The organism is Bacillus sp. FSL K6-0994, assembly GCF_038630815.1.
In the GTDB taxonomy this organism is placed as follows: Bacteria; Bacillota; Bacilli; order Bacillales; family Bacillaceae; genus Bacillus; species Bacillus safensis.
Genome location: NZ_CP152043.1, coordinates 1,551,420 through 1,666,762 on the forward strand (window position 1 = coordinate 1,551,420; position 115,343 = coordinate 1,666,762).

The window sequence follows — 115,343 nt, forward strand, 5'->3', positions numbered from 1 at the left end:
AGAGTTCTTTGTGGAAGAGGAGTTTATTTATGTCTAATGAAAAATTTAATAATTCAGAAATATTAGAGAATTTATCTCATATCAAGACGATTACAAACTATAAAACAGAGTATTGTAAACAAACCAGTATTTATTTTATCATTTGGGGCCTTATTTGGATAATGGGATATTCAATACCTTTACTTTTTGCTCATTCTATAACTGCAGCTGTCTTTTGGCTTATTTTAGGCATTGCTGGCTGGGTTATCACTTTAACTACTTATTTTAAACAAAAGAAAATGATACCGATGCCCTTGTTTTTAAGAACTCAATTGCAATACACATGGCTTGGTATTGGAATCATTTTAGGTATCTTTATTTTTTTAATATGTGTTGGTTTATTACCATATACATTAAATAATTTACCCTTCTATGTTGTTTTATTGGTTTCCATCATGTATTTACTCTTAGGTATTGTTCTGGCTAAAGAGATCTTTATTATGGGGTTCTGGCTAAGTGTTTTAGGTGTAACTACATTTTTATTATTTCCTAGTTTAATGAACATTATCTTCGCTTTTATAGGTGGAGGAAGTTTGTTATTAACTGGTGTGATTTTAAAAAGAAAAGGACAAGGAAATGAGTAATGTCAATAGTTTAAATGATTTAATCCATCCAAAAGTTCGGTTAGGGATTATGAGTTTATTAATGATTTATGAAAAATGTGATTTTAGCTTCTTAAAAGGTTCTTTATCTGTAACAGATGGTAATTTGGGCTCGCATTTAAAAAAATTAGAGGAAGCAGGCTATGTGCTAATTACAAAGACCTTTGTGGATAAAAAACCAAAAACAATCGTTAGTATAACAGATTTGGGAGAGCAAGCCTACAAAGAATATTTGAGTGTTATTGAAGCCATTTTAAAAAATAAATGAGATGAAAGGAAAGGGTGCCGAATGTTGCAAATAGAAAACGTCAGTAAAAAATATGGAACTTCCCAAGCGTTAAGAAGTGTTACATTAACGATTCCAGAAGGAGTTTGTTATGGATTAATAGGTCCAAATGGGTCTGGTAAATCAACCTTGATGAAAATTATATCTCACATCATTAAATCATATGAAGGCAAAGTTGAGCATGTTGGTGAATCTAAAAGTGCGCTCGGCTACATACCGCAAGACATCAGCTTAGAGGAAAAATTAACAGCGAAAGTAAATATGGAGTTTTTTGGACAAATTTATGGTTTAAAAGGGAAAACATTAGATGAAAGAGTAGAAAAAACACTAAAAGATGTAGGATTGTGGGAAAGAGCAAATGATATCGTTGAAAGCTTTTCAGGAGGAATGAAACGCCGTTTGAATATTGGCTGCGCTTTAATGCATGCTCCTAAGTTAATTCTTTTAGATGAACCGACAGTGGGGGTAGATCCTCAATCAAGACGTTATATTTTCGACATCATTAACAAATTGAAGGAAGAGGGAAGAACTATTATCTATGTTAGTCATTATATGGAGGAAATAGAGAGTTTATGTGATTATGTGGCTTTCATTGATAAAGGGAACATTGTTGAAGAAGGCAAAATAGATGAGCTTTTGAATCGTTACGCAGAAACATCAGTCTTTTTTGAATCTAAGATTCCTAATAAAACATTAACTAATCTCGGGTATGATTTTGTAACTTATCAAGGTGGAGTGTTAGTTAAAACTACAAAACCATTAGATACTTTAGAAGATTTGGCTAAACTGAGTAAGAAGGAATCATTGGTTCCCCAACAATTATCTTTGTACAGACCGAGACTTGAAGATGTCTTTTTTCAATTAACAGGAACAGATTTACGTGATCAATTACAATAAAAATGCCCTTTATGAATGAAAACCACTCTCGTATTTCAATGAAAATAACTTAAAAGAGTGACTGATGTAGAAAGAACATAAATCTAACGAACAGAATTAATTTGTGTGTACCGTAGATTTAAAATCATAAGTAATTAGTCAACATTATTTGACTAATTCTAATTCGCCACATCCGCAAATGGTAAAATAAATAAAAAATGTGATTATTTAAGAGTTGTATAGAAGGGAATCAAATGAATATAACGGGAGTGATTTTTATGTGGCCACTAGTCCGCATCGAATCTATAAAACAGGTGAAAGATCGATCATTGTTGTTCTGGACCATTTTATTACCAGTTGCTTCAATTATTCTTTTAATAGAATTATTTACATCAGGTAGTTCTCAAGCACAAAAAACATTGGTTGCTTCTCAATCAGTGACAGGGATGAGCGTGTTTTTCTCCACATTTGTCATTATTTCAATTGTCATTAGTTTTGTAAAAGATCGTGAGAAAGGAATTGTGGCAAGGCTGGCAAGTACTCCTTTACAGCCGCATCATTTTTTTCTTGGAAAGTGCGTTCCGTTTTTTATTATTATCTTATTTCAAGTTTTGCTGTTAACCATTTTAGGGGTTTATTTATATGGTATTGAAATAACACAATACAGCTCGTATTTCTTAGTAGTTGTCCTATTATCAATGCAAGTGACTTCATGGGGAGTTGCCATCGCTGCATTTGCTAAAACTGAGAATACAGGCTTAGTGATGACAAACATGATTGCTTTAGGGACAGCGGTTGCTTGTGGTTTATGGACTCCATTTGATCAATTACCTAGTTATCTCAAAATAATTGGTATGCTCTTCCCGCAGTATTGGGCACATCAAGGCTTAGTGCAATCAGTATCAACACTACCAGGAGGAGAGAATTTGATCTTAGTAACAGCAGTCCTTATAGGCTATACACTGTTAGGGTTTATTCTTTCGTTGGTTGGCTATAAAAAATATATAAAGAGAGCCAGAGGCTAGTCACTAAAAATTTCAGCTAAATGTTATGCACCGCCAAATCAATGCATGTATGCTGTCTGTAGAAAAAGGAGTGAGGCAATGTTAAGTGAAGAGTTAGAACTGTATGTTGAAAGTTGTTTTCGCCCATATAAAAAAGACAAAACATATGAAGAAAAGAAAAAAGAATTATTAGAGCTGCTTGGAAATGTTAAATTAAAACTCGAAAATGATGGATTAAAAGATGCAGAGGTTCAGGATATGCTTATTGAAAAGCTGAAATCAGGCGAAATAAGCATTGATAATCATACATTAGTAATTGATGATCATAACCGCGTAGAGCACGTGAAAAAAATATTTGTTAATGCTGATTTAGAATGGTTAACATTTATAAATGTTAAATATAAGTTGTGCGATTTTAAGGGACTATCGATTGTACAAAAAGTAATGAGTCATTCAGATTTTAATGGGTGTTATCTGAGAAAAGTTAATATTAGCCATTCTAAAATTTCCTCAACTACCTTTGAAAAGAGTGATTTGACTCAATCTCATTTTGAACATTGTGAGATAACGAATTCATCCTTATATGGCTGTCATTTACCCAACATTAGTATGGATGAATCATCTTTAATCAATGTTTTATTTGAAAATTGTTATTTTAAAAACATTTCTTTTGAGAATTCTAAATTAATCAATGTTAATTTTAAATCATGTACGATTAAAAAATTAAACTTTATTGGAGCGACAATGGATAAAATGACTTATCATATTTTAGAAGGAGAAGGGGCAGATTTAAGCGGTGTGGAAGTAATCGATATTTAATACAGCAGGGGCTATTGAGAAAAATCTCAATAGCCTTTTATTTTTGTTTTATTCACTATCTCTTGCTGCCCCATTAACATGATATGAAAGTTTAATGCAAGGTTTTCGTTAAGCAAAATAAATGTGGAGAACTTCTATTTTCAAATAAAAGATGCCCACCCACCAGCTAAGTCTTCTTTGCTAGGTGGGCGAGCGATCTTTTCAATGATATGTCGAAAAACTAAAGTTGATTAGAAAGTTGAAGAACTTGAGATGATTGTTGTGCAAGTGCAGCGCGCAGCCATTGGTTCGAATAAATGTTGACCTTCCCCATGTACCTTAGCGGCCAAAGCAGTTGGGATTGTAATTTTAGTCATCTTTAGACCTCCTTATTTAAAATTTATCAACATAGATATGTAGTTGATATATTACATATGATGGTTCATAAGTCTTTATTTGTCAATGATTAAGTGTGAAAGTTTTATATTTTCTGAAAAGTTCGTTGATAACCCTGAAAAAGTGTGGTTTAATATGACTATGGAAAATAATACTATATTTAAAATTTTGTGTATTTAAAGGGTTTATATGGTCTTAATGTTGTTTTTTTGATTGAAGGGCGGCGTTATTTTGGATCAAATATTTTGGGTATTTAGATATTAAGTTAATTAAATGTATGAAAAAAGTTGAGGTTACTATGTTATGAAGAACTCGAATAGAAGATTACTTTTTCTATTATAAGTTGATTCACTTAGATTTTAACCATTTTATCCCAATGTGATCGGGAAAGAGGGGGCTCTTTATGAGTATTCATTATGTCGGTATTAGAGAACCAATCAAAGCCTATTTAGAGAAGATGAAAGTTGAGTATGAAGACTATCCTGCTCAAATAATCGATTTGGGCGGGGCTGTTAGTTATGACAAAGAATACTTTATAAATAATACTGATTTTCAAACGGAAACGATTATTTTATCTAATAGAAGGCATACTGTTGAGGATGAACTAGGTTCTCTTGAAAGTGAATTATTGAAAATCTATCAGAATAGCATACTTTATAGGACTTCACCGCTTGATATCAATATAGAACTTTATAGAGGATGGGCAGGTGCTACTGGTAAATTAATAACTGCATTTTCTCCCGAGGGAGTTAATTGGATCAATACAAAAGATGTTGTAAAGGCATGTTTAATCCCTAAAAAAGATGTTAGGAATCGTGCTGGAAAGGCATATGATTTAACAGGACCAGAGTTAGTAAGTATGAGTAGGCTGAAGGATATTTTTGAAGAGGATTTAAATATGAAAATTGAATTATATTGTAAAAGTAAAGAAGAGGTCATATCAATATTGTCCCAGAACAATATGCCTTTAGACGTATTAGAATGGTTAGTCGGTTTTCAAGAAGCTTCTTCTTCAAAACAATTACAGCCATTTACGAACACGCTTGAACAAATAATTGGTCACCCCCCAACTCGGGCCCAATTATCTAAAATACAAATTAATTATTCTTAAAGGAGGAATAATATATGTTTGTCAAAGACCAAGAAATGACGAGGTATAAATTAGCACCACACATTACGCTAGGTAAACTAGAAGACAGTTTGATTGGTTTAAAAGCGCAAACTGTCACCAAAATTGAAGGTGACGGAATTATTGAATTTATTCAAGAAATTTCTAATTATCTCACGGAAGATAATGGGGTTTCGATTAAAGAACTAGAGGAGAATTTCGAAGTAGAGAGTGATCAATTAAAACATGTCCTCGAATTTTTAGTTACAAACGGAATGTGTGTTAAGACGGATATGAACTTTGATTTGACGGCGCTTTTGTCTTATGAAAGAGCCGGTGGACAAGTATTGGTTGAAGATATACTAGATCGTTTAAAAACAGGAATTGTTGAAGTTATTACGCGAGATCATAATCCAGTTGCTGCTGAATTTATTCGTCATTTGCAAGAGGCAGGGCTACATGTAGTGCTTAAAGGAGAATTAAATAAGCAGCCGGATATCAGGGTTGCTATTGGCAACTCTCATTTAGACCCGATTTTTGAAGAAATAAATGATCTAGCATTAGAAGACCACATACCTTGGTTGAGCATTGTGCCATATGATGGACAGACATCTTGGGTAGGTCCATTTTTCATACCACATCAATCAGCTTGTTTACATTGCTATAACCTTCGAAAGTCAGCAAACTTTTCTGACGAAGTATTGCGTTCAGACTTAATGAAAATAAAGCCTATAAATCCTGAAAAGAAACCGGTTTATCATATGCCGATTCATTTAGTTCAAATCGGAATTGCAAGTAATTTAATTTTAGAATGGCTCACACTAAAAGATTACGCACCAAGTGCAATACCAGGTGGATTTACAACAATTAATTTAGATGATAAAGGTGTCTCATTTAATCATCATCGTGTCTATAGAGTACCTAGATGCCCGAAGTGTTCCCCAGCTGCAGATACAGGTTTTCCTCAAGTTTGGTTTCATGGTGAGGTGAATAATTAATTATGGCTAATAAATGGACAACGTTAGAAGAGTCATGGGAAATACTCGACCAATTGGCAGATCCTTATGTTGGGATAGTCCGTAGAGAGTATAGAAAACTCAGAGACGTTGATGATATATGGGGTCATTCATATGGAGCGCATGGTACAGACAGCAATATTTTATTTGGGGTACCGTCTAATTCTTATAATGGGGGAGGATCTGCTAATCCAGCTGCAGCCAGATTAGCAGCTATAGGTGAAACGGTGGAAAGATATAGTGCCGCTTATTTACCTTTAAACTCTGATGTTGTATGTTTTGGTACTCAAAAGGACTTAATCAATGAAGGCAAATCAGTAATTGGCTTTGATAAGTGGGAGATGTATGCTGTCACTCAATATGAAGACCCGAATTTTCCTCATGATAGATGGAATGAAGATACAAAATTATGGTGGAGAAAAGGTCATATTGCTGAAAATAATGAAGAAGTTTGGACGCCTGCTCAATTAATTCATATTGCAAACTATACTGAGTGGCCAGGAGACCCCAATATTGGTCATGCAACTAGTAATGGACTAGCTTGTGGTATTACATATCAAGAAGCGGCAATCTCAGGTTTATTTGAAACAATTGAAAGAGATGCATTTATGCTTACTTGGTACAATAAGTTAAGTTTACCGCAGATCGATATTAATACCTCACCTAGATTAAAACACTTCTATGAAAGATATATTAAACCTACTTCTCTTGATTTGCATTTAGTAGACATGAGCATTTTTTCTGGTGTTCCTACTATTTTGGCAGTGATAAGAAATCCTCATACAGATTTAGCTCCATTTGCTATTGGCGCGGCCTCTGCTCATTCAATTGAAAGAGCATGTGAGAAAGCTGCAATAGAGGGAATGTATACAAGAACTTGGGTAAAAACAGAACAACGATTAGGGAACGCCTTAGTGGATGTAGATTATCATCGAGATATTAACAGTTTTGAAGATCATATTAAACTCTATGCGGGAACAGCTATTGTGAAAGAAGCTGATTTTTTAACAGCGAGTGAGAAATTAGTGGACGTTAAAGACTATGCACCGTTTGATGATCGTTCTCCAGACATTTTATGGACTAACCTTGTCAGTCATTTATCAAAACAAGGATATCATGTGGCAACTTTTGATTTAACCAGCCCTGATATAAAAGATGCTGGTGCCTATGTCGTAAAATCAATTATTCCTGGATATAAACCGATTGATGTTCTTTATAGAGGTAGAATGTTGGGCGGAGAACGAATTTTAAAGCATTCTTATCATTTAGGTTTAGTAGATAAACCTTTTAAGTTAGAAGAACTGAATCCAATTCCGCATCCATTTCCTTAATATCGTAGAAAGGTGATTAAATATATGAATAGTATTGAAAGACATGCTACTAATTTGGCTGATGTTGTGTATGGAAACGAAGCATTACGGTTTGATGATCCTTCTGAAAATTGGTTTGAGGCAACAAAAATCTATAGGGGTTCAATGGCATGGGACGCACCTGGTGTTGCAGGGCTGCTGCGATCTCAAACTTTGCAAAAGATTGCTACACATGCAAGTAAAAGATTTGACGACCTGCCTTTAATTTTACTACCTAAACCATTAAATACAAATATATCTTTAGACGATGTCATTCAGGAACGAAAAAGTGCAGATTATTTTAGCGGGGGGAGTGTTTCATTAGAACAACTCTCAACAGTTTTACAGAAGAGTTATGGATTGGTAGAGCGTAAAGAAGGACCTAGACGCCCTATACCATCTGGCGGGGCACTTTATCCTCTAGATCTATTTATTGTAGCCAACAAAGTGGATTCTTTAGACAAAGGTATTTATCATTTCGATCCGTATAGAAAAGGATTGACTAAAATGGGTGATTACTCTGAAAAAGAATTTGAGAAAATAATGTTACAAGAAGAATCCGTTCAAGATTTTACATTTGCTGTAGTCATTTCAGCGAATTTTTGGCGTTCTCGATTTAAGTATGGACATCGTTCTTATCGCTTCGTTTTTATGGAGGCAGGACATGTCATGCAAAATATGATTTTGCTATCTACTGCACAGAAGATTAATAGCCGACCATTCGGAGGGTTTATCGATGATGAGTTAATGGAACTGATCGGTGGATTTAATGGAGTAGATGACGCTCCAATTTATACATTGATTGCGGGTACTTAAATAGATGATTTCAATGGTAGCAGCTTTAGGGATCCTCATTCACTTTTTGGGTCCCTTAAGCTCTAAAATGGTTATCAAAATCAAGAGAGATAAACCAATATCCGATCGAAAGTTAATAACATATATCACTCCTCAGAGGAGCTATGATGGATTCACGATAATCGGAGCTTCTATATGCTGTGGAGCATTTTCTCAAGAGCTCTTAGTTGAAATTTCTAATAATAAAAATGTGTATGGTATTTTATTCTTCTTTTTATTAGGTGTCCTAATACCGTCAGTTCTATGGAAATTAAAAAACAAAGTTGTTGCATTAAGAGGCAGATATGCTGTCAATGTTGATTCAATCTTTTTTCTTCCATTAACTGCTCTATCAGAAGAATTGATTTGGCGGTTCTTTCTTCCGTTATTATTACTAACAAATTCTGTGGAATCTGTGGCGGTATCGATTTGTATCAGTTCAATAGGATTTATCTTGCTGCATATACCAATAGGCGGTGTTAAGTCTATTGCTTATATGTCGCTTTTTACATTCATCACAGTTATTTCATACTTAACATTTGGTATTCTAGCAGCGATAGCATTTCATATTTCACATAATCTGTTCATTCATTTTTTTCAACCTCTCAAAATAAACAACTTCAAAACGAAACCTCCCGTATTATCTGAAACTGATTGGTGAGGCTTTTATAAAGGTGGTAAACCCTGTGATAATACTAGAAAAGATGAAAGAGCTTAAAGGAAAAAGAGCGCTGGCTCAGTCATGGTTTTTGGATCCAGAAAAAAGAAAAATAAGTTCAAATTATGATAATCGAGAAACGCCATTTACTCGATGTCTATCAGCTGAAACTTTCATTTCTTATTATCAACTAACATTCAAAAAAAAGCCTGCCTCTATTTTAGATATAGGATGTGGACAAGGGCAGATGCTTGAGTATTTATCTAAGCAATTACCTCTAGCTGATTTGACAGGAATTGATTCATCAGAGGAAGCCATACATTGTGCAAATCAATTGAATATAAAAGCTAATTTTATTTGTACAGATATCGAAAATTTTTCATCACATGCGAAAAGTTATGATGCGATTTTAATACATCTGTGTTTTGGGCTATTTGAAGATCCTGTAGCATTATTAGAACAGTTCCTTCCTTATTTATCAAATGAATCTATTATTTATATAGTTGATTTAAATCGAGATAGTATAGAAAGTGGAATGAGTTCAGTTCAGAACAAAGAAGAAGAACTGTATTTATATGATCAATATCACGCCTCATTGACATTATCTGAGTTCGAGCAGTTACTCACCTATATTACCCAACCTAGAAAAGATGTAAAGTATAAGATTGGTACTTCTATAATTGGAGGATTCAGCCCATTTAGTATGGAATTTTTATCGTTAATAGGAAATGAAAATTTACAGCACACCTTAAGGCAGGTTCCAGATGAATATAGCAGTTCAGCACAGAAGACACCTTTACTTTTACATGCATGGCTGATTAAACAGTCTGGATACATTCATTCCATATAAACATGATTCTTTCTCTATGTATAATATGAAGGTTATCCGTTTAGTCTCTGCCTGCTCTTCGGAGAGTTCAATATGAATGATTTTTAAATTGCGATTCCCTAAAAATGAGAACGCGTTTCTCTGAAGTGAAGGAGAAAGGCAGGGTGATTAAAATTGAACTGCTTATTTCTTTAACGTTGAAGTACTTATCCATTAGGGGGGTTGAGAAAGTGGAAAGTGAAGGCTGTTTACTGATACACTCTTTGCTTCTATATGAATAACCATACTGTGTCATACAAAGTTTTTTGGAATTAGAGATGACTTAGTGTAGATGTTACTTTCTTTCACAGGGAGCTCTGTTGTTCGCTCATTGTATTCAGGTGCATTATTATCAGTCCGCTCTGTTCATAGTGGCTTTCCGTTTATATATAAAGGAAGAGAGAGGTATTAATGGTACTGAACATGCTGCATTAATCGATGAGCGAGTACCTATTATAAGGAGGAACTTCATTTGCATAAAAAAATTGGATATGGTATAGTTTTTATGGAAATGCTAACGATTACCGAGACAAGAGTGGGGAAACCCGCTCTTTTGTATTGAACAGGCAATTTTTGTCTCGACATTATTCATCCGTTTTCTGCTCCCCCTGCTCACATAAAGCAGGGTTTTTATGCAGAATGATTGATAAGAGCGTTTATCGAAAGCACAAGGAGGAAGAGAATGAGCAAAAAAGTAGTGGATGTCGTAAGCGAAATGGTGCAGCCAATTTTAGATGGCTTACAGCTTGAACTCGTTGATGTTGAATTTGTCAAAGAGGGTCAAAACTGGTTCCTTCGCGTGTTTATTGACTCTGATAAAGGTGTCGATATCGAAGAGTGTGCCAAAGTGAGCGAAGCCTTGAGCGAAAAGCTTGATGAGGCAGATCCGATTAGCCAAAACTACTTTCTTGAAGTGTCCTCTCCTGGAGCGGAGCGCCCATTAAAGAAAAAAGCTGATTTTGAAAAAGCACTTGGAAAAAATGTTTTCATGAAAACATATGAACCAATTGATGGTGAAAAAGCATTTGAAGGTGAGCTTACAAGCTTTGATGGTGAGATTGCAACAGTGACAGTGAAGATCAAGACAAGAAAGAAAGAGATCAATATTCCATACGAGAAAATAGCTAACGCAAGATTAGCAGTTTCGTTCAATTAACCTTTTCATTGATATAAGGGGGAACCATAAAAATGAGTAGTGAGTTGTTAGATGCCCTGACTGTTCTTGAGAAAGAGAAGGGTATTAGTAAAGAAATTATAATTGAAGCGATAGAAGCTGCACTCATTTCTGCATATAAGCGTAATTTTAATCAAGCACAAAATGTTCGTGTTGATTTAAACCGCGAAACGGGAACGATTCGTGTGTTCGCAAGAAAAGATGTTGTAGATGAAGTGTATGATTCTCGCCTTGAAATCTCTGTAGATGATGCAGCCAATATTAACCCGAATTACATGGTTGGTGACGTCGTTGAGATTGAAGTCACACCAAAAGACTTTGGACGTATTGCAGCTCAGACAGCGAAACAAGTTGTGACGCAGCGTGTGAGAGAAGCAGAGCGTGGTGTGATCTACACTGAGTTCATCGACCGCGAGGAAGACATTATGACGGGAATCGTTCAGCGGATTGACAGTAAATTTATTTACGTGTCACTTGGCAAAATTGAAGCCCTTCTTCCTGTCAATGAACAAATGCCAAATGAAGAATACAAACCGCATGACCGCATTAAAGTGTTCATTACAAAAGTAGAAAAAACAACAAAAGGACCACAAATTTATGTGTCTAGAACACATCCAGGTCTTTTAAAGCGTTTATTTGAAATTGAAGTGCCAGAAATTTATGATGGTACTGTAGAGCTTAAATCGGTTGCTAGAGAAGCTGGGGACCGTTCTAAAATATCTGTTCGTACAGATGATCCTGATGTTGATCCAGTTGGCTCCTGTGTTGGTCCAAAGGGCCAGCGTGTACAAGCAATTGTCAACGAGCTAAAAGGCGAAAAGATTGACATTGTTCATTGGTCTAATGACCCGGTTGAATTTGTTGCCAATGCGCTGAGTCCATCAAAAGTACTTGATGTCATTGTGAATGAAGAAGACAAGGCGACAACAGTTATTGTCCCTGATTATCAGCTGTCATTAGCGATTGGTAAAAGAGGTCAAAATGCCCGCCTTGCAGCGAAGCTGACCAGCTGGAAAATCGACATTAAAAGCGAAACAGATGCAAGGGAACTCGGTATTTTCCCAAGAACTGAAGACTCTGAATCTCTTTTCTTAGAGGCTGAACCAGTAGCTGAGGAATCTGACGAATAAGAGGTGATATTAAAGGTGAAAAGCCGAAAAAAAATCCCGCTTAGAAAATGCGTCGTGACGGGAGAAATGAAACCAAAGAAAGAACTGATCCGTGTTGTTCGTTCTAAAGAAGGAGAAGTGTCTGTTGACGCTACCGGAAAAATGAACGGACGCGGAGCTTACCTTTCTCTCGATAAAGAAACTATTCTTGCGGCAAAGAACAAACGCAGTTTACAGCAGCAATTTCAGACACAGATTGACGAACACATATTTGAAGAATTACTAGAACTAGCTGAAAAGGTGAAAAAACCTAATGAATGAATCTGAATGGTATCCTTTGCTTGGTCTAGCAAATCGAGCTCGTAAAGTCGTGTCAGGAGAAGATCTGGTGATCAAAGAAATTAGACATGCGCGTGCTAAGCTGGTTCTTCTTGCAGCAGATGCCTCATCTAACACAGAGAAAAAGGTATCTGACAAATGCAAATTTTATAATGTTCCGGTTAGAAAAGTTGAAGACCGTTCCGTTCTCGGACGTTCTATTGGGAAAGAAGCTCGCGTAGTTGTCGCTGTCACTGACCAAGGCTTCGCTAAGAAGCTCATAAGCTTGCTCGATTAATTTATTTGGGGGTGAACGAATGGCTAAAGTGAGAGTATATGAATACGCAAAAGCCATAGATGTTTCAAGTAAAGATATTATAGCAGCGCTTAAGGATATGAACGTGGAAGTGAACAACCACATGGCGACGCTTGAAGACGACACTGTGAAAAAGCTAGACGCTATCTATAAAAAAGCCAAAGCAAAAGAGACAGCTAACGAGAAACCCGCAGAACAAAAAAAACAATCATCTAACAAAAACAATGATAGAAAGAAGAATGACGTGCAGAATAATCAATTTAATAAAAACAAAAAAAACAACAACCAAAATAAAAACAAAAACAAACGCGGTGGAAATAACAAACCGCAGCATCAGCAAGCTAGACCTGTGAAGCCTAAAAAAGAGCTTCCTGAAAAAATTGAATTTACAAATTCAATGACTGTCGGCCAGCTGGCTGATGAGCTTGGAAAAGAATCAGCTGAAATCATTAAAAAGCTGATGATGCTTGGTGTCATGGCAACAATCAACCAAGAACTTGATAAAGATACAGTTGAATTAATCGCTTCTGAATATGGTGTTCCAGTTGAGGAAGTCATCATTTTAGAAGAAACTGAACTTGAAAAGTATGAAGTTGAAGATAAAGAAGAAGATATGCAAGTACGCCCTCCAGTTGTAACGATCATGGGACACGTTGACCACGGGAAAACAACTCTTCTTGACAGCATCCGTAAGACAAAAGTCGTCGAAGGCGAAGCAGGTGGAATCACGCAGCATATCGGTGCATACCAAATCGAAGAAAATGGCAAAAAAATTACGTTCCTTGATACACCTGGACACGCAGCATTTACAACGATGCGTGCACGTGGTGCCGAAGTAACGGATACAACAATTCTAGTCGTTGCAGCAGATGATGGCGTCATGCCGCAAACAATTGAAGCGATTAACCATGCGAAAGCGGCAGAAGTGCCAATCATTGTCGCTGTGAACAAAATTGACAAACCAACAGCGAACCCTGACCGCGTGATGCAGGAATTAACTGAGCATGGTCTTGTACCAGAAGCTTGGGGCGGCGAAACCATTTTCGTTCCACTATCTGCGAAAACAGGTGAAGGCATCGACGAATTGATCGAAATGATCCTTCTTGTCAGCGAAGTTGCAGAACTGAAAGCCAACCCAAATCGTGCGGCAAAAGGGACTGTCATCGAGGCTGAGCTTGATAAAGGAAGAGGTTCTGTTGCAACCCTTCTTGTTCAAACAGGTACACTTCAAGTAGGTGACCCAATCGTTGTCGGAAATACATTTGGCCGTGTACGTGCAATGGTCAATGACATCGGCCGCCGCGTGAAAACAGCAGGACCATCTACACCTGTTGAAATCACTGGTTTAAACGATGTACCGAATGCAGGGGATCAGTTCCTCGTATTCAAAGATGAAAAAACAGCTCGTCAAGTCGGTGAGGCGCGTGCTTCTAAACAGCTGGACGAACAGCGTTCAGATAAAGCAAAATTATCTCTAGACGACCTATTTGAGCAAATCAAACAAGGTGACGTAAAAGATATCAACTTGATCGTGAAAGCAGACGTACAAGGCTCTGCTGAAGCATTAACAGCAGCTCTTCAAAAAATAGAAGTCGAAGGCGTAAAAGTGAAAATCATCCATACGGGTGTTGGAGCGATTACAGAATCAGACATCATTTTAGCAAGTGCTTCTAATGCCATCGTGATTGGCTTTAACGTACGTCCTGATGGAAATGCGAAGAGCACAGCTGAGACTGAGAACGTTGATATCCGCTTGCACCGCATTATTTATAAAGTCATCGATGAAATTGAAGCTGCGATGAAAGGAATGCTTGACCCTGAATATGAAGAAAAAGTCATCGGTCAAGTTGAAGTTCGTCAAACGTTCAAAGTATCTAAAATCGGTACAATTGCTGGCGGCTATGTAACTGAAGGAACGATTACAAGAGATAGCGGAATCCGCTTAATCCGTGACGGCGTCGTTATTTTTGAAGGCGAAGTTGACGTGTTAAAACGATTTAAAGATGATGTGAAAGAAGTTTCACAAGGCTATGAATGTGGTATTACCATTAAGAAATACAATGATATCCGTGAAGGTGATGTCATGGAATCATTCGTTATGCAAGAAATCGAAAGAAAATGATCGGTTATACCGAATGTGAGTGCATGATCTATGATGCATCCTCACTGAAGGAAAAACGTGCGGTTCTTCAGCGTATTTTGACAAGAACGCGTCATAAATTCAATGTAACCATTGCTGAAATGGATTACCAGGATACATGGCAGCGTACATCAATTGGAATCGCCGTGATTTCCTCATCTCGGGTTCAAGTGGAAAAGAAGCTTCAGCGTGTATTAGGCTTTATCGATTCTTTTCCTGAAATTGAACGAACGATCACGAAAACTGAGTGGTTTTAATTAGAGGTGATAAGATCATGAGTATGAGAGCAACCCGTGTGGGTGAGCAAATGAAAAAAGAATTGGGCGACATCTTAGGCAGAAAGCTAAAAGATCCAAGAATCGGCTTTTTGACTGTAACCGATGTCGAAGTATCCGGTGATTTGCAAATTGCCAAAGTCTACATTTCTGTTCTTGGCGACGAGAAGAAAAGAGAGGAAACCTTAAAAGGTCTTGCAAAGGCTAAAGGGTATATCCGCTCTGAAATTGGCAATCGAATCAGACTTCGCAAAACACCAGAACTGCATTTTGAATTCGACGAATCCGTAGACTACGGAAACCGAATTGAAAGCCTGATTGCTGAGTTAAACACAAAAGATCACGAATAAGACGTTGAAATAAGGATAGGCGATGATCGTCTGTCCTTTTTCATCGTTTATGAAAGGAGAGAACGCAGATGATAAATGGTGTTCTTTTATTACATAAAGAAAGAGGCATGACCTCACACGACTGTGTGTTTAAAGTAAGAAAAATTTTACACACAAAAAAAGTCGGCCATACAGGCACCCTCGACCCAGAGGTTTCAGGTGTTCTGCCTATTTGTATCGGAAGAGCAACGAAGATTGTAGAATACTTAACAGATAAATCGAAAACATACGATGCAGAAATCACGATTGGCTTTTCTACAACAACAGAAGACCAAACAGGTGAGATCGTAGAAGAAAAAAAGGTGGAAAAACCGATCTCAGAAAAAGAAATTGATGCGGCGCTGAATCAGTTTGAAGGAACCATTGAACAAATTCCTCCCATGTTTTCTGCTGTGAAAATTGGCGGGAAAAAGCTCTATGAGTATGCAAGAGAGGGCATCGAAATTGAGCGGCCAAGCCGAGAAATTACTATTCACCGTATCGAGCGGACTACACCTGTCACATATGAGGATGGCAGCGTGTCATTTAGGTTTACTGTTCTATGCTCAAAGGGAACGTATGTGAGGACCTTAGCGGTTGATATCGGGAAGAAACTAGGGTTTCCAGCCCACATGTCACATCTTATTCGTACAGGGTCTGGTGATTTTACACTTGATGAATGTATTACGCTGGATGAGCTGCGAGATATAAGCGAGGAAGGAACTGTAGATGAGCACCTTGTCCCGATCGAGCGCGCGCTCAATCATTTGCCGAAATGGGAGATAAATGATACATTAGCAAGTAAAGTGGAAAACGGTGCAGTCCTGCCAATGCCTGATGAATTTGCTCATTTCGCAGAGGAGGATCGTGTCGCTGTATTTGCTCCTTCAGGTCGTTGTCTGGCAATATATATGAAGCACCCGACCAAACAGAACCTGATGAAGCCGGCGAAAATCTTATCTCAGGACAAGCAATCTTAAAGAAAAGGTGACATCTCGTGAAGACTATACATATTTCACACCCACATACATTGAATCAAAAGGATCAAGTCCCGTCTGTCATGGCTTTAGGGTACTTTGACGGTGTTCACCTCGGGCATCAAAAAGTCATTGACGAAGCGAAAAGCATTGCGAAAAAAGAAGGATTGGCCTTAGCAGTCATGACCTTTCATCCGCATCCATCACATGTTTTGCAAAAGGCACGGGAACCAAAAGACTTAATTACACCGCTTGAGGATAAAATTGATTTTATCGAACAGCTGGGCGCTGACTATTTATACATCGTACAATTCAGCGAGAGCTTTGCAGCTCTATCTCCTCAAGAGTTTGTGGATCAATATTTGGATGAATTGAATGTGAAGCACGCAGTAGCGGGGTTTGATTTTACGTTTGGCCGTTTTGGTGCAGGCACAATGGAAACGTTCGATGAATACGGAAAAGGCCGTATCAATGCAACCATCGTACCTAAGCTGTCCAATCAAGACCGAAAAGTCAGTTCCACTCTCATCCGTTCCGCATTAAAAAATGGGGATGTTGAATATGTGAGCGAGCTTTTAGGAAAACCTTATCAGCTTCGCGGCATTGTCATCCATGGAGACAAACGCGGACGGACGATCGGATTTCCGACAGCTAATGTCGGCTTATCTGCTGAATACATTATTCCGCCAACAGGGGTATATGCAGTAAGAGCAGAAGTAAAAGGTAAAGTATATGACGGCGTTTGTAATGTCGGCTATAAACCAACATTTTATGAAAAACGTCCTGATCAGCCGGCCATTGAAGTAAACCTTTTTGATTTTAACGAAGAAATATATGGCCAGCCGATTAAATTACAATGGTTCAAGCGCATTCGCAGTGAACGAAAATTTAACGGAATCCAGGAGCTGACGGCTCAAATCAGTCAAGATAAAGAAGAAGCGATTCAGTTTTTTCAAGATCAGCTCAAGCAAACAAAAAAATCATAGAAAAACTGCTCTACCATTTGCAAATTCAGCATATTTTTAGTATGATTATTCCTGTAGCTTTAAAACCACTTACTTGGCAGGCCGACTTCACCGACGGTTGCGAGGTAGATGGGGCTAACATGATTTGGAGGTGAAACAGGATGGCTATTACTCAAGAGCGTAAAACGCAATTAATTAATGAGTTCAAAACACACGAATCTGATACTGGATCTCCAGAAGTTCAGATCGCTGTCCTAACAGAATCAATTAACAACTTGAACGAGCATTTACGTACTCATAAGAAAGATCACCACTCACGTCGCGGTCTTTTGAAAATGGTAGGTAGACGTCGTAATCTTCTTACGTATCTACGTAATAAAGACGTAACTCGTTACCGTGAGTTAATTAACAAACTAGGCTTACGTCGATAATCGTAAAAAGCGGGAGGATTCCCGCTTTTTTATCGTATAATCACTAATATTTTATGGTTAAAATGTTGAAAGAATGGCAAAAACCCTTCTACATACAGCTTTCACATTGATATGTGAAAATCATTTTGTTCATAATAAGAACTAACTAAAACTTTACGATAAGAGAGGAGTTTATCTCAGAATGGGACAAGAGAAACATGTCTTCACCATAGACTGGGCTGGACGTCAACTGACAGTTGAAACTGGCCAGCTTGCAAAGCAAGCAAACGGAGCGGTCCTCGTACGCTACGGAGATACGGCTGTGCTTAGCTCAGCAACAGCTTCTAAAGAACCAAAACCACTTGATTTCTTCCCGCTCACTGTGAACTACGAAGAAAGACTATACGCAGTAGGTAAAATTCCTGGCGGCTTCATTAAAAGAGAAGGCCGTCCAAGTGAAAAGGCGATCCTTGCCAGCCGCTTAATTGACAGACCAATTCGTCCGCTGTTTGCAGATGGATTTAGAAACGAAGTACAAGTCATTAGTATCGTCATGAGTGTGGATCAAGATTGCTCATCTGAAATGGCTGCAATGTTTGGCTCATCTTTAGCTTTATGTGTGTCTGACATTCCATTTGAGGGACCAATCGCCGGCGTTACAGTAGGACGAGTGGATGGAAAGCTGATCATTAACCCGAATGTGGAGCAGCTTGAACAAAGTGACATCAATCTTGTGGTTGCCGGAACAAAAGATGCGATCAACATGGTAGAAGCTGGTGCTGATGAAGTACCGGAAGAAACAATGCTTGAAGCGATCATGTACGGTCACCAAGAGATCAAACGCTTAATCGAATTCCAAGAAGAAATTGTGAAGGCAGTCGGTAAGGAAAAAATCGATATTCCTTTATATGAAGTAGATCAAACGTTAGCAGACGAAGTAAAAGCACTTGCTGAAGCTGACCTGCTGAAAGCGATTCAAGTACATGAGAAGCATGCGCGTGAGGATGCAATCAGTGCTGTGAAAAAAGCTGTAGTTGAGAAGTTTGAAGCAGAAGAACGTGACGAAGCAACGATTAAACAAGCGAAAGATGTATTAAACAAGCTTGTCAAAAACGAAGTTCGCCGTCTGATTACTGAAGAGAAAGTACGTCCAGATGGACGCGGCGTAGATCAAATCCGTCCACTTTCTTCAGAAGTAGGACTTCTGCCAAGAACGCACGGTTCAGGCCTATTTACAAGAGGACAAACACAGGCGCTCAGTATTTGTACATTAGGTGCACTTGGTGATGTGCAAATTCTTGATGGTTTAGGTGTTGAAGAATCAAAACGCTTCATGCACCATTACAACTTCCCGCAATTCAGTGTTGGCGAGACAGGTCCAATGCGTGGTCCAGGCCGTCGTGAGATCGGACATGGTGCACTAGGTGAACGTGCACTAGAACCAGTCATTCCATCCGAAAAAGATTTCCCTTATACGGTTCGCCTCGTTTCAGAGGTATTAGAATCTAACGGATCTACTTCACAAGCAAGTATTTGCGCAAGCACACTTGCGATGATGGATGCCGGTGTTCCAATTAAAGCACCAGTTGCAGGGATTGCAATGGGACTTGTGAAATCTGGTGAATACTACACAGTGCTGACAGACATTCAAGGAATGGAAGATGCACTTGGAGATATGGACTTTAAAGTTGCAGGTACATCAAAAGGTGTAACAGCCCTTCAAATGGACATCAAAATCGATGGTCTATCAAAAGACATCTTAGAAGAGGCTCTTCAACAAGCGAAAAAAGGAAGAATGGAAATTTTAGACAGTATGCTGTCAACAATTCCTGCTTCTAGAGGAGAATTGTCTCGTTATGCACCTAAAATCTTAACGATGACAATCAATCCGGATAAAATTCGCGATGTCATTGGACCAAGCGGTAAACAAATCAATAAAATCATTGAAGATACCGGTGTGAAAATCGATATTGAACAAGATGGTACAATCTTTATTTCTTCTACAGAAGAAGATATGAACCAAAAAGCGAAGAAAATTATTGAAGATCTTGTGAGAGAAGTTGAAGTAGGACAGCTTTACCTAGGTAAAGTCAAACGCATTGAAAAATTCGGTGCCTTCCTTGAAATCTTCAGTGGAAAAGATGGACTTGTTCATATTTCTGAGCTTGCGCTTGAGCGTGTGGGCAAAGTAGAAGATGTCGTGAAACTTGGCGATGAATTACTTGTCAAAGTCACTGAAATCGATAAACAAGGCCGTGTGAACCTTTCTCGAAAAGCTGTTTTACGTGAAGAAAAGGAAAAAGAAGAAAAGCAGTCTTAATGAGATCAAATAAAATGTGTTAGAAGCCAGGTATCCGTGCCAGGCTTCTTTCTTTTCTTGCGCTAACAATAGTTCTAGCTTGTTTCTCCCCATCATAATTTGTGATATAGGGGAGGGACAACCATTGAAAAAAACGTTACCATTCATTGTGTTTGTATTTTTACTGCTCGTGTCATATCAAACGATGAAGCAGCCGGCTGCTGTTACATATATTGAATCAATGAAAGAGCATGCCGAAGTTGCATCTGTTTCAAAAGATATTTTATTTCAGGAAATTGAATCGAAGTCTTCTGACTATGAAGTAAAGGCGCAAAATGCTAAGATTGATAAAGTGTGGAAAAAGATGCCTGGCTTAAATGGACAGACAGTTGATATCGATGCCTCTTATGAAAAAATGAAGAAACAGGGGTCATTCGATGAAAAGCTGCTTGTTTTTAATGAAACAAAACCATCTATTCATTTACATGAGCTTGGTGCAGAGCCCATTTATAAAGGGCATCCAGATAAAAAAATGAATGCATTCCTCATCAACGTAGCTTGGGGTGACGAGCATTTAATCAACATGTTAAAGACGCTGGATAAGCATCAAGTCAAGGCGACCTTTTTCTTAGAAGGCAAATGGGTGAAAAAAAGCACAGAGCTTGCTAAAAAAATCGCGGCAGATGGTCATGAAATTGGAAATCATTCATACAATCACCCAGATATGCGCACACTGACAAGAGAACGAGCATTAGAGCAGATAACGAAAACAAATCGCCAAATTGAAGAATCCCTTGGGAAGAAACCAAAATGGTTTGCGCCTCCAAGCGGCAGCTTTAAAGAAGAAACAGTCAAGCTTGCCAAACAAGAAGGCATGGAAACCATTATGTGGACAGTAGACACCATCGACTGGCAAAAACCATCCCCGGCTATTTTACAAAAGCGGGTGCTTGGGAAAATTCACAATGGGGCGATGATATTAATGCATCCAACAGATGCAACAGCGAAAAGTCTTGACGCACTTATCACTCAAATTAAAGAAAGAGGATATGAATTAGGGACGGTTTCTGACCTCCTAAGTGAAAAAAGACATCCGTGATGCGATCTGTTTGTTGAATAGGAGGAGCAAAACTTGGTCAAAACGTATACATGCCAAAACGGAGTAAGAATTGTACTCGAAAACAATCCCACTGTAAGGTCTGTCGCAATTGGCGTCTGGATTGGAACAGGCTCTAGACATGAGACACCTGAAATTAATGGAATCTCACACTTTTTAGAGCATATGTTCTTTAAAGGAACAAAGACAAGATCTGCACGTGATATCGCAGAATCCTTTGACCGCATTGGTGGTCAGGTGAATGCCTTTACATCAAAAGAATACACTTGCTACTATGCGAAGGTGCTTGATTCACATGCTGGCTACGCCCTCGATGTATTAAGCGACATGTTCTTTCACTCAGCTTTTGATGAAGAAGAGCTGAAAAAAGAAAAAAATGTGGTGTACGAAGAAATTAAAATGTATGAGGATACTCCTGATGACATCGTTCATGATTTATTAAGCAAAGCCATTTATGGTGATCATTCATTAGGATATCCGATTTTAGGAACAGAGGAAACACTCTCAACCTTTAACGGAGACTCACTTAGAAAATACATGGATGAATTCTATACCCCGGACCGCGTCGTGATCTCAGTTGCAGGGAACGTAGATGAGACCTTTATTCGCGAGGTTGAAAAGCTGTTCGGTTCTTATGAAGGAAAAGGGAAAAAGCAGCCTGTAGAAGCTCCAGCATTTCATTATGGCAAGCTCACACGCAAAAAGGAAACGGAACAAGCGCACCTATGCCTGGGCTTTAATGGCCTTCCAGCTGGAGATAAGGGCATCTATGACTTAATCGTCTTAAATAATGTTCTTGGCGGAAGCATGAGCAGCCGATTATTCCAAGATGTAAGAGAGGACAAAGGACTTGCTTATTCCGTCTTCAGCTATCACAGTTCATTTGCAGATAATGGAATGCTGACGATTTATGGCGGAACTGGAGCGAAACAGCTAAACCTGCTCTCTGAGACCATCTTACAAACATTAGACGTCTTAAAACGTGAGGGAATCACGCAGAAAGAACTAGAGAACTCTAAGGAGCAAATGAAAGGCAACCTTATGCTCAGCCTTGAAAGCACAAACAGCAAAATGAGCCGAAACGGTAAAAATGAACTGCTCCTTGGCAAACATCGGACACTCGATGAAATTATTGATGAAATCAACAGCGTCACATTAGACGGCGTGAATAACTTATCTAAACGCATCTTTACAGAAGATTATGCGCTCTCGCTTATTAGTCCGACGGGTGATGTACCTTCTGCTTAAACAAAAAAGGCATGTCTTTTAAAGAGATGCCTTTTTTTGATACAAAAAAGATTAATCAGCTAACTTGTTTTGCAGCTGATGAACAATTTTATTGATTGTTGAAAAGTGCTCTGTCAGTAATTCCTCATCTGCAAATTGAATATCAAAAACCTCTTCTAATTCCAAAATGAGTGAAACTGCTTTAATCGAATCGAGACCGTGATTTGTTAATTCCTCATCTGCACCAATAGAAACCTTGCTGCTATCATCCAAAGAACGCAGAACCAAATCTTTTACTTGACTTGAAAGTGAAAGGACATCTGTCGTTTCATTCATCTGCAACGCTCCCTTTTACAAATTTTCTATCATTTACATAAATTAACTATATTAGAATGGAAAAACATTGTAAAGCAGTTTCGACATAAATAGGAATTGTTGATCATTCTATTCAAATGAAATATTTGGTAGAGTGAGAAGAAAAGAGACTGGAAGGATGAATCAATCCATGAATAAAACAGACCTTATGCAGCACATTCCCTTATTAAAAGAAGCGGTCAGCATAGACCACATTGATAAAGGATATTCTCGGGATGAAAAATGGGTCATGACTACGGTGTCAGGTGAAAAATATGTCCTTCGATTCACAGATCAAGACCAGTATGACAAAATAAAGATGCAGTTTGAGCTGCTTTCCGAATTAAGACGTCATGGTGTTCAGTGTGCTGATCCAGTGAATATCGGTGTTCTAGAAGCAAAACAGCAAGTGTACTATATTTTATCGTTTATAGAAGGCCAGGAAGCAAAAGAAATCATGAGTCAGTTAACTGAAGAACAGCAGTATGCTATCGGGGTAAGTGCAGGTCAGGATTTACGAAATATGCATAAATATCCGGCACCTTCACACATCGAACCTTGGGAAGATCGTGTCATTAAAAAGCATCATCGATATTTAACTGCTTACCGGAAAAGCGGTTTCTCCCTTAAAGGGGATGAAAAAGTAGCTCAGTTTATAGCAAAGCACATAGATATAGTGAAAGGCAGACCTAATCAATTTCAGCACGATGATTTTCATTTAGGGAACATTATTGTAAACAATCATAAATATGCAGGTGTTATTGATTTTAACAATTTTGACTGGGGAGATCCCATTCACGATTTTTATAAAGTAGCTCTTTTCAGCAGAGAAACAAGTGAAGCTTTTTCAGCTGGTCAAATCAATGGATATTTTGATGGGAACATTCCAGATGATTTTTGGCTGCTTTACTCTGTTTATGTCGCAATGAGTATCTTTTCATCGATTATGTGGGTTATTAAATTCGATCCGGGTCAAATGGATGAGATGATTGAAAGACTAGAAAATGTGCTAAAAGAACATGATTATTTTAATCAAATAGAGCCTCAGTGGTATGCGCGTATCACTAGATAACAGTGAAATATAGGACGATTGGGCAGTGATGGAAGTCACTGCCTTTTTTGTTATAATAATGCAAATTACACATTGTCATGACTAAAAACATTTTATATAATCCAAACAAGGATCGAAAAAGATGTAAAAAAATTCCGTTTTTTGTTGAAAAAGAGCAAAAGGCTGGTGGTGGATTGAAACAAATCGACAAGGATTCAAAGCAGTTATGGCGTGTTTATTTATGGACACTTTCATTCTTAAAGCCTTATACAGGTAAAGTGATTCTAGTTATTATGAGTGGTTTCGTTATTACCTTGAGCGAGCTCATCATACCTAAATTTATTCAATATTTTATTGAGACCATTTTGCCAGCAAAAGACTTTTCAAAAATGAATGGTTTATTGTTAGGACTGACTGGCTTAATTGTACTCGGTATTATACTGACAGCCGCACGAAATTTATGGCAAAGAAAATTAATTGAACAAGCCTCAAGAGATTCACAATTTGCTGCCTTCCAGCAAATCCGTCAACTTGGTTTCTCATACTACGAACAACATTCTGTTAGTGAAACACTCTCCTTTGTTAACACACAGACACGAGCTGTACAAGAAATTTACAGACGATACTTCCCACAATTTATCAATCAGATATTATTTATCGCCATCTCACTTTACTTTATGATAAACATTTCTATTTTTCTCACACTAATCATCATTCCAAGTTTTATTCTCTACTATGTCTTTGGGCCATGGCTTGAAAAAAAGGCCACGATCTACGGTAGACAAAGTGCAGAAGGTTTTCGCACGCTGCAAACAAAATTATACGAAAGTCTTGCTTCGATGGAAGAGCTTAGAATTTTAGGCTATATGAAATGGGATATGGAACGAATTCAAAAACTCCATGAAAAAGTGCGCCAAGATCATGAGAAAAATGTTTTTTTCGCCTATTTACGAGGAAGCAACCGCAGGCTGACTTATTATATTGGCGCTCTTGCCACTTTTGGTATTGGTATCCACCTTGTAAAGACTGGACAGCTAACGACAGGTGGTTTTGTGGCATATATATTATATTATTTTTCAGCGATGCATATGCTTACTTCCATTGTCACACTTTTAACAGAACAACGAATATTAACATTTCAAATTGAACCTTTATATCATTTTATGAAAAAAACACCTGATATTAGAGAGCCTCAGCAGCCGGTGTACCTTGATCATGTAGAAGGCGATATCGTGTTTCATGACGTCAGTTTTCATTATCCAAATCATCCTCCTTTATTAAAAGAGATGAATCTACATATTCGGAAGGGTGAAAAAGTAGCGCTTGTCGGTACAAGCGGCGGAGGGAAAACATCGCTTCTTAAGTTAATTGGACGCTTTTATGATCCCTCATCCGGGATGATTACAATGAATGGAGTTGATTTGCGCCGTTTACCTACTAGTCAAATAAGAGGTGCGATGGGATTTGTTTTTCAAGAAACGTTCTTATTTAATATGAGTGTAAAGGACAATATTCGTTTTGGAGATACAAGTCTTTCAGATCAACAGATCATTGAAGCCGCAAAAAAAGCAGACTGTGATTCATTTATAAGAGAGTTAGAAAATGGATACGATACCATACTCGGGGAAAGGGGATTAAAACTTTCCGGAGGGCAAAAGCAAAAAATAGCGATTGCCAGGCTATTTGCTAAAAATCCAAGAGTTGTATTACTCGACGAAGCCACAGCATCTCTTGACAATGTCAGTGAGCAAAAAGTCCAGCATGCATTACACCAAACATTTAAGGAATATACTGTCATTGCAGTTGCGCATCGTTTATCAACGGTCAGCCATTTTGACAGAATTATTTTTATAAAAGATGGTTGTGTGTTAGAGACTGGACCATTTCATGAATTGATGAGGAAAAAAGGGCATTTTTATCAATTGGCGTCTGACCGCTCAGAAAAGGAGGCAGGTGTAACATGAGAAAAAATTGGCTGTTTCTTTTGATCACAAGGCAAAAATGGATGCTCATCCTTGCTCTTTTACTCGTTTTGATTGAAGCAGCAGCTAATTTAGCCATGATAGGACTGCAAAAGTGGCTCATTGATGATGTTCTTTTGAATAGTGGTATCAGTCAACATTTCTCCCAGATCTTGATGCTGTTTGCCATTATATTTCTTGTATATGTTGTGATGTTTGTTGCCAGCCCATATGTGATGCATAAAAACTATCTGACCATCCATCATTCATTGCAGAAAATGATGTTAGATCAGCTTCAGCAAGTATCCATGAGATCATATAAAACTCACCCAGTTAGTTTTTATTTACACAAACTTAATCAAGATGTAAAGACAGTTGCTGTTACGGCTGCTTTACATATACCGAAAATTGTACAAACGATTTTTATGGCCATTGTTTTATCTATCATTTTGCTATCTGTGAGTTCTGTCTTATTTTTCTTGCTTCTCTTTGCAAGCGCTTGTTATTTTATTGTCGGTAAAAAAATGGCGAAAACGGCAACAAACATAGCAAAAGATGTGCAGGAGAGAAGATCAGACCTATTCGTGCATGTAGAAGAAGGCATTTCTTCTACAAGGGAAGTTGTCGCATTCGATCGACGCAAGTGGGAAATCGGTTTGTATGAAAAGCTGTTTAACAAAATGATGGATCGTGTCATGAAGGAAGGTAAGTTTCAAAACAAGCTTCTTTTTTTAACAGAGCCATTGAAATGGTTTGGGATACTATCAGTTCTAGTGTTTGGCACATATCAAGTAGCAGCAGGAAACATGTCCATCGGTTTATTTGTCGTCATTTACCAATATGCATCTCAATTAATGAAGAGTTATCAAGAGTTATTCCAGTATGTATTTGAATTTTTCCAGCAGCGTGCATCTGTTCACCGAATCGCAGAAGTGCTGCAAATGGAAAACGAAGAAAAAGGAACAAAACGAATAGATGCTGTAGAAGACGTGGTGTTTGAAGATGTTTGCTTTTCTTATGAACAAACATCTAAAGGCGCTTTAGACGGCTTGAATCTTCATATTCCAAAGGGAAGGAAAGTGGCGATTGTTGGAGCGAGCGGCAGCGGGAAATCAACGATTTCAAAGCTTACACTTGGACTTTACCGGCCAGACAGCGGGGGAATTTTAGTGAATGGGGTTGATCTATCAGAGATCAATCCATCTCATTTATTAAAGCGAATAGCCGTTGTCCCGCAAGAGCCCTATTTTTTCCCAGACACGATACGCCTGAATTTAATCATGGGATTACATGATGTGACCGAAGAACAACTTGAACAGGCTTGTGAAGTTGCACAAATTCTTTCCTTCATCAAAGGGCTTGAAAAAGGTTTTGACACAGTCATTGGAGAGAGGGGAATTTCCTTATCAGGAGGACAAAGACAGCGTTTAGCTATCGCCAGAGCGCTTTTAAAACAGGCTGATTTACTTATATTAGATGAGGCGACCTCCGCGCTAGATCGGCAGACAGAAAGGAAGGTTCAAAAAGGGATAGACGATGCCAAAGGAGGCGGTACCTTGCTTGTGATTGCACACAGGTTATCGACCATACAAAATGCAGATTTAATCTATGTACTTGAAGGCGGTGCTGTTCAAAGCTGCGGTACTCATGAGGAGCTGATGGAAGCCTCCTCGCATTACCGCTCTTTATTTATGGCCCAGGTAATTACAGCGTCTTAGTCAGTTTGTTTTTAACTAAAGTGAAGAGTCGTTCTAAGGTGCGGAAGTGGTCAGGGTGTAATTCTTCGTCTTCAAAGGCAATATGAAAGGTGTCTTCTAATGAAATAACAAAAGAGACGATTTGGACAGAATTTAATCCTAAAGCTTTTAAACTATCATCTCGGCTTGGCTGCTCATTGAGAGACAACTTATTCATGACAAGCTGTACAATTTTTTCTTCAACTTCAGTTATTGTCAGTTCATTCATGTCGCGGCTCCTTTCTAAGAGATTGATATATGTTACATTTTGGTTGATTAAGGAAAAAAATGCAATTGTTTTTATAAATCTATCATAAGGGGTGGCATTCATTGTCATATGTAAGCTATCAAAAAAATGATGTTCGTGTCGTATTAGGTGCAGATGAATCAGTTCAGAATTTAGTGATAAGTAAAGTGCATCCATATATTTACTGCAGCAAAATAACAGAAAAACATGAAGGTGACGTTTGGACGATTCTAACCAGTAAATATGCACAAGAAATACAAAAAGAAATACCTCTTGAAGAAGTCTTTTACCAAACGAAGATGGAGCCCCGCTGCCGCTACCTGTATGACGGAGAGAAAAAAATCATTGTGATAGATGAACCAAAAGATGTCAGATGGACAGCCCAGCATGCGCTTCGGTTAATAAGAGTTTTGCTTCGCCTTTTGTGTTATCAGGATGGACTCATCTATTTGCATGGGGGCATGATGGAGATGAATCAAAAGGGAATTGCCCTAGTGGGCGGATCAAGGGCAGGGAAAACGTCCACCATCTTATCCTTATTATCATTAACCGATGCTCGATATATCACAAACGATGATATAGGTGTTTCATATACGAACACCGAGTACACAGGAACTGGCTGGCCGAGATCTATGAGTATTCGGAAAGATTCGTTTGAAGCCATTGAAAAGCTAGGTACCCCATACAGACTCCAAACATCGAGTCATCCATTTAACGAGGATGATAAAAGCTATCATTTTGTATATCCAGAGGAGCTAGAAAAATGGTTTTTACGTGAAGTCAAAACAATGGGAAAAATCGATGTGATTGTGTTTCCTGAATTTTTACCTCACGGGCAAACTGGGGCAGAACTTTCGAAAATGACTCCGCAGGAAGCAGCGGAACGTTTGAAGCAGCATGCAGTCATTAATCCAGGAAGACATAATGAATTCTTATTACCATATTTCACATTGCCAACACCCGAAGAGCTAGAACCATTCCTTAACGCACTAGCGGAAAAGGTGCCCTGTTACTCATTAAAACAGGCATTTACTTCTTTAGAGAAAGGCACTGCCCTCATTCAAGAGCTTCTTGAGCAAACCGACATTGTCGTGTAAGACTTTTTGGAGGTGAATTATGGTTGAGCAGGAGTACAAATATTTGTTGTCACAAACAGATTTTCAGCACATATATGACATGTTCATTCAATATCATACACCTACTTATGTTCTTAATTTCAATTACTATTACGACACACCAGATTTTTTATTAAAACGATTTGGTTATACCGTACGTATCCGTCAAATCAGCGGCAAACTAACACTTGAAATCAAATGCCCCAGTCAAACGTCTGGCTATAAAAGAGTAAGAGAAGAAACGTCATTACCTATTGAGGAGTTACCGCAAAAACTAGATGTACAGAACATCATGACGTCTCTACCAATTACAATCACTCAACAGCCAGAATTGTTAGGGCTATTGGTCACTGAGCGAACAACCTTTTACATTGAGAAAGGCATTAAAATCGATTTGGATCAAAGCAGCTATCTTGGCATCACAGATTATGAACTGGAAATTGAATATGACAGTGAAAAAGCATATGAGGCAGATCAATTGTTTCATACACTAACTGATGATTTGGACATGCCAGCCAATCGAAAAGGAAAGCGCTCTCGATTTATCACTAGATTTCAATCGTTTTACGGGAAGGAGTAGTCAAACATGCGGGCTGTTTTGGATCAATCCACTCTCTCAAATGAGCAGAGGCTGTTATTACTTAGCTCACGTATTCAATTAAATGAACAAGAAGAAGAGTCTATTAGAGCTCTATTGAAAGATGGCATCGATATGCCTAAATTAATTGGACTGGCATCAAGACATAAGGTGCTTCAGCTGATGACGCCTCATTTAATTCGCCTTGATGATGAAAAAAACATTACGACGACATACAAATTTTTGCTTCACTATCACTATATAGGGAATCGTCAAAAAAATGTGGAGAGATTCAAGGAATTCAAACGTCTTTTACAAACATTCCGAAATGCAAAGCTAAAAACGGTCCCCCTTAAAGGCGCCATTTTAACCCCGCTTGTGTACAAAGATTATGGACTGCGAATGATGTCAGACCTTGATTTCTTAATTCATCCAGATGACCGGAAGAATGCCTCTTCATTGCTCAAGAAGGAAGGGTTTATCATCGGGAAATATGACTGGGCTGCCGATCAGGAAATACCGATTGAAAGAGAAGAAGAAATGATGTGGAGAATAAATGCCGGGAATCTTTATTCACATATTAAACGAAGCGGAGAAGATTTTTTGAAGGTACACCGGGTCGATTTCTCTTATGATGTTGAGCTGAAAAAAAACTACGAAGCAACAAATGCCTTGCTGGATGCTGCTGAAGAAAAGCCCTTTTTTCAAACAGATGTCTATTTGCTTCAGCCGTTAGATTTTCTTATCCATCTTGCCTTCCATCTATATAAGGAGGCAACAAACGTACAGTATGTCTACTTACATGCAGATCTTAATTTGATTAAGTTTTGTGATGTAAGGGAGTACGTCATGTTTGCTGAAGAGCAAAATCAGCTTGATTGGCATGCTTTGCAAGAAAGAGCGAAGGAATTAGGGGCCGAGAAAGCACTTTTTTACACGTTTACGTTTTTAGATTTACTGTACCAAACGAACTATATTGACGAATTGAAGCAGCTAGATATGAGTGACCAATCATTCTTAGAAGCCTATGGAGAGAATGATTTCGGTTCTTCGAAAATATGGAAAAAATCCTTTATTGAACGTTTTTTCAGCTTGGATAATCGCAATGAGCTTGAAGAGGAACCAGCCATACAGCTATTTCCTGAAAGGCAATAGCAAATTGAAGGGGAGGATTCTATATGGATATAAAAGCGTTTTTTGAAAAGCCGAAGACCGATTTTCCTTATGAAAAATCATTTGTGTTTGCAGGTATTCATTTTCATATTCTATCTATGGAATTGCTGGCGATTGAAGATATTGAACATTATATCTATATCCCAAAAGAATTGGATCGCCGCGAGGGGGATATCCCATCACAGATTGAAATACGGTTTATCATTGATCCGGAGCTTGAACAGTCTATTCGCAGTGTTTGCTTTCAAAAGGGTGAAACCATTACTGCAAAAAGGAAGTTTACTTACAAACGATTAACATTAGACGATCAAGTATTATTTGCCTCACATGAAGGTGACGAACCGCACAGTGTGGCGGTCAATAACGGGCGTTATGCTGTGATTGGAAAAAACAATAATGAGTCTGCGATACGCTGTCCACTGCGAATTGTTCGAGAGATTGCCCTTAGAACATTAGAAAATCAAGGCGGATGCTTTACGCATGCAGCAGCTGTCTCTTTTGAAGATGGCCAAAAAGGAGCGCTCATTATCGGCGATAAAGGTGCCGGGAAGTCAACCACTATGTGGCAGTTTTTGCATCATGGAGGAGCAGATTTTATCACAAACGATCGTTCCATTTCAGTGCTTGAAGATCAGGAACTTATTGTGTATGGATGGCCGATGTGCTTGGCGCTTGGAGTAGGAACTGTCCAAGCCACCACAAATATACAGGAACTGAAAAACAAAAAATTCAGCCGGTCTCAAGATAAAAGAATATGGGATGAAACCATATCAACAGAGGAAGAGGCAAGAGAAAAATGGGCCAGCGGCTGTAAGTTTGAAATTACACCAAAAGAAGCTGCTGAAATGACAGGAACAACGATTAGAAGCTCTACGAAAGTAGATATGGTGATTTTTCCTTCACTTAAAATAGGTTCTGGTGAGATTAGGCTTGTGCCAGTAAAAAAAGATGATCAAAGAGCAAAAGAAATTATGACAGCAAATATAAGAGAACCAGAAGATCCCGACTATTTAAAAGGCTGGCTCGGACTTCGGCATGTGTCAGATACCTTTCTGGAACAAAAGGCATCTGAGCTTATCCATCACTTGTTTAACATGCCATGCTTTTATTTAGAGGGTGATCCGCGTCACCTGCAAGAAGCCATTCCAGATCTGTTAAACAAAAAAGTCAGTTCGATTTAAAGAGACGATTGTCTAAACATTCGATTGAGCCGGTCTTCACGTTTTTTCATTTGCTCGTGATCTGCTGGCAGCAAAATTTGAAAGAGCATTTCGGCAATTGGCCGTGCGAGCCTTTCGTCAGAGTTCATTAGAATGCAAATACCTAATTTTTTCTTTGGAATGAATCCAATATAGGAGGTGAACCCTTTAATTTCTCCGCTATGTTCAGCTAAGGTGAATCCGTTAAAAGGTCTCAAAAACCATGAAAGACCGGCACCTCTGCTGAAATCTTCTTCAAGCATAACGGGGCTTTGCATTTCTTTTAGCGAATGCTGTTGAAGCAGGCTGTTTGCACCGTATTGAGCTTGAATGAATTGAATCAGATCATCTGCTGTGGAGATAAGTCCGCTTGAACCGTCCTCCCAAGATGGTGTTTCAGCACTTGGATAGGATACGCCGGACAGGCCTGAGGAAGAAACTGTATACCCTTTGGCTGTGGATGCTGTTTCAATAAATCCAGTTTGCTTCAAGTCGAGCGGTTTTAGTATGTGGGTATGCACTAATTCTCTATATGGCTGATGACTCACTTTTTCTAGCACTTTACTTAATATAGAGTAGCCAAGACTGGAATAATTGATGATAGACCAAGGCGGTGTGAAAATAGTGAGTATTTCAATACACTGAGCTAGCGTCATATCTCGTAAATGAGCTGCTTTGTCAAGTGCTTTGGGCAGGCCTGAGATATGAGAGGCAATCATTCGGAAAGTGAGTGGAATTGGTTCAGACAAGTGACTTTTTATGAAAGAAAGTAGTGGTTCGTAAGTATGAATGGGTTCATCGAGTTGAATGAATCCTTCCTCTCGCAATTTCATCATAACCATTGCAGTAAAAGGCTTAGTCACAGAACCAATTCGAAAGGTTGTGTCTTTTGTAACAGGGGTGCCGCTTTCAATATCAGCGAGGCCTTCATGCCACGACCAAATGTGCTCATCTTCATGAGAAATACAAATGGAACAGCCGGGAATTTGATGTTGTTCCAATAATTCCCTAATATTAGTGATTGTATCTTGCAGACGCTGCAGGATCGATTCATTGATCAAAATAGACACCTCTTTCATACAGAATATATATATATTACCAAATGTTTCATGTTGTTTTAAGATGAACGATCAATATTTTTATATTTTAAAAGAGAGCGGGCGATAGATGATGAAAACAATTCAAAAAACCATTCTTGATATTTTAAAAGGTGATGGCCAAGATATAGAACAAATTCCATATGAGCTTGTGGAACGTAAAGGTGTAGGACATCCAGATACGATGTGTGATGCTATAGCAGAAAGAGCTTCTCAATATTATTCTCAATATTGCATGGAGCATTTTGGCAGAGTGGCACACCACTGGTTTGACAAAGTCATGCTTCTTGGCGGAGATGCTGATGTCACGTATGGGAAAGGGACAATGGTCAAACCGTATCAAGTTGTGTTTGCAGGAAAAGGGGCATACGCATACGGCGATGAGCCCATTCCTCTTAAAAAGATTCTTTTCGATGCGGCAAAGGATGTGTTATCAGAGGTGACAACAGGATTTGATCCTGAAGAACATCTCGTCATCGACTGCCGAATCGTTGATCATCAGGGGGCAGGCCGCAAAAACTCACGATATCGTCCGATGGTTGAAACGGACATGATTGAAATCGGTGATCCAAAGCTTGTGTCAAACGACTGTAACTTACTGCATGCTCATGCGCCATTAAGCCGTCTTGAGAAGCTGGTTCTTTATACAGAGCGTTATGTGAATGGTCCAGAATTTAAAAAGGTCAATCCAGATACCGGCTGGGATGTAAAAATATTTGGAAGCAGACGTCATGAAGATTTCAAACTCATTGTGAACATGCCATTTCTAGCTAAAGATATTCATAGTCTTGAGGAATATTTTGCCCGCAAAAAAGAATGCCAAGATCAAATTGCTCGCTATATTCATGAAACGCTAGGCCTCACGCCTGATCTCATGCTGAACGCAACAGATCGCAATGGCCGTCCGTACTTAACAGCGCTAGGTTCTGTAGCAGATACCGGCGATGTAGGAGTTGTTGGAAGAGGAAATAGATTAAATGGCCTGATCACCCCAATGCGGTCTATGAGTATTGAAGCGCCGGCTGGGAAAAACCCGCTTGATCATACAGGAAAATTATATGGGGTGCTCGCACAACGGCTGGCAGATCAAATTTTTGAGACGATTCAAAAGCCAACAGAAGTGCATATCTTTACTTCAAAAGAGGCACCGCTCCACAATCCTGATGAAATTTCCGTTCGTATCCAGCAGTGGGATGGAAATGAAGTGGATAGAAAAAGAATTGAAGACCTCGTCATGAATGCGGTTCATTCAATGGGCGATGTGACAACAGATTTAATTTTTAAAGGCGTGACAATGTGGTAAAAAGGATGAAAAAAAGAGTCATTGAAGCCGTACATGCATGTATTCATACAAAAGAACCTATGGCAGTGACCATTCATCCCTATGAAATTGAACAACAACAACAATTGAAACAACACCATCTTCTGTTGATGCTAAAGCCTGAATTAACAAGCATCAATAAAGGTGTACAGCTTGATCTCATACTAGATGAACTTCTCCACCGATTAGATGATCGTGATGTAGAAATAGGAGCAGTGCGTGTTATATCATCCTTATATTTGAAAGAAAAGAAAATAATTGAAAATCAATATGGGATGCTAAATAAAATTTCTAAAAATGGTCTGAGTGAAGTGTCAGATGCAGCAAAAAAGATACTGGCTTTGAAATACCCAGAGTTTAAAAAGAAGGAACATTTCATATATGGAGGCCATCAATTTTTACAAAAGTACAAAGAGCTCACGCCGTATGGTTTAGAGCTTTTAACCCGAAACGTCAAGGTAGACAAGCTGGGTGCGGGCACATACGCCATAGCGGCCGAGGTGGATGGAGAAAAAATGCTTCTGCTCAATTCATTCCACCCTTGTCAAATAGAGTGGTTCACTGCACCTGCAAAGTCTATTATCGTCATTGAATGTTTTTCAAAGCAGCCAATGAGGATGTTGAGAGAAGATTTCATCGGTGCAACGGACCCTAAAGAGGCTAAAGCGGGTTCATTTAAACACATGCTGCTGTCGGAGCAAAAACGGTTTGGTTTATCTAACGTGTGTACTCGGTTTAATGGCATTCACCTGTCACCGGGTCCTGTAGAAGCGATGGCGGGAATGATTCACTATTTTAGTACACCTGATACAAGACTGACTCCCGCGCATACACTTTTTGGCCAGCTGTTAAAGGAAAATGGCTTTTCGGCGGAAGCATTAGATCTATTATGTAAAGATGTGTCCATTCATTCAAGCGAAACGCCCGTATTTGAATTAACAGAAAACCTAAATTGGGATGAAGCACTTGATCTGCTAGTAAAAGTGAGAGACGACATTCAAAAGCATCAACGTGTTCTGTAACGGAGGGAACAACTTGAACAATAAAGGAGCTAACCAGCGAATTTGGATTGTCGGTCCGCCTGGATCTGGAAAAACAACCCTTGCACATCAATTGAAGCAGGAGTTAACGTTACCTCACTATGAACTCGATGCTCTATTCTGGCAAGCGAACTGGAAAAAAACAGATAAGCCGGTGTTTATCGATAACGTCCATGAAATTGTCAAACAAAAGAAATGGGTCGTCGATGGTCAATATTCATCTGTTCACCACATATTGGCTGAATATGCTGATACGATCATTTGGCTTGATGTCAAGAGAAGACAGACATTCCCCCGTCTCATGAAAAGGACATTCAAACGGCTCATCACAAGGGAGAAACTTTGGAATGGAAATAAGGAGCGAATGGGTAACGCGCTCCAATTTTTCTCATATGCCTTTCAAGTCTATCCAGAGGTGATTCATCAAAACGAAAAGCTTTTTCACAAATTAAAAGAAAAATCTCATGTGAAATGCTTGCGCATAGACAAACGAGACGATGCAGACCAGGTGCTAATGAAAATCAAAAACCTTGAGAAAAAGGGGTGAGGACATGACGACACTAGATGATGCTAATAATGTCCTGAAATATTGGTTTTCTGAACAGCCGATTCGCTTAACACCTTTAAACGGAAGAAGCCCTAATGAAGGATGGCTTGTCGAAACGATCAAAAACCGTTTTGTCTTAAAAAAATGTGCGAGAAATCATGATGCAAAGTGGCTTCAATATTTAGAGGAATTAACAGATGCTCTGCTTGATCATGGATTCCCGATTCAACCTATGGTGGAGGCAGAAGACCGTCGTAAGACCATTTTATTCAAAGAACACTTTTGGCAGCTGCGGCCCTATTTCGAAGGAAGACCATATGAAATGGGAAATCGTTCAGATGAACAAGAAGCCATCCGGGTATTAAAACAGCTCCATTCACTGAAGAACTTACCGAAAGGACCTGTGAATCCAAACTGCGAATTGAAGAACTGGATTACTTCTCCGGACGAAACGCTCGGCAAGACGGCTTATGCCCTAAAAAAGGTTGTTTCTTCTAAAAAGGCTGCTGCTTTGCTCAAAGTGTATGAACGGGAACTAATGAATATCATCACGCTGCTAAACCCTAATATATATGAAGCATTACCTCATGCTGTTACACATGGTGACTTTCATTCCGGCAACCTGTTAATTCGTAACAAAAAGCTTGCCATGGTTCTTGATTTTGATACAGCAGGCTTTAGACCGCGCATATATGATGCAGCCATATCTGCTTTTTTGTTAACGAGAATCAAGAGAGGAACGTTTCAACTAGATATTGTGAAAACGATTCAATTTTTAAAGGCATATGCAGATGACTTATCCGAATATGAATGGCGTTCTATATCTGCTTTTATCAGACTTTTATATATTCCAACAGGGCGGTATTTAACACTGCTGCATACCTATACACCTCACTTACTAAACTGGTATATTGATTGGTCTTTCGAAGCACTAGAATCTGCATCGAACCAGCTGAAGGAAGATTGGTATCTCCAAAAGGAGATGAGAACATGAAGATCGCTGTTGTCACTGGCGGAAACAGGGGCATAGGCAAAGAGGTATGCAGACAGCTTGCGCAGTGTGGAATGCTTGTTATTTTAACTGCACGGCAGCTTGAAAGTGCCAAAATAGCTGCGTCTGAAATGACTGAGCATGTTGTGCCATTTCAGCTGGATGTAACAAGTGAAGAATCGGTTGAACGTTTCTCGGCATTTATGAAAGATTCGTTCGGGAGAGTGGATGTGCTCATTAATAATGCCGGTGTCTTTCATGACAACATAAAGGATCACACATTTCCATCTTTTCTAGATCTTCCTGTATCGACACTCCAAGAAACGATGAATGTGAATGTGTATGGTGCAGTCAGAATGACCAAGGCCGTTTTCCCTTACATGAAAGAGGCGGGATATGGACGGATTGTCAATGTATCTAGCGGTATGGGAAGGCTCTCTGCGATCTACGCTTCAGGCGATGTCAGGCGTGACGGAAAAAGCGGTCCTTACTACCGGATGTCAAAAGCGGCGCTGCATGTTCTCACAAAAGTCACAGCTTTAGAGGGGGCACCCTATTCTATCCTTGCGAATGCAGTGTGTCCCGGCTGGGTACAAACGGACATGGGGACATCAGAGGCTGTTAAAACCATACAGGAAGGTGCATCAGGAATCGTGTGGGCGGCACAGCTGCCCCGAGATGGACCAACAGGAGAATTGTTGAGGGACGGGCAAAGACTTCAGTGGTAAGAGGAGGCAGCTACATGCGAGGTATGAAAGGAAAGACAGTTATTGTGACAGGCGGAGCTCAGGGGATTGGATATGCGGTCGCAGAACGAGCCGCACAAGAAGGCGCACAAGTCGCCATTGCTGATCATCATGTAGATTACGGAATTGCAGCAGAAAAACAGCTCAAAGCAAATGGATATGATGTTTTGTTTATAGAGGCTGATATTGCTGATGAAGCATCCATTGTTTCAATGATCGAAAAAACAGCCAATCATTTTGGGAAAATAGACATGCTGGTGAATTGTGCAGCCGTGTTTATCATGCGGGGTCTTGAAGCAACCGTTGAAGAATGGCGGCGCATTATGGATTTGAATATTATGGGACAAGCGCTTTGTGTCAAACACACTTCGCCTTACATGGAGAAAATAGGAAAAGGATCGATTGTAAATATTGCCTCCATTTCAGGCCACATTGCCCAGCCGAAATATTTAACATATAACGCGACAAAAGCAGCTGTTGTCAATATGACGCGGTGCATGGCAATGGATTTGGCGGATGCAGGTATTCGTGTAAACGCAGTGAATCCCGGCACGGTATGGAACAAAAATAACGAGCGGTTCCATTTAGAAGAGCTTGGATTGACAAGAGAGCAAGCAAATCAGCATCCTGATATTGGCGGGATGCACATGTTGAAACGAACCGCTGATCCAGAAGAGATCGCATCTGCTGTCATCTTCCTTCTTTCAGATGAAGCGAGTTTTATTACAGGAGAAAATTTGATGGTTGACGGCGGCTATACTGCCATGTAGAGGAGTAAAAATTGCATGAAATTTGATCTGCACACACATCATCAACGCTGTGGTCATGCGGAAGGGAACATCAGAGAATATATCGATGAGGCTGTCAAATTAGGTCTGGATTTTATTGGGATATCAGATCACTCTCCGTTCTTTGGTGAAGAGGCTGACCACTTTAAACCATGGGTAGCGATGGCTAAAAGTGAATTTCAATCATATATAGAGGAAGTCCTGCAGTTGAAAAAGGAATATGACGGAAAAATTCACGTGCTGTTAGGTGTCGAATCTGACTATTTTCCAGAACACGAGACCCTTTACCGAGACGTGTATCGACATTATCCATTTGATTATATCATTGGCTCGGTTCATGTCAGTAATGGATATGACCTATTTAACCGGAAACGGTGGGAACAAATCACAGAGCAGAAAGCCATCATTGAAAAAGAAACGTATTACCAGTTAATTAAAATGTCTGCTGAGAGTCAAATGTTCGACGTTTTAGGCCATATTGACGCCTTAAAAGGTTTTTATCCAGAGATTGCTCATCTCAAAACAGAAGCTGTCGATGATGCACTGCAAGCAATTGCGGAGAGTGGTTCTGTCATTGAAGTGAATACCTCTGGCAAAACAAAAGACTGCGGCGGCTGGTATCCATCAATGGATCTATTAGAGCGAGCCAAATTTTATGGTGTGGATGTCACGTTTGGCTCAGATGCCCATCAGCCAGCCCGCGTAGCAGATGATTGGCTGAAAGTAAAACAGACACTGAAGGAATTAGGTTACAAGGAATGGTATATCTTTCAATCTCGTCAAAAGCGAAAATTGGCTCTATAAATTCTAAAAAAGGGGTTATGAAAATGACAAAAGTTCGCGTAGCAATTGCAGGAGTAGGATCATGCGCTTCAAGTATCGTTCAATTTGTAGAATTGGCAAAGGAAAAGATGGATACGCTCTCCGGTGTTATGCATGATGTCATTGGAGGTTATCACTTGTCTGATGTGGAATTTGTTGCAGCTTTTGAAGTAGATCAAAATAAAGTAGGAAAAGATTTATCAGAGGCTATTTTTACTAAACCAACGGCTGCAGTTAAACATATTGATGTTCCGTTTTTCCAAGTACCTGTTGAAGCAGGTCCTTTATGTGATGGTCTTGAAGGAGATTTGTCCAACTGCATTCAGCCGCATGAACATTCATTAAAAATGAACACACATGATGTGACGCAAAGATTAAAGGACGTTCAGGCAGATGTACTAGTCTGCTTCTTACCGACAGGTTCGTTTGAAGCAGTTCGAGTATACGCAGAGGCGTGTGCACACGCGCAAACTGCCTTTATTAATGCGACACCTGAACCAGTGGCAAATGATCCTGAATTTGTCAAAATGTTTGAAGAGTCGAATACCCCGCTCCTTGGAGATGATTTAAGAAGTCATTTAGGTGCCACAACACTGCATACAGCGTTAATTGAGCTATTAAAATCCCGAGGTATTGATATTACCAATACGTACCAATTGAATGTCGGTGGTAATACAGACTTTTTAAACCTTGCCAACCCAATGAGATCAACGAGTAAACAAAAATCGAAGAGAAAAGCATTATTTGCCTCTGGTATTGATGCCAGCGAAGTGGCAGCAGGTCCAAATGGCTATGTCAGCTACTTAGGGGATCATAAAGTCTGCTTCCTGCGATTGGAAGGAAATTCTGTTTTAGATTCAGACATTTCGCTTGAAATCCGTTTACAAGTAGAAGATTCTCCGAATTCAGCTGGTGTTATCGCTAACGCAATGCGCGTAGCAAAAGCAGCTAAAGATATGAATCACAGCGGTGTCATACATGACGTCTGCCCATTCTTATTCAAAAGCCCTCCAATTGGACAAGTAGATTCAGAATCATTGCGTTTATTCAATGAATATGTAGCAAATGCTGAGCTGAAAAAGGTGTGATCAGTGGAAGCAGAACTAAATCTTTGCGAGATAAAATTTGCCGCTTTTGATTTGGATGGAACATTAATTGATGACCGAGGCGAGCTTATTGGTGATGTCTATGGCGCAGTGAACATGCTGCGCCAAAGAGGCATTATTTCAATAATTGTCACAGGCAGAACCTATGATTCTTTCTTCTCTCTGAACTTAGATCCTTCTTTACTCAATTTATTTCATCATGATGTTTTGCTGAATGATGGAAATGTGATTTGCCATCATCAAAAGAAAACATTTGACGTTAAACAATCTCTAGATGCTGCTATATGCCGGCAGGTTATCTCATCACTTGATGGTCAAGCTGAATTTGTCATGGAATCACACGGGAAGCATGTGGCATCAAGTAAAAGCGCTAAGTTGAAATATTGCATGCTTTACACATTTCCACGAGAAAAAATAGAGGTTGGTCATCAGAAAGAATTCACATTTGACCGTGTGACAAAACTATTTATTTTACCGAAAGAAAAAATAGATATCGCTCATCTATTAAGAGATTGTCATTGTGATGTTGCGGATGCCCAGTTTTTAAATGCACAAGTGGTATCCCCGAAAGGAATTTGTAAGGCGGATATGCTTGAACGCCATTTATTAGATTGTTTTGGAGAAAGTGATTTAAATCGTGTGATTGCTTTTGGAAATGGTCATAATGACAGACTGCTGCTCAAGAAGGCGAGGTGGGGGCTGGCAGTTCAAGATAGCCATCCATCGGCGATTGAGTTATGTGATGTTCATCTGGGGGAGTCTATTTATAATTATCTTGATAAAGCTTCACAACCATTAGAAGCATCAAAAGTGATCAATAAAAAGGGAGGAATTTAGTTGAGAACCCTTCAGCTGCCTTTACCAGATGCAATAGAAGATACAATGATACCAGATTTTGTGGAAAGAGTTTCTTTTCTATCAGCCCATATTTTGCACGTTGATCTTCTTGAAGAGGAATCTGTTATTGAAGTAACAGTCGATCATACAGGAGATGCAGAGGCAATATCAGCTGCGTTTTTAAAGTTATCGTCAAATGTAGCTCAACTGCGGAGGTTTCGTGAAAAGGAAATGAAATCAAATATTCATTTAAAAAGTGAGCCTGTTCATTCGAAACTAAGCGGGGATGACCAAAAGAGAACTTTCTATGACGAAATTGAAATGGAACTCGCACACTATTTTGATCAATTATTCTTAAATATGGGGGCTTCACTTGGGGCCAAATTAAGAAAATACCCTTCTACGATGAGTAAAGAATTAATGGAAAAGTGTAAATACCATACAAATTTTCCGCAAAATATTTATTCTGTTTTTGAAATACCTCATGATTACCAGGTTATTGATGACATTCGAGAAAAGCATCATGGTTTTCTGCCTGAACACTTCCAGCAAGCAGGTCGATTTTTACAGCCGTGCATTTGTTATCACTGCTACGAGGAATGGGAAGGCAAGACCTATACAGACAATCAAATGATGACAGCAGCGGGGCAGTGTTTTAGACATGAAATTTCTTGGAAAGTAGATCCTCTAAGGAAACTAGAATTTAGTATGCGTGAAATTGTCTTTATCGGTGATAACGAATACATTAACGAAACAAGAAAAACACTTCTTGAACACACATGGCAATGTTTTCATCAGCTTGGCCTTAGTGGTAAGGTCACCACCGCAAATGACCCCTTTTTCTTTTATGATGATATGGATAAAGCGAATTATCAATTAATGGCAAACAGCAAATATGAGTTAGTAGCTGTGACAGAAAAGAAAGACGTTTCGATCGCTTCATTTAACGACTGTGGAGAGATGCTTTGTGAAAGGTTCCAAATCAAGGGAGAAAATGATAAGCCGCTTTATTCGGGTTGTGCCGCATTTGGTATCGATCGATGGGTTCAAGTATTTTTACAAACATACGGTCGAAATAAAACGAATTGGCCGGATGAGATGCTTCATATAAAGGAGGGTCACTATGCTGCAAAGTAATCTGACTCAAGAAGAGCACACAGCCCTCATTTTATCTACTCCTTTTTTAGAAGACAGCCAGATAGAAGAGATGCAGGAGCTTCTGTATCAGCAGCAAGACTGGAATGTCATTCTTGGAATGCTACATGTTCATCGGACAGCTGGTATTGCATGGATAAATATTAAACGTAACGCCATTCATTTAAGAAAAGATTTTAAAGCAACTTATTTTTTAAAGTCATTAGAGATTATGTATAAGGGGCAATTAGAAACGGCACGAGACAATATCACGTTAAACGATCAGTTATTTCAAGCACTTGATCAAAAAGGAATTGAATATGCCATTGTAAAAGGAAGTGTGATTGGCCAGTGGGCATACGGCGATGTAGGGCTTCGCTTATTTGGGGACAACGATCTCTTTATCTCACAAGATCAGCTGCAAGAAACTGGACATGTATTAAAAGAATTAGGCTATATTCAAGGTTCTTGGAATTATGAAACGGAGACAGTCACACCTGCGAAACGAAAAGACATTCTTTACCTCATCATGAACTCACATCAAACCTACACCTACATGAAACCTACACCAGAATGCCGCTTTATTGACTGTCATAAAATTGATGTTCAGTTTTCAGTTGACCTCATGACAGGAAACCGGACAGATTCAATTGTCCAAGAAATGCTGTCTAGACGAATTCAAACGTCTGTTGACGAGCACCTTGTATGGTCATTAAAAGAAGAGGATATGCTGATTTTCTTATGTATTCATTTTTACAAAGAGGCGATTTATTTAAATGAAGTGGAGTCAATGAAAGATTTACTGCTTTATAAGCTGCTTGATATATATGGCATGTTTATGAGAGATGACCTATTGGATGTGGAGTTGTTTGTCCGTCGAACGAAAGCGTATGGCTTTGGAAAGATGGTCTATTTTGCTTTGCATTATGTGAATGAAGTCTTTCCTCATACGATTCCTGATCTTGTCATGGAGGCACTTCAGCCTGAATCACTTGCTTATTTATCCGAAGTGCTGGATGCAAATGATGTCGTTCATACATGGAATCAGCCTATTCGTAAACGATTCTTTCACATTAATCGGTCTTTAGAAATTAAAAAGCATTCTGTTCATAAGGAGTAGTGTGATGAAAGATCCGGCAGCTCTATTTGATTTTAAGGGAAGAAACGACGTGATATGGTTTGGGAATATGAATCAAGAACAAATCTGGGATCAAACAAAGGCTTTACCTGTTATGACAGACCATGTTCAAAATGAACTCGTTCTTCAGCAAGAACAACAACTGCTTTTGATTGCTTCTAAGGATCATCATGTCATCATGCATCATCAGCCAGAACCTGCTTTTTTAGCCTATTTGGAAAAGCAGGGTATCAAGCTTCCACATATGATTCAAAAAGAAGATGCGTTCAATTTAAAGGGACTCATTGTACCCTATCTTTTAGATGAATCGGTTGATCAAGATTCGTCACTTGAAAAAAGAAAGATTTATGGTTCAAATCCAACACTCGTAAAGCGATTTAATCATAAGATTTCGACTAGAAAGTGGGCAGAAGAACATCAGTTTAATGTTACGTGTGGTGCTGTTTGTCAAAATGCTGACGAGTTAAAACAGACGTATGAAGAATTAAGGGCGAATCATTTCTCAAAAATGGTTCTGAAATTACCTTATGGATCATCTGGTAAGGGACTTCGTATTTTAAAAAACGAGAGAGAATTCATGCAGTTAGTGACTTTTATTGAAAGAAGAAAAATTCAAACAGACCTCCTCTTAGAGGGATGGCATCCAATTAAGCGATCTTTAAATGCCCAATTGCTCATTCAAGAGGAAGATTCACACTTACTTTCAATTACAGAACAGAAAATCAATGAGGACGGCATCTACTTAGGGACGAATTTTGCGCCTATTTATGAACACGACAAAAAACGTGAATATGAAGTAAGCATGCATCGAATCATAGAGCTTCTATATGCAGAAGGGTATCGAGGCGTGGTTGGCGTTGATTCGATCATTGATATAAATGAACAGCTCATACCGATCATTGAAATAAATGCACGGTTTACGCAGGTTACTTATTTACTCCCAATCATTTGCCGTTTTTTTTCAACCTACGAATATATTGAAAGCCGCTTTAAAAGATTCTCAAGCAGTGCCGACCTGCCGTTTGAAGATGTGTTAACGGAGGTAACAGAAGCACTCGATCCCGGAGAAGATGGTGGGTTTTTTATTTATACTTTCGGTAAAACGAGAGCGGATGATATGTGGCACTATCGACTGTTTATATTGTTTTACCATATGAAGAAGGACAAGCAGATTCATATGCTGAAAAAGTTTGATGATATGGAATTTTCAGCTGAAAGGGGGAGGGAATTTGCCGAAAAATGACGCTACGCTCTTAGAGAAAGCGAATGGTTATGGGACGCCGATGTATGTATACGATGGAGATGCATTAAAAGATCACTATGATCACATTACAGCATGGCTCCATCAATCAGCTGAGGTGTTCTTTTCATTTAAGTCCAATGGAAATGCCTCGATTGCGTCACTGTTACGGTCTTTTGGGGCTGGTATAGAAGTGGCTTCTGCAGGAGAGCTCCTTATGGCTGTAAAAGCAGGTTATTCCCCGGAGCATATCATTTTTTCTGGCCCTGGTAAGCAGAAGCAAGAGATCGATGCCGCTATTCAGCATGAGATCTATTGTATTATCGCCGAATCAAAGGAAGAGCTCATTTATATCGCTGAGTCTGCAAAGCATCAGGATAAACAGGTATCAGTAGGAATTCGGATTAATCCTGAATCCATTGAGTCACGGGCAAAAATCAAAATGGGTGGAGTTCCAAGTCCATTTGGGATAGATGAATCCAAACTGAAAGACGTATTTGACCTATTTCAGAAGTATGATCATTCGCTCTTATTTAAAGGGATTCATATGTATTTGGGAACGCAGGTTCTTGATGAAACATCGCTTTTATCATCGTTTGAATACACGCTCAATACAGCTGTTCGAATCAAGAATGAATTTGGACTAACATGCCAGATGGTTGATTTAGGCGGCGGGTTTGGCATTCCGTATTTTCAGCATGAGACACCTCTTCATGCTGAACGTTTATTTCAAAACGTAGCGGAATTGATTCGAACGTACGAAACTGAGCTGGAATTTCCGAGGTTTATTATTGAGATGGGGAGATTCCTTTTAGCGGAATGTGGGGTTTATTTAACCACTATACAATATGTAAAAGAATCAAAAGGACAGACGTTTTTAATTGCAGATGGAGGAATGCATCATCATCAAGCGATGACGTTTAGAGGCAGGCTGCTCCGCAATAATTATCCAATGCGGCTCATTAAACCTTCCAGCAAGCCCTCAGCTGTAGTGAAACAATCGATTGTAGGTCCACTATGTACTCCGGAAGACTTAATTGGCCGGCAGGTGGAGCTTCCGCAAGGCGATGTAGGTGATCTTCTTTGTATTGAGAAATCTGGGGCATATGGACTTTGCTACAGTCCTACCTTATTTTTAGGTCATTCTTCTCCGCTAGAGCTGCTTTTGTTTGAAGGAAACGATTATGTCATTCGAGAGAGAGGGACCCCGGATGATCTTTTATTAAAACAAAATAGATTATTCTTTACACAAAGGAGGGGTGAATATGACACTGACAGAGCTACGTCAAGAAACGATTGATCGTCTTATTTTGCAATTTTCGGAAAGGGCGAGTCAGCTTGATGACAAATTTCAGTTCCCGCATCAAAATCTAGACGAACTGATTGATTGTGGATTACATGTCGCCAATATGCCGAAACAAGACGGGGGTCTTGGATATGGATTTGAAGAAACGGTGACTCTTTTGTCACACATATCTAAAGGATGCGCGTCGACAGGACTCATTATGGCGATGCATTACTATTCGCTCGGCGCATTTTCTGAAGTGCTTACAAGTGAGCAGCAGGCCATGGTTTTTGACGATATTCGGCGTTCAGGAGAACTAATCGCTTCTGTTAGCGATCCGAATGTGATTTTTATTTATCAGCGTAAGCAAATGGACGGAATTCCGACCATTACCGCAGAAAAAACAGATGGCGGATATCTTGTGAGCGGAACTAAATTTACAGTAACTGGTGCACCGCGCATTAAATATTTACCGATTTATTGTCAGTATGCTCCGTCGTCATGCACATCTCAATATGGAATGACGGCTCTATTAATGACATTACCTACTGAAGGCGCTGCGATTGAAGAATCGTGGAATTATTCGGGCATGAGGGCATCGATGAGTCATCACATTCATTTTGACCAAGTGTTTATACCCGATCATCAGCTAATCGGACGGGAAGGCTATGCGATAGAAGATACTGAAAATTTAATTTACTGGTTTCGTCTAGCTGTTACAGCTGTTTATTATGGCATTGCAAAAGCAGCATATGAACATGCCCTCGGTATGGCATATAAAAGAAATGATCGAATTTCCAAGAAAAAATCAGCCTTTTTACCAGGTCCACAATTTCGTATTGCAGATATGAAAATTAAATTAGATGTTGCACATTCTCAGCTTATGGCTTGCGCTCAGCAAGCAGATCAAGAAAAGAAACAAAATCATTACTCAAGTGATTTGTATACGAAGACACTGATTACAAAACATTTTGTGACGCAAGCAGCAGAAGAAATCGTGCAGCTAGCTTCTCAGGTCGAGGGTTTTTCTTCATTACAGCAAGGAGCTTTGCTCGAGCGTTTAAGCCGAGATGTGAAAGCGGCAAAATTTCATCCGCCTTCTGAAGATTTATTAAAAGAAGTGATTGCGAAAAAAGAGCTGGGCATTATCCCGTTAAAAAATCGATGGGTATGATGGCAAGAAAAAGGAGGAGACATAAGTGGCTACTGCAGCACCTATTTACCGGAACAATTACTTAAACTGTTCTCAATTAACGATTGCAGCCATGCTTCTTAGAAAAGGGATTGAAATTGATAGGATTTGGAGGCAGGCAGGCCTTGTTTATAGACCCCAAAACAAAGGGTTTGTTTTGATCGGTTCCTTTAAACATTTTCGTGAGGATATTCTTCATCATAATGGCATTCATTTAGAAGAAATTTTTTACACGGAAGAGGAATTAGACCTCTATATCAATCGTGTGTTTAAACAGCATCCAAGCGGAGGGACTGTGTCTGTTTCCCTAGATATATTTGAATTACCGTACTGTCCATTTTACGAAAGAGAACATGGGTATCACACATTGGAAGTACTTGAGGTGAATGATGATCATGCAGTGGTCAGTGATCATGCATACTCCTATCATGGCACATTGAGTAAAGACCATTTTATGAAAGCTGCGCGCTCTGTATATGAACATACACCTCGAACCGAAAATCGTTATAAGTGGATCAAACATGTGGAACTTCAGAAAGAACCGGATGTGCTGGTGATATTAAAAGAGCATGCGGCCATATTAGAAGGAGCACCGCCGCATTTTGATTTGCCTGGAGCTGTCACAGGGCTGGGCGCTATTTCAGTCATTCAAAGGGATTATATTGATAGTATCAAAGACAATGAAACTGGAAATTTATTAGACAATGTTTACTTTGAAGGACTAAAGGATGTGGCTAACTCCAGAAAACATATGGTGACATTCCTATCTTCTTATGAAAATGAGCTTTTACATCCCCTTATTCAAGCGTTTGAAGATGCTTATCAAAGCTGGACAGTACTCGCCAATTTTACGGCTAGAGTAGGCCTCAGTAAAAATCCTCGCAGTATGATAGAAAGAACGGCGAATCGGTTTCAAAAAACATTAGAAGTGGAGACCAGCCTGCTCACAGAACTAAAAGAGGTGATTCAAAATGAAGACTTATCAAACTCTTTCTCTTCATAATTATGTCAATAACAGAGGCATCACATATCAAAATGAATATGAAAAAGGCCAATTAACAATTGGCGGAGCTTCTTTGCCGGCTGAGTTAATTATGAACGTGCAAGATCCTTTTATCGAAGGGATTCCATTTCAGTTCATATATCAAGATCAAGGAGACAATATTGAATTAGAGGGACAGTCTCTTCATTTTCCGCCACTTGAAGCAGAAGCGCTTCATGTCGTTGGCTGTTCATCCAATGGCAATCTTTACGAAGAGATTTCATTATTACGAGAGGGGAACGTTGTCTGTGAGACTCGGCTTTCATTAACGGATGTGATTGAACGTGAACCTGCATTTCATGATCGAGCGGCATATGCATTTGATTATATTCATACGGTATCCGGCATTAATCATCATATGACATCAAACCTATGGCTTGATTCGCTCACCTTCTCTAAAAAAGTAGTTTTTGATGAAATTCGCTTTCAAGATAATCCATTTATGCATATTTTCGCAATGACGATTCAGCAGTCAAATCATTAATGGAAGGGAGCCATGTCTATGTGCGGCATTGCAGGTTATTGTCATTTTAACCAAGCACCACTAGATCCTCACATCTTACTGAAGATGAAAAACGCACTTGCTGTGCGTGGACCTGATGATAGTGGTGTATATCAAGATGACTCAGTTGGTTTGGTTCATACGCGGCTTTCCATTATTGATATTCAATCTGGACCGCAGCCAATAACAAATGAAGATGATTCTATCTGTGTGATTCTAAATGGTGAGATTTATAATTTCAAAGATTTAAGAGAGAAATTATGGAATAAAGGCCATTTGTTTCGTACGCAGACAGATACAGAAGTACTTGTTCATGGTTATGAAGAATACGGAATTTCCTTTGTTGAGCAATTAAACGGAATGTTTGCAGCTGCGATATGGGATAAAAAGAAGAAAGCACTTTATTTGTTTAGAGACCGGTCTGGGATCAAACCGCTGTATGTTTCAGAATGCCGGGGAGGGCTTATTTTTGGATCGGAAATGAAGGCTCTTTTTCAGCATCCTGACATAAAAACTGCTATTGAGCCGGAGGCTGTTCTTAGTTATTTATCCTTCCGTTATTCGATCGGAGAGCAGACTTTTTTTCAAGGAATTCAAAAATTACCCCCAGGTGTTATCTTGAGAATAGATGAAACAGGCATAACAAAAGAGGCCTACTGGCAATATCCGCTTCCGGCTGATGGGATCGATCGGGGAGAACGTTATTATCAAAAGGAATTGTTTGAATTAATTCAAGATAGTGTGCAAAAACAGATGATGTCTGATGTGCCTGTGGGAGCTTTTTTGAGCGGGGGAGTGGATTCGACTTCGATTGTCGCTTTGATGTCCAAATACAAAAACGAGAATATTCATTGTTTTTCGACCAGCTTTGAAGAGGAAGGCTTTTCTGAAGAAAGTTATGCCAAACTCGCGGCAGATCAATACAATGTCAAGCTTCACTCACATCTAATGAGTGAAGAAGAGTACTTTCAATTACTGCCTGAAGTTGTGAAGCGAAGAGATCATCCTCTTTCGATTCCTCATGAAGTCGCTTTTTACCATATGTCACTGGAAGCAAAAAAGCACGTGACGGTTGTTTTATGTGGTGAAGGAGCGGATGAATTGTTTGCAGGTTATGGACGTGTCTTTAGGAGTCCAGCAGATTGGCGGAAAATTTTATGGCTTCAAAAAAACCGAAAACTGTCCTCCATCCTTTCTAAGGTATTATTTGAACCATCCTTTCAGCACGAGGTGCATCAAATGATCCACCTTGAAGGTGAGATGGATCATTACAAAAAAAGGTATGCATGGTTTACTGCTGGCGAAAAAGAGCTGCTTTTAAGTCGTCACGCTGATTCAATTGATCCTCCTGACTCGCACATGAACCAGTTTATTGCCCATTGTTTTCAAAAGATGGAGGGGGAGTCTTATGAAAATAAACTGCTCTATTTATTTCAGCAGATTCATTTACCCAATCTGTTAGACCGGCTGGATATGATGACGATGTCACATGGACTAGAAGCGCGTGTTCCATTTCTTGATCATCGCATCATCCAATTTGTCAATGACATGCCCTTCAAATATAAGCTTCCTTATAAAGGACTGCCTAGCAGGCTGCAAGCCTTTTTTCAGTCGAGTCTCAAAACAAGTGAGGTACAAGACATTCCGAAATATATGTTAAAAAAGACAATGGAGCAAACGGTGGATAAGCGTATATTATATAGAAGAAAAATGGGTTTTCCGGTTCCTGTGTATCATTGGATGAGCAAAAGGATGAAAGAAATCGAAGAGAAGCTTCTTGATCAACAAAGCTTTGCAACAGAACTGTTTCAAAGAAAGCCGCTAGAGCAATTTTTACGAAATCATTCGAATCAGATAAACAAAAATGGAGCGGATCAAAAAGTCTGGATGCTTTACAACTTGGAATTATGGCATGATCACTACATGAAAGAGGCTCGGCTTCCTCTCCAAACTAGTCATTAAAGAGATCCGGTCTATTTCTCTTGCCTGCTGCATATATGATACGGAAGGGAAGTGATGCGATTTTGAGGCTGAGTGAACTGTCGGGAAAAGAGATCGTCGATATTAAAAGAGCGGAGCGGCTTGGCGTGCTTGGACAAACTGACCTTGAAATCAATGAACAGGACGGTCAAATTACAGCACTCATTATACCTTCCGTGAAGTGGTTTGGCTTTCGAAAACAAGGAAATGACATCCGCGTCCCGTGGAATCACATTCAAAAAATAGGATCAGATATGATCATTCTCGATGTGCCTGAAGAACTTCAGCTGCACGGAGAAAAAGAGCACCCGCAATAATGGGTGCTCTTTTTCTTTTCTCTCTCTGATTTGTTCACAGGCTGAATCCTCTCCTCATATGCTGAAAGGGAGATTCAGAAAATATTACAGACTTTTTTAAATAAAGAAGGTGAACGGTCAGTATGTTGAGCGGTTTAACGGTTGCGGTGATCGGGGGAGATGCAAGGCAGCTTGAAATTATTCGCAAGTTGTCACAGCAGCATGCCAAAGTATTTTTGGTTGGATTTGACCAGCTGGATCATGGATTTATCGGTGCTGAAAAGCTGAAAATGTCTGAACTTCCATTCGAACAAGTAGACAGTATGATCCTGCCAGTATCTGGGACAACGGATGAAGGCGCTGTTGCTACAGTTTTTTCAAACGAGCAGGTCTTGCTGGAAGCTAAATATTTAGAAAGAACCCCTGCCCATTGTATCTTGTACTCAGGTATTTCAAATACGTACTTAGACAATCTGGCAAAGCAGGTGAACCGGAAGCTTGTGAAGCTGTTTGAGCGAGATGATATTGCCATATATAACTCTATTCCAACAGTTGAAGGAATTATCATGATGGCCATTCAGCAAACGGACTATACGATTCACGGGTCTCATGTCGCAGTCCTCGGACTTGGAAGAACAGGACTCACCATTGCCCGCACATTTCGGGCACTAGGGGCAGACGTAAAAGTAGGGGCGGCAGACACAGCACATTTAGCGCGGGCCTTTGAGATGGGACTTCATCCATTTTCAATGGACCAGTTAAAAGAGGAAGTAACGGATGTTGATATTATCATCAATACCATTCCAAGTCTTGTATTAGATTCATCTGTCATTGTCAGCATGACACCAAAGACACTCATTTTGGATATCGCCTCCCGTCCAGGCGGAACAGACTTTGACTTTGCACAAAAGCACGGAGTGAAGGCACTTCTTGCACCAGGACTCCCGGGGATTGTTGCACCAAAAACAGCAGGACAAATCATTGCAAAAGTGCTTTCCGGGCTTTTATGTGAACTTGCGGAGGAAAAAAGGGGGATGGAATCATGACAACATTAAAAGGGAAAAGAATCGGCTTTGGTTTAACAGGTTCCCACTGTACGTATGAGGCTGTTTTTCCGCAAATCGAAGCGCTTGTAAAAGAAGGGGCAGAGGTGCGTCCAGTGGTGTCGTACACGGTGCAGAGCACGAATACGAGATTTGGAGATGGAGCCGAGTGGATCGAGCGGATTGAGAAGCTGACTGGATTTCAAGCGATTGACTCAATCGTGAAAGCAGAGCCGCTCGGGCCTAAGCTGCCGCTTGATTGTATGGTCATTGCTCCTTTAACTGGAAACTCGATGGCGAAATTTGCAAATGCCATGACAGACAGTCCTGTTTTAATGGCTGCTAAAGCAACCATACGGAATCATCGACCTGTCGTTTTAGGAATCTCAACAAATGATGCGTTAGGTTTAAATGGTACAAATCTGATGAGGCTCATGTCGACAAAGAATATTTTCTTTATTCCGTTTGGTCAGGATGATCCATTCAAAAAACCGACCTCTATGGTCGCGAACATGAATCTGCTAACTCAAACAGTAGAAGAGGCACTCCAGCATAGACAAATTCAGCCAATTTTAATTGGACCAAACGAATAATAGATTCACTAGAAAATCATGAAAGATTCAAAAAAGATGCTTCAAGCCTTGCTTTTCTATGGTAAAATAAAATGTAAAAAGTCATAGGATGGCCATCCGAAAGAAAAGAATCATGGATGGGTCGGAAGGAGTTTTACTGATGGGAAGAGGATTGCATGTAGCTGTAGTTGGAGCGACTGGAGCTGTCGGTCAACAAATGTTAAATACACTAGCTGACAGAGATTTTGAAATGGATACACTTACTCTACTATCCTCAAAACGTTCTGCTGGAACAAAAGTGACATTCAGAGGTCAAGAGTACACTGTTCAGGAAGCAACACCTGAAAGCTTTGAAGGAGTGAACATTGCATTATTCAGTGCTGGAGGAAATGTTTCTAAAGCGCTGGCTCCTGAAGCAGTCAAACGAGGTGCGATTGTTGTTGACAACACAAGTGCTTTTCGTATGGACGAAAACATCCCTCTTGTCGTACCAGAGGTAAACGAAAAAGATTTGCATGATCATCAAGGGATCATTGCAAACCCTAACTGTTCAACGATTCAAATGGTAGCGGCATTAGAACCGCTTCGTCAGGCATATGGAATGAAAAAAGTCATTGTCTCTACGTATCAAGCAGTATCAGGTGCGGGACATGAAGCCATTGACGAACTATACAGCCAATCACAAGCCATTTTAAATAAAGAGGATGTAACACCAGAAGTCATGCCTTATCAAATTGCATTTAATGCGATTCCGCAAATTGATAAATTCCAAGACAACGGTTATACATTCGAAGAAATGAAAATGATCAACGAAACGAAAAAAATCATGCATATGCCTGAGCTGGAAGTAGCGGCAACATGCGTAAGGCTTCCAATTGAAACAGGTCATTCAGAATCTGTCTACGTCGAACTAGAATCAAATGATGCAACAGTGGAAGACCTCAAATCAATTCTAAAAGATGCACCAGGAATTACGCTGCAAGATGATCCGTCTCAGCAAATTTATCCAATGCCAGCAGATGCTGTTGGGAAAAACGACGTATTTGTCGGCCGCATTCGGAAAGATTTGGACCGTCCAAACGGGTTCCATATGTGGATTGTATCTGATAACCTGCTTAAAGGCGCTGCATGGAACTCTGTTCAAATTGCAGAAAGCTTAAAAGCATTAAAATTAGTTTAACATTCAATGGATGATGAGGACGAACAGAAGAGAGTTAGGCATCTTTCGCCTGCTCTCTTCTGTTACGTCAGAATGAACTTGGAGTGAAAACAGTGAAAATAATTGTCCAAAAATTTGGCGGTACATCTGTCAAAGATGATCAAGGTAGAAAAAGGGCACTTGCACATATCTTATCTGCAAAAGAGAAAGGCTATAAGTCGGTTGTTGTCGTTTCTGCAATGGGACGAAAAGGCGATCCCTATGCGACAGATACGCTGCTCGGTCTGCTTTACGGCAGCGCGCAGCATATGACAAACAGAGAAAAAGACTTGCTTGTTTCCTGCGGAGAGAATATCTCAGCTGTTGTGTTTTCAAGTATGCTGAATGAAAACGGTCTAAAGGCTGTAGCGATGACTGGAGCTCAGGCGGGCTTTGTGACAGATAAGGAGCATACAAGTGCGAAAATTATTGACATGAAGTGCGAACGTCTGGAAGCAGCACTGTCTGAACATGATGTTGTCGTTGTCGCTGGGTTCCAGGGAGCCGCGAAAAATGGAGACGTGACAACAATCGGACGAGGTGGCAGTGATACGTCCGCAGCAGCTTTAGGCGCTGCATTGCAGGCAGACTTTATTGATATTTTTACAGATGTAGAAGGCGTTATGACAGCAGATCCCCGCATTGTTGAAAATGCAAAACCGCTGAGAGTCGTGACATATACGGAAATTTGCAACCTCGCATATCAAGGGGCAAAAGTCATTCACCCGCGAGCTGTTGAAATTGCGATGCAGGCAAAAGTACCAATGAGGGTGCGTTCAACATACTCTGATGATGAGGGCACGCTCGTTACATCACACTACTCAGATAAAATGAGCCATGATGTGTATGACCGCCTCATTACGGGTATTGCACATGTCAATGATGTGACACAAATCAAAGTCCCTGCAAAAGAAGGTCAGTACAGCGTACAAACAGAGGTCTTCAAAGCAATGGCAAACGCACAAATCAGTGTCGACTTCTTCAATATCACACCGAGTGAAATTGTGTATACAGTGACAGGTGCAATGACTGAAAAGGCAACGTCGATCCTAAAAGATCTTGGCTATACACCAATTGTGACAACAAATTGTGCGAAAGTATCAGCTGTTGGCGCAGGCATTATGGGTGTACCAGGTGTCACATCTAAAATTGTAACGGCTCTATCCGAGCAAAACATTCCGATTTTACAATCGGCTGACAGTCATACGACCATTTGGGTGTTAGTGAACGAAGAAAACATGAGAGCGGCTGTCAATGCCCTGCATGAAGTGTTTGAACTTTCAAGATAAATGTGATTGAATCATGATGAGGTGAAAAAAATGAATTTCGGAAATATCGCAACAGCTATGATTACACCTTTTGATAAAAAGGGCAACATCGATTTCCAAAAGCTATCAATTCTCATTGATTACTTGTTAAAAAATGGCAGTGACTCCTTAGTCATTGCAGGGACAACAGGCGAATCGCCAACTTTATCGAATGAAGAAAAAGTCGCTCTTTTTCAGCAATCGGTCAAATTAGCAAATGGTCGTTGTAAAATCATTGCAGGAACAGGCAGTAATAATACAAATGCGTCTATCAAACTAACGAAAAAAGCAGAAGAAGCGGGCGTTGATGCAGTGATGCTTGTCGTACCTTATTACAACAAGCCATCACAGGAAGGCATGTATGCACACTTTAAAGCCATTGCCGAGTCTACATCTCTTCCTGTCATGCTTTACAATGTACCAGGAAGAACGGCTGCGTCATTAGCACCAGAAACAACGATTAAGCTTGCGCAAATACCTAACATTGTTGCCATCAAAGAAGCAAGCGGCGATCTTGATGCCATGACAAAAATCATTGCAGAGACGCCAGAAGATTTCGACGTATATTCAGGGGACGACAGTTTAACACTTCCGGCTGTATCTGTTGGTGCAAAAGGAGTTGTCTCGGTTGCGTCTCATATCGTAGGGCTGGATATGCAGCAAATGCTGAAAAGCTATGCTTCAGGCCAGACAGCGAATGCAGCATTGATCCATCAAAAGCTGCTTCCAATCATGAAACAGCTTTTCTCAGCGCCAAATCCAACACCTGTCAAAACAGCCCTTCAGCTGAAAGGACTAGATGTCGGATCTGTTCGTCTTCCGCTTTTGCCTTTGTCAGAAGAAGAGAGACTGGATTTAAGCAGCGTTTTAAACAGCTGATCAAAACAAAAGATTTCGTAAGCGGTCATTCTCAGATGTCCCTGAGTATGACCGTTTTTTATACATAAACACTTTCTTAAAATGTGACTTCATCTTGTTTTCTAAAATTAGATTCAGTTATAATAGCATTAAGCGATGATGGACGGGCTTGAGACTAGGAGGATAAGAATTTTGAAAAAGAAAAATACAGAGAACGTAAGAATTATTGCACTCGGAGGCGTTGGAGAAATCGGAAAAAACCTATATGTCATTGAGATTGATTCGGACATATATGTAGTAGATGCAGGTTTAATGCATCCAGAAAATGAAATGCTGGGCATTGACGTCGTCATTCCTGATATCTCTTATTTAACAGAGCGTGCTGATCGGGTGAAAGCAATTTTTCTTACCCACGGACATGATGAAGCAATCGGAGGCGTATTCCATTGCTTGAGCAAATTGTCTGTACCAGTCTACGGAACGAAGCTGACCCTTGCGTTACTTCGAGAAAAATTAAAGCAGTATGGCTTCAATCAAAAAGCTGATTTGCGTGAGGTACATGCAAAATCAGTTATTACTTTTGAAACAACAAAAGTATCGTTCTTTAGAACGAATCACAGCATTCCTGATTCAGTTGGGATCAGCTTCAAAACCTCTCTTGGTTCAATCGTATGCACAGGTGATTTTAAATTTGATCAAACCCCAGCGCTTAACCAAGCCTGTGACATCGGAGAGATTGCGAAAATTGGAAACAACGGCGTTTTAGCACTACTTTCAGACAGTGCAAATGCGGAAAAACCAGGCTATACACCTTCTGAGGCGCTCGTCCAAGACGAAATCTCAAATGCGATGTACAATGCTGAAAATCGTGTGATTGTTGCTGTGTCTTCATCTAATATTAACCGCGTGCAGCAAATCATTAATGCAACAAATCAAAATGGCCGTAAGCTTGCCGTTGCAGGGAAGAATATGATGACAACCCTTCAGCTGGCGATCAAGCTTGGTTATGTTACAGCAGACGAAGAATTATTTGTACCCGTTCAAGAAGTGAAGAAAATGGCGAAAAACGACGTGGTCATCCTGACCGCTGGAAGCCACGGAGAGCCGCTTGCTGCTTTAACAAAAATGGCGAAGCAAAATCACAAACAGCTTCATATTGAAAAAGATGACACGGTTGTGATTGCATCTACACCTCTTCCTGGACAAGAACTCACATACTCTAAAACAGTGGATTTCCTTACAAGGAGCGGAGCACAAGTCATTTTTGCGCAAAAACGTGTACATGTATCTGGACATGGGTGCCAAGAAGAGTTAAAGCTGATGCTGAACTTACTAAAACCGAAGTACTTAATTCCGGTGAATGGCGAATATCGTATGCAAAAAGCACATTCTCGTATTGCTGAAGAAGTAGGTATGAAACGCAGTGACATTTTCTTGATTGATAAAGGAGATGTTGTTGAGTTTAGAGGACAGAACGTCAAAATCGGTGAAAAAGTTCATCAAGGAAACATTTTGATCGATGGTCTTGGCGTTGGTGATATCGGAAACATCGTGTTACGCGATAGACGTCTATTGTCTCAAGACGGTATCTTGATTGTTGTCATTACGCTCGATAAACAAAAGAAACAATTAATTTCTGGACCTGAAATCATCACAAGAGGATTTGTCTATGTAAGAGAATCCGAAGAGCTGATTGTGAAAGCAACAGAAATGGTCAAAGAGATTGTCAAAGAGCAAACGGAAAACTCAATTGTTGAATGGTCAACATTGAAACAATCCATGCGTGATGTGCTAAATCAATTCCTATATGAAAAAACAAAACGTAAGCCGATGATCATTCCAATTATTATGGAAGTGTGATGATAAAGCCCAAGGAGCATAAGCTCTTTGGGCTTTTTTGATGTGGCATGAGGAATGCGGATGGAATATGCCCTATTTGTTCATAATAGGAGAAGAGTTTGAGGAAAGGATGGAGACAAATGGACGAAAAGAATGAACAGCAGCCTGAGCGAAAGCCAGAAGAAAAAGACAGCATTATGAGCAAAATACAGCAGCTTGGTGAAACAGCCGTTCCGCAGCTGCCGCAAGATACAAATATCCATTGCCTCACCATTATTGGACAAATTGAAGGCCACATGCAGCTTCCACCGCAAAATAAAACAACCAAATACGAACATGTCATTCCACAAATCGTAGCTGTTGAACAAAACCCGAAAATAGAAGGTCTTCTGATCATCTTAAATACAGTAGGAGGAGATGTTGAAGCGGGACTCGCGATTGCAGAAATGCTTGCTTCTTTATCGAAACCAACTGTCTCGATTGTGCTTGGCGGCGGCCACTCGATAGGTGTCCCGATTGCTGTATCGTGTGACTATTCGTATATTGCAGAAACAGCCACAATGACCATTCATCCTGTGCGATTAACAGGTCTTGTGATTGGCGTTCCGCAAACCTTTGAATACTTAGATAAAATGCAGGAAAGAGTCATTAACTTTGTTACAAGCCACTCCAACATTACAGAAGAGAAGTTTAAAGAGCTCATGTTCTCAAAAGGCAATTTGACGAGAGACATCGGAACAAATGTCGTTGGTCATGAGGCAGCAGAATACGGACTCATGAATGAAGTGGGCGGTGTAGGACAAGCGATTAAAAAGTTGAACGAACTTATTGGAGACAGGGCATCTCAAAACGAGGGGCTGATCCAATGATTTTATATACGCCTATGCCATATGAAGCCATTTACGCTGAGGAACAGGGAGAACGCAAGCTCCAGCAGGTAAACATTCAAGGTGTGCCAGTGATGGTTGAAATGAAAGAAGATGAAGCAGAAATTGTTCAAGTCATGAGCACCAATCCAATGGATTTTCTCAATCAAGAGCTTGCACCAGGCAAGCGATTGAAGTTACATTTAGGCACCAATCAAACCGACTCATATGAATGATTCTATGCTATAATAAAGGGAAAACTTACAACAAGATGCAGCCAAAACCAGGCTGCTTTCTTTCTGATCTTTCGGTAGGTTATATTTTCTTTCGTAGTAAGGTGATGAGTATGGCTAAAAAGAGAAAACGGAAAACGAGAAAAAAACAAAATAAACAGCTAAAACTGAAATATGAATTAAATGGGTTAGTCTGTATTGCCATAGCGATCATTGCCATTTTACAGCTGGGCGTTGTTGGACAAACCTTTGTACATCTATTCCGATTCTTTGCAGGTGAATGGTTCATTCTCTGTCTTATCGGATTATTTCTTTTTGGTGTGACGATTTTCTGGAAAAAACAAATCCCAGATATTTTAACAAGAAGAAAAGCAGGTCTCTACTGCATCATTGCGAGCGTCTTGCTTTTGTCACATGTGAAGCTCTTTCAGCATCTTTCATCTGCTGGTGTCATTGGCTCTCAAAGTGTGATTAGAAATACATTTGAGCTCTTCTTGATGGATATGAAAGGTGAAACAGGATCGCCTGATTTAGGGGGCGGCATGATCGGAGCCGTATTGTTTGCTGCTTCTTATTTCTTATTTGCACAAGCAGGCTCGCAAATCATGGCGATTGTTCTGATGCTGATTGGAATTGTCCTGATTACAAACCGATCCCTTCAGGAAATGGTGAAAAAAGTGACGATTCCTCTATCACAATTTATGGTGAAGCAGTGGAAAGCCTTTGTTGAAGATATGAAAGGAATCAGGCAGGCCAAAAAGAGCGCGTCCTCTCAGAAAACAGGTGAAAAGAAAAAACGTTCACGCATTCAAGAAGAAGAAGACGAGGATGATCTGATCTTGATCGAAGAGGAAACGCCGTCTTCTGATAATAGCCAGCCGATTATTTCAAGCTTTGCAGACAGAGATGACATTCTCACTCCGACGGTTCAAAAAAAGCAGGCGGCAAAAGAGACAGCGCCTCTTCAGGACTCTGTGCAAAGTGCACCAGTTCAATCAGATACAGCCGATGAACCAAAAGAGGCGCCTCCGATGACATTTACAGAACTTGAAAACAAAGATTACGAATTGCCGTCACTTGATATTTTGGCAGAGCCCCAGCATTCAGGTCAGCAAACAGATAAGAAAAATATTTATGAAAATGCCAGAAAGCTTGAAAAAACATTTCAAAGCTTTGGTGTGAAAGCAAAAGTCACACAGGTTCATTTAGGTCCAGCTGTGACCAAATATGAAGTATATCCAGATGTTGGTGTGAAGGTCAGCAAAATCGTCAATCTAAGTGATGATTTAGCCCTCGCGCTCGCAGCAAAGGACATTCGAATTGAGGCGCCGATTCCTGGCAAATCAGCCATCGGCATCGAAGTTCCGAATGCAGAAATTGCTATGGTTTCATTAAAAGAGGTATTAGAATCGAAGCAAAATGACCGTCCAAATGCTAAGCTCCTCATTGGACTCGGCCGTAATATTTCGGGTGAAGCCGTGCTTGCTGAAATGAACAAAATGCCGCATTTGCTTGTAGCAGGTTCGACTGGAAGCGGAAAAAGTGTGTGTATCAATGGTATTATCACAAGCATTCTCATGAGAGCGAAGCCTCATGAAGTGAAAATGATGATGATTGATCCGAAAATGGTTGAATTAAATGTGTATAACGGTATTCCGCACCTTTTGGCTCCTGTCGTAACTGACCCTAAGAAAGCCTCGCAGGCACTGAAAAAAGTAGTCAGCGAAATGGAACGCCGCTATGAATTGTTTTCGCATACGGGGACAAGAAATATTGAAGGATACAATGATTACATTAAACGGATGAATCAAACAGAAGATGCTAAACAGCCAGAGCTTCCTTATATTGTTGTCATTGTAGACGAGCTTGCAGATTTAATGATGGTCGCTTCTTCTGATGTGGAGGATTCCATTACAAGACTTTCTCAAATGGCACGTGCTGCGGGAATTCATTTGATTATCGCCACACAAAGACCTTCTGTCGATGTCATTACAGGTGTCATTAAGGCCAACATCCCGTCCCGCATTGCCTTTAGCGTATCCTCACAAACCGATTCAAGGACGATCCTTGATATGGGAGGCGCAGAAAAGCTTCTAGGCAGAGGGGACATGCTGTTTTTACCTGTTGGTGCAAACAAGCCGGTTCGTGTGCAAGGCGCCTTTTTATCAGATGAAGAAGTGGAGCATGTTGTGGATCACGTGATCACACAGCAAAAAGCTCAATACCAAGAGGAAATGATTCCGAGCGAAGAAACGCAGGATCAGCTTGCGGCTGTGGAAGATGATCTGTATGATGAAGCAGTTGAATTGATTATCGGCATGCAGACGGCTTCTGTTTCTATGCTGCAAAGAAGATTCCGCATCGGTTATACTCGGGCGGCACGTCTCATTGACGCAATGGAAGAGCGGGGCGTGGTAGGCCCATATGAAGGAAGTAAACCGAGAGAAGTTCTTCTCTCAAAAGAACAATATGACGAGCTCTCTTCATAATTGAAGAGAGCTTTCCTGAAAAATAGTAAACGATAGTATGATTATGTTAACTGGATGTCAGACTATTTATTTATTTGCAAAAACATGATATAGTTATGTTCAACTTATCTCGGAATAGAGATTTCTCATCTTATCATTTGCATTGATTAGACGGAGGGAAAACATGTCGACCAAAACAGACAATCGCCATTTATATTTGAAAGTGATTGACCGTATTAAAGAAGATATTCAAACAGGTGTATATGCCGAAAAAGAAAAGCTGCCTTCTGAGTTTGAGCTCTCAAAACTTTTAGGTGTGAGCAGAGCGACACTGCGTGAGGCCCTTCGTATATTAGAAGAAGAGAAGTATTTAATTAGAAGGCATGGGGTAGGGACTTTCGTCAATTCAAGACCACTTTTTTCGACAGGCATAGAACAGCTGACAAGTGTCACGAAAATGATTGAGCAGGTCAATATGACGCCTGGCACCATCTTTTTATCCTCGCAAGAAGGGGAGCCAACAGAGAATGATGTCATTCGTTTTCAGTGTGATAAATCTGATGGGATTTTTTCAATGGAACGCGTTCGAACGGCAGATGGGCAGCCAGTTGTTTATTGTTTAGATAAAATTCCGGTCAAACATCTTCCCGCTTCTTTTACACATGAAGAAGAGTCTCTTTTTGAGCTGTTTGGAAGAGAACCGCACAGCGGGATTAAATATGCAGTTGCTGACATTGAACCAATTGGCTACCACGATCAGGTCTCACCGATTCTAGATTGTGACCCTGAAACGGCGTTATTATTACTGAAACAAATGCACTATGATCAGGATGATCAGCCGGTCTTATACTCCCTCAATTATTTTCGAGCGGATAAATTCAGCTTTCATGTCATACGCAAACGATTTTAACAAGCAGTCGCTTCCATAGGCGTCTGCTTTTTGTTTGCCCATACATAATACTCGTCAAACTTGCCACACTAATACGTAACAGTATATAGAATTGGGTGAATGATGTTGGGCGAGAAAACAGTCAGTAAAAAGAATATCATTGCATTATCATCAGTCCCTCTAATCATGACACTAGGGAACTCGATGTTAATACCAGTATTGCCAGAGATAGAAAAGAAACTCTCAATTACTTCCTTTCAAGTCTCTCTCATTATTACGGTATATTCGGTTGTAGCCATCTTATGTATTCCAATCGCCGGTTACTTATCAGACCGGATTGGGCGGAAAAAGGTACTGCTGCCGTGTCTTTTAATCGCCGGACTTGGAGGAGCTGTGGCAGCAGTCGCCTCAACGATCATGAAAGAACCTTATATGTGGATTCTGTTTGGAAGGGTCCTTCAAGGTATTGGTTCAGCTGGAGCCGCACCTGTCGTTATGCCGTTTATTGGAGATTTGTTTCATGATGATGAAGAGGTCAGTGCAGGACTTGGCGCCATTGAAACCTCTAATACAGCAGGTAAGGTACTAAGCCCTATTATTGGGGCACTTCTTGCTTCATGGTTTTGGTTTGTGCCTTTTTGGTTCATCCCGTTCTTTTCGATCATCAGCTTTCTCATGGTACTGTTCATGGTAGAGTCGGCGAAAAAAGAGGAGGACCCGCCTACATTTAAAGAATTTTTAAAATCAACAAAGACCATTTTTAAGCATGAGGGACGCTGGCTTTATGCCATTTTTGCTATTGGCGGTTTTATTATGTTTCTTCTTTTTGGTGTGCTTTTTTACCTATCCGATAACCTAGAGGCGGCTTATCAAATAAAGGGCGTCAAAAAAGGGCTCTTGCTGAGTATTCCGCTCCTTTTTCTATCAATCAGTTCCTACATTGCTGGAAAAACGATTGGAAAAGAAAAAGGAAAAATGAGAATCTTTTTAATTGTAGGGATGGCTTTGTTATCACTTTCTTATATTTTTTTATGGTGGAATCACAGCTTTTACGTATTGTTTATCTGTTTAAGCATTGGCGGAGTGGGCATCGGTATTGTGCTGCCTGCACTTGATGCGCTGATTACAGAAGGAATTGAAAAAGAGCAGTGCGGTACCATTACGTCATTTTATAGCAGTATGCGTTTTATTGGTGTTGCTTTAGGACCTCCGATTTTTGCCTATCTAATGGATAAAGGGGACTCCATTGTTTTTATTCTCTCGACCATTTGCAGTCTCATCTCACTATTTTTGGTCCTCTTTTTCATCCAGCCAGATGAAGAGGATGAGAGTGAACAATTAAAAACGGTTTAAATATAGAAAAAAGATGGTATTTTGCCATCTTTTTTCTTTTTTATAAATTGACATGTAAAATTTTGATAGTTAAACTAATGTATAGTAATATCTTTTAAATTATCCCAAATTGGAGGTGTTCAAAAACATTCATTTTCTGTCTTTCTTTAGGCAGAAATTGAGCACGCGTGCTGATGATGGAGATATGCTTCTTCAACACGAAAGGACAATTGAATAGGTCATCCTGCCATTTGAAGGAGACGCAGTCAGCACTTCAGACACGCTCAAATACAGCAAATTGATTGAAGAAGTAGAAGGAGCTTGAAGCAGCTATGTTGCAAATAATTAAAGCAAGATGGATTGTATTAGTGGTGTGGATGATAACAGCTGTGATTCTGTTTATTACTGCGCCCGATTTAGAGGAATTAACAAGAGAAAAAGGGCAATTAAAGGTTCCGGAGGGGACACCAACAGCTGAGGCACTTCACCTATTGGATAAGCTGTCAGATAAGAACGGGAAGAAAGATACAGGTGTGCTTGTATTCTCCGAACAACATCTGTTCCCTGCGAAAGAGCAGGAATTAAAAAAGGCTTTAGCTGCACTCATGTCAAATGCCCCAGAACTCCACATTGACGGAATTACTTCGTATTTTCATGTAGATCCGGACATTCAAAAACAACTTTTATCAAAGGATAAAAGTACACTTCTTGTTCCATTCAAATTCGACCACTACGAAACAAAAGCTGTGAAGATTAAAGAACAAATTGAGGAAGTTTTAAAGCCCTATCATGTCTCATATGAAATAACGGGTCAAAAGTTTGTGGATTCAGATGTCATTCAAAGCTCTCAACAAGGTCTGAAGAAAACCGAACTTATCACGATGATTTTTATTTTCTTTATTTTAATTATTGTTTTCAGATCGATATTGGCACCTGTTGTTCCGCTCATTACGATAGGCATTTCTTACGCTGTCAGCCGGTGTATTGTGGCTTTTCTCGTAGAATATACACAATTTCCTCTATCTAATTTTACTCAGATTTTTATGGTAGCCATTATGTTCGGTATCGGAACGGATTATTGCATCCTGCTGTTAAGCCGTTTTAAAGAGGAGATCGGTCAAGGCCGTGATGTCAAAGAGTCGATTATCGTCACATATCAATGTGCAGGGAAAACGGTATTTTTCAGCGGCTTAGCCGTGTTAGTCGGCTTCTCAAGTATTGGATTTGCTAAATTCCAATTGTATCAATCAGCCGTTAGTGTTGCCGTTGGAGTGGGCATTCTTCTGATTGCCCTTGTCACCATCGTTCCCTTTTTTATGTCTGTTTTCGGAAAATCTCTTTTCTGGCCATCTAAAAGAGAAAACATTCGGCACCCGCAAAGTAAAATGTGGGAATGGGCTGGGCGTTTTTCATTTAAAAGGCCGCTCATCAGCTTAGGGTTAGTCGCTCTTATTACGGTACCTCCTATTCTGATGTACGACGGCACCCTGTCTTATAACAGTTTAAATGAAATTGGGAATAAGTATGAGTCGGTGTCTGCATTTAATACGATATCAGAGCAATTTGGCTTTGGTGAAGCGCTGCCGCTGAATGTGCTTGTCGAAAATGATGATAAGCTAGATAATCAAGAAAAGATTGTCATGATTGAAAAACTGACTCGTAAATTAAATGACATTGACGAAGTCAAAACAGTCCGCAGTGTCACGCGTCCTGTTGGGGACGGGCTGAGCCAGCTTTATGTCACCTCTCAAGCGAAAGAGCTGGGAGGAGAACTTGGCAAAGGCCATGAAGGAATCGGGAAAATTTCAGATGGCTTGACCGAAACAAATCTCGCTCTTCTCAAACAAAAACCAAAAATTGAAGAATCCGCTCAAGGCATTGACCAGCTGATTGATGGAACAAAAGCAATCAAAAGCGGTGTCGGAGAAGTCAGGGAATCCCTAATCTCTTTAGAAGATGGGGTGAGACGCAGTAAGGAAGGCGTCGGCACCATTCGAAGTAAAATCAAAAAAGCGAAAAAAGAATTAGAGCAAGAATATCGCAGCAGCGAAACGATGATTCAAGAGTTAGAGCGTGTGGTGAATACACTTGAACGCCATGCGAAATCAAATCAGCAGCTGATAACAACCATTAAGAAAGTAAAAGCATCCTATGAAAATCTATCATTTGAAGCACTAGAAAATCGTCTTCCAGAAGTAAAAGACATGGATGAATATAAAGAAATCAAGAAAGTATTCAAAGAAACAAAAGGAATGCTTGATCAAGCAGGGGATCAAATGAGTGTATATGAAGAGGAAGCCGCTCATTTTAAGCAAAAGATCAAGCAGGCAGATCAAGTGATTCAAACCTTATCAAGCAAGCAAAAAGAAGTAAAACGCCAAGTGCAAGCGCTCATGGACGGGCTTGATCAAATTTATGACGGCCTTGACCAAACAAATGAGGGCCAAAAACAATTGATTAAAGAAATGCCTAAAATCGAAGATGGTGCAGATCAGCTGACAGAAGGCCAAAAAGCCATCAAAAAAGGATTTAGTCAGCTTTCATCGAAACTTACGTTATTAACAGATGGATTAGATGAAAGTATTGAAGGGCTTGAGCAGGTCAAAAGCGGCTTCACCGAGGCTGACGGCTACTTAAAGCAGCTTCAGCAAGCGCCAGATGAAGAAGTAACGGGCTGGTTTATTCCAGAAGAAGTGCTGAAACGCCAAGAATTTAAGCAAATCTTTCATACGTATATGTCTCCAGATCGTAAATTAACGACTTTTGAAGTCATCTTAAATGTGAATCCATACAGCAATGAAGCGATGAAAGGTGTCGCGAAAATTGAGGAAACCCTTGATCAATATTTACCTGTAAGTGGACTCAAAAATGCCAAATACGGGGTATCTGGTATCTCAAGCTTAAATGTGGACTTAAAAGAAACGTCTGACGGTGACTTTATTCGAACTGTTATCTTCATGTTAATTGGTATTTTTATTATTTTAATTATTTTATTACGGTCAATCGTCATGCCGATATACTTAACACTTTCACTGATTTTAACGTATTTTACATCAATCGGTTTAACAGAATGGATCTTTAAAACATTTTTTGGCTACGATGGTGTCAGCTGGGCTGTCCCATTTTTCAGCTTTGTCATTCTTGTGACGCTCGGGATCGATTATTCCATCTTCCTCATGGATCGTTTTAATGAATGGAAGGGAGAGCATGTACAAGCATCGATGATATCAGCGATGAGAAATATGGGTTCTGTCATTATTTCTGCAGTGGCCATTTTAGCAGGTACGTTCGCTGCTATGCTGCCATCAGGAGTATTATCGCTTGTTGAAATTGCAACGGTCGTACTCATTGGACTTTTATTATATGCTTTTGTTGTATTGCCCCTCTTTATTCCGGTCATGGTTCGTATTTTTGGTAAATGGAATTGGTGGCCGTTTAGAATGAAATAACGACTGGCGTCTCTGCTATGAGCAGAGGCGTTTTTATTTCCTATCCTTTCCTCTGATTGATATAATGTCTATTAAATGGCTGTTTCACGTATATATCAGCCATGTTCTAATACATAATAAATAGGATGAACAAAGGAGGTTTCTCATGACGTACTTACAAGAGAAGACACTGGACACACCTGGTCTTCATACTCATATTGTCAAAACAGAAAAATTTAAAACTGTGACAATTCTTTTTAAAATGCTTGCACCGCTATCCAAAGATGACGTCACCATGCGTTCTCTTTTCCCGCATGTGCTGTTAAGAGGAACAGAAAAGATGCCCAAAACAGGAGCACTGCGTGCCTATTTTGATGAGCTCTATGGAGCAACCGTTTCGGCAGACATGGCAAAAAAAGGTGAGAATCACATCATTACCTTCCGCCTAGAAATGGCGAATGAAAAATATTTAAAGGATCAAACTCCTTTACTAGAAAAAGGGATTTCCTTACTATCCGACCTATTATTCCACCCGTATGTTGAAGATGGGGTGTTTAGTCAATTATATGTGGATCAAGAAAAACGCACTTTAAAACAGCGAATTCAGGCAGTTTATGATGACAAAATGCGTTATTCGAACTTAAGACTCGTGCAGGAAATGTGTAAAGGAGAACCTTATGCACTGCACGTCAATGGTGAAATGGAAGACATTGACGCCATCACAGCTCACTCGCTCTTTGAAGCTTATGAGCATGCGCTTCAATCAAACCAGCTTGATCTTTATGTTGTCGGAGATGTTGACGAAGAAGACATCAGCCGAATGGTCTCCCAGTACTTTAAAACAAGTGAAAGAGAACCAGTCAAAAAGCAGACTGAATCAGCAAGAGCTCAAAATGGACCAAAAGAAGTCATTGATGAAGAGGACGTAAAACAAGGCAAGCTGAATATCGGCTTTCGCACACATACAACGATTGCAGATAAAGATTATCCGGCACTGCATTTGTTTAATGGCATATTCGGCGGTTTCTCGCATTCTAAGCTTTTCATTAATGTTCGGGAAAAAGCAAGTCTTGCTTACTACGCTGTGTCTAGACTTGAGAGCTTTAAAGGCTTGATGATGGTGATGTCAGGAATTGAAGTCGGCAACTACCAGCAGGCAGTGGACATCATCAAAGAACAATTTGAAGCGATGCAAAAAGGTGATTTTTCAGATGAAGCAATTGATCAAACAAAAGCAGTCGTCAAAAACCAGCTGCTTGAAACGATCGATACGTCTTATGGAACAGCAGAATATTTGTATCAGCATGCCGTTGTGCCAACTGGGGAAACCCTTGATTCCTTTTTAGAAGCATTAGACCGAGTGACAAAAGAGGACATCATCAAAGTGGGTCAGAAAATCGAATGGGATACGACCTATTTTCTTAAAGGAACGGAGGGTGCTTCATGACAGTGAAAACAATTCAATTCGATCAGCTGCAAGAAACGGTCTATCACGAAAAAATGGAAAGCGGACTTGACGTCTATGTGCTGCCAAAGCAAGGGTTTAACAAAACCTATGCGACTTTTACAACAAAATATGGCTCTGTCGATAACGAATTTGTGCCGCTTGGAAAAGAAGACATGATTCGAGTGCCTGACGGAATTGCCCATTTCTTAGAGCATAAGCTGTTTGAAAAAGAAGATGGAGACGTGTTTCATACTTTTAGTAAACAAGGAGCATCCGCAAACGCTTTTACAACGTTTACAAGAACGGCTTATTTGTTCTCAAGCACTTCAAATGTCGAACAAAACCTTGAGACACTCATTGATTTTGTTCAAGAGCCTTATTTTACTGAAAAAACAGTCGAAAAAGAAAAGGGCATCATTGGTCAAGAGATTAACATGTATGATGACAATCCGGACTGGCGTTTATTCTTTGGTCTGATTGAAAATTTATATCAAGAGCATCCTGTGAGAATAGATATTGCTGGAACAGTAGAGAGCATTGCCCCTATTACAAAAGATCATTTATATGAATGCTATGAAACGTTCTATCACCCGAGCAATATGCTTCTATTCGTTGTCGGTCCTGTTGATCCGAAGCAAATTTTAGATCAAGTCAGAGCGAATCAGGCGAAAAAGCCATTTACAGACCAGCCGGAGATCAAACGAAAAGACATCAATGAGCCTGAAGGTGTATACCGGAAAGAATACGAACTTCCAATGAACGTACAAGGCTCTAAATGTATGTTCGGTTTGAAAACAAAGAATCCGCATAAAAAAGGAAATCAGCTGCTAAAGCATGAGCTTGGGATGAATCTCATTTTAGAGACGCTGTTTGGCAAAAGCTCCTTACAATATGAACAGATGTATGAAAAGGGCTTAATTGATGAAACATTCAGCTACGATTATACCGAAGAAGGCGGTTTTGGCTTCACTTCAGTTGGAGGGGATACAAATGATCCTGATCAACTCGCAAAAGTATTAAAAGAAACCCTTCTTCAAGCAAAAAGCCTCATGACAGAAGAGAAAATTGAGCTTGCACGCAAGAAAAAAATCGGCAGCTTTTTAAAAGCCATGAATTCTCCAGAATACATCGCGAACCAATTTACTCGATATGCATTCTTAGACATGAGCTTATTTGATGTCGTCACAATGCTGGAACAAATTCAATTAGCTGATATTCAGCAAATTTTAGATGAAGAAATTGATGAAGAACGGATGTCTGTTTTCAAAGTCGTTCCAAAAACAAAATAAATTTAAAAAGACAAACTCATATCGGCAGAGTTTGTCTTTTTTATGTTCATTGAAAAAGCCGCTTTATTTACGAGGATATTCATTGACATTTGTTTTGGATATTAGTTAAACTCTTTAATAGTTAAACACTTAAACTAAAAAGGAGTAGCGTATGGAACAAAATAAAATTGCCCAGCTCATCCAGAGGTATGCAGATGTCTATCTCTGGATGGAGAAAAAAGTCTCGAGTATGATCACTGAAAAGCTTGATAAAGAGCTGACACTTGATCAATATTACTCGCTTCGATACATCAATTTACATCCAGGGTGTACATCTACGGACCTTGCTTATGTATGTAATGTAAACAAAAGTGCTGTAACATCCATGACCAACCGTCTTTTTACGAAAAACTATATTTTTCGTGAACATGATCAAGCTGACAGAAGGAATGTTCACCTGTACGTCACGCCAGAGGGCAAAGAAGTGGTCAGCCGAATGGAAAAGCAGCTTCAAGACCTAGTTCGGTCTTATTTTGAAAAGCTTGAAGAAAAAGAAATGGAATCATTTATTCAAACATATGAAAAGATCTATCAAGTGATCATCGAAGAGGAGGCACAAAGTTCTAATGAGAGCAATCATAAAGGGTAGATGGCTGATCACGATCCTGTGGGTCGTATTAGCGGCAGTGTTACTCATCACCGCTCCTAATATGGCGCAATTAACAAAAGAAAAGGGGCAAATTTCTGTACCAGACGGCTATCCGTCCTCATATGCCAATCAGTTATTAAAGAAAATGTCTGAAAACGGCGATACAGAAAAATCAATCGTCATTGTCTTTCAAGAAAAGAACATTGTGAAAGAAAGAGAAACATCTTTAAAAAAGGCAATGGATATTTTAGAAAAGGATCAAGATCTCCACATAGAGGACATTACTTCTTACTTTGAAGCCAATAAAGATATCAAAAAACAAATGCTCTCTAAAGATCAAACGACACTCCTTGTTCCAGTTACATACGACTCAAACAAAATCAAAGCGTCCGATTTTAAAGAAAGAGTCAATGAAAAGCTGAAAAGCTTAAATCTGAAATTTGAAATGACAGGGCAGCCGTTAATTGATGATGATGTTATTACAAGTTCGCAGGAAGGCCTGAAGAAAACAGAATTCATTACGATTGGGTTTATTCTCGTTGTCCTTATTCTTGTCTTTAGGTCAGCTGTGGCGCCTTTCGTTCCGTTAGTCGCAGTGGCACTGTCTTACTTGGTGAGTCAATCAATCGTAGCTTATTTAGTGAAATATGTAGACTTTCCGCTCTCGACCTTTACTCAGATCTTTATGGTCGCGATCATGTTTGGAATTGGAACGGACTACTGCATACTGCTTCTCAGCCGTTTTAAGGAAGAGATCGCACACGGTAAAGATAAAATTGAGGCGATTCTGATTACGTATAAAACAGCAGGAAAGACCGTCTTATTCAGCGGAATTGCGGTTCTGATCGGTTTTACATGTATTGGCTTGGCACAATTCCAGCTTTATAAATCAGCAGTAGCAGTAGCAGTTGGGGTTGCTGTGCTCATTGTGGCTCTTCTCACGATTGTGCCGTTCTTTATGGCAGTTTTAGGAAAGGTGTTATTTTGGCCGATTAAAGGCGATATTGCCCACCCGCAGTCAAAAATGTGGGAAACAGCAGGCCGTTTTTCATTTAAGAAACCGCTTTTCAGTTTATTAATTGTAGGAATCATTACGCTTCCGCCAATTCTCATGTATAAAGGAACTCTTTCTTATAACAGCTTAGATGAAATTGGTAATAAATACGAATCGGTTAACGCATTCAATACCATTTCTGATAAGTTTGGACCGGGTGAAGCACTTCCGGCAACAGTGGTCGTGAAATCATCTGACGTTTTAGACAATAATGAAGGGCTGATTGCCATTGAAAAACTCAGCCGTGCAATTGAACAAACAGATGGCGTCAGCAAAGTCAGAAGTGCCACCCGTCCTGTCGGTAAAGGGCTGAGTGATCTGTACGTAAAATCACAAGCCAAAGAACTGAACACAGGACTTGATAAAAGCAATGAAGGCTTGAAAAACATCCAAGATGCACTGACGACAATGAGTCAATCCATTGAGGATCAAACGCCGCAAATCAAATCATCAGGAAAAGGCATTAACAAATTGATTTCTGGTACAGAATCTGTGCAAACAGGGATTCAAAATGTTGAAAAATCCTTAAGAAAATTGCAAAACGGCATCGACCAAAATAAAAAAGGTGTAGCAGCCATTAAAGATGAAATCAAAGGTGCAAAAAAGGAATTAATGGCTCAAGTCGCACAAGTGAATCAGCAAGTCTCACTGTATAAAAGCATTTCCAAAGAATTAAAGGCGGCATTAGCGCAAGTGGATACGTCATCCTCTGCCGCAGCAGATGTAAAAGCGTTAATCAAACAAGCAAATACACAATTTAGTACCCTTGAAAAGCAAATCCCGCAGGTAAAAGAAAATCAATCGTATCAAGCGATTAAAGCTTCGTACAATGAACTTTCTGCGACTTTGCAAGAAGGGGCGAAACAGGTAGACAGCTATGCCAAACAAGCGAAAGAAGCTAGAAAGCAGCTTGAAGCAGCTGATGCCTTTATCGCAAAAGCTTCTGAGCAGCAAAAAGTCTTGACAAATCAAATCGATGAACTCATTGCTGGCTTAGATGCAGTTGAAAATGGACTGGATCAAACGTCTAAAGGTCAAGGACAATTAGCTGATAATATGCCAAAGCTTGCAAATGGAGCGGGCGACATCATGAATGGCCAAAAGCAAATGAAAGAAAAGATTGGCGGCTTTGGGGATAACCTGACCAAGCTGACAGACGGTCTGAACAAAAGTGTGAAAGGATTGGAGAAAATTTCAAGCGGCTTAATGGGTGCAGGTGACTACTTAGATGAACTGAAAAATGCACCAGATCAAGATATGACCGGCTGGTTTATTCCAAAAGACGTCTTAAAAAATAAAGCATTCAAGCAAGTATTTGATTCATACATGTCAGATGACCGCAAGATGACAAAAATTGATGTCATTTTAGAGAAAAATCCATATGGAAATGACGCCTTGTCGATAATTAAACAAGTGGAAGCTTCTGTCGAGCGGGCACTTCCTGAAACAAACCTAAAAGATGCGTCATTTGGCGTCTCAGGTGTATCAAGTATGAACGCTGATCTAAAACAGCTGTCAGACCAAGATTTCAATAAGACAGTTCTTTACATGATGATTGGTATTTTCCTTATTTTGGTGATTTTGTTCCGTTCGCTTGTCATGCCGCTGTACTTGGTAGGTTCACTCATATTGACTTACTTTACCGCAATCGGTGTAACTGAATTTATTTTCACCCATTTCTTCGGGTATCCAGGCATTAACTGGGCTGTGCCATTCTTTGGATTTGTCATATTAATGGCGCTCGGAGTCGATTATTCGATTTTCTTAATGGAGCGGTTCAATGAATATAAAACAAAAGACATCCAGTTTGCCATGACTGAATCAATGAAAAATATGGGATCTGTCATTATGTCTGCTGCTGTTATTTTGGCAGGAACATTTGCCGCAATGCTTCCATCCGGTGTGCTGTCTCTCCTGCAGATTGCAACACTTGTCCTCACAGGACTTTTACTGTACGCACTCGTTGTGCTACCATTATTCGTACCTGTGATGGTGAAATTGTTCGGATCAGCCAACTGGTTCCCATTTAAACGAAAAGAATAGGTATTCTATATAGAAAGAAGGAATCAATGTGACGAGTCGTTGGGCGCTGATAACAGGTGCCAGTGGCGGGATTGGGCAGGCAGCTGCCAAAAAGCTTGCCCAAGAAGGCTGCCATGTGATGCTCCATTATTATAAAAATGAACAGGCAGCTGTGCGCCTCGCCGCTCATTTGGATGAGGTATATTCCATTCAAACGCATGTCGTTCAAGCAGATTTATCTAAAACGGGCGGAGCAGATGAGCTTGTCAGCCGTCTGCCGCTCTTTCCAGATATTCTTGTTTTAAATAGCGGCAGGAGCCATGTCGGATTGGTGACAGACACAGAAAAAGACGTATTAGCCAGTATGGTGCAGCTTCATGTCACAAGTCCATATGAGCTTACCCAATCCCTTTTACCTGCCATGATTCAAAAGAAAGCAGGCCATATCATTGCGATCAGCTCGATATGGGGAGAAACGGGAGCATCGTGTGAAGTGCTGTACAGCATGGTCAAAGGTGCGCAAAATGCATTTATAAAAGGATTAGCAAAAGAGCTTGCTCCAAGTGGAATTAGAGCAAATGCTGTCTCGCCAGGTGCTGTCAAAACAGACATGATGAATCGTTTTACGCAGGAAGACATCGCGATGCTGGAAGAAGAAATTCCGCTTGGCCGGCTTGCATCGCCTGAGGAGGTTGCAGATGTCATCTGGTTTCTCGCCTCAAAACAGTCAAGTTATATCACAGGTCAAATTTTATCTGTCAATGGCGGCTGGTACTGTTAAAAAACGTGTATAATTCGTCTCTCCATGACAAAAGCTATGGCTGTAATTCATCTTTTCGAATGGAGGAATCGACATGTCTGTACTTGAGAACTGGGACCATTGGAAAAACTTTTTAGGTGATCGCTTAAATCATGCGCAGGATAAAGGTTTAGAAGGTGAGACCATCAATAACCTTGCGTATGAAATTGGCGGATATCTAGCTAACGAAGTTGAGGCAAAGAACGAGCAGGAAAGAGTACTTGCTGACCTTTGGAGCGTTGCATCAGAAGATGAGCAGCGTGCCATTGCAAATATGATGGTCAAGCTGGTTGAAAATAATAGCTCGCACTAAACAAAAAGAGAGGTCGTTTGTGCCTCTCTTTTTATTTTAACCGTTTCACAACATTGTGCTTTCTAAAAATGTGAAAATGCTTTATGATAAAGGAAGGTAAAAATTTGCCACAATGAAGGGGGTAATATCATTTGGCAAAGCTCGAATGGTATTTTGAATATGAGATACAGGTAAACCGTCCCGGACTTTTAGGAGACATTTCTTCTCTAATGGGGATGCTTTCAATTAATATTGTGACAATCAATGGTGTTGATGTATCAAGACGCGGAATGCTTTTACGCTGTGACCACACAGATCAAATTAAGCGGCTTGAATCAATTTTAAATACAATGGAAACGATAAAAGTAACGAAATTAAGACAGCCGAAGCTTCGTGACCGCTTAGCTGTTCGTCATGGAAGATACATACAGCGTGATGCGGATGACAAAAAGACGTTCCGTTTTGAAAGAGACGAGCTCGGTCTTCTTGTTGATTTTATGGCTGAACTCTTTAAAAAAGAAGGACATAAATTGATTGGGATTCGCGGAATGCCGCGTGTCGGAAAAACAGAATCAATTGTGGCTTCAAGTGTTTGTGCAAGCAAGAGATGGCTGTTTGTATCATCAACTCTTTTGAAACAGACGATCCGAAGTCAGCTGATCGCAGATGAATACAGCCCAGATAACGTCTTTATTATTGATGGGATTGTGTCGACAAGAAGAGGTTCTGAGAAGCATTTGCAGCTTTTAAGGGAAATTATGAGACTGCCGGCAACGAAGGTGGTCGAGCATCCAGACATCTTTATTCAAAATTCAGAATATACAATGGATGATTTCGACTATATCATTGAATTGCGGAATAGCGCAGACGAAGAAATTACATATGAACACGCTGAAGAACCACAAGTGTTTGATCATTCTGGTTTTTCCGGCTTCGATTTTTAATATGGTAATGGTAGGTGTTTGTTTTGACTGAATTGGGAAAACGGCTCGTTGAGGCCAGAGAGGAAAAAGGGATGTCGCTGGAGGATCTGATGGCGGCTACCAAGATCCAAAAGCGCTATTTGCTAGCAATCGAACAAGGAAACTATGATATTATTCCAGGTAAATTTTACGTCAGAGCGTTTATTAAACAATATGCCGAAGCCGTTGGACTGAATCCTGAACAATTGTTCGAAGAATTTCGTAAAGATGTTCCAAGCACGTATAACGATGAAGTATCTGATAAATTATCGAATATTAAGCCGCAAAGAGAGTTGCCAAAGCCTGCCTCGAAAGTGCTTGAACTATTGCCGACAATTTTAATTATTGGAGGCATCATTGTGGTCATCGCCATCATTTATGTGATCGTGCAGGCGGTCAATCATGATAGCGGACAGAAGAATAATCAGGCGGCCCCTCAGCAATCAGAATCTAAATATGAAGTATCTGAGGATTCATCTCTTGCAAAAGATCAAAAGAAAAAAGAAAAAGCTTCGTCAGATGATAAAGAAAAATCATCTAAAAAAGATGATTCATCAAAAGACGATGAAACGGTATCTTTAAAGGCGACGAATACAGAAGGCTCGACAACAACGTATGAAGTATCAGGTGCAGACGAAATGGAGTTAAAAATTTCTGCCTCGCAAGCTTCATGGCTGCGCGTAAGAGACAAATCTGGAAAAGTGCTGAAGATGGGTGAACTAAAAGATGGCGAATCGTTTAAAACAGACCTGTCTGAGCTTTCTCAGGTCGATATCCGTCTAGGCAATGCGTCTGGAATTAATATCAAGATAAATGACGAGACACTTAAGTACGAATTAGACCCTAAGAACACCATGACACAAAACATTGTGATTGTGAATAAAGGAAAGGAAAAGTCATCTTAAGCAAGTAGATGACTTTTCTTTTGTTCCTACTATTATATACATAAAAAATTGCATTATTGGAGGATTGGATTTCATGTTTAACTTACCGAATAAAATAACCCTTTCTAGGATCGCCTTGATCCCTGTTTTTATGATCATTATGCTTGCACCGTTAGATTGGGGTGTTGCACGCTTTGGCGACGTCAGCATCGAAGTGACGCACATTGTTGGAGCGATCCTGTTTATTATCGCTTCAACAACTGACTGGATTGATGGATACTACGCACGTAAGCTTAATTTAGTGACGAACTTTGGTAAATTTTTAGATCCGCTTGCAGATAAATTGCTTGTTTCAGCTGCTTTAATTATACTTGTTCAATACAACCTCACACCGGCATGGATGGCGATTGTGATTATCAGCCGTGAATTTGCTGTAACAGGTCTAAGGCTTGTTTTAGCCGGAGGCGGTGAAGTGGTGGCGGCGAATATGCTTGGAAAAGTGAAGACATGGGCGCAAATCATTGCGATTTCAGCACTTTTACTGCATAACCTGCCGTTTGAACTTGTATCATTCCCGTTTGGTGATCTAGCGATGTGGGTAGCGGTGTTCTTCACTGTTGTCTCAGGCTGGGATTACTTTGCAAAAAACTGGGAAGCTTTAAAGAATTCTAACTAAAAAGGACGTGTACGCTTTGAAGTCAGAGAGAAAAGCAGAAATTATTGCAGTCGGTTCCGAACTATTGCTAGGGCAAATTACGAATACGAATGCACAATTCATCAGCAAACAACTAGCCGAAATTGGTGTGAATGTTTATTACCATACAGCAGTTGGTGACAATCCAGAGCGTTTAAAACAGGCCATTCAGGTGGCGCAGGAAAGATCTAATTTTATTATCTTCTCAGGTGGTCTTGGACCAACCAAAGATGACTTAACAAAAGAAACCATTGCGAGCTCGCTTGGGAAAGAGCTTGTACTAAATGAAGAAGCATTTGAATCGATTCAAGACTACTTTCTAAAGACCGGACGCGTTATGTCACCGAACAACCGTAAGCAGGCACTCGTTCTAGAAGGGTCTGATGTGCTCGTGAACCGTTTCGGGATGGCCCCGGGTATGTTTGTTCAAGAAGACGATACGTTTTATATGCTTCTTCCTGGACCGCCAAGTGAATTGCACCCGATGTTTGAAAACGAGGCAAAGCCGCTGATTTCTGAGAAACTTGGCTTAAAGGAAAAGATCGTGTCTGTTGTTCTGCGCTTCTTCGGAATCGGTGAATCGCAGCTTGAAACAGACCTAGAAGATTTAATTGACGCTCAAACCAATCCGACAATTGCACCACTCGCATCTGACGGTGAAGTGACGCTAAGGCTGACTGCTAAGCATGAGGATGAAAAAGAAACAGAGCGTCTGTTAAAAGAAACAGAAGCGCAAATTTTGGCGCGGGTAGGTGAGTACTTCTACGGATATGGGGATACATCACTTGTCCGCGAAGCATCCAAAGCCTTGCACGAGCACGGAAAAACAGTAGCAGCAGCAGAAAGCCTGACTGGCGGAATGTTCTCCGAATGGCTGACAGATCTCGAAGGAGCATCATCCATTTTGAACGGAAGTGTGGTTTGTTATACAAACCAAGTCAAGCAGCAGGTACTTGGCTGCCGGGAGGAAACATTGTCTTCTCATGGTGCTGTCAGCAAAGAGTGTGCTTTAGAGCTTGCTGAAGGAGTTAGAAAGCTGACCGGAAGTGATATTGGCATTAGCTTTACGGGTGTAGCAGGACCTGATACCCAAGAGGGTCAGCCTGTTGGAAAAGTGTTCATTGGACTATCTACGAAAGACCAGACGGACGTGTTTGAATGGATGTTTACAGGCAGCCGGTCGGGCATTCGAAAGCGTGCTGTGAAATATGGTCTGCATCACTTACTCAACTTATTAAAAGAGAGTTAATTTTGTTTTTTGTTAGGTTTACTCCTTTATAAAAGTGCGTTTTTTCTAATAGAAAATACTCTTTTCTTAAAAAATCTGCCAAGAAAAAATCGAATATGTGTTCGTTTTTTTCTTGGCAAATGACGTAAAACAAGGTATAGTATAGATAGTGGAATTGATAAAGGAGGAAACAATAGAATGAGTGATCGTCAAGCAGCCTTAGATATGGCTCTTAAACAAATAGAAAAACAGTTTGGTAAAGGCTCTATTATGAAACTAGGAGAGCAAACAGATACACGTATTTCAACAGTACCTAGTGGTTCGTTAGCACTTGATACTGCGCTTGGAATAGGCGGATATCCCCGCGGCCGTATTATCGAAGTATATGGTCCAGAGAGTTCTGGTAAAACGACAGTAGCCCTTCATGCCATTGCTGAAGTTCAGCAGCAGGGAGGACAAGCTGCATTTATTGATGCAGAGCATGCACTCGATCCAGTTTACGCTCAAAAACTAGGTGTCAACATTGATGAACTGTTACTTTCTCAGCCGGATACAGGAGAGCAAGCACTTGAAATTGCAGAAGCTCTTGTCCGAAGCGGGGCAGTTGATATTGTTGTTATTGACTCTGTAGCTGCTCTTGTACCAAAAGCAGAGATTGAAGGAGACATGGGTGATTCACACGTTGGTCTTCAAGCACGTTTGATGTCCCAAGCGCTCCGTAAACTATCAGGTGCCATCAACAAATCAAAAACAATTGCCATCTTTATCAACCAAATTCGTGAAAAAGTTGGTGTCATGTTTGGTAACCCTGAAACAACGCCTGGTGGACGTGCGCTGAAGTTCTATTCGTCTGTTCGTTTAGAAGTGCGCCGTGCTGAACAGCTGAAACAAGGCAATGACATTATGGGGAATAAAACGAGAATTAAAGTGGTCAAAAACAAAGTAGCACCTCCATTCCGTATTGCCGAAGTAGACATTATGTACGGTGAAGGGATCTCAAAAGAGGGAGAAATCATCGACCTTGGAAGCGAGCTGGATATCGTACAAAAGAGCGGTGCTTGGTATTCTTACCAAGAGGAACGTCTTGGACAAGGCCGTGAAAATGCGAAACAGTTCCTAAAAGAAAATAAAGATATCATGCTGATGATCCAGGAGCAAATTCGCGAACACTACGGTTTGGATACAAACGGAGTGAAAGCAGCTGAAGAAGAAGGACAAGAAGAATTGGAGTTTAATGACTAAAAAGACTAAAAGACGCTGAAAAGCGTCTTTTTTTTACATTTACATGACAGCTGGCAGGTCAAAAGTTCTGTCTTTGCTTGAAATAACGACTTACGCCTCAGTCTGACTAGCTTGACAAGTATTTCCGACACAATTACAATGGGAATGTATCACTTGTTTTTCTTAACATGATTGATAACTAATTTAAACTTGACAAGGGCAGTGAGGATCTCATTCCCTGTGAAGGCCCTGTATGTTGAGACACAAAACAATGTACATGCCGACACTTTATTTGTAAAACCAAGTTCATAGCAAGAGGAGGTGAAAATATGTCGCCTACGATGTTTACGATCATCTCCATTTTGCTGAGCCTAATCTGTTTAGTTGTTGGCTACTTTGTTCGTAAAACCATTGCAGAAGCAAAAATATCCGGCGCAAGAAACATGGCCGAACAAATTGTTGAGGATGCAAAGCGTGATGCGGAAGCATTGAAGAAAGAAGCGCTCTTGGAAGCGAAAGATGAAATTCATTCGTTTCGTGTAGAGGCGGAGCAAGAAGTTCGTGAAAGACGAAATGAGCTTCAAAGACAAGAAAACCGTTTACTTCAAAAAGAGGAAAATCTTGATCGCAAAGACGAATCTTTAGATAAACGGGAGTCCCTGTTGGAGAAGAGAGATCATTCTCTGAATGAACGACAACAACATATTGAAGAGATGGAAAGCAAAGTGGATGATATGATTCGTTTGCAGAAAGCCGAGTTGGAACGTATTTCAAGTCTAACTCGAGATGAAGCGAAACAAATCATTCTGGATCAAGTTGAAAATGAGCTTTCCCACGACATTGCAGTCATGACGAAAGAATCTGAAAACCGAGCGAAAGAAGAGGCTGACAAAAAGGCGAAAAATATTCTTTCACTTGCGTTACAGCGTTGTGCAGCTGATCATGTGGCTGAAACAACGGTATCTGTAGTCAATCTTCCAAATGATGAGATGAAAGGTCGTATTATCGGACGTGAAGGACGAAATATCCGTACGTTAGAAACGTTAACAGGTATTGACTTGATCATAGATGATACACCTGAAGCTGTTATACTATCGGGCTTTGATCCGATTAGACGTGAAACAGCGAGGATAGCTCTGGACAAGCTAGTCCAGGATGGCCGCATTCATCCTGCACGAATTGAAGAAATGGTGGAAAAATCACGCCGTGAAGTCGATGATTATATCCGCGAGATGGGTGAACAAACGACATTCGAAGTCGGAGTTCACGGTCTGCATCCGGATCTGATCAAAATTCTCGGCCGCTTAAAATTCCGTACAAGTTATGGACAAAATGTCCTGAAGCATTCAATTGAGGTTGCACATCTTGCAGGTCTCATGGCTTCAGAGCTTGGAGAAGATGCAAAGCTTGCAAAACGAGCAGGTCTTCTGCATGACATTGGAAAAGCCATTGATCATGAAGTAGAAGGAAGCCACGTAGAAATTGGCGTTGAGCTTGCGACGAAATATAAAGAGCATCCTGTTGTCATCAACAGTATTGCCTCTCACCACGGTGACCAAGAACCGACATCTATAATCGCTGTTCTTGTTGCGGCAGCTGATGCATTATCTGCAGCACGCCCTGGTGCAAGAAGTGAGACGCTTGAAAATTACATTCGGAGACTTGAGAAATTAGAAGATATCTCTGAATCTTATGAAGGTGTTGAAAAATCGTTTGCGATACAGGCTGGACGTGAAGTACGTATTATGGTGAAGCCAGATTCAATTAATGATCTTGAAGCTCACCGTCTAGCAAGGGATATTCGTAAGCGAATTGAGGACGAGCTCGATTACCCTGGTCACATTAAAGTGACAGTCATTCGAGAAACTCGCGCAGTAGAGTATGCAAAATAGAGCGGTGCGCTTAGCGCCGCTTTATTTTTTTGTGTAAATATGCAACACTGATAAGAAGATCAATTTAAAAGAGAAAGGGTTCAAAAGCGCATGAAAATATTATTTGTTGGAGATATCGTCGGTTCACCTGGCAGAGACACACTGAAAGAATACTTGCCAAAGCTGAAGAAAAAATATCAGCCGCACTTTACCATTGTCAACGGAGAAAATGCTGCTCACGGGAAAGGTCTAACTGAAAAAATCTATCATGAGTTGCTGCAAGCAGGAGCTGATGTGCTCACAATGGGTAACCATACATGGGATAAAAGAGACATTTTCGATTTCATCGATGATGCAGCAAATATGGTCCGACCTGCTAACTTCCCAGAAGGCACACCTGGAAAGGGTCTCACCTTTATTAAAAAACAAGGAAAAGAATTGGCTGTCATCAACCTGCAAGGACGTACGTTTTTACCGCCAATTGACTGCCCATTTCAAAAAGTAGATGAATTAATTGCGGAAGCATCCAAACGGACACCGTTTATTTTTATTGATTTTCATGGTGAAGCCACAAGTGAAAAGCAGGCGATGGGCTGGTATACAGACGGCCGTGCATCATGTGTCGTTGGAACGCATACACATGTTCAAACAGCAGATAACCGCGTATTGCCTAAAGGAACTGCGTATATTTCAGATGTCGGGATGACAGGACCTTATGATGGCATTTTAGGTGTTGACCGAGAAACGATCATTAAACGATTCAAAACAAGTCTCCCAGTCCGGTTTGAAATTGCAGAAGGCCGCACGACGTTAAGTGCAGTAATCGTAGAAATTGACGAACAGTCGAAAAAAGCTGTCAAAATTGATCGAATTTTGATAAATGATGACCATATTTTCTTTGAATAAATGTTCACATATTTATTTCAGAAAAATATTAATCAGAAAGAAGGAATATGCGCCCTCTATCGTGAATATAGTAAAAATGGTAGGTAGCCTGCTATTTTTGAAAAACATTTTGGGGATGGATTTTCAAAAAAATAGCATCATCTAACAAAGATTGTTCTAATGAACACTCACTTATCCATTGTAAATTTAAGGGGGAGCAGAAATGGAAATTTTAAAAGTTTCAGCAAAGTCAAATCCGAATTCAGTAGCAGGAGCATTAGCCGGCGTTTTACGTGAACGCGGTGCAGCGGAAATACAAGCAATCGGCGCTGGAGCACTGAATCAGGCGGTTAAGGCTGTCGCCATTGCAAGGGGATTTGTCGCGCCAAGCGGAGTGGATTTGATATGCATTCCAGCCTTTACTGACATTCTGATCGATGGAGAAGAAAGAACAGCCATCAAATTGATTGTTGAGCCACGATAATTCTAATTTTATTATTTTCAACCTGCTTACATCATGTAAGCAGGTTGTTTTTGTTTACCGCTATACATTTCTTATATAACATATTCAGTTCGTGAAATAGATAAAAATGACATATTAGAGCTTGCATTTTTTCACCATGATGATAAATTAAGATTAAGTTGAATTTACTTCATCAAAAATAAATATTTAAGTAGGTGAAATAATGTTCGAAGCTTTTTTGAAAAGAGGAAAGCTAGTTTTTATTTTATTTTTTATCGTTCTCATTGCTGGCGGCTATTTATTCGCGCAGCTTCCTAAACGAGAACTGCCAGAATTCGAGGCGAATCTCGTCACGATTTCTACCGTTTTTCCTGGTGCAGATGCAAAACAGGTGGAAAGAGATGTCACCAATAAACTGGAATCAGCCCTATCTGATATCAACGGTGTAGAGAAAACGAGCTCGGTTTCAGCCATTGGTTTCTCAAATATTGTGATTGAAATTGAGGACCAAGCCGACTTTCAAAAGGCGGCAAGTCAAATTAAGAATGAAACCACAAGTGCTGCGTCGTCTTTTCCTGATGGGGTGATGGAGCCGGAAGTAAAGGATGAATTTGGCAGCGTGCCGGTTGGTTCTTATATGATTGTGTCGAGTGAATCATCGGACTTAGCAAAGAGTCAGAAATCGCTGCGTGCATTGAAGGAAAAAGTGGAGGACATCAAAGGGGTAGACAGTGTCGTTATCAAAGGCTTCAATGACAAACAAGCGATATTAAACTTAGATTCAAACAAGCTGGAGGGTGAAGGGCTCAATGTAACTGATGTCACAAATGCCATCAATCAGGAATTTGACACATCTCCACTAGGCGATATTCGGGCAGGCAAAGAGAAGGTGAAGCTGTCCATCGATACATATGACCGCTTAGATCAGGTTAAAAAGATTGAGCTTTTTTCTAAAACGAAAAGAGAGCCGGTCACAATTAGTCAGCTTGGCAGTTTAAAAGAAGTAGAAAAACAGAAAAGTGATATTGTGTCGTATAACGGAAAGCCCGCTTATTCATTTACTGTGAATATTAAACCAGGACTTGATATTCCTAAAATGTATGACAAAGTCAGTGATGTCATTGAGAAAGAAAAGCAGCTGCCAAATGGGGTGGAGTGGGTAGACTACTATTCACAAAAAAGTGAAGTGGATACCATTTTCAATGATTTAATAAAAGAAGCCATTGTTGCGGTCATTGCTGTCATAATTGTTACCACACTTGGACTCACGATTGGCGGGGCGTTTATCGTTTCACTAGCCATTCCGCTATCGATTACAATTGGAACGATTCCACTGCCATTTTTACAAGTGGACCTCAATCAAATTTCGATCATCGGCTTTATTATTGCCTTAGGGATACTTGTCGATGATGCCATTGTCGTCAATGATAATATTTTAAGACAAATGAAAAAATACGAAAGTCCGCTTAAAGGAACAATTGCAGGAGTGAAAGAAGTCGCAGGATCCATTTTGACATCAACACTAGCTGTTGTATTTGCCTTCCTGCCGCTTGTTTTCCTATCAGGTGCAAACGGTTCATTTATTCGGGCATTACCGTCTGTTCTAGTTACGACTGTGCTTGCATCCATGGTGATTTCTCTGACACTTGTACCGGTCTATCAATATACTGTGAACAACCGGAAAAGAAAGAACAAAAACAGTCAAAAAGAGCCGGGATTCCTAGGGAAACCATTAAAAAGGCTGGCTGATTTCTATGCAGACCGTGTGCTGACAAACATTGTGAAGCGGCCGCTCGTTATTGGACTAAGTGGTTTGCTCGTTGCAACGCTTGCTTTTTTACTTATTTTCGTCACACCATTTGAATTTTTCCCTGCGGCGAATAAGAAAGAAGTGGTCGTCACTGTCACACTTCCAAGTGAAACAACACTAGACAAAACAAATGAAACACTAAAGAAAATAGAACAAGAGATCAAACGGCAAAAAGGCATTGAAGAAACGGCGATTTTTGCAGGCGGCGGTGTGCCGAACCTGTTTAATGAAAGTATTTCAAATGCAAGTGACCATACAGGTCAGGTTGTCGTGAGAGTAGACAATGATCAGATAACTAGTAAGGCATTGATAGATCGTATGACTGAGCCTTTGCGAGAGAATTTCAATGAGGCAGAAATCTTTATGAAAACCATTGTTCAAGGGCCGCCAGCTGGAGCGCCAGTGACAGTAACGGTTGCGGGTGAATCTTTTTCAAAGCTCATTGATGTCAAAGAAACGCTGACAAATGAAATGAAAGACAAAGGGGCAAGTTTGATTACGGACGATGTCAATCAGCCGGTGAAAACGATCTCCTTTGAATTAAACCGTGAGCGGATGGCAGAGGATGGGCTCAGTGCTCAGTTTGTCAGCAGACAGCTTGGTCTTGTGACAGAAGGAATTCCATTAGGTACCTTTCAACAAGGAACAAATGATATCGATTTAGTGGTGAAACAGGATATAGGCACACATCAAAATGGTTTAAAGCTAAAAAAAATGAATGTGCCTGTGAAGACAAATGAAGGCGGTATGCCTCAACTTGAGCCGCTTAGCCGATATGTAAAAGAAAAAGAAACAGAGCAGTATGAAAGCATTCCACATGAAAATGGAGTGCCGACCATTACGCTGAAGGCGTATCCCGGTGCATCAGATTCGTTTAAAGACGATATGAAAGAAGTCGTCAATCAAGTAGGAAAAAGCGCTGCAGCGAAGGATTTGACCATTTCACAAGGTGGAGAAAATGAAAATCAGACCCAGTTCTTTATTGAAATTAGTCTCTTATTTGCAGTTGTCTTGCTGCTCATTTATGTGACCATCGCATTCCAGTTCAATTCATTGATGCTTCCGCTGTTAGTTCTAGGAACGGTTTACTTAGCCGTATCAGGAGCCATTATCGGACTATTTGTTACACAAACACCATTCAGCTTTATGGCAACAATGGGAATTGTCTCATTGGCTGGTATTGTCGTCCGAAATGCGGTCGTCCTCTTCGAATTTATTGAGCAGCGGCGCAAGCAAGGGTTTGATCAACAGACAGCTGTCATTGAAGCAGGAAGAGCAAGGATTAAGCCGATTCTCTTAACAGCATTTACGGCACTTGTTGCACTAATGCCTGTTGCATTAAGTCATGATCCACTCTTTAAGCCGCTGGCAATCTGCATTGTATCAGGTGTGTTTTTCTCAACAATTCTGACATTATTCATTGTGCCAGCCCTATATGTTGCCGTTTCAAAGAAACGCTGACGATGAAAGCAAATCTCCGATCGAAAGGAGATTTGCTTTTTTTTAGAAAAATATCCAAAAAAATATGTGGGGTGTTCATTTGTATTTATCTGGTGGACAGTGGTATTTACGACTAAAATAAGTCGTGTTAAAATCTGATTGGGAGAAGTTTTTTAACAAAGGGGTTGTACGTCATGTGTGGAACGATGAAAGCAATTGTTAAAAAAGAAAGCGCTTACGGAGCGGCGTTGATGGAGATGCCGATTCCAGAAATCAAAAATCATGAAGTTTTGATCCAAGTGAAAGCCACTTCGATATGCGGAACAGACGTGCATATTTATAATTGGGATGACTGGGCAAAGGGAAGAGTCAAAGCGCCCTACATTTTTGGACATGAATTTACAGGGGAAGTTGTTAAAGTGGGGAAGCAGGTCTCACGAGCAAAGGTAGGGGACTTTGTATCGGCTGAGACGCATGTTGTATGTAATCAATGTTATATGTGCTTAACAGGGCAGCAGCATTTGTGCAGTGAAACGAAAATTTTAGGGGTAGACATCGATGGCTGTTTTGCTGAATATGTCAAAGTACCTGAACAAAATGTGTGGCACAATCCAGCCCAAATGCCGGTTGAGCTTGCCTCTATACAAGAGCCGCTAGGAAATGCTGTTCATACTGTACTGCACACACCTGTTTCAGGTAAGTCAGTGGCGATTTTTGGCTGCGGACCAATCGGTTTAATGGCAATTGCTGTCGCAAAAGCCTCCGGGGCTGTTCAAGTGTTCGCTGTTGATAAAAATGAATACAGGCTCGATCTTGCCCGAAAAATGGGTGCAGATCATATTGTAGATATTGGAAAAGATGATCCAGTCGCGATGATTAAGCAGCTCACGCGGATGGAAGGGGCAGACGTGATGTGTGAGATGTCAGGTCATCCAGCTGCCATTAATCAAGCACTCGAAGCTTGTGCAAATGGAGGAAAAGTCAATATACTAAGCTTGCCAGAACGACCAGTGACAATTGATATTACGAATCAAATTGTTTTTAGGGGATTAACCGTGCAAGGGATCACGGGGAGAAAAATGTTTGAGACGTGGCGTCAAGTATCTGAGCTGTTAAGAACGAATACCATTGATGTAAAGCCAGTTGTTACTCATACACTGCCATTTGAAGAGTTCGAAAAGGGATTTGAACTTATGCAAAGCGGTACGTGCGGAAAAGTCGTACTGATGATGCCATCATATCAAAGGGGGAAGAAATGATGAAAGAATTCACGTATTTACAAGATGAATTGGACACAATGAAGCAGCAAGGCACCCACCAAACTTTGAAAGAGATCGACTCAAAACAATCATCCACTGTTACATTAAATGAACAATCTGTCATACAACTCTCCTCAAATAACTACTTAGGCCTCACCTCGCACCCAAGGCTGATGAAAGCAGCAAAAGAGGCGATTGATGAATTCGGTGCGGGTACAGGATCCGTACGAACCATCGCCGGCACAATGACAATGCATGAACGCCTTGAAAAAAAGCTTGCTTCATTTAAAAAGACAGAAGCTGCTCTTGTGTTCCAATCAGGCTTTACGACCAACCAAGGGGTCTTATCCAGTATCCTGACAAAAGATGATATTGTCATTTCAGATGAACTAAATCATGCCTCCATTATTGATGGAATCCGATTAACCAAAGCAGATAAGAAAGTATACAGTCATTCTAATATGGAAGAGCTGGAGAAGATTTTGAAGAAATCAATGAATTACCGTGTCCGCCTCATCGTTACAGACGGTGTGTTCTCGATGGATGGAGATATCGCGCCACTTCCTGAGATCGTCAGGCTCGCAGAAGCATATGATGCATTTGTGATGGTAGACGATGCGCATGCCTCGGGCGTGCTTGGCGAGAATGGCCGCGGGACGGTCAACCATTTTAAACTCGACGGCAGAGTGCACATTCAGGTCGGGACACTTAGCAAGGCTGTCGGAGTGCTCGGCGGCTACGTGGCTGGTTCAGCGGTTTTAATTGATTATCTAAAACATAAAGCAAGACCGTTTTTATTCAGCACCTCTCATCCGCCAGCTGTGACTAGAGCGTGTGAAGAAGCGATTGAAGTGCTGTTAGATGAACCGAAGCGAATCGATACACTTTGGGAGAACGCCGCTTATTTTAAAGAAAAAGTCATCAGCCTTGGATTTCAAGTCGCTCCAACAGAGACACCGATTATCCCAATCATGATTGGAGACGAAGCACTTACTTTTCGTTTCTCAAAGGCTTTAATAGAACGAGGCGTGTTTGCCCAAGGCATCGCCTTCCCAACTGTAGCAAAAGGCAAGGCAAGAATTAGAGCCATCATCACAGCCGAGCACACAAAAGAAGAACTAGACCGGGCACTGACAATCATTGAAGAAGAAGCAAAAAAACTAAACATACTTGATTGAGAGAGCGCAGGCTCTCTTTTTCTTTTGTGAAAAATGGCTATGACTAATTGGCAATTTTCATAGAAGAACCGTATATGATTTATTTTCAATTCATCACAAAATAGTCTATACTGTAGGGTGGAACTTGGTTTGAAAGGAGTACAAATTCATGAATGAAGAGCAGAGAAAAGCGAGCGGACAAGTAAGTTCATCGGACAAAAAATCCGAGAAGGACTACAGCAAATATTTTGAAGCTGTGTACATTCCGCCTTCCTTAAAAGATGCAAAAAAACGGGGTAAAGAAGAAGTTGAATACAATCAATTTCAAATTGACGAGCAGTTTCAAGGGTTAGGAAACGGCCGCAAGTTTTATATTCGCACATATGGCTGTCAAATGAATGAGCATGACACAGAAGTGATGGCTGGTATTTTTATGGCGCTTGGCTATGAACCAACAAACTCAACGGAAGATGCAAATGTCATCTTATTAAACACTTGTGCTATTCGTGAGAATGCAGAAAATAAAGTGTTTGGAGAGCTTGGACATTTAAAAGCATTAAAACGTGAAAAGCCAGATTTAATTTTAGGTGTCTGCGGATGTATGTCACAAGAAGAATCTGTCGTGAGCCGTATTTTGAAGAAACACCCATTTGTTGACTTGATTTTCGGCACGCACAACATTCACCGCCTGCCAGAGCTGTTATCTGAATGCTACCTTTCAAAAGAAATGGTCATTGAGGTTTGGTCAAAAGAAGGCGACGTGATTGAGAACCTTCCAAGAGCCCGTCAAGGTAAAATCAAGGGCTGGGTGAACATTATGTACGGCTGTGATAAATTCTGTACATACTGTATCGTGCCTTACACGCGCGGCAAGGAAAGAAGCCGCCGCCCAGATGAAATTATTCAAGAGGTCAGACGTTTAGCGGCAGAAGGATATAAGGAAATTACCCTTCTTGGTCAAAACGTGAATGCATATGGAAAAGATTTTGAAGATATGGAATATGGTCTTGGCCACCTGATGGATGAGCTGCGAAAAATTGATATTCCGCGTATCCGTTTTACAACAAGCCACCCGCGTGATTTTGATGATCACTTAATTGAAGTCTTAGCCAAGGGAGGAAACCTTCTCGATCATATTCACCTGCCAGTTCAATCCGGAAGTTCTTCTGTGCTGAAGCTTATGGCGAGAAAATATGACCGTGAGCGTTACCTTGATCTTGTGCGCAAAATCAAAGAAGCTATGCCGAATGCTTCATTAACAACGGACATTATTGTTGGGTTCCCAAATGAAACAGATGAGCAGTTTGAAGAAACGCTTTCCCTCTATCGCGAGGTTGAGTTTGATGCTGCTTATACATTCATTTATTCTCCAAGAGAAGGAACGCCTGCAGCGAAAATGAAAGACAACGTGCCAATGCGTGTGAAAAAAGAACGTCTGCAGCGCCTAAATGCACTTGTGAATGAAATTTCTGCGAAAAAAATGAAGGAATATGAAGGGCAGATTGTCGAAGTATTAGTAGAGGGTGAAAGTAAAAACAACCCTGAGATCCTAGCCGGATATACAAGTAAAAGCAAGCTTGTGAATTTTAAAGCACCAAAAGAAGCGATTGGCAACATCGTCAAAGTGAAAATCACACAAGCCAAAACTTGGTCTCTTGACGGAGAAATGGTTGGAGAAGCTATCGAGGTGAATTAAAATGACACTTTATTCAAAGAAAGAGATTGTCGAGCGCGCAAGAGAGCTCGCTAAAATGATTTCTGAAACGGAAGAAGTTGATTTCTTCAAAAAAGCAGAAGCGCAAATCAATGAAAATACAAAAATTTCAACGATTATTAATCAAATTAAGGCGCTTCAAAAACAAGCTGTGAACTTAAAGCATTACGGCAAACATGAAGCCTTAAAGCAAGTCGAAGAAAAAATCGATGCCCTGCAAGAAGAACTGGATGACATCCCAGTGATTCAAGAATTCAAAGAATCACAAATGGAAGTCAATTCCCTGCTTCAGCTTGTAGCGCACACGATTTCGAATCAAGTAACAGATGAAATCATTCTTTCAACCGGCGGTGACCTCTTATTAGGAGAAACCGGTTCAAAAGTGAAAAACTCATCACCAAGTTGCTCCATTAAATGAGAAAACCCCGCAGATGCGGGGTTTTTTGCTTTCCTATTAACATTTTTTGAAAAGCACTACCCATTCTTTTTCATGCTTCATCGCCTCCAAACCTCTCACTCTCCAACTTTTCCAATTTTCAAGGCAAGTTTATGGGCGACCATGCATACACTGAAACAGAAATGAATTTAATTGAACATGAAGTTCAAAATCGTGACACACTAGACGAATGCCCAGCATAAGATAAAACGATCAAGAACAAGGAGGCATGCCGGAATGTCTGAATACAGAGAAATTATTACAAAAGCGGTGGTTGCAAAAGGGAGGAAATTCACCCAAAGCACACACACCATTTCTCCATCGCAAAAACCAACCAGCATCCTAGGTGGTTGGATCATTAATCATAAGTATGATGCTGAAAAGGTCGGTAAAACCGTTGAGATCGAAGGAACATTTGATATTAACGTATGGTACTCTTACGCCGACAACACGAAAACAGAAGTCGTCACAGAGCGTGTGAAGTATGTAGACATCATTAAACTGAGATATAAAGATAAGAATTTCCTTGATGATGAGCACGAAGTAATTGCGAAAGTATTGCAGCAGCCCAATTGCTTAGAAGTGACCATTTCTCCAAATGGCAATAAAATTATCGTTCAGGCAGAGCGTGAATTCATTGCTGAGGTAGTCGGTGAAACAAAAATTGTCGTAGAGGTCAATTCAAGCTGGAAAGAAAAAGATGATCACGAGTGGGAAGAAGAAGTGGATGAGGAGTTAGAGGATATTCATCCAGAATTCCTAGCAGGTGAGCCAGAAGAGTAATGAATGACTAGGGCGCATATCCCCCTAGTTTTTTTGTGCCTGATCTAGGAGAAAAAAGGTGATTTTTTATGCTATAATTGAAGATGGTATGAATTCGAAAGTAATATAGTGAGGGATTAGAAATATGGCAAGTTATACGCCCATGATACAGCAATATTTAAAGATCAAGGCAGATTATCAAGATGCCTTTTTATTTTTTCGCCTAGGCGATTTTTATGAAATGTTTTTTGATGATGCAAAGGAAGCCGCGCAAGAACTAGAAATTACGTTAACAAGCAGAGACGGCGGCACAATTCCAATGTGCGGCGTTCCTTATCATTCTGCGTCTGCATACATAGAACAGTTGATTTCAAAAGGCTACAAGGTCGCCATTTGTGAGCAGGTGGAAGACCCTAAAACGGCAAAAGGTGTAGTCAAAAGGGAAGTCGTTCAACTGATTACACCAGGAACCGTCATGGATGGTAAAGGTTTAAGTGAAAACGAGAACAACTTTATTGCGTCTGTTACCAGCTTTCAAAATGGGTACGGTCTTGCGCTGTCTGATTTATCAACAGGTGAAAACATGGCGGCTTTCATCGATCGATTAGATGAAGTCGTATCAGAAATTTATTCTGTTGGTGCAAAAGAAATTGTGGTGTCAAAGCAGCTGGATGAGGAAACAATCAAAACCCTTAAAGAACGCTGCCAAGCGACCATTTCATACGAAGATAGTGATGAATTATTAGATGAAGCTGAACAGCTCATTTCCCATCTTGATGAAAAGTTAAAAACAGCATTTTTAACACTATATGCCTATTTAAGAAGAACGCAAAAAAGAAGCTTGGACCATCTTCAGAAAGTTCAAGTATTTGAGCTTGAACAAACGATGAAAATCGATCTTTACTCAAAACGAAACCTTGAATTAACAGAAACGATTCGTTCAAAAAGCAAAAAAGGCTCTTTATTATGGCTGTTAGATGAAACAAAAACAGCGATGGGCGGCAGACTGCTCAAGCAATGGATCGACCGGCCGCTCATTCGCCTTTCGCAAATTAACGAGCGTCAGGAAATGGTGCAAATCCTGATGGATCATTTCTTTGAGCGAGAGGATCTGCGCGAACGATTAAAGCAAGTATATGATCTTGAGCGTTTAGCAGGCCGCGTGGCATTTGGCAACGTGAATGCACGTGATCTCATCCAGCTCAAAGAATCCTTAAAACAAGTACCGGATATTAAACAACTCATTCATTCATTACCAGAGGAAATGGCAAAATCAAGAGCGAATGAGATTGATCCTTGTGGTGACTTGCTTGAGTTATTAGAAGATGCACTTCATGAAAATCCGCCGATGACGATAAAAGAAGGCAATTTGATTAAAGATGGGTACAATGCAAAATTAGATGAATACCGTGATGCCAGCCGAAACGGAAAGGACTGGATTGCACGGCTTGAACAGCAGGAAAGAGAATATACCGGTATTCGCTCCTTAAAAGTCGGGTTTAATAAAGTGTTTGGTTATTATATCGAAGTGACACGCGCAAATACACATCTGCTGGAGGAGGGGCGTTACGAAAGAAAACAAACGCTTGCCAATGCAGAGCGGTATATCACACCTGAATTAAAAGAAAAAGAAGCACTGATTCTTGAAGCAGAATCAAATATTAACGAATTGGAATATGAACTATTTACAGTTCTTAGGGAGCAAGTAAAAGGCTATATTCCTAGATTACAGCTGCTTGCAAAACAAATGAGCGAGCTTGATGCGCTTCAATGCTTTGCGACTGTCAGTGAAAAGCGCCGTTATATCCGGCCGGAATTCTCAGAGGATGACGTGGATGTCAAAGATGGCCGTCACCCTGTCGTTGAAAAAGTGCTGGATCACCAGGAATATGTACCGAATGACTGCCAGATGGGAAAAGGCAGACAAACCTTACTCATCACTGGACCGAATATGTCAGGGAAAAGTACGTATATGAGACAAATGGCGCTCATCTCGATTCTTGCGCAGATTGGCTGCTTCGTGCCTGCGTCAAAGGCGACGCTTCCAATCTTCGATCAAATCTTTACACGTATTGGTGCAGCAGATGATTTGATTTCTGGTCAAAGTACTTTTATGGTAGAGATGCTCGAAGCGAAAAATGCGATGGTGCATGCTACGAAAAACAGCTTGATTTTATTTGATGAAATTGGACGCGGGACAAGTACTTATGATGGAATGGCTCTTGCGCAGGCGATCATTGAATTTGTTCATGATCATATTGGGGCCAAAACCCTATTCTCTACACATTACCATGAGCTTACTGTCCTTGAATCTCAATTAAGCGAGCTGAAAAATGTTCATGTGCGAGCTGAAGAGCATGAAGGCACGGTCGTTTTCTTACATCAAATCAAAGAAGGTGCAGCTGATAAAAGCTATGGTATTCATGTAGCGCAGCTTGCGGAATTGCCTGATGCCATCATTAATAGAGCCCAGACTATTTTAACGGAGCTTGAGAGCGGATCACATGACGTGACCCCAACCGTATCTGCAGCACCAAAAGCAGAAAAGGCTGAAGAAAAACAGCAGCTATCTTTCTTTGAATTAGAAGAAAAACCGCAGCCCAAAGCTGCCCTAAAACAGAAGGATCAAGCGGTCATCGACGAATTAAAGTCATTCAACCTAATGGATATGACGCCGCTTGACGCCATGACAAAGCTATATGAATTGCAAAAGAAATTATAATGTAAGGTGAGGTGAGCAGAAATGGCAAAGATTATTCAGTTATCCGATGACCTATCCAATAAAATTGCTGCAGGTGAAGTGGTTGAGCGTCCGGCTTCTGTTGTAAAGGAGCTTGTGGAAAATGCGATCGATGCAAAAAGTACAGTCATTGAAATCGATGTAGAAGAAGCAGGTCTTTCTTCTATCAGGATTATTGATAATGGTGTTGGAATCGATGCTGAAGATTGTAAGCTCGCCTTCCAGCGTCATGCAACGAGTAAAATCAAAGACGAAAATGATCTGTTCCGTGTTAGAACGCTCGGATTCAGAGGAGAGGCGCTGCCAAGTATTGCGTCCGTCTCTCATCTAGAAATGAAAACAAGTACTGGCGAAGGAGCTGGGACACACTTAGCTTTGCAAGGCGGGAAGATTATTTCAGAGAAAAAAACCTCTGGCCGCCGCGGCACCGAGATTGTGGTCACCAATTTATTTTACAATACGCCAGCCCGCCTAAAATACATGAAAACCGTTCATACGGAACTTGGCAACATATCGGATGTGGTCAATCGAATTGCGTTAGCTCATCCCGAAGTTTCGATCCGTTTGCGTCATCAAGGGAAAATCCTGCTACAGACGAATGGAAACGGAGATGTACGTCATGTACTTGCAGCCATTTACGGGACAGCTGTGGCTAAAAAAATGCTGCCGCTTCACGTACAATCACTTGATTTTGAAGTGAAAGGATATATTTCCTTACCAGAAGTGACGAGGGCATCACGGAATTATATGTCTTCTGTTGTAAACGGCCGATATGTCAAACATTTTCCGCTCGTGAAAGCCATCCATGAAGGGTATCACACGCTGCTTCCGATTGGCCGCCATCCAATTACATTTATTGAGATGAAGATGGATCCCATTCTAGTGGACGTGAACGTTCATCCATCGAAGCTAGAAGTGCGGCTAAGTAAAGAACAGGAACTTCATGAGCTGATTAAACAAGGAATTAAGGAAGTATTTCAAAAGCAGCAGCTCATTCCAAGTGCTTCAGCACCAAAAAAAGCACCAATGCCAGCTGTGAAAAATGAGCAGCAATCCTTAACCTTCGATGCGAAACAAAGGAAATCAAGCCCAGCGGAAACACCGCTAACTTATCAGCCGGAGCCGCTCGAATCGATCGTATACGAGACAAGTCATACCGATGCATACGGAATGCCTAAACAAGAGAAGACAGAAGCATCATCACCAGTATGTTATGAAGAAGCCTCATCTGAGCGTGTTCATTTAGAGGAATCCGCCGCTTCACTTGAATATGAAGAGACGGTACTGCACGAAGAAGTGACAGAAACAATTCCTGAAAATGAGCGCGTCCCTGTGATGTATCCAATTGGACAAATGCACGGCACATATATTTTGGCTCAAAATGAACGAGGTCTTTATATCATCGACCAGCATGCGGCTCAAGAGCGAATCAAGTATGAGTATTATCGTGAGAAGGTGGGAGAGATCAAGCAGGAAGTGCAAGAAATGCTCGTCCCCTTAACATTTCACTACTCTAAAAACGATATGCTGATCATTGAAGAGCATAAGGATATTCTAGCGAAAGTGGGGGTCTTCTTAGAGCCCTTTGGTTCAGGTAGCTACATCGTTCGGTCGCATCCGCAGTGGTTTCCAAAAGGTGAAGAGGCTGAACTGATCGAAGAGATTATAGAGCAAGTGCTTAATGAAAAACGTGTTGATATCAAGAAACTGAGAGAAGAAGCGGCGATTATGATGAGCTGTAAAGGCTCAATCAAAGCAAATCGTCATTTGCGTCATGATGAAATCAAAGCCTTATTAGATGAACTTCGACAAACGAAGGACCCATTCACCTGTCCACACGGCCGGCCGATCATCATTCATCACTCCACTTATGAAATGGAGAAGATGTTTAAACGGGTGATGTGATATAAAAAAAGCGCTCTAATCAGAGCGCTTTTTTATTTAGCATCCGCAAGGATCTGGCGGTGTGACCACAACTGGTCGTGTATTAATATCAATCGTATCTTCTGCATAAAATGTGGAACCGATGCTGATGGCTCGATTTTCTGCACGGAACGTATATGTACCTGCAGCAGGAAGTACTTTATGTGAAAGCTTTAATGTATATTTGGAAATTCCAAGTAAATCCAATCTGAGCGGGATACGAACGGTTTGTCCGTTGTTCAAAATGTAGCTGTCTTTTAATGCTTTACCGTTCATAATGTCTTTAGTTGTTGCTTGGAAACCCTTTGGCAGAGTGAACTCAACCGCACCAAGACTTAGAACAGAATTTGGGCTGTACGTCAGCTCAATGTCAGAAAAAGACCATTCCTGCTTACTTGCTCCTGTAATTTTTGCGTAAAGTGCAGCTGGTTTTGCATTGGTTGTTGCTTTGCCGGCTTCCTCAGCAGATGCAGAAAGCGGTACTGACAGTGCCATAACCAATGTGAGCATCCCCATCATAAGAATCGTCCACGTTTTTTTCATTTTTTCCTTCCCCCTTGTTGAATATAGGTAAATAATAGATGATTACACCCATTATTTACCTATAATGTTACCATATTACCATATGGTATTAAATGGGATATTATACCCTTATTTTGTCATTCTTTAGTAATAGCGAGGAAATAGCGCATTTGGTTGATTCATTCCATAATAATGGCCTGGCATTTGCTGGTTTGTTGGCATCATCATATGCATATCTTGATAACCATATGGATGATGTGGCATCATCCCGTATCCACCATAATGGCCTAGATGATGATGGTCCTTCATTGGAACATGCTTTGAAAAGGTATCATGCTGATTTGGAAACGGTGAATAAACTGAATGATGATGTGGATGGTGCGCGTTATACACATCTTTTTTGCCGCTATGATAATGGTTTGGCATATTCATATGATCATGCATGTTTGGCGCGACCATATGCTCATGATTGGCTGTATACACATTTTCAAATGTGTGATAGGGATTTTCTTGGTGATAATGATTCATTTGGCTGTTCATATCGTTCATGTATATCTCATCCTTTATGTCAGGTTGCCATATCCTATGAGACAGATCTGCTTCATGAGCCTATCCATATAAAAGAAAAAACCGGCCTTTCAGCCGGGAAAAGGAAAAGCAGGTAAAGCGTCAAGCCTTAAATTGTGTAGCTGTGTCTTCTTCTGCGACGCTTTTTACATCTGCTGCAGACACTTTTAGGAAAATAACAGGGATCGTAGCTTCGAGAGGTATCCCAAAAATCGCTCTCAAACCATTTATCTTTTTTATGACAAAACTTTTTTTCTTTACATGGATCCTCATGGCAATGATCGTCATGCTTTTTATGGCAGTGTGAGTGGGAATGTTTGCACTTGCATTTGCACATTGTCATCCCTCCTAAATGTGACTCAATGCTAGTATATGCAAGAAAGAGTCATGAGGACTGGATGCTCTTGCTTCTTTTATAAAAAAAGGCCTTTTTCTGAAAAAACTCAAATAAAAAGAATTGACTAGTGCTAAATTAACATGATAAAATATAAATTTTTATCCTCTGATGAAATGTGTTATAATGATATTGTGAATACTTTCGGAGGTGGCGGATTTGTTTCAAATAGGTGATAAAATTGTTTATCCAATGCATGGAGCCGGTGTGATTGAAGGAATGGAAGAAAAAGAGATTTTAGGTAAGACGCAGGAATATTTCCTGATTCAAATGCCGAATATGCAGATGATGGTCCCAAAAGGCAGAATCAATCAACTAGGTATACGTCCGGTAGCAGATCAAGCAACGCTGAAAGTTGTGATGAACAATTTTGCAGAAGAAACAAACGACGACACGCTTACTTGGAAGCAAAGATATGATGAAAATCTGAAAAAGCTAAAAACAGGTGCGATCGAAGATGGTGCAGACGTTGTCAAAGATCTAATGAGACGAAATCAGAAGAAAGCATTAAATTCAAGTGAAAAGAAGATGCTTGAAGATGCAAGAGGTATGTTAGTGAGTGAGATTTCACTTGCACAGGGACTGACGCAAGATGAAGTGATGACAGCTTTAGAGAATGAATTAAGAATGTAATGATGATATACAGAGACTAGCTGTAAACTGAAGGGGGCACTCCTTTTGTTTACAGCTTTTTTGTTTGAAGAAAAGAGTAATATTGCCATTTTTGTAGGTGGTTTTAACTAAAATTGAAATGAGGTCATACGATTTAGTTTTTACGTTCACAACAAAAATTTAAAGACCTCTGAAATACCTAGATAACATTAAAAACAGGTAACTTCTCCTGATTCATTCAAATGAGCCGGACAACCTTTGAATTTTCTAAGCCATTGATAGTAAAATATTGCGGTAAGATGACACCTAAGAGAAAAAAGGAGCGGTGAAATGAAAAGGTTACTAATATGTGGATTCATCTTTCTTATTCTGTGTACTCTTTTAATGGTGAAATGCAGCCATTCTGTTCAAGAAAAAAAAGAGCAAAAGCAGCATCATCAAGAGGTAGAAAAGTATCAAAAAGAGCGAAAACAAGGCGATCAATATGAAAACTTTAAACAGCTCATGCGATATGAAAGAGACGGTTATGAGATAGAATTTCACGAAAAGGGCGGAAGTGATTTACTCGTATTTTCTCCTCATGGAGGTGACATTGAACCAGGAACAAGTGAAATTGTAGAAGCCTTTCAAGAAAGCTACTCTACGTATTTGTTTGAAGGTACAAAACAAGACAATAACCGGGACCTGCATATCACGAGTACCAATTTTGATGAACCCATTTTGGTTCAAATGATTAAAACGTATCCTTTTTCAATTTCCATCCACGGCTATAAAAGTGATAAAAGACACACGCTCGTTGGCGGCACAAATGAAAAAATGCAAAGAGCAGTTGTACGAGAACTAAAAGATCGGGGATTTTCCGCAGAAATGGTACAAAAAGGCGAACGGCTTTCTGGTACAGATCCCAAAAATATAAATAATCGAAATGCGAGTGGTGAAAGCGTTCAGCTCGAAATTAGTACAGCGCAAAGAGAAGCTTTTTTTGACAATTTTGATACGAGAAAGGGAAAGAAAAAAGCATTCAGACGCTATATTAATGCGTTAAAAGAAGTGCTCAGAGAATTCGACCCTTCTTCGTAAAACAATTTTGATGGGCAAAAGTACTCTATTTAAACTTGGTAAAAAAGATAGGAATATGCGATTTGAACATAAAATATGTAATAACTTACAATTTGCCTTAAAAACATAAATTATGTAAAATAATAGTTATCAGTTTGATATGATAGAATGGGGCTGAAGTGGATGGCACACAAAATACCATCTTCCGAAGTAGGTGTAAAGATCAATCAATGGTACACGCATATTTGCAAATTTGAAGTTGAACAGGCAAACGGCATGAAGCGCCTTGTTGAAGAAGAAATTCATGATATGGAAGAGGATCAAGATTTACTCCTATACTATTCTCTAATGGATTTTCGCCATCAAATGATGCTTCAGCACTTAGCGCCAGTCCATGCAGGGAGTGAAACGCTTCAAGCAGTGTCCTTTCCTAAAGAAATTGACAATGCAGAAGATGAGATGACAGGCTTACTCGGCTATTATTTTCATTTTTTTCATGGAATGTATGCGTTTATCCAGCGCCGCTATATCGAGGCCATTTCATATTACAAGCATGCTGAACATCAACTGATTTTAGTGACAGATGAGATTGAAAAAGCAGAATTTTACTATAAAATCGCAGAAGTATACTATCATATGAAACAAACCTATTTCTCCATGCACTACGCTAAAAAGGCAAGAGACATCTACAAGAAACATCAGCTTTATGGAAAAAGAAGCATTCAATGTGATTTTGTCATGGCAGGTAATTGGATTGATGTTAATCAGTATCAAAAAGCGCTTCCTTATTTAGAAAAAGCGTTAAAGGTCTGTGAAGCGATGGAACAAAAAGAATGCACATCTTACTTTAAAGCAATGGCTCTTAATAACTTAGGCACTTGCCATTATAGTATGGGAACGTACCATACAGCGACTGTCTTTTTTGAACAAGCCATCTCACTTTATCAGAAAGATCAAGCATCCACGATGATCAAATCATTGTTTTCACTTGCCCTTACTTGTTTTAAACTCGGAGATATTCAGCGTGCGGGCGAGGCCATATCTACAGGAATGAAAGAGGCTTGTGTATTGGAAGATGAAATTTATCAGTTGAAATTCCAATTTTTGCAGGCGCTCTATATAGAGAAAGACGGCTGTGAGCAATTGAGGTCGGCCCTTTTTGGTCTGAGAAATAAAAAAATGTTTGCTGATTTAGAGGAATTAGCACTTGATGCGGCTAATTATTATAAGGAACGCGACATGTACAAGGAATCCTCCACTTTTTTTGAGATTGTGATCGAAGCGCGTACGCACATTCAAAAAGGAGATGAGATGTATGAGAACGAAGCATAACATGTCAGCTGCTCAAGTAGATGAAAGACTTCACACTTAAAAATGAGACAAACAACACCCTTTACGCATAAACGTAAAGGGCTTTTTTCTTTATTCTTTGATTGCTTTTTCTGCGTCAATTGCACCTCCTCCATAAATCATCGGGTCATCCCCAGACCACTTGCCAGTATTTTCTTTTAACAGGGTTTTGACTTCATCTGGCGTTAAATCTGGTGAATGCTCTAACAGTAGAGCGCAAATACCAGCACAAATCGGTGTTGCCATCGATGTGCCAGATAACGTTGTATAATCCTCATCGACTCTGCTTGATTTATCGAGTTTATCCAGAAAGGATCTTGGTGATCTGAGAGAAACGATGTTTACGCCTGGTGCGAGGATATCAGGCTTTGCTTCCCCATAAACAGTTGGCCCTCTGCTGGAAAACGGTGCCACGACATCGTCACTTGATTCTGGTGTATTCCTGTCATCGTAGGCTCCGACCGTAATGACTTTTTGGCTGACAGCAGGGCTTGCAATTGTCTGGCTGTTAGGACCAGAGTTTCCTGCGGCGACGCATACAACAATGCCTTGATCCCAAGCCGCATTGACAGCACGCACCATTGGATCGTCCTGTTCGTCATCATAACGCTGCGCAGCTCCGCCTAGCGACATACTGATAATATGAATCGGATCATCAGGGTGGTCTTCGTTGAACTGTATGCACCATTCAACACCTTCTATAATAGTAGAAAGTGATCCAGATCCTTGTTTATTTAACACTTTCACGCCAATCAGATTTGCTTTTGGGGCAGGTCCTTTGTATAAGCCATCTGAAGCGGCTCCATCTCCCGCGACATCTCCCGCGCAGTGAGTACCGTGGCCATTATCATCATAAGGCTTTGTTTTTTGTTTGACGAAATCCACAAAATCTCGAATTCTTCCATCTAAATCTTCATGCGGATAAATTCCTGTGTCAATGACAGCGACCGTAATTCCTTCTCCGGTTAAAGTTGTCCCGTTTCGGATGACTTCTTCAGCATGACTTGCTTGTGTGGCTACATCCAGCAGCGCATGAACTTTCCGGTCTAAATAAATTTTACGAATATGCTCCCCATTTGCTAATAGCTCCTCTAAAGCAGCAGGCGTTAAATCAGCAGCACAGCAATCGATATGTGAAAAATGCCGTTTTATATTTGTTTTTCTGCTTTTTTTCATGAGCTGTTTTGTGCTTTGAATCCCTGCTTCGGCTGCACCTTCCTTAAATTCAATGATCACACGAAGCTTCTTTTTCTTCTTCAGCCTGCCTTCGAAAAAACGATGAAGAAAGCATGGCGTCCATTTAAAAGGTTTATAAAGGTGAAGAACGGTCTCTCTTAAAGGCTGATCTAGTTTACTAGCATGTGTTCTGACCATTTGCACCATAGAAAATCCAAACATGTGATGTCCTCCATTCCAGCTATCCATTCTCGTACACTCTTACGTTATGAGAATGAGAACTGCTTGGTTCGGATTCTTGTCCCTCCTTTTCTTTATATTGGCGGCTTGCTTATGTCTTTCAAAAAAGAAAAGCGCTTACATTTTGTAAAATAATAGAAAAAGGTGGAAATCATATAGAATCTGCCGATGATAGGTGGGAGAGTTCTTCTGAGAGAACCAGTGAAACAAAGGATTTTGCAGAAAAAGGAGGGCTGTGGACAGGGTCAATGCTCATATAAATGTGATGCGTGACAGATGGAAAACATCAAATCCTTATCAAAAAAAGCCGAATTAAAGAAAACAGACTGGATAGGACTAGGTCATATTAAACATAACGTCATTTGTTTGTCATACTATTCTAACTCTGTTTTCAAAGAGGAGAGGCGTTTCTGTGTATATAAATGCAATTATCTTATTTTTGAGGAATCTCATGATCTAGAGTGTTATGATCAAACGTGAAGAGAAAATGTGGAAAAAATGATAAGAAATGATGATTCAATATAAATCATAGAAACGGCTTAGAAATCTGTTAAAGGAGAACGGGAATGAAGAAGTTTTTTGCTTTGCTTCTCCTGCTTGCGATCGGATGGGGCGTTTATTATACCATGCAAGCACAGGAACATGATGAGCCAGTGTCATCAGGTGGGGAAGACGAAAGCGGTTCAAATGATATTTATCGAAATTTTAAAGAACTTGAAGAAAACGAATCAACGAGCAGCTATAACATTACAGCCAACCCAGTGCCCGGCAGCCGCCTTCTTGTGATGTCACCTCATGGCGGGAGGATCGAAGGCGGCGTGAGCGAGATCGTCCATTTTTTTGACAACGATTTTTCGACGTATTTATTTGAAGGTCTAAGAGAGAATGCATCAGAACTTCATATTACAAGTACAAACTTTGATGAGCCAATCGGCGTCGCGCAGGCAAAAGCACATGATTACATTTTAGCAGTGCATGGATACAAAGGCGAGGAAGGAATTGACCATACTCTCGTCGGCGGAACAGATTACGATCGTGCAGAGAAAATTGTCAACTCATTAGAGCGGAACGGGTTTTCTGCTGAACTGGCTGTCGCACACGCAACCCTGAGCGGGACAAGCAATCATAATATTAATAATCTTACAAAAACAGGGCAGAGTGTGCAGCTTGAGATTAGTAGAAGTCAGCGTGAAGCTTTATTTGACAGTTTCGATTTTCGGAGGCGGTCAAGTACAAAAAACGAGACATTCTATCGTTATGTCAGGGCGATTCGGACAGTGCTGGATGAAGAATATACATAATGGCTGTGCACATGCTAAGACAAGCAGGGGAATTCTTGTTACACTATGAACAGTGATAACAAAAGGAGAGACGGATATGGCGCGTCATCATTTTCATCTTCAGGCAAGCTGGCCCGGTCTGCGTAACGATGTGGGTACAATCGCATGTGAACAATTAAAAACAAAGATTTCGATTCCAAAGGAAATGGACGGTCCTGGTGTTGGAACCAATCCAGATGAGATGCTCTTAGGTGCAGCGGCTACGTGTTATATCATTACACTTGCAGCCATGATGGAGCGGAGTCAATTAGAGAAAGAGGATCTATCGATGAGCTCTGAAGCCGTCGTAGATGTGACAAATGGTGTGTTTACTTATGAGGAAATCATTCATCGACCTGTCATCACCCTTAAAGAGTCCGCTTCTGCACATGAAATTGAGCTTGCTCGTAAGCTTGCACATAAAGCCGAAAGCTCATGTATGATCTCAAGAGCTGTTCAGGGGAATGTGAACATTTCTTTAGAAGAAACCATTCAAGTCGGCCGTTAAAAACAAAAAAGTCATTTTCTCTTGAAATATGGAGAAAATGACTTTTTTTATGACGTCCATTCGGTTTGATCGAGTTGTGCTTTGGTTTCGTTCTGTTGCTTCTTGGACTGATTTAAGACAATCACGCCGCAGATGACAAGTGCAAGGCCGATGAAGCCTTTCGTGCTGATGGTTTCGTTAAACAGCACAAGTCCTACAAGAGCGGTAAGGGCTGTTCCAACGCCAGACCAGGTTGCATAGGCAGACGAAAGCTCAATGGTTTTTAGTGCCAAACTGAGGAAAGTAAAGGCGCAGCCAAATCCGATCAGTACCCCAATACTCGGCAGCAGCTGCGTAAAGCCTTGTGAAAGCTTCAGCATTGTACTGCCAAAAACCTCCGTTAAAATGGCTCCTGTTAAGTAGAGCATTCCTTTCATGATCTCTCACATCCTTTATGACATATTCAATAGTACGACCCCTGAGACAAGCATCGCCATCCCAATGACTGCTTTTTGGTTCAAGGTTTCTTTGAAAAAGAGCACGCCAAAAATAGCCGTGAGGACCGTACCAACCCCAGACCATGTTGCATAAGACATGCTAAGTGGAATGATGTTCAGCGTCAATGACAGCATATAAAAAGCAAGTGTATAGCCAGCCACAACGGCAGCGCTAGGCTTCCAGCGCGTAAAGCCATTTGATAATTTTAACATCACGGCGCCAATGGCTTCTGAAAAAATGGCAACAGCCAAAAAAAGATATCCGAGGATCATGATCATCCCTCCTCTAATAGGTGTAAAATCCGATGAAGTAAAAGGGTTTTTTCCTCTCTTTTCAGCGGTTCAAGCTGAAACATTTCTGAAAACCATATCCCATCACATGCAAGGCGGATCAGCTGACTCAGTGTAGGATCGCTTATTTCCTCAGCTGCTTTTTCTTTGAACTCCGCATAAAAATCACGCCAAGGTTGCAGCAGCGCATCATCAAATGACATCGTAGCCAGCATACTTGTACATAGCTGGGTCGTATGCTGCATATCTAAATCATGTAATGTGGCCAATATATATGCGCGTACATAAGGCGCTTTTTCGTGTTTGTATGTTTCTTGATACGTCTCGAGCTGCTGACGAAAACAAAGAATCGCATGCTCATTCATTTTTTGGATGAGCTCTTCCTTGCTTGAAAAATGATAAAGCAGACCAGCTTTGGTCATATTTGCATGCTCTGCCACCTGCTGAAGGGTGAGCTGGCTGACTCCTTCTTTTAGAATTGTGCTGGCAGCCGCGTCAAAAATTTGCTCTTTTTTGGTTTTAGACATAAAAAAAACACCTACTTTACTGAACAGTCGGTAAAGTAAATGTTAACCCATGAAAAAAGAGTGTGTCAATCGATTCATTTTATGAACGGATGTTTTCACTTAAACGTCATATTTAATACCAAGGGTATGGTCCATATGGCGGGAATGGCGGATAAGGATATCCAAATCCTGGAGCAAGCAAAGATCCAGCAAGCAGACCGCCAGCAAAACCACCTAAAAATGGAGGTCCAAAGAATCCAGGTCTTCCAAAGCCAAAGCCTGGGCGGCCAAATCCAAAACCGGGTCTCCCAAATCCAAAACCAGGTCGGCCAAACCCAAATCCAAAAGGTCTTCTCATGTCTTCTTGAATAAACGGAGGTGCGTCAAAATAATTCATAATAAAAGGCTCCTTTCTCATAAAATCACTGTAACTGACATCAGTGTATTCCAGTTGCCTACATATGTTTGGATGAACGCCTAATATAAGGAGGAATGTTAGAAATGGGCCTGTATCCATCTGATTGGGCAAAGTGTCCGCCGCATGCTCATGCATATAAAGCACGTACGGATGTAACAGAGGGGCATTATCATTTAATAGAAGGTATTTCTCAGCCTGTGAATGGAAGCAATACCGACCGGCATACTCATTTTTATCGCGGAATCACTTCCTTTGAAAGAGGGCATTTCCACAGGTACTACGGGGTCACAGGGCCTGCAATTCCGAGAGTGGATGGAACACATTATCACGAGATCGAGGAAGTCACCTATTCAGCCTATCTCGATTCTGTACCCATCCCATATGGAGGTGTCGTCTATAGTCCAGATGAGAAGCGGCCAACCCATAAGCATCGTTTAAAAGGAAAAACATATGAAGTGGTTGGAAATGAACCGCTTGGCTGGTGATGGGCAGGATATAGGAGAGTAAGAAAAGTTATGCTATACTGTAGGCAGTTTTGTAAAAGTGAGTGATGTTATGAATAAAGCGAAGCAGCCAGTAATCGTGTTAGTAGGGCCGACAGCTGTCGGCAAAACCAAATTGAGCATTGATATAGCCAAAGCATTTAATGGAGAGATTATCAGCGGGGATTCGATGCAGATTTATAAAGGGATGGATATCGGAACAGCTAAAATCACCCCCGAAGAAATGAATGGCATCCCGCACCATTTAATTGATATTAAACAGCCGGACGAATCTTTTTCGACAGCTGAATTTCAGCAGCTGGTTCGTTCGAAGATCAAAGAGATTGCCGCTAGAGGGAAAACGCCAATGATTGTCGGCGGAACAGGCCTCTATATCCAATCTGTTTTATATGATTACACATTTACGGATGAGAAAAGTGATCCTGCTTTTAGAGAAGAAATGACGCTCTTTGAACAGCAGCACGGCGCGCTTTTGCTGCACGAAAAGCTAAAGGCAGTAGATCCTGATGCGGCAAACGCTATTCATCCAAATAACGTCCGCCGCGTGATCCGGGCGCTGGAAGTGATTCATACAACAGGTCAGAAAATGTCGGAGATGCAAAACGGGCATCAAGAAGTTCCTCTTTATGATACAGCCTTCATTGGGCTGAAAATGGATCGAGAGGTTTTGTACGAGCGCATTCATCAAAGAATTGATATGATGATAGATGAGGGCTTAATTGAAGAAGTGAGAGCACTTTATCAATCTGGCTTGAAGGATTGTCAGTCTGTTCAAGCCATTGGTTATAAAGAGCTGTATGCCTATTTTCAAGGTGACTGCTCACTTGATGAAGCCATCCAGCAATTAAAGCAAAATTCCCGTAGATATGCGAAGCGTCAGTTCACGTGGTTCCGTAATAAAATGGCGGTCACTTGGTTTGATATGACACCGCCTTGCCACTTTTCAGACAAAAAAGAGGAAATTTTCGCATATATAGCAGGAAAGCTTGGACTTAAAGCGAAACTGTAGTTATCAGAATCAAGGAGGACGAAACATGAAACCGATTAATATTCAGGAGCAGTTTTTGAATCAGATCCGCAAAGACAATACATTTGTCACAGTATTCTTGCTGAATGGCTTTCAGCTTCGCGGTCAAGTGAAAGGGTTTGACAATTTCACGGTGCTGCTTGAAACAGAAGGGAAGCAGCAGCTTATTTATAAACACGCCATTTCTACATTTGCACCTCAAAAGAATGTAAATCTAGAATTAGAATAGGATATGTTGTATTTAAAATAGCCCCATGCCTCTGCGAATAAACCGGCCGGAACCCGCTACGTTTTTTGTCAGTGCAGAGGGGCTATTTTGTATGCAATGAAACTTTTCTGCCAATTTTCCGTATAATTCCTTATTGGATATTAGAAGGGTGAGGGGATTCATATGGAAAATGCAGAGCTTGAATTAAGAAGGATTAGAGTGATCCTCCTTTTGATTGGAATTGTTGTCTTGTTTGGATCGTGCGCTATCTCAAACATTGAAACGAGACAAGAAAGTTGGAATAACCATTCTCATGAAAATGCAGATGGCGTTTTACCATCATCTGCTGCACTAAAAAATAATCATTTTGCTGTTGTGAAAGATGATCAAGTACATGTGTACCGGTTTGATGAAAAAGAAGGAGAGCTGACTCTCGTTACAACGAAATACATAGATGAATGGGACGACGAAGAATATGATGATGACCTTAATGAAGAAGAGTAAGCACGTAAATTTACAAATGAATGTGAAGCCGCTACACTATAATCATGCATCAGACATCTAGACAGAAAAGGATGAGTTCATGACACATAAAATTAAAATTAATCATTGGGAACAAACTTGTGAAGACGATTCCTGTTTCGAATATGGAACGAGTGTTTCTGTAAATGGGAAAGAATTAGTGAGAGAAGCTTCAATCGTTTCTGCGCTTGAAGCGGTGCTAAAAGAATTAGGTGTTGAAGTGGAAATTACAGAAGTGTCAGAAGATTTACAGTGCGATGCCTACAAAAAATAAAACAAAAAGTCTAGTCTACTAAGCGATTTTTTTTCGTGTTATGATAGATTTCGGTTTCAGTTGAATAGGGAGTAGAGCAGTCTATTTTTAGATCCTGTTCTGCTCTATTTATTTGAACGTACGAGTTCGGCTATGAAGGTTCGGCCGGGTTGGTTGATTTTTTTCGTTTCGAACATCTATATGTTGTGTTTTGAAAAAACATAGTATACTATATATAGTGAATAGCGAAATGATCAACAATACTAAAAACTAGGTCGTGATGGAATTGATTCAAATCGTATTTGATTCAAAAACAGGAAATGTTCAACGCTTTTTGGACAAGACCCCTTTTACAGACAAACGAAAATTGACTGGAGAAGAGTTTTTGGATACGCCGTTTATTCTCGTCACCTTTACGACAGGATTTGGACAAGTCCCTAGTACCACTCAGTCCTTTTTAGAGAAAAATGCTCACCTTTTACTAGGTGTTGCGGTGAGTGGCAACAAAGTGTGGGGAGATAATTTTGCAAAAAGCGCCGATACGATTTCTAAACAATATCAAGTTCCTATTTTGCACACCTTTGAACTAAGCGGAACAAAAAGGGATGTTGAATTGTTTACACAGGAGGTAGAAAGAATTGTCACAAAATCAGGTTCCAAAGTGGATACAATTAAATAACGAGATTATGATTCAAAAAGAAGGAAAGTTTCAGTTCGATAAGGACAAAGAAGCTGTACATAGTTATTTCGTAGATTACATTAATCAAAACACGGTCTTTTTTCACAATCTAGAAGAGAAGATTGATTACTTAATAGAAAACGACTACTATGAGGAAGAATTTTTAAGACAATACAGCATGGCAGATATTAAAGAAGTCTTTGAAGCTGCATATGCCAAAAAATTTAGATTCCCATCATTTATGAGTGCGTTTAAGTTTTACAATGACTATGCACTGAAAACAAATGATAAAAAGAAAATCCTTGAACGCTATGAAGACCGCATTTCAGTTGTAGCACTTTTCTTTGCAGGTGGGGATAAAGAAAAAGCACTTGAGTTTGTAGAACTGATGATCAATCAAGAGTACCAGCCAAGTACACCAACCTTCTTGAACGCTGGACGTAAAAGACGCGGTGAACTTGTGAGCTGCTTCTTGCTTGAAGTAAATGACTCACTAAACGATATTTCAAGAGCGATTGATATTTCCATGCAGCTGTCAAAACTAGGCGGCGGCGTCAGTTTGAACCTGTCAAAACTTCGTGCAAAAGGCGAAGCAATCAAAGATGTCGAAAACGCGACAAAAGGTGTCGTCGGCGTGATGAAGCTTCTTGATAATGCATTCAGATATGCAGATCAAATGGGGCAAAGACAAGGATCAGGCAGTGCTTACCTGAATATTTTCCACAGAGATATCAATGATTTCTTAGATACGAAAAAAATCTCTGCCGATGAAGATGTTCGCGTGAAAACTCTGTCCATCGGAGTCGTCATCCCGGATAAATTTATCGAGCTTGCTAGAGAAGATAAAACAGCTTATACCTTCTATCCGCATACAGTCTATAAAGAATATGGACAGCATCTTGATGAGATGGACATGGAAGAAATGTATGACGAGCTTGTAGAAAACCCGAAAGTCAAAAAAGAAAAAGTCAATCCGAGGAAGCTTCTTGAAAAATTGGCTGTTCTACGCTCAGAATCAGGCTATCCATATATCATGTTCCAAGATAATGTAAACAGAGAGCATGCCTTGAACCATATTTCACGAGTGAAATTCTCAAACCTTTGCTCAGAAGTGCTTCAGGCTTCAGAGGTTTCTTCTTACACGGACTATGATCAAGAAGATGAAATCGGTCTTGATATTTCTTGTAACCTTGGTTCGTTAAATATCATGAATGTCATGAAAAACAAATCGATTGAAAAAACGGTTAAGCTTGCAACAGACTCACTAACGCTTGTGTCTGAAACAACAGACATTCGCAATGCACCAGCTGTTCGAAAAGCGAACAAAGCGATGAAGTCAATCGGACTTGGTGCGATGAACCTTCACGGGTATTTAGCTCAAAACCAAATTGCCTATGAAAGTGAAGAAGCAAGAGATTTCGCAAATACATTCTTTATGATGGTGAACTATTATTCAATTAAACGCTCAAGTGAGCTTGCGAAAGAAAAAGGAGAAACATTCCATCGTTATGAAGGCTCTGGCTATGCAACTGGTGAGTACTTCAATAAATACGTGGAGAATGATTTCACACCAAAAACAGAAAAAGCAGCAGCGCTATTTGAAGGCATGCACATTCCAACAAAAGAAGACTGGGCAGCACTTAAAGAATTTGTAGCGGAACATGGCATGTATCACAGCTATCGTTTATGTATTGCACCAACAGGTTCCATTTCTTATGTTCAATCGGCAACAGCCTCTGTGATGCCAATTATGGAACGTATCGAAGAAAGAACATACGGCAACAGCAAAACCTATTACCCAATGCCAGGTCTTTCAGCACAAAACTGGTTCTTCTATAAAGAAGCGTACGATATGGACATGTTTAAAGTGGTCGATATGATCGCAACAATTCAGCAGCACGTCGATCAAGGAATCAGCTTTACACTATTCTTAAAAGATACGATGACAACGCGTGATTTAAACCGCATCGATCTTTATGCACACCATAAAGGCATTAAGACACTTTATTATGCAAGAACGAAGGATACAGGGCAGGAAGGCTGTCTTTCTTGTGTTGTTTGATTAAAGGAGAGTTTAACGTGACAAAAATTTATGATGCAGCCAACTGGTCAAAACACGAAGACGATTTTACACAAATGTTTTACAACCAAAATGTGAAGCAGTTCTGGCTTCCAGAAGAGATTTCCTTAAACGGAGATCTCTTAACATGGAAATATTTAGGTGAAAAAGAGCGAGATACGTACATGAAGGTACTTGCCGGACTGACTTTACTTGATACAGAACAAGGAAATACAGGGATGCCGATTGTTGCTGAACATGTGGACGGCCATCAGCGTAAAGCTGTACTCAACTTTATGGCAATGATGGAAAATGCGGTGCATGCGAAATCATACTCCAATATCTTCATGACACTTGCACCAACTGAAACGATCAGTGAAGTGTTTGAATGGGTCAAGAAGAATAAATTCCTGCAAAAGAAAGCAGATATGATTGTCAGTTTATACCGTTCGATTCAAAAGGACGATCCTATTTCTCTCTTTAAAGCAATGGTTGCTTCTGTTTATTTAGAAAGCTTCCTATTTTATAGTGGTTTTTACTACCCGCTTTATTTCTATGGACAAGGAAAGCTCATGCAAAGTGGTGAAATCATCAACTTAATTTTGCGTGATGAAGCGATTCATGGTGTGTATGTTGGATTATTAGCACAAGAAATTTACAACAAACAAACACCCGACGTGCAAAAAGAGCTGTATGATTTCTCTATTGACCTTTTAAACGAGCTTTATGAAAATGAACTTCATTACACAGAAGATATTTATGACCAAGTTAATTTATCGCATGATGTGAAAAAGTTTATTCGTTACAATGCCAATAAAGCGTTAATGAACCTTGGATTTGCCCCTTACTTTGAAGAAGAAGAGATCAACCCTATTGTATTGAATGGACTCAATACAAAAACAAAGTCGCATGACTTCTTCTCAATGAAAGGGAACGGCTACAAAAAAGCAACAGTTGAGCCGTTAAAAGATGACGACTTCTTCTTTGGAGATGAATCATAAGGAAAGCGTAAAAGTCAAAACGCATCACTCGTTTTGGCTTTTTGCCATTTCTAACAATGTGTTACATACTGGAGGTTACCGAACATGGGAAAAATGGACGAAATCATTTTAGTTGCACCACGCGCACGCGTGTTCCAAAACGAAACACTTGCGTTTAATGGTGTGAACAGTGAAGAGAAAACAATCAGCACAATAATGAAAGAAATCGAAGAGCACTTCGAGCAAATGCGAAGAGGCGATGCAGAAGAAAATCCTGACTTCAAGCAGCCGATTCCTTATGTTGTGATTAAGCGTGAGGACGAAGTGTATGTATACGAAAGACTTCAAGGCGGGGGAGAGACTCGCTTACATCATAAGTTATCTCTTGGCTTTGGGGGGCATATGAATTTCATCGAAGGAAAAAACTTTGCTGAGATTCTAAAAGAAAATACAGATCGTGAGCTGGACGAAGAACTTTCTATTCAAGAAGAAGACAAACTTGAAATGAAAACCCTTGGATTAATCAATGACGATGACAACAGTGTCGGCCGTGTGCACATCGGACTGTTATCAGCGCTTGAGCTATCTCCGGGTGCTCATGTGGAAGTAAAAGAAACAGATCAAATCTCAGGAAAATGGATGAAAGCAGCCGATTTGAAAAGGCCTGAATACTTCGACCGTCTTGAAACATGGTCTCAATTTGTTGTCAACATCCTAGCGTAAATGAATACACAACAAACCGGCTCAGCAGAAGACTTGAGCCGGTTTGTTTCGTTACAACAGCTTCAGCTTATTGGAAAACGAATGCGTCGTGACCGGCCTGCTTCAATCTTGCGACGAGATCATCTGCATTTTGTTTTGTACGGAAAGCCCCGGCCTGTACTCGGAACATGCCGCCGTCTAATACAACAAACGCGTCAAAGCCTTTGGATTTAAGTGTTGCTGCTAATTCATCTGCATTGGCTTTCACTTTGAAAGCTCCTGCCTGCACTTTATAAAGATTACTTGCTTTTTTTTTCAATTGAAAGGCTTCTTCTAGACCAGTCGCATGAGCGCGAGCGATGCCTTGAAGGAAGGTTGCGTTGCGGAGCTTATTAGCATCAGCTGCCGTATCAATGAAACCATTCTCTGTTAAAATAGCGGGCATAGAAGTTTCTCGAAGAACGTGGAAGTTCGCAGTTTTCTTGCCGCGGTTCGCAAAATCAACCGAGCGGACAATTTCATCATGAAGGGCATTGCGATACGTGGTGGTCGGTGCTGAAACGCCAGGATACACATAGCTTTCAAACCCTGTGCCCCCGCCAGCATTAATATGAATAGACACGAAATAGTCTGCCCCCCAGCTGTTTGCCGCATTCGTACGCTGGGACAAAGTGACGGATTGGTCAGTTGAACGACTTAAGCGGACGGAAACCCCATCATATTCACTAATCAACATGTCTCTCAATAAAAGCGCGATTTGAAGTGTTATATTTTTCTCCAAAAGTCCATTAGCACTAGCTCCAGAATCTGTTCCTCCGTGGCCAGGATCAATAAAAATTTTCACCATCTATTCATCACCTCGTCTTTATTTTATGAGAGAATAGAAGAATTGCCTGTACAAAATGCGGAAATCATTGAGACTCTTTTCTGCATCATTTGTGATCAAAAAGCTACATTTTTCTAAGAAAAAGCAAATTGTTGGTTTGTCCGCCCAAACGGGATGAATACAATGGAAATAGCACATCATTTCCTGGGAAACCGCAGAAATCCCTACAATATTCGGTGTCTCGGGTCATTTTGACAGCAAACTTGGGCTTAAGCGGGCGATTGTCACGATTACAGCTCCACCCGAATAGAATAAAGAGAGAAGAGCGAGAGGTGAATACGTTGGAGCGAGCTGTCACATATAAAAACAACGGCCAAATCAATATTATACTTAACGGACAAAAGCAAGTATTGGTTGATGCAGACTCAGAGGCAGAATACCTGGAAGCCTTGCAGAAAAATGAGGCAAAACACAGCATCTTACGGGAAATAGAGCGTGAAATGAACAGCCTTGTCGGTATGGATGAAATGAAACGAAACATAAAAGAGATTTATGCTTGGATTTTTGTTAATCAAAAACGGCAGGAACAAGGGTTAAAGGTAGGAAAACAAGCGCTTCATATGATGTTCAAAGGAAATCCTGGCACAGGAAAAACCACAGTTGCAAGACTTGTCGGGAAGCTTTTCTTTGAAATGAATGTGCTCTCAAAGGGTCACTTAATTGAAGCAGAACGCGGTGATCTTGTTGGAGAGTATATTGGTCATACAGCGCAAAAAACAAGGGATTTAATTAAAAAATCACTAGGTGGTATTTTGTTCATTGACGAAGCCTATTCTCTTGCGCGCGGAGGAGAAAAGGATTTTGGAAAAGAGGCGATTGATACCCTTGTAAAACATATGGAGGACAAACAGCACGAATTCATTCTCATTCTTGCTGGCTACTCCAAGGAAATGGATCATTTTCTTTCTTTAAACCCCGGCCTGCAATCAAGATTTCCAATCAACATCAGCTTTCCTGATTATACAGTCGATCAGCTCATGGATATTGCAAAACGAATGATGGCAGACAGAGAATATGTATTTACACAAGAAGCCGAATGGAAGCTGCGGGATTATTTAATGCACATTAAAAGTACCACAAGCCCGGCAAAATTCAGCAACGGCCGGTTTGTGCGAAACACCATTGAAAAAGCCATACGAACCCAGGCGATGAGACTGCTTCTTGTGGATCATTATGATAAAAAAGATCTGCTGACCATTAAAAGTCACGATCTTCAAATGAAAGAGGATACGCCTTCTTGAAATGGCGTATCCTTTTTATAAAGAGTCACTAAAATAAACCATCCGAATAGTGGTATACGTGTGATGTGTTTGGTATGATGGTACTACTGAAAACTTAAGTACAGAAAGGAAACAACTAACGTTGAATGAACATGAAATGACTGAAAAAGCGATCCTTGTCGGCTGCCAATTGCCGCATGTAACGGATGAACGCTTTCAATACTCAATGGAAGAATTAGCTTCCTTAACCAAAACGGCTGGCGGTGAAGCTGTCAGCGTGATGACGCAGAAGAGAAATAGACAAGACAGTGCAACGTATATCGGTAAAGGGAAAGTAGAAGAACTTGAAGTGCTTTGCGAGGAACTCGAATGTGATGTCGTTATTTTTAATGACGAGCTTTCTCCAAGCCAGCTAAAAGCTTTGGCGACTGCTTTAGATGTGAAAATTATTGATCGTACGCAATTGATTTTAGATATCTTTGCAAAAAGAGCCCGTACAAGAGAGGGGAAGCTGCAAATAGAGCTTGCCCAGCTTCAGTATGCCTTGCCGAGACTAAGTGGACAAGGGATCAGCCTCTCAAGACAAGGGGGCGGAATTGGCGCAAGAGGTCCAGGTGAAACAAAACTTGAAACAGACAGACGCCATATTCGAAACCGCATTCATGAAATTAACGGGCAGTTATCTGCAGTCAAAGAACACCGAACAAGATACCGGGAGCGCCGAAAGAAAAATGGTGTGTTCCAAATTGCCATTGTCGGGTATACGAATGCCGGAAAATCAACTTTGTTTAACCAATTAACAGAAGC

Annotated in this window: 110 protein-coding genes (1 of these 110 only partly in view); 99 read left to right on the top strand and 11 right to left on the bottom strand. The window is 40.3% G+C overall.

What is annotated here, in order from left to right; genetic code table 11:
• Positions 1 to 29: 29 nt before the first annotated feature.
• From MHB69_RS07920 to MHB69_RS08035, 24 genes are all read left to right on the top strand, one after another.
• The gene (locus MHB69_RS07920) at positions 30 to 623 is read left to right on the top strand and encodes a hypothetical protein (RefSeq protein WP_034281824.1); all 594 of its coding nucleotides are present in this window, start codon (positions 30 to 32) and stop codon (positions 621 to 623) included.
• A complete protein-coding gene (locus tag MHB69_RS07925) occupies positions 616 to 909 on the top strand; it encodes a transcriptional regulator (RefSeq protein WP_041117404.1) in 294 nt (97 codons plus the stop codon). The genes MHB69_RS07920 and MHB69_RS07925 overlap by 8 nt, the downstream gene beginning before the upstream one ends.
• A 21-nt stretch (positions 910 to 930) precedes the next feature.
• Positions 931 to 1,824: an ABC transporter ATP-binding protein gene (locus MHB69_RS07930; RefSeq protein WP_034281828.1), complete on the top strand. Its 894-nt coding sequence runs from the start codon at positions 931 to 933 to the stop codon at positions 1,822 to 1,824.
• Between the two features lie 233 nt (positions 1,825 to 2,057).
• Positions 2,058 to 2,828, top strand: a complete 771-nt coding sequence (locus tag MHB69_RS07935) for an ABC transporter permease (RefSeq protein ID WP_227001718.1) — start codon at positions 2,058 to 2,060, stop codon at positions 2,826 to 2,828.
• Positions 2,829 to 2,906: 78 nt separating this feature from the next.
• Positions 2,907 to 3,626 (top strand): pentapeptide repeat-containing protein, encoded by a 720-nt coding sequence (locus MHB69_RS07940; RefSeq protein ID WP_252050433.1) that lies wholly within the window; start codon positions 2,907 to 2,909, stop codon positions 3,624 to 3,626.
• A 778-nt stretch (positions 3,627 to 4,404) separates the two neighbouring features.
• Positions 4,405 to 5,112 carry a protein involved in maturation gene (locus MHB69_RS07945; protein WP_046310966.1) on the top strand — a complete coding sequence of 236 codons (708 nt, stop codon included), beginning with the start codon at positions 4,405 to 4,407 and terminating at the stop codon, positions 5,110 to 5,112.
• A 14-nt stretch (positions 5,113 to 5,126) separates the two neighbouring features.
• Positions 5,127 to 6,107: a TOMM precursor leader peptide-binding protein gene (locus MHB69_RS07950; RefSeq protein ID WP_034281831.1), complete on the top strand. Its 981-nt coding sequence runs from the start codon at positions 5,127 to 5,129 to the stop codon at positions 6,105 to 6,107.
• A gap of 2 nt (positions 6,108 to 6,109) precedes the next feature.
• Positions 6,110 to 7,456, top strand: coding sequence for a YcaO-like family protein (locus MHB69_RS07955; protein WP_034623592.1), 1,347 nt, complete (start codon positions 6,110 to 6,112; stop codon positions 7,454 to 7,456).
• Between the two features lie 24 nt (positions 7,457 to 7,480).
• Positions 7,481 to 8,290 carry a SagB/ThcOx family dehydrogenase gene (locus MHB69_RS07960; RefSeq protein ID WP_342496133.1) on the top strand — a complete coding sequence of 270 codons (810 nt, stop codon included), beginning with the start codon at positions 7,481 to 7,483 and terminating at the stop codon, positions 8,288 to 8,290.
• 4 nt (positions 8,291 to 8,294) lie between these two features.
• On the top strand, positions 8,295 to 8,969 hold the full coding sequence (locus tag MHB69_RS07965) for a CPBP family intramembrane glutamic endopeptidase (RefSeq protein ID WP_342496134.1): 675 nt from the start codon (positions 8,295 to 8,297) through the stop codon (positions 8,967 to 8,969).
• A 25-nt stretch (positions 8,970 to 8,994) separates the two neighbouring features.
• The gene (locus MHB69_RS07970; protein ID WP_131631251.1) at positions 8,995 to 9,816 is read left to right on the top strand and encodes a class I SAM-dependent methyltransferase; all 822 of its coding nucleotides are present in this window, start codon (positions 8,995 to 8,997) and stop codon (positions 9,814 to 9,816) included.
• A gap of 700 nt (positions 9,817 to 10,516) precedes the next feature.
• The gene (gene rimP, locus MHB69_RS07975; RefSeq protein WP_003211398.1) at positions 10,517 to 10,990 is read left to right on the top strand and encodes a ribosome maturation factor RimP; all 474 of its coding nucleotides are present in this window, start codon (positions 10,517 to 10,519) and stop codon (positions 10,988 to 10,990) included.
• 32 nt (positions 10,991 to 11,022) lie between these two features.
• Positions 11,023 to 12,138, top strand: a complete 1,116-nt coding sequence (nusA, locus tag MHB69_RS07980; RefSeq protein ID WP_024424140.1) for a transcription termination factor NusA — start codon at positions 11,023 to 11,025, stop codon at positions 12,136 to 12,138.
• A 15-nt stretch (positions 12,139 to 12,153) separates the two neighbouring features.
• Positions 12,154 to 12,438: a YlxR family protein gene (locus MHB69_RS07985; RefSeq protein WP_024424139.1), complete on the top strand. Its 285-nt coding sequence runs from the start codon at positions 12,154 to 12,156 to the stop codon at positions 12,436 to 12,438.
• Complete coding sequence (locus MHB69_RS07990; protein ID WP_024424138.1) at positions 12,431 to 12,733, top strand: YlxQ family RNA-binding protein; 303 nt, start codon at positions 12,431 to 12,433, stop codon at positions 12,731 to 12,733. Before MHB69_RS07985 ends, MHB69_RS07990 begins: the two co-directional genes overlap by 8 nt.
• Positions 12,734 to 12,752: 19 nt before the next feature.
• Positions 12,753 to 14,873, top strand: coding sequence for a translation initiation factor IF-2 (gene infB / locus MHB69_RS07995; RefSeq protein ID WP_034281840.1), 2,121 nt, complete (start codon positions 12,753 to 12,755; stop codon positions 14,871 to 14,873).
• Entirely contained in the window at positions 14,870 to 15,148 is a 279-nt protein-coding gene (locus tag MHB69_RS08000; RefSeq protein ID WP_342496135.1) for a DUF503 domain-containing protein, read from the top strand. The genes infB and MHB69_RS08000 overlap by 4 nt, the downstream gene beginning before the upstream one ends.
• Positions 15,149 to 15,165: 17 nt before the next feature.
• Positions 15,166 to 15,516: a 30S ribosome-binding factor RbfA gene (gene rbfA / locus MHB69_RS08005; protein WP_007499525.1), complete on the top strand. Its 351-nt coding sequence runs from the start codon at positions 15,166 to 15,168 to the stop codon at positions 15,514 to 15,516.
• A gap of 68 nt (positions 15,517 to 15,584) precedes the next feature.
• Positions 15,585 to 16,514 (top strand): tRNA pseudouridine(55) synthase TruB, encoded by a 930-nt coding sequence (gene truB / locus MHB69_RS08010; RefSeq protein ID WP_342496136.1) that lies wholly within the window; start codon positions 15,585 to 15,587, stop codon positions 16,512 to 16,514.
• A 17-nt stretch (positions 16,515 to 16,531) separates the two neighbouring features.
• The gene (gene ribF / locus MHB69_RS08015) at positions 16,532 to 17,497 is read left to right on the top strand and encodes a bifunctional riboflavin kinase/FAD synthetase (RefSeq protein ID WP_034281843.1); all 966 of its coding nucleotides are present in this window, start codon (positions 16,532 to 16,534) and stop codon (positions 17,495 to 17,497) included.
• Positions 17,498 to 17,637: 140 nt separating this feature from the next.
• On the top strand, positions 17,638 to 17,907 hold the full coding sequence (gene rpsO, locus MHB69_RS08020) for a 30S ribosomal protein S15 (RefSeq protein WP_008354438.1): 270 nt from the start codon (positions 17,638 to 17,640) through the stop codon (positions 17,905 to 17,907).
• Between the two features lie 181 nt (positions 17,908 to 18,088).
• Positions 18,089 to 20,206, top strand: a complete 2,118-nt coding sequence (gene pnp, locus MHB69_RS08025) for a polyribonucleotide nucleotidyltransferase (protein WP_024424134.1) — start codon at positions 18,089 to 18,091, stop codon at positions 20,204 to 20,206.
• Positions 20,207 to 20,330: 124 nt separating this feature from the next.
• A complete protein-coding gene (locus tag MHB69_RS08030; protein ID WP_041117421.1) occupies positions 20,331 to 21,284 on the top strand; it encodes a polysaccharide deacetylase family protein in 954 nt (317 codons plus the stop codon).
• A gap of 33 nt (positions 21,285 to 21,317) precedes the next feature.
• Entirely contained in the window at positions 21,318 to 22,550 is a 1,233-nt protein-coding gene (locus MHB69_RS08035; protein WP_034281847.1) for a pitrilysin family protein, read from the top strand.
• A gap of 51 nt (positions 22,551 to 22,601) precedes the next feature.
• Here the strand turns inward: MHB69_RS08035 and MHB69_RS08040 are convergent, their stop codons facing one another.
• Positions 22,602 to 22,865: an acyl carrier protein gene (locus MHB69_RS08040; protein ID WP_051627339.1), complete on the bottom strand. Its 264-nt coding sequence runs from the start codon at positions 22,863 to 22,865 to the stop codon at positions 22,602 to 22,604.
• Between the two features lie 169 nt (positions 22,866 to 23,034).
• On the opposite strand from MHB69_RS08040, the gene MHB69_RS08045 reads away from it, so the two are divergent.
• The 3 genes from MHB69_RS08045 to MHB69_RS08055 all read left to right on the top strand — a co-directional run bounded on the left by MHB69_RS08045 (position 23,035) and on the right by MHB69_RS08055 (position 27,613).
• The gene (locus MHB69_RS08045) at positions 23,035 to 23,955 is read left to right on the top strand and encodes an aminoglycoside phosphotransferase family protein (protein WP_046312232.1); all 921 of its coding nucleotides are present in this window, start codon (positions 23,035 to 23,037) and stop codon (positions 23,953 to 23,955) included.
• A 173-nt stretch (positions 23,956 to 24,128) separates the two neighbouring features.
• A complete protein-coding gene (locus MHB69_RS08050) occupies positions 24,129 to 25,898 on the top strand; it encodes an ABC transporter ATP-binding protein (protein ID WP_046312234.1) in 1,770 nt (589 codons plus the stop codon).
• The gene (locus MHB69_RS08055; RefSeq protein WP_034281850.1) at positions 25,895 to 27,613 is read left to right on the top strand and encodes an ABC transporter ATP-binding protein; all 1,719 of its coding nucleotides are present in this window, start codon (positions 25,895 to 25,897) and stop codon (positions 27,611 to 27,613) included. Before MHB69_RS08050 ends, MHB69_RS08055 begins: the two co-directional genes overlap by 4 nt.
• On the opposite strand, the gene MHB69_RS08060 is transcribed toward MHB69_RS08055, so the two are convergent.
• On the bottom strand, positions 27,600 to 27,860 hold the full coding sequence (locus MHB69_RS08060) for an acyl carrier protein (protein ID WP_034281852.1): 261 nt from the start codon (positions 27,858 to 27,860) through the stop codon (positions 27,600 to 27,602). The genes MHB69_RS08055 and MHB69_RS08060 overlap by 14 nt on opposite strands.
• A 101-nt stretch (positions 27,861 to 27,961) precedes the next feature.
• Here MHB69_RS08060 and MHB69_RS08065 point away from each other — a divergent pair, with 101 nt between their 5' ends.
• The 4 genes from MHB69_RS08065 to MHB69_RS08080 are packed head-to-tail and all read left to right on the top strand — an operon-like array spanning position 27,962 to position 31,924.
• The gene (locus tag MHB69_RS08065; protein WP_342496137.1) at positions 27,962 to 28,975 is read left to right on the top strand and encodes a hypothetical protein; all 1,014 of its coding nucleotides are present in this window, start codon (positions 27,962 to 27,964) and stop codon (positions 28,973 to 28,975) included.
• A 19-nt stretch (positions 28,976 to 28,994) separates the two neighbouring features.
• Positions 28,995 to 29,573 carry a CYTH domain-containing protein gene (locus MHB69_RS08070; protein ID WP_034281854.1) on the top strand — a complete coding sequence of 193 codons (579 nt, stop codon included), beginning with the start codon at positions 28,995 to 28,997 and terminating at the stop codon, positions 29,571 to 29,573.
• A 6-nt stretch (positions 29,574 to 29,579) separates the two neighbouring features.
• On the top strand, positions 29,580 to 30,725 hold the full coding sequence (locus tag MHB69_RS08075; protein WP_342496138.1) for a nucleotidyltransferase family protein: 1,146 nt from the start codon (positions 29,580 to 29,582) through the stop codon (positions 30,723 to 30,725).
• A gap of 23 nt (positions 30,726 to 30,748) precedes the next feature.
• Positions 30,749 to 31,924, top strand: a complete 1,176-nt coding sequence (locus MHB69_RS08080; RefSeq protein ID WP_342496139.1) for a hypothetical protein — start codon at positions 30,749 to 30,751, stop codon at positions 31,922 to 31,924.
• On the opposite strand, the gene MHB69_RS08085 is transcribed toward MHB69_RS08080, so the two are convergent.
• Complete coding sequence (locus MHB69_RS08085) at positions 31,921 to 33,003, bottom strand: serine hydrolase domain-containing protein (RefSeq protein WP_342496140.1); 1,083 nt, start codon at positions 33,001 to 33,003, stop codon at positions 31,921 to 31,923. The two genes, MHB69_RS08080 and MHB69_RS08085, sit on opposite strands and share 4 nt — an antisense overlap.
• A gap of 109 nt (positions 33,004 to 33,112) precedes the next feature.
• On the opposite strand from MHB69_RS08085, the gene MHB69_RS08090 reads away from it, so the two are divergent.
• From MHB69_RS08090 to mutL, 52 genes are all read left to right on the top strand, one after another.
• A complete protein-coding gene (locus tag MHB69_RS08090) occupies positions 33,113 to 34,342 on the top strand; it encodes a methionine adenosyltransferase (RefSeq protein ID WP_046312236.1) in 1,230 nt (409 codons plus the stop codon).
• Between the two features lie 5 nt (positions 34,343 to 34,347).
• On the top strand, positions 34,348 to 35,382 hold the full coding sequence (locus MHB69_RS08095) for a hypothetical protein (RefSeq protein ID WP_342496141.1): 1,035 nt from the start codon (positions 34,348 to 34,350) through the stop codon (positions 35,380 to 35,382).
• A gap of 13 nt (positions 35,383 to 35,395) precedes the next feature.
• The gene (locus tag MHB69_RS08100; protein WP_342496142.1) at positions 35,396 to 35,947 is read left to right on the top strand and encodes an AAA family ATPase; all 552 of its coding nucleotides are present in this window, start codon (positions 35,396 to 35,398) and stop codon (positions 35,945 to 35,947) included.
• Between the two features lie 4 nt (positions 35,948 to 35,951).
• Positions 35,952 to 36,941 (top strand): phosphotransferase, encoded by a 990-nt coding sequence (locus MHB69_RS08105; protein ID WP_342496143.1) that lies wholly within the window; start codon positions 35,952 to 35,954, stop codon positions 36,939 to 36,941.
• A complete protein-coding gene (locus MHB69_RS08110; RefSeq protein WP_342496144.1) occupies positions 36,938 to 37,666 on the top strand; it encodes an SDR family NAD(P)-dependent oxidoreductase in 729 nt (242 codons plus the stop codon). The genes MHB69_RS08105 and MHB69_RS08110 overlap by 4 nt, the downstream gene beginning before the upstream one ends.
• A 14-nt stretch (positions 37,667 to 37,680) precedes the next feature.
• On the top strand, positions 37,681 to 38,454 hold the full coding sequence (locus MHB69_RS08115; protein ID WP_034281865.1) for a glucose 1-dehydrogenase: 774 nt from the start codon (positions 37,681 to 37,683) through the stop codon (positions 38,452 to 38,454).
• Between the two features lie 15 nt (positions 38,455 to 38,469).
• Positions 38,470 to 39,276 (top strand): histidinol-phosphatase, encoded by an 807-nt coding sequence (locus MHB69_RS08120; protein WP_087975420.1) that lies wholly within the window; start codon positions 38,470 to 38,472, stop codon positions 39,274 to 39,276.
• Positions 39,277 to 39,299: 23 nt separating this feature from the next.
• Complete coding sequence (locus MHB69_RS08125) at positions 39,300 to 40,382, top strand: myo-inositol-1-phosphate synthase (RefSeq protein ID WP_034281869.1); 1,083 nt, start codon at positions 39,300 to 39,302, stop codon at positions 40,380 to 40,382.
• A gap of 3 nt (positions 40,383 to 40,385) precedes the next feature.
• On the top strand, positions 40,386 to 41,237 hold the full coding sequence (locus tag MHB69_RS08130; RefSeq protein WP_342496145.1) for an HAD hydrolase family protein: 852 nt from the start codon (positions 40,386 to 40,388) through the stop codon (positions 41,235 to 41,237).
• The gene (locus tag MHB69_RS08135) at positions 41,238 to 42,374 is read left to right on the top strand and encodes an aminoacyl--tRNA ligase-related protein (RefSeq protein WP_081124398.1); all 1,137 of its coding nucleotides are present in this window, start codon (positions 41,238 to 41,240) and stop codon (positions 42,372 to 42,374) included.
• The gene (locus MHB69_RS08140; RefSeq protein ID WP_342496146.1) at positions 42,361 to 43,491 is read left to right on the top strand and encodes a nucleotidyltransferase family protein; all 1,131 of its coding nucleotides are present in this window, start codon (positions 42,361 to 42,363) and stop codon (positions 43,489 to 43,491) included. The genes MHB69_RS08135 and MHB69_RS08140 overlap by 14 nt, the downstream gene beginning before the upstream one ends.
• A 4-nt stretch (positions 43,492 to 43,495) precedes the next feature.
• Entirely contained in the window at positions 43,496 to 44,752 is a 1,257-nt protein-coding gene (locus tag MHB69_RS08145; RefSeq protein WP_342496147.1) for an ATP-grasp domain-containing protein, read from the top strand.
• A complete protein-coding gene (locus tag MHB69_RS08150) occupies positions 44,739 to 46,049 on the top strand; it encodes a type III PLP-dependent enzyme (RefSeq protein WP_342496148.1) in 1,311 nt (436 codons plus the stop codon). Before MHB69_RS08145 ends, MHB69_RS08150 begins: the two co-directional genes overlap by 14 nt.
• The gene (locus tag MHB69_RS08155; protein WP_342496149.1) at positions 46,015 to 47,208 is read left to right on the top strand and encodes an acyl-CoA dehydrogenase family protein; all 1,194 of its coding nucleotides are present in this window, start codon (positions 46,015 to 46,017) and stop codon (positions 47,206 to 47,208) included. Before MHB69_RS08150 ends, MHB69_RS08155 begins: the two co-directional genes overlap by 35 nt.
• Positions 47,209 to 47,233: 25 nt before the next feature.
• Positions 47,234 to 48,229: a hypothetical protein gene (locus MHB69_RS08160; protein WP_342496150.1), complete on the top strand. Its 996-nt coding sequence runs from the start codon at positions 47,234 to 47,236 to the stop codon at positions 48,227 to 48,229.
• Positions 48,198 to 48,752, top strand: coding sequence for a hypothetical protein (locus MHB69_RS08165; protein WP_342496151.1), 555 nt, complete (start codon positions 48,198 to 48,200; stop codon positions 48,750 to 48,752). The genes MHB69_RS08160 and MHB69_RS08165 overlap by 32 nt, the downstream gene beginning before the upstream one ends.
• 12 nt (positions 48,753 to 48,764) lie before the next feature.
• Positions 48,765 to 50,732 carry an asparagine synthase (glutamine-hydrolyzing) gene (asnB, locus tag MHB69_RS08170; RefSeq protein ID WP_342496152.1) on the top strand — a complete coding sequence of 656 codons (1,968 nt, stop codon included), beginning with the start codon at positions 48,765 to 48,767 and terminating at the stop codon, positions 50,730 to 50,732.
• Between the two features lie 62 nt (positions 50,733 to 50,794).
• Complete coding sequence (locus MHB69_RS08175; protein WP_034281978.1) at positions 50,795 to 51,067, top strand: YlmC/YmxH family sporulation protein; 273 nt, start codon at positions 50,795 to 50,797, stop codon at positions 51,065 to 51,067.
• A gap of 122 nt (positions 51,068 to 51,189) precedes the next feature.
• The gene (dpaA, locus tag MHB69_RS08180; RefSeq protein ID WP_041117424.1) at positions 51,190 to 52,092 is read left to right on the top strand and encodes a dipicolinic acid synthetase subunit A; all 903 of its coding nucleotides are present in this window, start codon (positions 51,190 to 51,192) and stop codon (positions 52,090 to 52,092) included.
• A complete protein-coding gene (gene dpaB, locus MHB69_RS08185) occupies positions 52,089 to 52,682 on the top strand; it encodes a dipicolinate synthase subunit B (protein WP_046311007.1) in 594 nt (197 codons plus the stop codon). The genes dpaA and dpaB overlap by 4 nt, the downstream gene beginning before the upstream one ends.
• A 139-nt stretch (positions 52,683 to 52,821) precedes the next feature.
• Positions 52,822 to 53,841: an aspartate-semialdehyde dehydrogenase gene (asd, locus tag MHB69_RS08190; RefSeq protein WP_342496153.1), complete on the top strand. Its 1,020-nt coding sequence runs from the start codon at positions 52,822 to 52,824 to the stop codon at positions 53,839 to 53,841.
• 92 nt (positions 53,842 to 53,933) lie between these two features.
• A complete protein-coding gene (dapG, locus tag MHB69_RS08195; RefSeq protein WP_034281880.1) occupies positions 53,934 to 55,148 on the top strand; it encodes an aspartate kinase in 1,215 nt (404 codons plus the stop codon).
• A 30-nt stretch (positions 55,149 to 55,178) separates the two neighbouring features.
• The gene (gene dapA, locus MHB69_RS08200) at positions 55,179 to 56,045 is read left to right on the top strand and encodes a 4-hydroxy-tetrahydrodipicolinate synthase (protein ID WP_342496154.1); all 867 of its coding nucleotides are present in this window, start codon (positions 55,179 to 55,181) and stop codon (positions 56,043 to 56,045) included.
• Between the two features lie 171 nt (positions 56,046 to 56,216).
• Entirely contained in the window at positions 56,217 to 57,884 is a 1,668-nt protein-coding gene (gene rnjB, locus MHB69_RS08205) for a ribonuclease J2 (RefSeq protein WP_034281883.1), read from the top strand.
• 119 nt (positions 57,885 to 58,003) lie between these two features.
• Complete coding sequence (locus MHB69_RS08210; RefSeq protein WP_024424124.1) at positions 58,004 to 58,732, top strand: ClpP family protease; 729 nt, start codon at positions 58,004 to 58,006, stop codon at positions 58,730 to 58,732.
• Positions 58,729 to 58,965, top strand: a complete 237-nt coding sequence (locus MHB69_RS08215) for a YlzJ-like family protein (RefSeq protein WP_008344712.1) — start codon at positions 58,729 to 58,731, stop codon at positions 58,963 to 58,965. The genes MHB69_RS08210 and MHB69_RS08215 overlap by 4 nt, the downstream gene beginning before the upstream one ends.
• A 110-nt stretch (positions 58,966 to 59,075) precedes the next feature.
• A complete protein-coding gene (locus MHB69_RS08220; protein ID WP_342496155.1) occupies positions 59,076 to 61,451 on the top strand; it encodes a DNA translocase FtsK in 2,376 nt (791 codons plus the stop codon).
• Positions 61,452 to 61,614: 163 nt separating this feature from the next.
• Positions 61,615 to 62,340, top strand: coding sequence for a GntR family transcriptional regulator (locus tag MHB69_RS08225; RefSeq protein ID WP_024424122.1), 726 nt, complete (start codon positions 61,615 to 61,617; stop codon positions 62,338 to 62,340).
• Between the two features lie 99 nt (positions 62,341 to 62,439).
• On the top strand, positions 62,440 to 63,672 hold the full coding sequence (locus MHB69_RS08230) for an MFS transporter (RefSeq protein WP_170825840.1): 1,233 nt from the start codon (positions 62,440 to 62,442) through the stop codon (positions 63,670 to 63,672).
• Positions 63,673 to 63,983: 311 nt separating this feature from the next.
• The gene (locus MHB69_RS08235) at positions 63,984 to 67,100 is read left to right on the top strand and encodes an MMPL family transporter (RefSeq protein ID WP_211042730.1); all 3,117 of its coding nucleotides are present in this window, start codon (positions 63,984 to 63,986) and stop codon (positions 67,098 to 67,100) included.
• A gap of 145 nt (positions 67,101 to 67,245) precedes the next feature.
• On the top strand, positions 67,246 to 68,526 hold the full coding sequence (locus MHB69_RS08240; RefSeq protein ID WP_120206995.1) for a pitrilysin family protein: 1,281 nt from the start codon (positions 67,246 to 67,248) through the stop codon (positions 68,524 to 68,526).
• The gene (locus MHB69_RS08245; RefSeq protein WP_025092606.1) at positions 68,523 to 69,815 is read left to right on the top strand and encodes a pitrilysin family protein; all 1,293 of its coding nucleotides are present in this window, start codon (positions 68,523 to 68,525) and stop codon (positions 69,813 to 69,815) included. The genes MHB69_RS08240 and MHB69_RS08245 overlap by 4 nt, the downstream gene beginning before the upstream one ends.
• A gap of 151 nt (positions 69,816 to 69,966) precedes the next feature.
• Positions 69,967 to 70,443 (top strand): MarR family transcriptional regulator, encoded by a 477-nt coding sequence (locus tag MHB69_RS08250; RefSeq protein ID WP_046311014.1) that lies wholly within the window; start codon positions 69,967 to 69,969, stop codon positions 70,441 to 70,443.
• Positions 70,421 to 73,540 carry an MMPL family transporter gene (locus MHB69_RS08255; RefSeq protein WP_342496156.1) on the top strand — a complete coding sequence of 1,040 codons (3,120 nt, stop codon included), beginning with the start codon at positions 70,421 to 70,423 and terminating at the stop codon, positions 73,538 to 73,540. The genes MHB69_RS08250 and MHB69_RS08255 overlap by 23 nt, the downstream gene beginning before the upstream one ends.
• Before the next feature lie 28 nt (positions 73,541 to 73,568).
• Positions 73,569 to 74,300: an SDR family oxidoreductase gene (locus MHB69_RS08260; RefSeq protein WP_342496157.1), complete on the top strand. Its 732-nt coding sequence runs from the start codon at positions 73,569 to 73,571 to the stop codon at positions 74,298 to 74,300.
• 73 nt (positions 74,301 to 74,373) lie between these two features.
• Entirely contained in the window at positions 74,374 to 74,631 is a 258-nt protein-coding gene (locus MHB69_RS08265; RefSeq protein ID WP_041109118.1) for a DUF3243 domain-containing protein, read from the top strand.
• Between the two features lie 131 nt (positions 74,632 to 74,762).
• A complete protein-coding gene (locus tag MHB69_RS08270) occupies positions 74,763 to 75,554 on the top strand; it encodes a DUF3388 domain-containing protein (protein WP_003211480.1) in 792 nt (263 codons plus the stop codon).
• 23 nt (positions 75,555 to 75,577) lie between these two features.
• The gene (locus MHB69_RS08275; RefSeq protein ID WP_326136426.1) at positions 75,578 to 76,477 is read left to right on the top strand and encodes a RodZ domain-containing protein; all 900 of its coding nucleotides are present in this window, start codon (positions 75,578 to 75,580) and stop codon (positions 76,475 to 76,477) included.
• Positions 76,478 to 76,550: 73 nt separating this feature from the next.
• A complete protein-coding gene (gene pgsA / locus MHB69_RS08280) occupies positions 76,551 to 77,132 on the top strand; it encodes a CDP-diacylglycerol--glycerol-3-phosphate 3-phosphatidyltransferase (protein WP_342496158.1) in 582 nt (193 codons plus the stop codon).
• Between the two features lie 16 nt (positions 77,133 to 77,148).
• The gene (locus MHB69_RS08285; RefSeq protein ID WP_041117442.1) at positions 77,149 to 78,399 is read left to right on the top strand and encodes a competence/damage-inducible protein A; all 1,251 of its coding nucleotides are present in this window, start codon (positions 77,149 to 77,151) and stop codon (positions 78,397 to 78,399) included.
• A 177-nt stretch (positions 78,400 to 78,576) separates the two neighbouring features.
• Complete coding sequence (gene recA, locus MHB69_RS08290) at positions 78,577 to 79,620, top strand: recombinase RecA (RefSeq protein ID WP_034281901.1); 1,044 nt, start codon at positions 78,577 to 78,579, stop codon at positions 79,618 to 79,620.
• 308 nt (positions 79,621 to 79,928) lie between these two features.
• Positions 79,929 to 81,491 carry a ribonuclease Y gene (rny, locus tag MHB69_RS08295; protein ID WP_003211958.1) on the top strand — a complete coding sequence of 521 codons (1,563 nt, stop codon included), beginning with the start codon at positions 79,929 to 79,931 and terminating at the stop codon, positions 81,489 to 81,491.
• Between the two features lie 90 nt (positions 81,492 to 81,581).
• Complete coding sequence (locus MHB69_RS08300) at positions 81,582 to 82,376, top strand: TIGR00282 family metallophosphoesterase (protein ID WP_024424109.1); 795 nt, start codon at positions 81,582 to 81,584, stop codon at positions 82,374 to 82,376.
• A gap of 202 nt (positions 82,377 to 82,578) precedes the next feature.
• Positions 82,579 to 82,839, top strand: a complete 261-nt coding sequence (gene spoVS / locus MHB69_RS08305; protein ID WP_003211281.1) for a stage V sporulation protein SpoVS — start codon at positions 82,579 to 82,581, stop codon at positions 82,837 to 82,839.
• Between the two features lie 202 nt (positions 82,840 to 83,041).
• Positions 83,042 to 86,089, top strand: a complete 3,048-nt coding sequence (locus tag MHB69_RS08310; protein WP_342496159.1) for an efflux RND transporter permease subunit — start codon at positions 83,042 to 83,044, stop codon at positions 86,087 to 86,089.
• Between the two features lie 173 nt (positions 86,090 to 86,262).
• Positions 86,263 to 87,327, top strand: a complete 1,065-nt coding sequence (gene tdh, locus MHB69_RS08315) for an L-threonine 3-dehydrogenase (RefSeq protein ID WP_101677174.1) — start codon at positions 86,263 to 86,265, stop codon at positions 87,325 to 87,327.
• Positions 87,327 to 88,505 (top strand): glycine C-acetyltransferase, encoded by a 1,179-nt coding sequence (locus tag MHB69_RS08320; protein ID WP_034281904.1) that lies wholly within the window; start codon positions 87,327 to 87,329, stop codon positions 88,503 to 88,505. The genes tdh and MHB69_RS08320 overlap by 1 nt, the downstream gene beginning before the upstream one ends.
• Before the next feature lie 148 nt (positions 88,506 to 88,653).
• The gene (miaB, locus tag MHB69_RS08325; protein ID WP_034281907.1) at positions 88,654 to 90,180 is read left to right on the top strand and encodes a tRNA (N6-isopentenyl adenosine(37)-C2)-methylthiotransferase MiaB; all 1,527 of its coding nucleotides are present in this window, start codon (positions 88,654 to 88,656) and stop codon (positions 90,178 to 90,180) included.
• A gap of 1 nt (position 90,181) precedes the next feature.
• Positions 90,182 to 90,616, top strand: coding sequence for a RicAFT regulatory complex protein RicA family protein (locus MHB69_RS08330; RefSeq protein ID WP_008358013.1), 435 nt, complete (start codon positions 90,182 to 90,184; stop codon positions 90,614 to 90,616).
• 255 nt (positions 90,617 to 90,871) lie between these two features.
• Positions 90,872 to 91,417, top strand: coding sequence for an outer spore coat protein CotE (cotE, locus tag MHB69_RS08335; protein ID WP_034281908.1), 546 nt, complete (start codon positions 90,872 to 90,874; stop codon positions 91,415 to 91,417).
• A 124-nt stretch (positions 91,418 to 91,541) separates the two neighbouring features.
• Positions 91,542 to 94,118, top strand: coding sequence for a DNA mismatch repair protein MutS (gene mutS, locus MHB69_RS08340; RefSeq protein ID WP_342496160.1), 2,577 nt, complete (start codon positions 91,542 to 91,544; stop codon positions 94,116 to 94,118).
• A gap of 21 nt (positions 94,119 to 94,139) precedes the next feature.
• Complete coding sequence (mutL, locus tag MHB69_RS08345) at positions 94,140 to 96,041, top strand: DNA mismatch repair endonuclease MutL (RefSeq protein ID WP_342496161.1); 1,902 nt, start codon at positions 94,140 to 94,142, stop codon at positions 96,039 to 96,041.
• 36 nt (positions 96,042 to 96,077) lie between these two features.
• On the opposite strand, the gene bslA is transcribed toward mutL, so the two are convergent.
• Both bslA and MHB69_RS08355 read right to left on the bottom strand, forming a co-directional pair.
• Positions 96,078 to 96,602 carry a biofilm surface layer hydrophobin BslA gene (bslA, locus tag MHB69_RS08350; protein WP_024424102.1) on the bottom strand — a complete coding sequence of 175 codons (525 nt, stop codon included), beginning with the start codon at positions 96,600 to 96,602 and terminating at the stop codon, positions 96,078 to 96,080.
• 123 nt (positions 96,603 to 96,725) lie between these two features.
• Positions 96,726 to 97,130, bottom strand: a complete 405-nt coding sequence (locus tag MHB69_RS08355) for a hypothetical protein (RefSeq protein WP_034281914.1) — start codon at positions 97,128 to 97,130, stop codon at positions 96,726 to 96,728.
• A gap of 571 nt (positions 97,131 to 97,701) precedes the next feature.
• Here MHB69_RS08355 and MHB69_RS08360 point away from each other — a divergent pair.
• The 3 genes from MHB69_RS08360 (at position 97,702) to MHB69_RS08370 (ending at position 100,545) form a co-directional block, all read left to right on the top strand.
• Entirely contained in the window at positions 97,702 to 98,175 is a 474-nt protein-coding gene (locus tag MHB69_RS08360; RefSeq protein ID WP_024424099.1) for a CarD family transcriptional regulator, read from the top strand.
• Positions 98,176 to 98,484: 309 nt separating this feature from the next.
• The gene (locus MHB69_RS08365) at positions 98,485 to 99,234 is read left to right on the top strand and encodes a poly-gamma-glutamate hydrolase family protein (protein ID WP_034281917.1); all 750 of its coding nucleotides are present in this window, start codon (positions 98,485 to 98,487) and stop codon (positions 99,232 to 99,234) included.
• 162 nt (positions 99,235 to 99,396) lie between these two features.
• Positions 99,397 to 100,545, top strand: a complete 1,149-nt coding sequence (locus MHB69_RS08370) for a Rap family tetratricopeptide repeat protein (RefSeq protein ID WP_342496162.1) — start codon at positions 99,397 to 99,399, stop codon at positions 100,543 to 100,545.
• 90 nt (positions 100,546 to 100,635) lie between these two features.
• On the opposite strand, the gene MHB69_RS08375 is transcribed toward MHB69_RS08370, so the two are convergent.
• On the bottom strand, positions 100,636 to 101,961 hold the full coding sequence (locus MHB69_RS08375) for a S8 family peptidase (RefSeq protein WP_342496163.1): 1,326 nt from the start codon (positions 101,959 to 101,961) through the stop codon (positions 100,636 to 100,638).
• Positions 101,962 to 102,545: 584 nt separating this feature from the next.
• Here MHB69_RS08375 and MHB69_RS08380 point away from each other — a divergent pair.
• Positions 102,546 to 103,280: a poly-gamma-glutamate hydrolase family protein gene (locus MHB69_RS08380; protein WP_024427035.1), complete on the top strand. Its 735-nt coding sequence runs from the start codon at positions 102,546 to 102,548 to the stop codon at positions 103,278 to 103,280.
• A gap of 76 nt (positions 103,281 to 103,356) precedes the next feature.
• A complete protein-coding gene (locus tag MHB69_RS08385) occupies positions 103,357 to 103,806 on the top strand; it encodes an OsmC family protein (protein WP_034281924.1) in 450 nt (149 codons plus the stop codon).
• Positions 103,807 to 103,853: 47 nt separating this feature from the next.
• Here MHB69_RS08385 and MHB69_RS08390 read toward each other — a convergent pair whose 3' ends face one another.
• From MHB69_RS08390 to MHB69_RS08405, 4 genes are all read right to left on the bottom strand, one after another.
• On the bottom strand, positions 103,854 to 104,222 hold the full coding sequence (locus MHB69_RS08390) for a multidrug efflux SMR transporter (RefSeq protein WP_034281925.1): 369 nt from the start codon (positions 104,220 to 104,222) through the stop codon (positions 103,854 to 103,856).
• A 15-nt stretch (positions 104,223 to 104,237) separates the two neighbouring features.
• Positions 104,238 to 104,555 carry a multidrug efflux SMR transporter gene (locus MHB69_RS08395; protein WP_041117460.1) on the bottom strand — a complete coding sequence of 106 codons (318 nt, stop codon included), beginning with the start codon at positions 104,553 to 104,555 and terminating at the stop codon, positions 104,238 to 104,240.
• A gap of 2 nt (positions 104,556 to 104,557) precedes the next feature.
• A complete protein-coding gene (locus tag MHB69_RS08400) occupies positions 104,558 to 105,100 on the bottom strand; it encodes a TetR/AcrR family transcriptional regulator (protein ID WP_046311052.1) in 543 nt (180 codons plus the stop codon).
• A 112-nt stretch (positions 105,101 to 105,212) separates the two neighbouring features.
• Positions 105,213 to 105,476, bottom strand: coding sequence for a hypothetical protein (locus tag MHB69_RS08405; RefSeq protein WP_025093279.1), 264 nt, complete (start codon positions 105,474 to 105,476; stop codon positions 105,213 to 105,215).
• A gap of 104 nt (positions 105,477 to 105,580) precedes the next feature.
• On the opposite strand from MHB69_RS08405, the gene MHB69_RS08410 reads away from it, so the two are divergent.
• The 9 genes from MHB69_RS08410 to MHB69_RS08450 all read left to right on the top strand — a co-directional run bounded on the left by MHB69_RS08410 (position 105,581) and on the right by MHB69_RS08450 (position 112,451).
• Positions 105,581 to 105,982, top strand: a complete 402-nt coding sequence (locus MHB69_RS08410) for a YmaF family protein (protein ID WP_034281930.1) — start codon at positions 105,581 to 105,583, stop codon at positions 105,980 to 105,982.
• Between the two features lie 70 nt (positions 105,983 to 106,052).
• Complete coding sequence (miaA, locus tag MHB69_RS08415; protein ID WP_034281931.1) at positions 106,053 to 107,009, top strand: tRNA (adenosine(37)-N6)-dimethylallyltransferase MiaA; 957 nt, start codon at positions 106,053 to 106,055, stop codon at positions 107,007 to 107,009.
• Positions 107,010 to 107,034: 25 nt separating this feature from the next.
• Positions 107,035 to 107,256 (top strand): RNA chaperone Hfq, encoded by a 222-nt coding sequence (hfq, locus tag MHB69_RS08420; protein WP_024424088.1) that lies wholly within the window; start codon positions 107,035 to 107,037, stop codon positions 107,254 to 107,256.
• 162 nt (positions 107,257 to 107,418) lie between these two features.
• Positions 107,419 to 107,739, top strand: a complete 321-nt coding sequence (locus MHB69_RS08425) for a YmzC family protein (RefSeq protein WP_046311054.1) — start codon at positions 107,419 to 107,421, stop codon at positions 107,737 to 107,739.
• A gap of 79 nt (positions 107,740 to 107,818) precedes the next feature.
• Positions 107,819 to 108,031 (top strand): hypothetical protein, encoded by a 213-nt coding sequence (locus MHB69_RS08430; RefSeq protein WP_003212415.1) that lies wholly within the window; start codon positions 107,819 to 107,821, stop codon positions 108,029 to 108,031.
• A 265-nt stretch (positions 108,032 to 108,296) separates the two neighbouring features.
• A complete protein-coding gene (gene nrdI / locus MHB69_RS08435) occupies positions 108,297 to 108,689 on the top strand; it encodes a class Ib ribonucleoside-diphosphate reductase assembly flavoprotein NrdI (protein WP_008360380.1) in 393 nt (130 codons plus the stop codon).
• Complete coding sequence (gene nrdE / locus MHB69_RS08440) at positions 108,649 to 110,751, top strand: class 1b ribonucleoside-diphosphate reductase subunit alpha (protein WP_024424086.1); 2,103 nt, start codon at positions 108,649 to 108,651, stop codon at positions 110,749 to 110,751. Before nrdI ends, nrdE begins: the two co-directional genes overlap by 41 nt.
• Before the next feature lie 17 nt (positions 110,752 to 110,768).
• Positions 110,769 to 111,749, top strand: coding sequence for a class 1b ribonucleoside-diphosphate reductase subunit beta (nrdF, locus tag MHB69_RS08445; protein ID WP_024424085.1), 981 nt, complete (start codon positions 110,769 to 110,771; stop codon positions 111,747 to 111,749).
• 84 nt (positions 111,750 to 111,833) lie between these two features.
• Positions 111,834 to 112,451, top strand: coding sequence for a hypothetical protein (locus MHB69_RS08450; RefSeq protein ID WP_342496164.1), 618 nt, complete (start codon positions 111,834 to 111,836; stop codon positions 112,449 to 112,451).
• Positions 112,452 to 112,518: 67 nt separating this feature from the next.
• Here MHB69_RS08450 and MHB69_RS08455 read toward each other — a convergent pair whose 3' ends face one another.
• Positions 112,519 to 113,277: an N-acetylmuramoyl-L-alanine amidase gene (locus MHB69_RS08455; RefSeq protein WP_176967420.1), complete on the bottom strand. Its 759-nt coding sequence runs from the start codon at positions 113,275 to 113,277 to the stop codon at positions 112,519 to 112,521.
• Between the two features lie 320 nt (positions 113,278 to 113,597).
• Between MHB69_RS08455 and spoVK the strand changes: the two genes are divergently transcribed.
• Both spoVK and hflX read left to right on the top strand, forming a co-directional pair.
• Positions 113,598 to 114,557: a stage V sporulation protein K gene (gene spoVK / locus MHB69_RS08460; RefSeq protein WP_024424083.1), complete on the top strand. Its 960-nt coding sequence runs from the start codon at positions 113,598 to 113,600 to the stop codon at positions 114,555 to 114,557.
• Between the two features lie 121 nt (positions 114,558 to 114,678).
• On the top strand, positions 114,679 to 115,343 hold the 5' portion of the coding sequence (gene hflX / locus MHB69_RS08465) for a GTPase HflX (protein WP_342489990.1). It continues 607 nt past the right edge of the window; the window shows 665 of its 1,272 coding nt (coding positions 1-665); it begins with the start codon at positions 114,679 to 114,681; its stop codon lies off the right edge, out of view.

Excerpts from the sequence above, each read along its gene's own strand:
- MHB69_RS08060 (WP_034281852.1), bottom strand. The coding sequence starts at position 27,860 with ATGAATGAACTGACAATAACTGAAGTTGAAGAAAAAATTGTACAGCTT.
- MHB69_RS08330 (WP_008358013.1), top strand. The coding sequence starts at position 90,182 with ATGACACTTTATTCAAAGAAAGAGATTGTCGAGCGCGCAAGAGAGCTC.
- MHB69_RS08040 (WP_051627339.1), bottom strand. The coding sequence starts at position 22,865 with ATGAATGAAACGACAGATGTCCTTTCACTTTCAAGTCAAGTAAAAGAT.
- MHB69_RS08410 (WP_034281930.1), top strand. The coding sequence starts at position 105,581 with ATGGGCCTGTATCCATCTGATTGGGCAAAGTGTCCGCCGCATGCTCAT.
- MHB69_RS08125 (WP_034281869.1), top strand. The coding sequence starts at position 39,300 with ATGACAAAAGTTCGCGTAGCAATTGCAGGAGTAGGATCATGCGCTTCA.
- MHB69_RS08425 (WP_046311054.1), top strand. The coding sequence starts at position 107,419 with ATGGAAAATGCAGAGCTTGAATTAAGAAGGATTAGAGTGATCCTCCTT.
- MHB69_RS08155 (WP_342496149.1), top strand. The coding sequence starts at position 46,015 with ATGACACTGACAGAGCTACGTCAAGAAACGATTGATCGTCTTATTTTG.
- pgsA (WP_342496158.1), top strand. The coding sequence starts at position 76,551 with ATGTTTAACTTACCGAATAAAATAACCCTTTCTAGGATCGCCTTGATC.
- MHB69_RS08080 (WP_342496139.1), top strand. The coding sequence starts at position 30,749 with ATGGATATAAAAGCGTTTTTTGAAAAGCCGAAGACCGATTTTCCTTAT.
- MHB69_RS07950 (WP_034281831.1), top strand. The coding sequence starts at position 5,127 with ATGTTTGTCAAAGACCAAGAAATGACGAGGTATAAATTAGCACCACAC.
- MHB69_RS08405 (WP_025093279.1), bottom strand. The coding sequence starts at position 105,476 with ATGAATTATTTTGACGCACCTCCGTTTATTCAAGAAGACATGAGAAGA.
- MHB69_RS08115 (WP_034281865.1), top strand. The coding sequence starts at position 37,681 with ATGCGAGGTATGAAAGGAAAGACAGTTATTGTGACAGGCGGAGCTCAG.
- MHB69_RS08145 (WP_342496147.1), top strand. The coding sequence starts at position 43,496 with ATGAAAGATCCGGCAGCTCTATTTGATTTTAAGGGAAGAAACGACGTG.
- MHB69_RS08400 (WP_046311052.1), bottom strand. The coding sequence starts at position 105,100 with ATGTCTAAAACCAAAAAAGAGCAAATTTTTGACGCGGCTGCCAGCACA.
- MHB69_RS08235 (WP_211042730.1), top strand. The coding sequence starts at position 63,984 with ATGTTGCAAATAATTAAAGCAAGATGGATTGTATTAGTGGTGTGGATG.
- tdh (WP_101677174.1), top strand. The coding sequence starts at position 86,263 with ATGTGTGGAACGATGAAAGCAATTGTTAAAAAAGAAAGCGCTTACGGA.
- MHB69_RS07965 (WP_342496134.1), top strand. The coding sequence starts at position 8,295 with ATGATTTCAATGGTAGCAGCTTTAGGGATCCTCATTCACTTTTTGGGT.
- rimP (WP_003211398.1), top strand. The coding sequence starts at position 10,517 with ATGAGCAAAAAAGTAGTGGATGTCGTAAGCGAAATGGTGCAGCCAATT.
- bslA (WP_024424102.1), bottom strand. The coding sequence starts at position 96,602 with ATGAAAAAAACGTGGACGATTCTTATGATGGGGATGCTCACATTGGTT.
- MHB69_RS08245 (WP_025092606.1), top strand. The coding sequence starts at position 68,523 with ATGACAGTGAAAACAATTCAATTCGATCAGCTGCAAGAAACGGTCTAT.
- dapA (WP_342496154.1), top strand. The coding sequence starts at position 55,179 with ATGAATTTCGGAAATATCGCAACAGCTATGATTACACCTTTTGATAAA.
- MHB69_RS08265 (WP_041109118.1), top strand. The coding sequence starts at position 74,374 with ATGTCTGTACTTGAGAACTGGGACCATTGGAAAAACTTTTTAGGTGAT.
- MHB69_RS08070 (WP_034281854.1), top strand. The coding sequence starts at position 28,995 with ATGGTTGAGCAGGAGTACAAATATTTGTTGTCACAAACAGATTTTCAG.
- MHB69_RS08225 (WP_024424122.1), top strand. The coding sequence starts at position 61,615 with ATGTCGACCAAAACAGACAATCGCCATTTATATTTGAAAGTGATTGAC.
- MHB69_RS07935 (WP_227001718.1), top strand. The coding sequence starts at position 2,058 with ATGAATATAACGGGAGTGATTTTTATGTGGCCACTAGTCCGCATCGAA.
- MHB69_RS08210 (WP_024424124.1), top strand. The coding sequence starts at position 58,004 with ATGGACGAAAAGAATGAACAGCAGCCTGAGCGAAAGCCAGAAGAAAAA.
- MHB69_RS08300 (WP_024424109.1), top strand. The coding sequence starts at position 81,582 with ATGAAAATATTATTTGTTGGAGATATCGTCGGTTCACCTGGCAGAGAC.
- mutL (WP_342496161.1), top strand. The coding sequence starts at position 94,140 with ATGGCAAAGATTATTCAGTTATCCGATGACCTATCCAATAAAATTGCT.
- MHB69_RS08365 (WP_034281917.1), top strand. The coding sequence starts at position 98,485 with ATGAAAAGGTTACTAATATGTGGATTCATCTTTCTTATTCTGTGTACT.
- MHB69_RS07930 (WP_034281828.1), top strand. The coding sequence starts at position 931 with ATGTTGCAAATAGAAAACGTCAGTAAAAAATATGGAACTTCCCAAGCG.
- MHB69_RS07945 (WP_046310966.1), top strand. The coding sequence starts at position 4,405 with ATGAGTATTCATTATGTCGGTATTAGAGAACCAATCAAAGCCTATTTA.
- MHB69_RS08075 (WP_342496138.1), top strand. The coding sequence starts at position 29,580 with ATGCGGGCTGTTTTGGATCAATCCACTCTCTCAAATGAGCAGAGGCTG.
- pnp (WP_024424134.1), top strand. The coding sequence starts at position 18,089 with ATGGGACAAGAGAAACATGTCTTCACCATAGACTGGGCTGGACGTCAA.
- MHB69_RS08395 (WP_041117460.1), bottom strand. The coding sequence starts at position 104,555 with ATGATCCTCGGATATCTTTTTTTGGCTGTTGCCATTTTTTCAGAAGCC.
- MHB69_RS08450 (WP_342496164.1), top strand. The coding sequence starts at position 111,834 with ATGGGAAAAATGGACGAAATCATTTTAGTTGCACCACGCGCACGCGTG.
- MHB69_RS08390 (WP_034281925.1), bottom strand. The coding sequence starts at position 104,222 with ATGAAAGGAATGCTCTACTTAACAGGAGCCATTTTAACGGAGGTTTTT.
- truB (WP_342496136.1), top strand. The coding sequence starts at position 15,585 with ATGATAAATGGTGTTCTTTTATTACATAAAGAAAGAGGCATGACCTCA.
- MHB69_RS08380 (WP_024427035.1), top strand. The coding sequence starts at position 102,546 with ATGAAGAAGTTTTTTGCTTTGCTTCTCCTGCTTGCGATCGGATGGGGC.
- MHB69_RS07990 (WP_024424138.1), top strand. The coding sequence starts at position 12,431 with ATGAATGAATCTGAATGGTATCCTTTGCTTGGTCTAGCAAATCGAGCT.
- MHB69_RS08095 (WP_342496141.1), top strand. The coding sequence starts at position 34,348 with ATGAAAAAAAGAGTCATTGAAGCCGTACATGCATGTATTCATACAAAA.
- MHB69_RS08240 (WP_120206995.1), top strand. The coding sequence starts at position 67,246 with ATGACGTACTTACAAGAGAAGACACTGGACACACCTGGTCTTCATACT.
- miaA (WP_034281931.1), top strand. The coding sequence starts at position 106,053 with ATGAATAAAGCGAAGCAGCCAGTAATCGTGTTAGTAGGGCCGACAGCT.
- MHB69_RS08045 (WP_046312232.1), top strand. The coding sequence starts at position 23,035 with ATGAATAAAACAGACCTTATGCAGCACATTCCCTTATTAAAAGAAGCG.
- MHB69_RS08355 (WP_034281914.1), bottom strand. The coding sequence starts at position 97,130 with ATGAACGATATGAACAGCCAAATGAATCATTATCACCAAGAAAATCCC.
- miaB (WP_034281907.1), top strand. The coding sequence starts at position 88,654 with ATGAATGAAGAGCAGAGAAAAGCGAGCGGACAAGTAAGTTCATCGGAC.
- rny (WP_003211958.1), top strand. The coding sequence starts at position 79,929 with ATGTCGCCTACGATGTTTACGATCATCTCCATTTTGCTGAGCCTAATC.
- MHB69_RS08055 (WP_034281850.1), top strand. The coding sequence starts at position 25,895 with ATGAGAAAAAATTGGCTGTTTCTTTTGATCACAAGGCAAAAATGGATG.
- MHB69_RS07920 (WP_034281824.1), top strand. The coding sequence starts at position 30 with ATGTCTAATGAAAAATTTAATAATTCAGAAATATTAGAGAATTTATCT.
- MHB69_RS08105 (WP_342496143.1), top strand. The coding sequence starts at position 35,952 with ATGACGACACTAGATGATGCTAATAATGTCCTGAAATATTGGTTTTCT.
- MHB69_RS07955 (WP_034623592.1), top strand. The coding sequence starts at position 6,110 with ATGGCTAATAAATGGACAACGTTAGAAGAGTCATGGGAAATACTCGAC.
- MHB69_RS08220 (WP_342496155.1), top strand. The coding sequence starts at position 59,076 with ATGGCTAAAAAGAGAAAACGGAAAACGAGAAAAAAACAAAATAAACAG.
- recA (WP_034281901.1), top strand. The coding sequence starts at position 78,577 with ATGAGTGATCGTCAAGCAGCCTTAGATATGGCTCTTAAACAAATAGAA.
- MHB69_RS08370 (WP_342496162.1), top strand. The coding sequence starts at position 99,397 with ATGGCACACAAAATACCATCTTCCGAAGTAGGTGTAAAGATCAATCAA.
- rpsO (WP_008354438.1), top strand. The coding sequence starts at position 17,638 with ATGGCTATTACTCAAGAGCGTAAAACGCAATTAATTAATGAGTTCAAA.
- hfq (WP_024424088.1), top strand. The coding sequence starts at position 107,035 with ATGAAACCGATTAATATTCAGGAGCAGTTTTTGAATCAGATCCGCAAA.
- MHB69_RS08120 (WP_087975420.1), top strand. The coding sequence starts at position 38,470 with ATGAAATTTGATCTGCACACACATCATCAACGCTGTGGTCATGCGGAA.
- asd (WP_342496153.1), top strand. The coding sequence starts at position 52,822 with ATGGGAAGAGGATTGCATGTAGCTGTAGTTGGAGCGACTGGAGCTGTC.
- MHB69_RS08000 (WP_342496135.1), top strand. The coding sequence starts at position 14,870 with ATGATCGGTTATACCGAATGTGAGTGCATGATCTATGATGCATCCTCA.
- spoVS (WP_003211281.1), top strand. The coding sequence starts at position 82,579 with ATGGAAATTTTAAAAGTTTCAGCAAAGTCAAATCCGAATTCAGTAGCA.
- MHB69_RS08215 (WP_008344712.1), top strand. The coding sequence starts at position 58,729 with ATGATTTTATATACGCCTATGCCATATGAAGCCATTTACGCTGAGGAA.
- MHB69_RS08255 (WP_342496156.1), top strand. The coding sequence starts at position 70,421 with ATGAGAGCAATCATAAAGGGTAGATGGCTGATCACGATCCTGTGGGTC.
- MHB69_RS08165 (WP_342496151.1), top strand. The coding sequence starts at position 48,198 with ATGAAGACTTATCAAACTCTTTCTCTTCATAATTATGTCAATAACAGA.
- infB (WP_034281840.1), top strand. The coding sequence starts at position 12,753 with ATGGCTAAAGTGAGAGTATATGAATACGCAAAAGCCATAGATGTTTCA.
- MHB69_RS08140 (WP_342496146.1), top strand. The coding sequence starts at position 42,361 with ATGCTGCAAAGTAATCTGACTCAAGAAGAGCACACAGCCCTCATTTTA.
- rbfA (WP_007499525.1), top strand. The coding sequence starts at position 15,166 with ATGAGTATGAGAGCAACCCGTGTGGGTGAGCAAATGAAAAAAGAATTG.
- MHB69_RS07925 (WP_041117404.1), top strand. The coding sequence starts at position 616 with ATGAGTAATGTCAATAGTTTAAATGATTTAATCCATCCAAAAGTTCGG.
- MHB69_RS08110 (WP_342496144.1), top strand. The coding sequence starts at position 36,938 with ATGAAGATCGCTGTTGTCACTGGCGGAAACAGGGGCATAGGCAAAGAG.
- MHB69_RS08250 (WP_046311014.1), top strand. The coding sequence starts at position 69,967 with ATGGAACAAAATAAAATTGCCCAGCTCATCCAGAGGTATGCAGATGTC.
- MHB69_RS08090 (WP_046312236.1), top strand. The coding sequence starts at position 33,113 with ATGAAAACAATTCAAAAAACCATTCTTGATATTTTAAAAGGTGATGGC.
- asnB (WP_342496152.1), top strand. The coding sequence starts at position 48,765 with ATGTCTATGTGCGGCATTGCAGGTTATTGTCATTTTAACCAAGCACCA.
- MHB69_RS08230 (WP_170825840.1), top strand. The coding sequence starts at position 62,440 with ATGATGTTGGGCGAGAAAACAGTCAGTAAAAAGAATATCATTGCATTA.
- MHB69_RS08455 (WP_176967420.1), bottom strand. The coding sequence starts at position 113,277 with ATGGTGAAAATTTTTATTGATCCTGGCCACGGAGGAACAGATTCTGGA.
- cotE (WP_034281908.1), top strand. The coding sequence starts at position 90,872 with ATGTCTGAATACAGAGAAATTATTACAAAAGCGGTGGTTGCAAAAGGG.
- MHB69_RS08430 (WP_003212415.1), top strand. The coding sequence starts at position 107,819 with ATGACACATAAAATTAAAATTAATCATTGGGAACAAACTTGTGAAGAC.
- mutS (WP_342496160.1), top strand. The coding sequence starts at position 91,542 with ATGGCAAGTTATACGCCCATGATACAGCAATATTTAAAGATCAAGGCA.
- dpaA (WP_041117424.1), top strand. The coding sequence starts at position 51,190 with ATGTTGAGCGGTTTAACGGTTGCGGTGATCGGGGGAGATGCAAGGCAG.
- MHB69_RS08375 (WP_342496163.1), bottom strand. The coding sequence starts at position 101,961 with ATGTTTGGATTTTCTATGGTGCAAATGGTCAGAACACATGCTAGTAAA.
- nusA (WP_024424140.1), top strand. The coding sequence starts at position 11,023 with ATGAGTAGTGAGTTGTTAGATGCCCTGACTGTTCTTGAGAAAGAGAAG.
- MHB69_RS07940 (WP_252050433.1), top strand. The coding sequence starts at position 2,907 with ATGTTAAGTGAAGAGTTAGAACTGTATGTTGAAAGTTGTTTTCGCCCA.
- dpaB (WP_046311007.1), top strand. The coding sequence starts at position 52,089 with ATGACAACATTAAAAGGGAAAAGAATCGGCTTTGGTTTAACAGGTTCC.
- MHB69_RS08320 (WP_034281904.1), top strand. The coding sequence starts at position 87,327 with ATGAAAGAATTCACGTATTTACAAGATGAATTGGACACAATGAAGCAG.
- MHB69_RS08310 (WP_342496159.1), top strand. The coding sequence starts at position 83,042 with ATGTTCGAAGCTTTTTTGAAAAGAGGAAAGCTAGTTTTTATTTTATTT.
- MHB69_RS07960 (WP_342496133.1), top strand. The coding sequence starts at position 7,481 with ATGAATAGTATTGAAAGACATGCTACTAATTTGGCTGATGTTGTGTAT.
- MHB69_RS08385 (WP_034281924.1), top strand. The coding sequence starts at position 103,357 with ATGGCGCGTCATCATTTTCATCTTCAGGCAAGCTGGCCCGGTCTGCGT.